Source organism: Bacillus sp. RE35 (assembly GCF_052146655.1).
GTDB lineage: Bacteria > Bacillota > Bacilli > Bacillales > Bacillaceae_G > Bacillus_A > Bacillus_A cereus.
In genome coordinates this window covers 1034677-1150019 of record NZ_CP197377.1, presented here as the reverse complement: position 1 = coordinate 1150019, position 115343 = coordinate 1034677, and the positions used below count along the sequence as shown (strand labels likewise).

Here is a 115343-nt window from a genome sequence, read left to right as displayed (position 1 = left end):
AGACTCTATTCGCAAAAACTTAGAGGAAGAACGTACTGCTGATCCTGTATTCAGCAAAAAATTGTTACAAGAGGAATTAAAAAAGGCAAATATTAAAATAAATGATAGTGATTTGAAAGATACGTTTACTCTTACGCGTGAGCAGGAGAATTAAAAGGAAGCACGACCTTATTTAAAAATAAGATCGTGCTTTTTAATCTTCCATCACTATTTCTAATTTTTTCTTTATTTTATAATGCTAATGAAAAAATGAATTATTTAAAATAAAAAATGCATCCCGAAACATTAACGATTTATTTCCAAACTTGACAAACTGGATTCCTTTGTTAAATATATGTCCTTTACAAATAGTACATATTTATTTACATTCCCTTATTTTTCATTTCATCCTTTTAATCTAGTAAAATTATAACGCTTATTTAATATATCATTAATTATTTCTTGATCTTTTGTTACTAAAATTGTACAAAATTCATTACAAGTTATTAAGACAGTTTCCTCATCATTTTTTAATAATATACCTGTTCCACATTCGGAAGTATAGAGTACTTTCTTTAAAGATAAATCTGTATATTTTTCTTCTTCCACTAATAGTTCACACTGAACATTTCCCCTTATCCTCAAAAACTTTTCGAAAACTAGTATATTTTTAGGATTTCCATCGGTTATATTGGGAACATTTCTTTCCACTATTACCTGAAGGTGCTCTACTTCATCTTCAAATTTCATCTCTGACCTAGCAACAGAAACATTTAAATATAAATTATCTTTTAGTTGAATGGCTATTTCTGAACTGATTATAGTATTATCATCTTTTTGCATTATAGGTGTTAAACTTAATATCTTGATCTCCGCTTCTTTCATTAAAGCATCTATAGCTTTTGGATGAACTTGCACCGGAACTATATAATGTGGCATTCCTATCAATCTTCTTCACTCCTAATTAAAATTTCAGTATTATATACTTAAAAATGAATATCTTCGTATATTCTTTTTCTTTTAATATCTAAATTAACTTTCCACGTGCCATCTTTACGTTTTACCATTCTAATTTGAATTCGATTGTCTTTAGTATGTCTTCTAACTGAATTTCCTTTTCTATGATTTATCACCTTTTGCCCTTTTGTATAATGTCTAAAAATACTTTTTGCAACAGCTTTTCCACCTGGCAAATCCTTATTAATTCTTGATTTATGCGCTCTTGCATTTTTTCCTAATAACTTTGTAAAATAAACCGGTTTTGTAATTGTTTTTGTTAGTTTTAATTTTCCTCCGCCAATTGCGCCTATAGCTGCAGCTTTTGCTACCCCTTTCCAACCCTTTCCTGATTTATAAGCTTTATAGCCATCATAAGCTGCAAAACCAGCATTTACTGCAAACCACACCCAATGCCCATCTGGATCCACCATCATCACTGGATTATTATCACCATACGTATACCCATTCTGCGTCACTGGATCATCTTCATCACCCGGATCAGGATCCACCGATAAAAACACATCATGTTCTGGATTATAGTATCTCGCAATCAGGTAATACATGCCAATCTCTTTATCATACATGTATCCCGCATATCCAAATGGATTGTCCGCTGCGATTCCTTTTGCTTCACTCTTTAATACGTTACCCCATGCATCATATTCATAGCTTGCGACTATTTGTCCATCTTTGTCGGTCATTGCTAGGCGGACACCGTCTTTGTTGTAAACGTACTGACGAAGGACTTTTCCGTTTCCTTCTGTTTCGTATAACGGGTTACTTGTCCGTTTACGTTCTTTTCACCTTTGCTCATTAAGGCAACAAGTTGATTTATCTCGTCCTATATAAGTAAGTAAGGACATAAAGTTATGTCCCTACTTACTATCATCGTACTTCCAATCAACTACACAATTTCTATTAATAAAAGAAATCACCTAGTTTTATAAAACACAAATGAGCAACAAACAGCCAGCGCAAAAAAGAATAAAATCAAAATTTTAATACCCCAACTTAAAAAGTTAAAATATGGAGTGAAGATTATAACTATTATATATACGAGCCATATTACTGTAATAGTAAACGGAATGTATTCTCTTGATTTTAAGAACATTATTGACAAATATAAAATCCAACCTATCCCTATAATCCATGTAATAATTGCTCCACCTTCAATAAAAATCATCTCCTATCTTCTGAGGGTTATAATTTTTATAGGCTTTTATACACCTTGATTCATAAAGAAGCTTCCTACATCTCCATCATCTTACCTCAATGAAATAGAACATAATGGACACTATTATAAAAGATAATCCAAATATCAATAAACGGATCTATATAGAAATTGATGATAGAGGCGTAAAATACAATACTTAGAGAACAACAAATGGGATGAAAAACATAGCTAATGAATACACCTTACTCCGAATAATAAACTCAATAAACTTTACTCCGAAAAAGGCCATTACCATGATTCCATACACCCATATTAATCGCTCATCGAATTCATTCATCCTGTCACTCCTCTTTAAATCCCTTTCCGAAACCTATAAACATCTAGCATCCAGCTAATTCGCCTTACATAAACTTTCTTACTGTCGCCATAGTAGAAGGAAGGTGTTATTTTAAATAAAAAAGTGTATCCCAAAATTAAACTAACTGTTTAAATCTTGAGATACACTGAATCAACTTTACTTTATTTTTCTTTTTCAAATATACTAGCTAAGAAGAAAATAATACCCAGAAAAATTACAATTAACGTGTTAATTGTGTAACCAAAGAACGACATATATGAAGTAAAACTTACTAGAATTGTATATATGAGACATACTACTAACACTATTACAGCTCGATAGTTTTTCCTTTTTAACATAAACACCGATGCAGCTATAATAAAAACAACATTATATATACCAATTATTATATGTGTCGTCTCCATTTTACTAATCTATCTCCTTCTTTTCTTAGAATTAGTTTTTTTCGGTCTATACTCCGTATACCCTTTTTTATATCCTTTATAATATCCATCTACATAAACTACCAAGTCCGGGATCAGCCCTATTCCCCCAACAGCTTTACTGCCAACAAAAAATGCTCCTTTAACCGCTGATTTCACTGTATTTTTTATGATTTGCTGTTTTGCAACACGCTGTCCAGGAGATAAGTTTGCAATTTTCTTTTTCGAGTTATTTTTAGATGTTTTCCATCCATAATTTGCCCCCACACCAAAAGTTAGCAACTTATTCATTACATTTCCAAACCCAACAAATCCTGCATAACTATCTCTTACCGCAATCAACCCAGACTTAACTCCCTTAACATGTGCATATGCTGTCCGATTATTATGATACGGCATCGGCGTCGTACCCCAAAAGCGATATGCCCAATGCCCATCCGGATCCACCATCATCACCGGATTATTATCACCATACGTATACCCATTCTGCGTCACTGGATCATCACTATCACCCGGATCTGGATCCACCGATAAGAACACACCATGCTCCGGATTATAGTATCTCGCAATCAAGTAATACATGCCAATTTCTTTATCATACATGTATCCTGCATATCCAAACGGATTGTCTGCTGCGATTCCTTTTGCTTCGCTCTTTAAGACGTTACCCCATGCGTCATATTCATAGCTTGCGACTATTTGTCCATCTTTGTCGGTCATTGCTAGGCGGACACCGTCTTTGTTGTAAACGTATATGCCCCATCCTAACTTTCTATCTGTAAAAAACTTTGCAACAGAGCCATCTGCTTCATTCCATGTGTATAGAAAAGGAAGAAGACATTTTCTCGCCTCTTCCCTTAATTTTATAATCTATTAATGTTTCAATTTACTCTGTTTCCATTCGTGTTAATCCATAGGCCAATAATAAATTCAAGAGAAAACTATTTACTTACGCAAAAGCACATCAATATCTTCCTTGAATTTCAAAATACAAATTATTAATAAAACAAGTAAAGTAGCTATATTAAGAACATTAAAGATATACCAAAAAAACAACACTCCTATCAGTACATCAGATATAAATCCTTCCCTGACATTTTTTAAATATTGATTGAATTTTTTTGAAGACAGCATAACTTTCTCTAGTATAAATATGGTAATGCCAGCAAGAAAGAAGACTATCTTTTTCAAATCCGAAGGCTGATCTACTAAAACATAAGCTACTATATATATAAATAGCAAATCAATAATTCTGAACCTTTTAAGCATATTATTCACTTTTACCATTTGGCTTTCTTCCATTTCCCTTTTGATTTACCTTCGTCATATTTTAAATACCACTGTTTAGAATTCAATTTTTTTCTATAAGTTAAAGTAATTTTAGTACCCGGTTCTGGGACTGGCTTTATAAATTTTTCCCCAACATAATAGCCCCCTACTATCTCTAAACTCTTCTGTCGACTTGGAGCTTTTATATATTTTAAACCAATGTTCTTAACTACATTACCAGCATTAAAACTGACAACTGCTCTCGCAATTTGTCCTGAATAATAATTAAATTTAGTTTGCTTATAACTTCTTTGGTAATATTCATGCTTACCTTTTTTCCAATATTTATATCCACTTACAACTTTTTTTGCCTTATACCCATCCGGATCCACCATCATCACCGGATTATTATCACCATACGTATACCCATTCTGCGTCACTGGATCATCACTATCACCCGGATCTGGATCCACCGATAAGAACACACCATGGTCTGGGTTATAGTATCTCGCGATCAAGTAATACATACCAATCTCTTTATCATACATGTATCCCGCATATCCGAATGGGTTGTCTGCTGCGATTCCTTTTGCTTCGCTCTTTAAGACGTTACCCCATGCATCATATTCATAGCTTGCGACTATTTGTCCATCTTTGTCGGTCATTGCTATTACGTCACCGCGCGGGTTGTAATGGTAGTATACCGATTGATCTTGTATTTTCATTGCTAGGCGGACGCCGTCTTTGTTGTAAACGTATTGTCGGAGGACTTTTCCGTTCCCGTCTGTTTCATATAGCGGGTTGATGCTGTCACCATCGTAGAAGTAACGGGTTACTTGTCCGTTTACGTTCTTTTCAATACGACGGTTTTCGTTGTCGTATTTATATGTTGCGAACGGTTTGCCTTCCCCTTTTTTCGTTACAGCAACAAGTTGGTCTGCTTCGTTCCATGTGTATGTGTATTTCCCATCAGATGTACGGTTACCATTTGCGTCATACGTTAACGATTCGTTTCCGAATTTTAGAAGTTGATTTCCTTCGTTAAATGTTGCGATTACTGATTTCGTTTCTTTTCCATTCTCTGTTACTTTCACACTCGTACGATTGCCAAATCCATCATACATGTAGTCTCTAACTGTTCCATTTGGTGTAGATTCTTTTAATAATTGATTAATTGGATCATAAACATAATTTGTTTCCGTTATTTTCCCATCAAGACTTTCATGTTTAATCTTCGTACGGTTTCCTGTTTTGTCATACTCATATTTCTCTAATAGTAGCATTTGCTTTGGTGTTGCAATAGCTAAATCCGATAGTTTCCCTGTTTGGTCATAATTATACGTTGCACTAGCATCATTCGGTGCGATATACGTACGTACGTGGCCGTTCTCATCATAATGGAAATTATAATGTGCCCACATTTCATCCCAAACAGATGTGTTTTGATCTAAAGCATTATATTCATATTTTATTTTACTGTTATACCCACCGTGTGTAATTGACTGTTCTTTTAACTTTTCGGTTTTGCTATTTGCTTTATCATGATATGCCCAATCAATTTTCCCACCTCGGCTATCCGTTATACTCGTGATCCGATCTGCTGTATCATATGTTTTGCTTTTTTCAACCCCATTTACATGATCTTTCACTTTCGTTTCTTGTCCATTAGCATCGCGTTCGAATGTAAAGGCATCTTTTCCATTTCGCTTTTCACCCATAATGCGATCCGCTGTATCATAACTCCATTCAATCAGTGAGCCATTTGGCATTTTCGTTTTTGTCTTATTTGCATTTGCATCATATTCATATTCAATGCGACGATTTAACGCATCGATATACGTTGTAATTTTATTATCTACATCATACTCATATTTGTGTGTTTGTGTTTTCCCACCAAACATTATAGATTTTTCAGTTGTATTGCCATTATGATCATAATTATAACCAACAGAAGTTCCATTTTTTAATGTCACTTTTTTAAGTTGATTATCTTTATTGTAATCGAAAGATTTTGTATTCCCTCTCTCATCGGTTTCTGACTTTTTATTTCCGACTCCATCATAAGAAAAGGCTATTTTATTTCCTTCTTCATCATACGAAGCTGTTACATTTCCATCGTTGTCATATTCATTTTTGACAAGCACATTCCCTTCTAATAACCGAATATCATCAAACCATACTTTTCCTTTGTTTTCATTTCTAAATAACAAATAAGTATCGATATGTTTAATCGGCTTTGTCGCTGGAATGAATACCGCACTACGATTCCAATCATTCGTTCCATTCGGAAACATAGCTGTAAAATTGGCAGTACTACCATCTTGATACGTTACATCTGCTCGTACTGCATAATCTTTCGATAATTTCTCTCCTGCACTATTCTCTACTTTCTCGGATTTTGACATAGCAGTTAAAGTTAAGTTTTGTGCTTGTTTTTGATTTAGTACAATACGACTTTGGTAACTAATGTCCTTCTGATTATATTGTAAGTTTTCTAATACAATAGAAGAACCACCATGAAATCCTTCTGTTGCTATATCTTTTCGATTACAATTTTCTGGACAATTTCTAGTCCAATTCGGAACAGATCCAGTTTCCGAATACTCTTCAAAACTACTATTTACAATTGGATTAAAACTAGATGATACATCTCCTTTTTCAAGCTGCAACTTATCAAACCAAGCTGCTCCACTTACAGATTCTCTTTCATGTTCAATGACTAAATGTATTTTTGCTTTACTTGCCTTATCTGTCGTTTTAAACGTCAATTGACGATTCGACCATCCATTTTCTGATTTTAAATTATTTGAGCGATTGTCGGACCAATCCGTTCCACCAGTCGGATTTCCATTTTCATCTAAGAACATGACATTAAAATAGGCATCTGCATTTTTCAGTGTAGTTTTCACCATACCCGTTAATGTATAGTTCGTACTAGGTTCTACTTCTACTTCCTGTGCTATTGCTGTATATCCCCAAGAACTAGCACCAGTTATTTGCGCAGTTAACTTCAATGAACCTGAGCCACCAAGCCCTCCCGGTGCTCCTTCCGCATCCTTTGTCATAGAGCCCTTACTATCTTTATTCACCATTGTCCAATTTTGTAATGTGTCCATTTCAAAGCTTGGATTTTTTAGAAGGTTTCCTCCTACACCAATATTTTTACTCGTTTGAATGACATTCCCAAATTTATCATACTGTTTTACTTCAGCTGTTTCGGAGGCATGATTTGTTTCTGAAACAGCTGCATTTGCTTGTTGATACGCTATAGTAGTTTTCCGATCTTCTACATCTGTCGCTTTAATAACATCATTATTTTTATTATATTCAAACTTTTCAGTCCCTGTTGGATCTGTTACAGAAGTCACATTACCATTGTTATCATATGTGACTGTTTCCACTTGATTTTTAGGCGTTGTCGTTTTCTCCAAGTGATTCGCTTTATATTCATATGTTGTCGTTAACTTTAAATGCTCTGCATCTACAACTATTTTTGCTGGATTACCAGCTTGATTATAGCTATGCACCGTTTTACGAGCTTTAGCATCCGTCAACGTTACCTCTTTAGCTGCATCGTTATAAGATAATACAGATTCCTTTCCTAGCGGGTCTGTTACCTTTACTAATTTATTATTTTCATACGTATATGTCGTTTTATATGGTTTTGTTTCCGTATGTTTCGGATCAAACGTATAACGTAGTTTTCCATTCTCATAGCCATAACGATACTTCTTTCCTTCTGGTGTCGTAGATCCTACTAACTGATCATTTTCGTATTCGAACGTTACAGTGCTATTTTCTGGCCCTATAAATTGAGAAACAAATTTCCCTGTATACGTAATAGTAATAGTAATAGTACGTCCTGATGCATCTGTAATCTTAATCGGCCTTTGATTTGTATCATATTCATACTTCACAACATTTCCAAAGCTATCTTTCTCTTGTTGTACTTTTCCTTGCTTTGAAAATGTTATAACGGATTGATCTTTATCTTTTAATTCAAATCCATCAGCTATTTTCTTTACTTCTAAATGAACACCATTAGGTGCTTGATATTGATTATCACCTGTTTTAGTAAATAGTAATGTGGATTTGTCTCTCGTTGTATATAAAATATTTCCAGAAGATTCTTCTTTCATCACTTCTTCTAATGAACTATGCCAGCCTTTCCCGAATAAACCAGTTCCGGTATCTTGACTATTATACGTTCGATCAATAGATACATTCGGGCCTTTTCCAGACAGATTAAAATCCGTCTCATCCATAACAAAATTCCCATTAATAGCAGTAACCTTTCCACCAATTACATTCACTGCTGCCCAATAATCTTTCGTGCCAAGCCAAGAAACGTCATTCGAAAAAGTTGGTGTAAACTCTTGTGAAATTTCACTTTCTGCATGACCCGCTTTACTATACGCTGTTACTCGGAACCAATAGTTTTTGGAACCACCATATATACCACCAGAATTGCGGTAGACTGGAGATGGATCTAACGAAAGCTCATTTCCTTTTTGGTCATGATGAAGTTGATATTTTCCACTAGAAATTTCCGCTTCTGTCGGCCAAATATTTTGTCCTTGCGTTGTCCATGTTGTTGTATTACCAACATCAAATGCTTCATAGTCTTTCCCGTTATAAATCCATACTTTATAACCACTTGCCTCTGGAACAGGATCCCACTTTACTGATACATATCCTGTATTACTACCTGGCCCATTTGTATAAGCTGATCCAGCTGGCCTCTTTACTTGTTCTAGCGGAACATAGGAAACTGTTTCATCAGACAACGGACTATCACCGTATGGATATTCCGCTACGATTCGAATCCAGTACCCACGAGCTGAACTATAATCCCCATATGGGCTACCTGCCAAATAAGCATTTTTGTACATTGGGCCAGGGCTTACGGAAAAATCCGTCCCCTTTCCATCTTTATGAAACTCAAATTTCCCTGCATTTATTTCATCTTGTGTAGGGAAGATTTTCTTATCTTTCGTACTCCAACTTGTTACATTTCCGACAGGAATATATTCATAGTCATATCCATTAAAAATGGCAACTTTATATCCTTTTGCACCTTGAACTGCGTCCCATTGTATATTGAAATGCCCTGCTTCACTTCCAGTTCCATTCGAATACGCTTGTACCCTCGGTTTATTCAATTTTTCATATGAATAATTAACCGCTAAATATGGCGCATTCGAACCATTTTGAGCTGCGACAAACTTCTTCCAATGCGTCTGTCCATTTCCGTTAGCATGTAATTTGAAGCCGTAATTCGGTCTCGTTCCATCTACCCACGCTTTTACTGTATTTGTTACATTAAATTGCGCCCACTTCCCGCGACCTACATTTGCTTGAGCAATATTATTTGATCCTGGCTTATTACTCCAATTAATATTAGAAACATTCCAATTTCCCGTTACTTCATCAAGCCATACACCATTTGGGCTATCTCCGTAATAATGCCATATAGCATACGTATGAAATGTTGCACTTTGAATTGTTGCACCTTTTAAATTAGAAATATCAGATTTAATAAAAGCATCATTTGTGCCTGTTCCTGCATTAAAATAACCGACTTTTAACGTATATGCCTTTTGTCCTTCATCCCATAAACTACCGCCTGAATAATTAATATTAGGATCTGCGCTTGATGCATACGCATTTTCAAATCCCCTTACCGTAACCGAAGGATCTATAAAAACAGGATACTTACGTTCGGCTGATTCTAACCATTTTGGATCTGCAGTAACTGTTAAATTGTATTTCTTCCCCCCAGCAGGAGTTATCTCATATTTCACATCTTGAGATGTAACAGCTTCTCCGGATTCTTGATTAATATTTGAGTCAGCCATATAAGGCTTTGGTAGTACAAATACATTCTCCTTTTTTTCATTTTGAAAAATAATAGAACCATCTTCTTTTAAACTCGGCTGTAAATCTGTCTGTAATTCGAATGAAAAAATGTGATGCCCTGTATATTGATGGAGTACAAAGTCTTCCTTTACATTTTCATTAAATGTTGTACTTTTTAAATCAATACTTGGAAAAATCCCTTTATACCATACTGTATTCTCTTCATGCGACGCTGTAACAGCTGTCGGTTTTAATTCACCCTTTTCACCACGTGCGCCTGTCAATTCATACTGAATCGTATGTCCATCCACTTCGAATTGAACATACTTTCCATCCTTTACTACTTTCTCAAACTTCGGCTTTAATGCTGTATTTTCTGTTACGATTTTTTATCTGGTGATTCTACTAAATTAGTAGAAACCTCTTCTAATTTCCCATTCTTTTCTGCATGAATTGGTTCAGTATATATTTTTTTAGTAAACGTACCATCTTGATTATCAAAAACCTTTTCTGTCTCCGTCCGTTCTTCTACAACTTCAGTCGGCTTAGCTTTTGCATTGGCATTTTTTTGTTTTATCTGATCTGGATGTGGAGCTGGTAATTCCTTCTCGTCTTTCTGTTCTACTTGTGGACTTGGTTCTGAATTTGGCGACGGTGTAAACGGCGGTGCCGTTTCCGCCAGTCCATTCATCGGTATAGAAGTAACAATTAATGCAACTACCATAAGCTGTATGAAGTACCTATACCAATTTTTCTTAACTTGCTTCTTTTCCATACATTCACCCCTAATTCGTATCGGTTTTATTCTTACAATTAACAATTTAAAGAATTTTCCGAGGGGGTTCAACATAAAAATGACAATATTGTGACATTTTTTCTAAAAATGTATATTTTCCGACAATTTACCATTTTATATTCCTTTTTCCTTATAAATACAGTAAAATATTTGTAGATTAAACGTTTTATTACACTTTATTTACTTTTTATCTACTTTATAATAAAAAAGAACTATCTCTTCTCTTAAAAATTCAGAGAAAGAATAGTTCTTTTTTCATTTACTTTATTTCTTAAAGTAAGTCCAGCCTTCTTCTTGGTAAACCTTTTCTTCTTTCATCAACTTACCAAGTGCGCGCTTAAATGCAGCTTTACTCATGTTAAAGCGTTCTTTAATATCTTCCGGATGGCTCTTATCCCAAAACGGCATTGCTCCGCCTCGTTCTTCCATATATGCATAAATTACTGCAGCATCGTCTTCCATTCCTTCTTCTTTACGAGGAAGAAGTGAAATGTTAATTGTACCGTCATCTTTTACGTCAATAATACGTCCTGTTACACGCTGACCGATGCGGACTTGTTCTTTTCTTTCTGTATGGTGTAAGAAAGCACGGAAATGCTCATCAGTTAGTACGAATGAACCGACTTGAAGCGAACGATATACACGTCCATTTACGTTTTTATTACGCATAGATGGCGTTGCATCTACGATAATTTCTTGCATATCACTGTCTCTTGCCGGAAGAGCAATTAAACGATCACGATTCGTTAATTTTAACGTACAATATAATTCGTCGCCTACTTCTGGCCATACTGGCATATAAATCGGGAACTCATCAGCTGGAATTAGTATATCTTTTGACACACCAATATCAACAAACACACCTAAACTAGGAATAACTTCTACAACCTTTACCCAGTTCCAATCATAAGTTGTAATAATCGGTTCCTTCATTGTTGCTGAAATACGATTTTGGTGATCAAGGTATAAGAATACATCAATCGTATCGCCTTCTTCAATTTCTCCAGCTACTTCGTTTTTATGTAGGAAAATTTCCTCTTCTTCATTCCCAACCATATATCCGATTTCCGTTTCGCGTAAAACAGTTACCTGTTCAATCGATCCTATTTGCAAATACATATTTTTTAATTCCCTTCTATATATATAAAATTATCTTTTTTATCATTCCAAACAAAAGTTAATTATAACATGATTTTTCCTGTATTTGTCCAACTGCCCAAAATTCACTATAATAAAATGAGGTTACATGAATATAAGTACGAAAACACTTAAGTCTAGACTCGTTTTCAGCTATACTTTAGTATGTACAGTACATAACAAGATTAGAAATTTATTTGGAGGTGCTAACTATGGCAAAAGATAGTTCTTTTGACATCGTTTCGAAAGTAGAATTACCTGAAGTAACAAACGCAATTAATATCGCATTAAAAGAAATACAAAACCGATATGACTTTAAAGGAAGTAAAAGTGATATTAAATTAGAAAAAGAAGTACTTGTTTTAACTTCTGATGACGAGTTTAAATTAGAGCAAGTAAAAGACGTTCTTATCTCTAAACTTGTAAAACGTAACGTTCCAATTAAGAACTTAGATTACGGAAAAGTTGAAGCTGCAACTGGCAACACTGTTCGCCAACGCGCAACACTTCAACAAGGTATCGATAAAGATAACGCTAAAAAAATTAACAACATCATTAAAGAAATGAAATTAAAAGTAAAAACACAAGTACAAGATGATCAAGTACGTGTTACAGCGAAAAGCCGTGATGACTTACAAGCAGTAATCGCAGCTGTTCGTAGCGCTGATTTACCAATCGACGTACAGTTCATTAACTACCGCTAAAAAGAAAACTCCTCTTAATTAGAGGAGTTTTTTGTTTTGTAGAGACAATATTCCGAGAACAAACCATAGAAAAATGGTGTATGCGGTGAAAATCACTAAGTGAACAGAGTCTAACCATACGAATACTTTACAAGTGAGCGCATGATTAAACTAGGCCTTATTGTAGAATTTGTTTTATACATGTATTTAGCAGACCTTATTGAAAATAAGAAAAATATACCTTAAGACGTTTCCCCTTCAATTTGAATTACTTTTCTTAATAACCACATCCTGGGCCAAAGTCATCTTAAAAATCGCTGTAACTCATAATTCCTCTCCCCGCCAAAACGTAACAATTTATGAGTATAAGAATATTTCCCAACCTTTAATGTAATGTAAAATTAGTAAGGATCTAAAAAATGTTAATTAAAAAAGAGTTAGAAGTGGTTTTTTGAAGAAATTAATATTATGGTTTTTATTAGCCACATTCTCCCTAAATACTGTAGGATGTTCTAATAATACGAATACACTAACGGATAAATCTAACTGTATCAACAAAGCTTGGTACAAAAAAAATATGTCATGTAATCATTTAAAAAACATTAAATAGTTAATGATAAAGATCTAAAGAAAAGACACCCCAAAGTACCTTCCTCCGACTTGAACCAATAATATTCGGATGGATTTAAAAAGAAGCCTACATCTTTAATAAAGATGCAGGCTTCAAAATAAAAAAGTACGCTAAAGCGCTAAGTAAACTCTTATTCAAAAATTTATATTAAGCACTAATATTTTAGAAGCAAGTTTATAAGTATAAAACCTACAGAGATTTCCCCTGTAGGTTTTATTATATTTCAAGTGATTTCCAAATGAATTATGAGTGACTTTTTTCAGTTTGGTTTTCAAAATATTTTTCTTTAACCATTTTTATCAGATTTTCTTTTTCTGTTAGTTCAAATATAAATAATGCTTTTTTCATGTTATTTGCAACATCTTCTTCATTAGGTTGTTTAAGTTTCAATAAATTCCAAGCTTTTCCATAGTATAATTCACCTAGTAAATATAAAGTATTTAGATTAATAGCTAGTTTGATACCCATATCATTGTATTTTACTGCCTCTTCATGTTGATTTGCATGACCTAAAATTTTTGCTAAATTAAAAATAATTTTCAATTTAATTTCTTTATCTCTAGGAAAATCTAACTTATTAAAATTAGTTAAACACCTTCTTAATATATTAATACTTTTTTCATATTCTTTATTTTCCCCATGGAATATAGCAATTGTCTGCATAATATCTATTTCTCTTTCTGATAAAAAATCAGAATTAGTTACAGTTAATTTTAATGCATTATTTAAAAAATCTAAAGCAGTTTTTATTGATTTATCCACCATAAATATAGCAATCGCTTCATGCCATATTAAAAATTGTTTATCTTCTGTTGATTGGAAGTTATTTTCGTTTTTCTCTTTTTTCACTATTTCATAAAGTTCTTTGTATTGTTTTTGCTTTAAGCAATCTTTTATTACGCATTTTACATTTTCTACATATTTTAATTTTTTGTTTTGAGTTAATGCAAATATATTATTTGGGTCAATACCAAGTCTTTCTGATAATTGATATAACAATATACTAGATGGATAAATCACACCTTTTTCTATTTTGCTAATTTGACTTTGCGAACATATTCCATGACATAATTCGGATTGTGATATATTTTTTTTAATTCTAAGCTCTTTAATGGTAATACCCAAATCGTAAAACTCCATTTTCCCACCTACTATTTAGCACTGTATTAGTATAAGAGTATTCTCTAACTTTTAATGTAATATAAAATTAATATAGTTGCAATTATTGATTGCTTCAAAGATTCTTCCCTATCGGTGCTAACACAAAAAACAAGTTAGGAAGAAAATCCTCTTCCTAACCTAGCCCTCCTCTCACTAGGGACGTTTTCATTCTCACGTCGTTTCTCTTAAGAAATTTCATATCAACAGAATAACACTATTGCCCCACCGAACAAACTTACAAATACAATAAGAAGACATGAACATAGAGCGAGTAATTTCTCATCTCATCTACGCTTCCTTTTAACTGCAATTAGAAACGCAATAAATAATACATTCACACCGATTATTAAGGAGATAAATAACCAATTCACACCTGTTTCTCCGTTAACTTTATACACATTTGATTCTTCACGTTTTAAAACGAGATAAAACTTTCCGTTTTCCTCTCTTATAATTTCATCCTGTAACAATCCTCTTAACTCTTGTTTTTCACCAATTGCACTTGCAGGTAAGGAGACTTTTTGTGTTTCTTTCGTATTATTAATTGCTACTAAAGTTACTTCATCTTTATATTTTCGTTTTAGTATGCTCATCCCGCTCTTATCATACAGAAGCTCAAACGTACCGCGTCGTAAAGACGGTCTCGCCTGCCTAATTTCACCTAGTTTTGTTATGTGCTGCATAAATTTTTCGTCTGACTTAAAATCCATTAATCGTCTATTATCGGGTACACTTCCTCCATCTAATGCAATTTCCGTTCCGTAATAAAAATTCGGAATCCCAGGTGATGTTAACAAATAAGTAAGCGCCAGTTTTAAACGTGATGGCGGATAATACATATTTTCTTTTGCAATACGCGCATATCTTTTTGTTTCTTGATCATCTAAAAACGTAACAAATTCCCCTTCTTTTTTACTCACATCGTATAACGATTTCACCGATACATCCGCTTCGGAAAACGATTCTACGATTTTTTCGTTGTATTCGCTATCCTCCTTTGTCATAATACGAAAATCTTTCTTTATCACTTGCATATCTTTTTGCGCGTTATCCCAAAAGGAACGCGGATTTTTTTCACTATGTATAACATAACTTCCGTCTAAATCAACTTCTTTTATCCACCATTTCATTGCGTCAATTACCTGTCGTTCGTTTTCTCCAAGCGGAAATTGAAATACAACTTTCATTCCTTTTGCATGAGCTTCTTTTACAAGTTCTTTCACATCATTGTCTGTCCCGAAATGTTCATTTACCTTTTTAAAATTTCGCACGTCTAATCCATCGTACTTTCCACTTTCAAAAAGCGGCGAAAGCATAACGGTAGTAAAACCCATTTCTTTTATGTAATCCAACCTTTTTATAATTCCTCTTATATCCCCGCCTTGATACCCTTCTAAATTACCAACTTCTAATTGTTTGTCATTTTTCGGTTCTCCATTATTGAAGCGATCAATCATAATGGAGTATATAACTTCATCTTTCCACTCTCTTTTTTCGTCTGCAAAAGTATGTATTGGTACAAACAAAACAAAAGCTAAGCAAAAACAAATGAATAGTTTCCTAGTCCGTATTTTTCCCACACGCATCCCCCAAGTTTTTAATTGTAAGAATATTATACCAATTATCCGAGAGAAACGCATATGTCGATTTCAATCCTCACAAAATAATCTATGTTATATTTTCTAACATCATGTATATATTTTTCTGAATTTTTAGTTGATTTTTAGTTCTTTTTCGAATATGATATGAAACATAACAAAACGATGTTATTTTTTCTAACATTATAGGAGGAGAGCTCATGAATATGGGAGATACAGTTTTTATGTTTGTGACGACAGTAATGGTCATGTTGATGACACCAGGATTGGCACTTTTTTATGGAGGTATGGTTCGCAGCAAAAATGTACTCAGTACAACGATGCATAGTTATAGTGCAATGGCTATCGTTTCGATTCAATGGATTGTTATCGGCTATTCTTTATCATTCGGACCAGATTGGCACGGGCTTATCGGTACACTTGATTGGTTCGGTCTAAACGGAGTTACCTACGCACCAAATCCAGACTACTCATCTACTATTCCTCACAATTTATTCATGATGTTTCAACTCATGTTCGCCATTTTAACTCCAGCTTTAATTTCAGGTGCATTTGCTGAAAGAATGCGCTTTTCTGCCTTTCTTATTTTTATCCTTTTATGGACAACGATTGTTTACAATCCTGTCGCTCATTGGGTATGGGGCGTCGGCGGGTGGCTAAGGGAACTTGGTGCACTAGACTTCGCTGGCGGAAACGTCGTTCACATCACTTCCGGAGTTGCTGGTCTTGTATTAGCTATTTTCCTCGGAAAACGAAAAAACATAAATGGTTCTTCTCCTCACCATTTGCCATTTACAATGTTAGGCGCAGGCTTATTATGGTTTGGCTGGTTCGGTTTTAACGTCGGCAGCGCATTATCCTTAAACGACGTAGCTTTAACTGCATTTATTAATACAAATATAGCCGCTGCTGCCTCAGCATTAACTTGGATGCTTTCAGAGTGGTTCTTCCAATCAAAACCGACTGCGATGGGAGCTGCTTGTGGCGCCGTTTCCGGTCTAGTCGCTATTACACCAGCTTGCGGGTTCGTTACACCTTTCTCAGCTCTTCTTATCGGAGCAATTGGCGGCGTATTATGCTTCGGAGCGGTCTTTTTCTTAAAAACAAAATTCGGATACGACGATACACTCGATGCATTCGGATGTCACGGCATCGGTGGAACTTGGGGCGGTATTGCGACAGGATTATTTGCAACTACTGCCGTAAACGGCGATGGCGCTAACGGATTATTTTACGGAAACGCCTCGCTGCTGTTGAAACAACTTGTAGCGATCGGCGCAACATATGCATTCACAATTATAATGACGTATGCCATTATTAAAGCAATCAACTTCTTCCTCCCTGTCCGGGTAGATGAGCACGAGGAACATATGGGACTTGATATTTCGATGCATGGGGAGAAAGCTTATGAGTATACTGAGCGAGTGAACTAAAAAAAGAGATGCAATCTATTAGTAATAGATTGCATCTCTTTTTTGCGCACCGGGCAACATACCCCACCTAGTATAAATGGAAATATATTAACGGTTTTTTGGATATATCAACGATTTTTCAAATATATCGATTGTTCCTTTCAATATATCAACGTTTCGACACAAGATATCGATTTACCAACAAATTCCGACATAACGAAACTGAAGAATACCCGCGTGTAACTTTACACAAAAAAAGACGACCGTTTCATAACAGTCGTCTTTTCCGATTTATTTCGGAGCATTTCCTACATATTGCGTAATATCAACATTTAATGCCTGCGCTAAACGCATACCGTATTCTTGATCTGCACGGAAGAAGTTACAAACAGCTAGTAATTTCGTGCGTTCATTTACGTCTTTTAAGTCATTTGTTAAGTTTGCAATTAAGTTATCTTGCTCTTCTTTAGAGAATGAACGGTAACGCTCACCTGCTTGTTTGAAGTCATTTGGTTTGTCAATTTTTTCACGAGATACATAGCCTTCTACTTTCATAGTGGAATCGCGGTAAGCTGGGTCTTCAACTGGATTTTCAGCATGACGGCTCGGTTCGTAGTTGATTGTAGATGGGTTTTGATTTACTTGCATCGCACCATCACGTTGTTGATTATGAACAGCTGCGTATGGGCAGTTTACAGGAATTTGTAAGTAATTTGCACCAAGACGATAACGTTGTGTATCTGGGTAAGAGAATAAACGACCTTGTAATAATTTATCTTCCGATGGCTCAATACCATTTACAGTTGCACTTGGAGAGAACGCTACTTGTTCTACTTCTGCAAAGAAGTTTTTCGGATTACGATTTAACGTCATTGTCCCTACTTCCATTAATGGGAAGCGATCTTCTGGCCATACTTTCGTTGGATCTAGTGGATCAAAGTCTAAAGAGTCCATTTCATCTAATTGCATAACTTGTACGTGTAAATCCCATTTTGGGTGATTTCCTTTTTCGATTGCATCGAACAAGTCACGAGTTGCATGATTGAAGTCTTTCCCTTGTACTTCTTGCACTTCTTTCGCATTTAGGTTACGTACACCTTGCTGTGGTTTCCAGTGGTATTTTATATAAACAATTTTACCTTCTTCATTAATCCATTTAAATGAATGGACGCCGAAACCCTCCATTTCACGATAGCTTGCTGGTGTACCGTAATCAGAAAATACCCATGTCATCATATGTGTAGATTCTGGACTTAACGTCATGAAATCCCAATAACGATCTGGCGTTTGAATATTCGTATCAGGTGCTGGTTTTAAGGAATGTACCATATCTGGGAATTTAATTGCATCACGAATGAAGAAAACTGGTAAATGGTTACCTACGATATCGTAGTTTCCTTCTTCTGTATAAAATTTAACAGCGAACCCACGTGGGTCACGTGCTGTTTCAGGAGAACCTTGACCATGAATAACCGTTGAAAAACGAACAAATACAGGCGTTTCAGTTCCTTCATTTTGTAAAAATGCAGCTTTCGTATATTGCTTCATACTATTTTTCGTTACGAATACACCGTGAGCACCTGCACCACGTGCATGCACAACACGCTCCGGAATACGTTCACGATCAAAGTGCGCAAGTTTTTCTACTAAATGATAGTCTTCTAATAATACTGGTCCACGACGACCGGCTGTACGAGAATTTTGGTTGTCTCCAACTGGAGCACCTTGGTTTGTTGTTAAGCGATTATTTGGATTCATCTAGGGGGATCCTCCTCTTTATTTCGTAGTAATTATTATTTATTTAAAATTATTATAAATTAATTATTATTCAAAACTAAATCTTTGTCAACTATTTCCTTCACTTTTTTGGAAACAATTTCAGCCAAACAGTCGATAAATGCTGATTGTGCATTCGGCATATTTGGTCTAAAATATTTGGCATTTAATTCATCAGTTACAACTTTACATTCATAATCGTTGTCATATAAAACTTCTAAATGCTCCGCTACAAAACCAACTGGGCAATATATGAAAGATTCGTACCCATGCTCTTCATATAAATCTTTCGTTAAATCTTGCACATCTGGACCAATCCACGGATCTGGAGTATTCCCAGCACTTTGCCAACCGATTGTATAGTTTTGAATATTTGCAGCTTCTGCAATTAAATCTGCCGTATGCTTTAGTTGTTCTACATAAGGGTCTCCTGCTGCAATAATTTTTTCTGGCAAACTATGCGCTGAAAAAATTACGACTGCTTTCTCTTTATTTATAATATTAGTAAACGTCTCTTTTATTTGGTCTGCCCAATACGAAATAAACTTCGGTTCATCGTACCATTGTTCAATTGGTTCAATAACAGGACCACCGATTTCTTTTGAAAGACGAATAGCACGGTCATTATACGCTTTAATGCTAAATGTAGAGTAATGTGGCGCTAATACGATACTAATCGCTTGCTCGATCCCATCACGCTTCATTTCTTCTACCGCATCTTCTATAAATGGTGCAATATGTTTTAAACCTAAGTAACAAGTAAATTGATACTCTGTAAATATGTTATTCATTGAATCTGTTAATTTATGCGCCTGTTCTTTCGTAATTTTTGCAAGCGGCGAAATTCCACCAATCGCTTTATAGCGACCAATTAAATCTTCAAGCGCTTCTTCTGATGGCGTACGCCCGTGACGGATATGTGTATAATATGCCTCTACATCGTCTAATGATTCTGGTGTTCCATACGCCATTACGAGTAAACCTATTTTTTTCTTTGTCATCTATATAACACCTCAATTTTATAAATGAGAATACTTTTCAGAACATTTGTTTCCAATTATAACAAACAATAATAAGTACGTCAAAATAATAATTCTAATTAAATATTGTTTATAAGGTGATTTTAAATTTTATATGAAAACTTCTTTAATAAAAAGCGACTTACATAATTGTAAGCCGCTTTTCCCTTATTCCTTAATATTTACCCCATATTCTTTAAACCAAACGTGAATTTGTGCTAAATGAGCTAAAAGCTGTGGCCCAGTCATTAATTGACCAAACCATGGTGTTTGAAATGCACTGCCGCCAGACTGAATCAATCCGCTCAACTGCTCTTTATCAAACAGTTCGTGTAAAATTGAACCTTTATCCGTTAATAGATTTTGAAGCCATACTGTTACTGCTTTTGTATAGTGCGGATTGTGCGTTTTCGGATAAGGACTCTTCTTTCTATATAAGATGTCATGTGGAAGTACACCTTCTAACGCTTTACGTAATAGACCTTTTTCGCGGTTTTTATACATTTTCATTTCCCAAGGAATATTCCACGCATATTCGACAAGACGATGATCTGCAAATGGAACACGTACTTCTAAGCTCGCTCCCATACTCATGCGGTCTTTTCTGTCTAATAATGTTGTCATAAACCATACCATATTTAAATAAAATAATTGGCGTCTTTTTGCTTCTAGCGGACTTTCCCCCTCTAAAATAGGAACTTCTTGAATCGACTCTTCATAGCGCCTTTGTACATATTGTTGTAAATTTAATTTATTTCTCCATTCTTTTTTTAGAAGTTGTTCACGTGCCTCTGTAGAACGCATCCACGGAAATGCACTCGATTGTAAATCATCTTCTCTATAAAACCACGGATATCCACCAAATATTTCATCTGCACATTCTCCAGATAAGCCAACGACAAAATCTTGTTTAATTTCTCGGCAAAACCATAATAATGACGAATCGATATCTGCCATACCAGGCAAATCACGAACGAGTACTGCTTCAGTTAAATACTCTGCTAATTTTTCATTCGAAATGACGCAGCGATGATGGGTTGTTTGAAATGTCTCAGTCATTAAATTAATAAACGGAGCATCTGAATTTGGCTGGAATGCATTCGCTTTAAAGTATTTGTCATTATCTTCGTAATCAATAGAATACGTGTGTAATTGCCCTTTTCCTGATCTCTCATATTCTTTCGCTGCAATAGCTGTAATAGCGCTCGAATCTACACCACCCGATAAAAAAGTACATAGTGGTACATCAGAAACAAGCTGTCTTGTAATAGCATCTTGTAATAAAAAGCGCGTTTTCTCTACTGTTTCTTCAAAAGAGTCTTCATGTTTTTTACTTTCTACATTCCAATATCTCCATATACATAAACCGTTCTTTGAAAATGTCATTGCATGACCTGGACGCAATTCTTTTATACCAGCATAAATACCGTGGCCAGGCGTTCTTGACGGTCCGAGCCCGAATATTTCTGATAATCCTTCTAACGTTACTTCCGCCTTCACATCTGGATGCGACAATATCGCTTTTAACTCCGAACCAAATAGTAAGCGTCCGCTATCATATTTATAAAAAAGTGGCTTTACACCTAATCGATCTCTCGCAATAAATACTTGTTCTTTCTGTTCGTCCCATACTGCAAACGCATATATACCGTTTAAATGATCGACACATTCTTCTTTCCATTCAATATAAGAAGCTAATAATACTTCTGTATCAGAATGACCTTTGAACGTATATCCTCTTCTTAATAATTCCTTTCGAATGTCTTCTGTGTTATAAAGTTCACCGTTATAGCAAATGGCGTAATTCGTTTCACCTTTTAAACAAGTCATCGGCTGTTTACCGCCCTCAGGATCCACAACGATTAACCGCTTATGCCCAAATGCGACATTTCCTTTAATCCAAACTTTATTATCATCCGGCCCCCGTTTCGCTAACGTCTCAGCCATCTTCGTAACGACATCTCTTTCTCCTTCTAATGAGCGTTTATAATCCACCCATCCTGTAATCCCGCACATATAAATCATCCTTCCATCTTATTTCTTTTCTTGAACGTGCAGTAATCCCCACCCTAAGAGTGCGGATCAAAAAAATGAAAAACTTGACGATAACCTACTATCCACATATGGAATAGCATTTTCACTCAGTAAAACGTGTTTTATTGTATGCCCACCTATGTCTATATGTGTCTAGTTATAAAGAATGCACGAACTGTCTATAACAGGAATAACTACTTTTCATAAAGGAGAAATCGTGTATGATACAACGTAAACATATTTTATATAATCAGCCCCGTGCTCATACAGTCGGTAATGTAGAATATATAAACAATGAGTGGGTATTCTTTGATGATGAAAATGATGAAGCGTTTTTATTAGAAGATATTGCCGAAGATGGGTTTGAAATTTTGTATAATAACAATTGGCTACCAGCCCGTTTCTATGAACAAGATGTATTACAAATCGCCAACGAGCAACACCATTTGCAAAATGGTGAAATGATACGTATTCGAAAAAAGTTACTTCTTAGCTATAATGAATGGCTGGAGGAATTACCTGACTCTGTCTTCACATTATTAACCGAATCATTGCAATCACTTCACTACTCTTTATATGATTGCATGTATTGTCATAATTATTTATCTTTCTTACCGCAAGAAGAGTCACGCGAAGGAGTAAATATTCTTTTGTTTGATAACGAAGAAATGATCTGTACACTGCAGCACCATTTCGTCCGTCACACTACGTCAAATAAAAATATGTTCCGTTTTACGAAAGTAAATGGAGAAGAGTTGCATATCGATGCGACATAAAGTGAAACTTTAATCAGTGGGGTAGCCCACTGATTATTAGCCTTCACCAATCTGATGTTTACGGGATAAAGTAAAAAACCACCTTATAATCTCCCAAGTCTTTGAGATCATAAGGTGGCTTTATTTTTTATTAGAATACTTTCCAGCCAATCGGTAATTTCAGCCCAAGGTAAAATACTGCTACTAGCGCAACAATAAATAAGCCCCAAACCGCCCCTGTTGGTTTGTTTTTGCTCATTTTCACAAGAACCATTTCCATTCCACCGATAACTAAAATACCAGCTAACATTTTTAAGCCATACCACATGTGCATGCTACCTGTTGCTGTCTTCACAATACTCATGTACAACATGAAGCCTGTCACAATAATAATGATATACATTAGGCGAAGCCCCATATGTACACCTTTCCCTTTTCTTCCTGCTGAATAAAGTGAATACGCAACGAAGAATAAAATTAAACCTAACGCCCATGCTGTAATATGCATATGTACCATCGTATCCCTTACCTCCTCTTTTCACACTTTTTCACTCTATATGATAACATGTTCATTTATTTTCAGGAAATGTTTCGCTTTTTTACATTTAAATGCTATAATATTTAGAGTATTTACAAACTTCTTGTAATAACAAAAGGGGGAACAATCATGATTCAAACTAAGGATATTATCGAACTTACAGACACATACGGAGCAAATAACTATCACCCACTTCCAATCGTTATTTCTAAAGCAGAAGGTGTTTGGGTAGAAGATCCTGAAGGAAACCGCTATATGGACTTATTAAGTGCATATTCTGCAGTAAACCAAGGTCATCGTCACCCGAAAATTATTAACGCTTTAATTGACCAAGCTAATCGTGTTACGTTAACTTCTCGTGCTTTCCATAGCGATCAATTAGGTCCTTGGTACGAAAAAGTTGCGAAACTAACTAATAAAGAAATGGTACTTCCAATGAATACAGGTGCTGAAGCTGTTGAAACTGCAATTAAAACAGTTCGTCGCTGGGCTTATGATGTGAAGAAAGTGGAAGCAAACCGTGCTGAAATCATCGTTTGTGAAGATAACTTCCACGGACGTACAATGGGTTCTGTTTCTATGTCTTCAAATGAAGAGTACAAGCGTGGATTCGGTCCAATGCTTCCTGGCATCGTTGTAATTCCTTACGGTGATTTAGAAGCATTAAAAGCCGCAATTACACCAAACACAGCAGCATTCATTTTAGAGCCAATTCAAGGTGAAGCAGGAATTAATATCCCACCAGCTGGTTACTTAAAAGAAGCTTTTGAAGTATGTAAAAAAGAAAACGTTTTATTTGTAGCAGATGAAATCCAAACTGGCTTAGGCCGTACTGGTAAAGTATTTGCTTGTGACTGGGACAATGTAACTCCTGACATGTACATACTTGGTAAAGCACTTGGCGGCGGTGTGTTCCCAATCTCTTGCGTAGCAGCAAACCGCGACATTTTAGGTGTATTTGAGCCAGGTTCTCACGGTTCTACATTCGGTGGTAATCCACTTGCATGTGCTGTTTCTATCGCGGCTCTTGAAGTGTTAGAAGAAGAAAAATTAACAGAGCGTTCTCTTCAATTAGGTGAAAAATTAGTTGGGCAATTAAAAGAGATTGATAACCCAATGATCACTGAAGTTCGTGGTAAAGGTTTATTCATCGGTATCGAATTAAACGAGCCAGCTCGTCCTTACTGTGAACAACTAAAAGCAGCTGGTCTATTATGTAAAGAAACACACGAAAATGTAATTCGTATCGCACCACCTCTAGTAATCTCTGAAGAAGATTTAGAGTGGGCATTCCAAAAAATTAAAGCTGTATTATCGTAATGATAGAGAGGTTGTCCGACATGTTGGGACAACCTCTTTCTTTTTATATTCATTTATATTAAGATAAAATTGTAATTTTCTGTATTTTAAAATCATAAAGGAGGTGCGACATGCTATTAAGATATGGTAAACATATTAACTATTTAGCTACAGCTTTTATTTTAGTTACATTCTTTGGTTTCCTACTTTCCACAACATGGCTTCATTACTCAACTCCTACTACACTCACACTACTGAAAGCATCATTTTGGACTGCTGTTATTCTTACTATCATTGGTTTTGGACGAGAAAAAAGCGCACTTACGGTTATACTATTTGGCATTTGTACACTTGCATTCATTGGTCTTTACACTTTTGCCGTTATCGATTACCTCTATAACCCAAGGCCATAAAAAAAGAGCTATCTTTTAACAAGATAGCTCTTTTCTTTATTTCACTACATTTCGTAAAGTACCAATTCCTTCTACTGTAATGACCACTTCATCACCAGCATGTAAAAACTTCGGTGGTGTAAAACCTTTTCCGACACCAGCCGGCGTTCCTGTTGCGATAATATCGCCTGGTTCTAAAGTCATTCCTTTACTTATCGTTGAAATAATTTCTTCTATTGAAAAAATCATTTTATTTGTGTTAGAAGTTTGCCTTACTTCTCCATTTACTACCGTTTCAATGTGTAATGCATTCGGCGCATTAACCACCGATTTATGAATTAAATACGGTCCCATCGGACAAAATGTATCGAAGCTTTTCCCAAGGAAAAACTGTTTATGTTTTCTTTGAATGTCTCGAGCTGTTACATCATTTATAATCGTATAACCAAAAACATGCTCAAGCGCTTTTTCTTTTTTTATTTGCTTCCCTCGCTTACCAATAATGATAGCTAATTCTCCTTCGTAATCTAGTTCGTCCGTTGCATGAGGGTGACCATTAATTTGCTCATTTATGCCAATAACTGTTGTTGGTGCTTTCGTAAAGATCATTATATTTTCTGGAATAGACTCTACTCCGCCCATTTCTACCGCATGCTCACGATAGTTTTTTCCAACGCACAAAATATTCTTTCTTGGCCTTGGAATCGGCGCTAATATTTTCACCTCTGTTAACGGATAATACGCCGCTTCCCCGTTCTCTTTTGCCCAATTTACAATTTCACATACTTTCTCAAAGCATTCAGTCCCTCTTTCAATACACTCTAACATTGTAATAGGGATTGTAACCTTTTCCCCTTTTTGTCTTTGCGCTTCTCTTAAGTGTAATACCTTTTCTTCTTCTTCATCTACAATACCTACAAATACCTTTTCTTCTTTCTTCGCCGTTACAAAACGCAATATTTCCACTCTCCATCCTAAAACTCATACCCTTTAATTGTATTCGCATCCGCAAGAAAAAAACCTTCTCATGCACGCTAATTTTTACAATATTCTTCTCATCCCCTATTCGTTACCCCTTTATCATTTGGCATAAAATGTAGAAATTTTACTTTTTTTAGCGAATGCATTTCTTTTTTATGAAGTTTTTGTATAATATGTACTACATATATACTAAAAATTTCATTTAGAGATGGAGCCGATTTCAATGTTTGAGCAAGCGATTGAAAAAAAACGTGAAAAAATGATTTATTTTGCTGAACGCTATGGAATGACTTCTCAAAAAACAGTGGATTGTAGCCAAGAACTGGACAGGCTCTTAAATGTAATTTGTCATGTACATACGGATTTACACCCTAATCAAACATTCAAAACACACACGCAATAATGCGTGTGTTTCTTTTATTTCAAAAAAATACACATTTTATTGGAAACGCCCATACAATAGTAGAAAAGAAAATTTTAAAAACGAAGGGTGTTTTGTATGCCAGCTATGGTCGGACATATTCGTATCGTCAATATTGGATCAAGTGGTATTTTTCATATTGGAGATGTATTTGCGATTAGGCCTATTAGTTACTCACGTGCTTTCGCCGGGGCCGGCTCTTTCAACGTTGGAGATAATGTTTCTGTCTACAATTATCAAAGTGCAACGACTGTCAACGATTCAGATGTAATCGATCAAGCGATAATTGGCTCAACTTAAAGGAGGCAATTGCATTGAATTTTTATGTAAACCAAAGTATCATCATCAACAGTATTAAAATTGATAGCATTACAACCTCTTCTGTGTTCCAAATTGGTACTGCCGGAAGTATTAAAGCCCTATCTAAATTTTCAAATACGGGCGGATTTACGGAGCCGCTTCGCCCATTACAGGCGAAAGGACAAATTATTTCTATCAAACCATCAACTAGTTCTTCTTAAGACATCCTTGTCATAAATATATAGCAGGAATATTTTTACCCTCCCTATTGAAAAGGAGGTTTCACAAATGAATCAAGATATATATACTTACTTACACCAACTTCAACAAGCTCTTCAAACACAACAAGCAGCCATCTTGAATTTAGAAGATCAAGTGCGTCAACTCCAAGAAGAGCTTAACGAATTAAAAAATCGCCCCTCCTCTTCTGTAGGAAAAGTGGAATACAAATTCGATCAATTAAAAGTCGAAAATTTAAATGGTACTTTAAATATTGGTTTAAACCCATTTTCAGCAAAAGGACAACAAATTGAAGATTTTCAAGTGGATACAGAAACATTGAAGGTAAACCCTGAAACCGAAACAAACCCAGACTTTTATCAAGGTATCCTCCAAGAAATGCATCGATACTTAGATGAAGAAGCATATAATCGTATTCTCCATTTTGAACAAGAAGAGAGAACACCGCTTGATGAAATGTATCGACAAATGATGGTGGATGACATAAAAAAACAGATGGAGCATCGACTCCCTTATTATTTATCACAAGCGCAATCATATGAAGGTATTTCAACAGATCCAGATTATTTACGAGATATCATTATTCAGGCAATGAAACAAGATATTGACAAAGCCTTTCTCTCCTTTATTCAGCACATACCGGGAAATTTTCGAAAGGAGTAAGTATGTATGAACCTTAACGTTGTAAACCGTGAGTTAAAAGTCGGACAGATTAAAATGAACGGTGTATCGTCGTCCGCACTCTTTTTAATTGGAGATGCAAATCTCCTCATTCTATCTTCTATTCTCGATACACCATTTGAAACAGTTACAGAGGGTCCATTTGTACCATTAGTAACAGATGTCCCTCCTACTCCAGGTTAAGGAGACTGAAAAATTATGTTGCATCATGTGTCCATTGTCCAAAATGTTTCTATTATTTCTTTAGGGATTACTGCCGTATTTCAAGTTGGAGATGCAAACCAAATGGAATTAAAAAGTAGAGCTATTGCCGTCCACCGTGAAATTCCTTGTTATATACGGGGAGAAGGTCGCTTTGATGCTTTTGAAATCTTTACAGATGAACACATTACAATTCCAAAACGAACGACAGATGTAAAATTAAATATTGTAAATGAATGCCCTTTTATTGAAGTGAATAACGTTGAATTGCGGACACTTTTAAATTCTGGTTGCTTTCAAATTGGAAATGTTGATTATGGTTTTAATAACTCTCGTATTATACAAATCCGCCAATATATTACGGATGAACCTTCCGCACAATAATTCATATAGTAATTAAAAAGCTTAGTAAAGTAGGTGGATGGTATGCCTTCAGTTGTAGGAAATCTCGTCGTGCAAAACAGTAACGGCTCTTTCAACTTAGGAGATTTTTATAACGTATCTCCGAAAGAAAACACGAAAGCCTATAACGGATCTGGAGCTTCCAATGTTGGGTTTGTCGTGAATACGTTTAACGGTGTTAGTGCAACGAATACATTTGATTCTGATGTGGCAGATCAAGATCAGATTGGAACAGCGTAAAAAAAGTAGGAGATATTCTCCTACTTTTTTCTTTTATGTAATTCAAAATTATTAAAATGAAATTTTAATAAGCAAGAGCTTCACTGTCCACAAATAGTGGTATAAACACGTAAGTAGTGAAGAGGCACTATTTCATTTTATTTAAATGATAACCCACTCTCCTCCAAAGCCTTCCTAAGCTTCGGCAAAGACGCAGGTCCCATACCATGCAGTTTTAAAATTTCTTTTTCACTATATTTTGAGAGTTCTTCTACAGTTTGAATTCCACGGTGCTCTAATGCCCTTCTTGCTGGCGCTGAAAGAAGAGAGAGAAAACCTTCTTTTGGTTTTCTCTCTTTCTCACAGACTGGGCAAGTTGGACAATCGCTACTTTTATAGTACTCGTGTCCCTGTTCACAAGTTCTTAACGTTTTTTCCGTTACCATTTTCAAGCCCCTCTATTCTTCAATATTTACAACGTGATTCCCATCAAAGAAGTATAAACATTTCTCTTTTACAGGATGTTGTAAGCTTTTCTCCAGCGCTTTTGCATATAACGAAAGCTGCACTTTATATCGATCCTCTAAAATTGGTTTCGCTTGATCGAATCCGCCTGGGAATTTCCCTTCAATCGTATCTGTTTTGAAGTCGATTAACGTAATGCCATCTTCCTCTTCAATCATGCAGTCGATAACCCCTTGGACAAGAATCGTTTCTTCACTCTTCCCTTGCCAATCTTGATATGCTTCTTCTGCTGCAAGCATCATCGTAAATGGTACTTCACGCTCAACACTTTTCGCCGCTAATACCCTTTTACCTAAGTCACTGTCAAAGAATGAAATTACTTTTTCAATCGCTATTTCTTCCGCCTGCTCGAATGTTAATAATTCCTTATTTACCATTCCAGCAATTTGCTCTTGAAGAACTTCAACCGTAATCGGCTTCTTCAAATCAACATGCTGCATAACGGCATGGACTGCTGTTCCGCGCTCTGCGTACGTTAACCCTTTTTTCTCCATAAAGCGCGGGCGTGTTTTAATTGGTGCACGTAGTTTTTTAATAAAGGCGTTATCGCTACCTTCTTCAGATTGATAATTTCTCTTTATTTCTGTAACAGATTGCTTCGCACGATGAGATGTCGCATCCTCATATCCGTACTTCCACATTAATCTGTCGTACACTTCTTCTTTCCGTTCACTTTGCAGGGGAACAGCCTTTTTCTCACGAAGCGCTTCTAACAATTCTTGTTTCTCTTCTTGAACTGGCTCTGGTGCAAGTAGTGTGTTACCGTCCACAACTTCTACTTTCCAGCTAGTGTCATATCCGTAAATTTCATCTGGAATACTTCCTTGTCCTAATTCAAGAAGCATTTCACTATCACGGTGTCTATATAATGAAGGTGCAATCCAGTCTAAATAACAAGACGCCCCGGCACGTATGTGATCTGGTAATAACCATTCACTATGTTCCCTCGCATCAAGCCATTTTTCCATTTCCTTATTTGCATCCTTAACTGTTCCGATTAAAATTAACTTCTCTTTCGCACGCGTCAATGCTACGTATAGTACGCGCATTTCTTCCGCAATTAATTCCATTTTCATTTTACGCTTAATCGCAAGCTGTGATAATGTTGTATATTTAATTCGTTTACGCGGATCGATAAATTGCGAACCGAAACCGAAATCTTTATGCAGTAAGAAACGCTTCATTAAGTCTTGTGTATTAAAACGACGACCGAGTCCAGCTACAAATACGACCGGGAACTCTAGCCCTTTACTTTTATGAATCGTCATAATGCGAACAACGTCTTCTTGTTCACCTAGGGCTCTCGCCGTACCCATATCATCACCGCGTTCTAAAATACGTTCAATAAAACGTAAGAAGCGGAATAATCCTCTAAATGATGTTGCTTCATATTGTCTTGCGCGGTCATATAGTACGCGTAAGTTTGCCTGCCTTTGCTTTCCAGCTGGTAAACCGCCAACGAAGTCGTAATAACCTGTCTCACCGTACACTTTCCAAATTAAATCAGAAAGTGATTGTTGACGGGCGAATTCACGCCATCCTTGCAATAAGTTATAAAACCACTCTAATTTATCATGAAGTTCTTGCTCCTCTTCAAGCGGTGCCCCTTTTAAGAATGAGCTCATTACTTCATAAAACGAGCCTTTCTTTCCATGAGCACGAAGCGTTGCAAGTTCTTCATCGCTCAATCCAACGATTGGGGAACGAAGTACAGCGGCAAGCGGAATATCTTGCATCGGATTATCAATAACGCGGAATACGTTCATCATAATATTTACTTCCGTCGCTTCAAAATAACCAGTCGCGAGGTCAGCGTATACTGGAATTCCTTGTAATTTTAACTCTTCCATAATTTGCGGGGCCCACGGCATGGAGCGAAGTAAAATAACGAAATCGCGATATTGCACCGGACGCATACTATCATTTTTACGGTCATACACTTCATAACCGGAATCAACCATCGCTTTAATGCGCTGCGCCATAAGGCGAGCTTCAAGCTGTGCTTTTTCGACTTCTGCACCTTCTTCACCGTCTATTACTTCTTCTTCCGTTTGCTGAATACATAATAATTCTGCTGCTACATCTTCACCTTCTGGATAGGTAGCACCTAGCTTTAGTTCAGCGTCAGCATCGTAGTCAATTTCCCCAACTTCTTCGCCCATAATTTGTTTAAAAATAAAGTTCGTACCTGCTAGTACTTCATGACGACTACGGAAGTTTTTCGCTAAGTCAATCTTCATTCCGCCGCCCAATCCTTCTTGTGTGAAACGTTTATACTTTCCTAGGAATAAGCCTGGCTCGGCTAGTCGGAAACGATAAATCGACTGCTTTACGTCACCAACCATGAACAAGTTTCCTTCACTCTCAGAATCTTTCGTTACGAATTTAATAATGGATTCCTGTACAAAGTTCGTGTCTTGATATTCATCGACTAATACTTCAGCAAATTTATTACGATATTGGAGCGCCACTGCTGACGGATTCATTTCACCATTTTCACTTTGTTCACTTAAAATTTGTAAACAGAAATGCTCTAAATCCGTGAAATCGACCATTCCTTTATCTCGCTTCATCGCTTGGAAACGCTCTGTAAATACTTTTACAAGTTGAACAAGCTTTTCTAATACTGGGTGCATATCTTGAAAATCTCGTAAGAAACTTTCAGGTTTGCGGCTAAATAACTCTTCTTGTAATTTCTTCACTTCATCTTTCGCTTTATTACGAAGAGAGTCTACTTGTTTTACAACATCTTCATTGTAATCACTTTTCTTAATACGCTTTAACGTTTGCCACGATACGTTTTGCATCGCTTCATACACACTTGTCCACGACTCACGAGCAGCTGATGATAGCGTTCCAAGTAATGCTACATCTGCTTGCAGGGTTTCAATGCGAGGCGCTGGACCGTCAGGAAGCATTGCGAGTTCAGTTGCCTTACGAATATGCTGTTCCGCTGTTTCAAGCTGGAATTTCACATCTTCTAATAAATAAGAAGCATATACTAAATCTTCAATTGTCTTTCCTTCTACGTCATATGCTTCTACTAATTTATCAAGCCATTTTTCCGGATTTGGATGCGCTCTTGACTCTGTATGAAGCGCTAAAATCATACGTTGCAAGTCATCATCACTACGGTCACTCGTATAACGATCAACAAGTTCAAAGAAGATTGTATTATCTTCGATTCCGTACTCTTCTTCTAATATGTCATCTAGCACTTCTTCTTTTAACAATTCATTTTCTGTTTGATTCGCAATACGGAAACGAGGATCAACATCAAGCATGTAGTAATATCCTCTAATTACTTGTAAACAGAATGAGTGAATTGTTGAAATGGAAGCTTTATTTAATAGGCTCAGCTGCTTTCTTACGTGTTGAGAGCCTGGTTCATCAATTAATACCTTTTCTAACGCTTCCCCGATTCGGTTTTTCATCTCTTGCGCTGCTGCATTCGTAAATGTTACAACGAGCAGGCGGTCGACATCGACTGGATTCTCTTCATTAATAATCTTTTTAATAATACGTTCAACTAATACTGCTGTTTTACCTGATCCAGCTGCAGCAGCAACTAAAATATCACGTCCGTTCGCTACAACAGCTTTCCACTGGTCATCTGTCCATTGACTACCTTCTGGTTTTTTAGGCCAATTTTCTATCATTCTCCGCCAACCTCCTCTCTTATTTTCTCCATCGCTTCGCTATCTTTCATATCTTTTAACGATCGGAACTGATTATCTTCCAGTGACTCATCAAACTGACAAACAGATTTGAAGTTACAGAACGTACATGCTGCTTTATTCCCCATTTTATAAGGAGCAATATTGATAACACCTTCTGTAATATCTTTTCCGATATTTTCAAACGTATGGTGTACATATTTTTGCAGTACGTTAAACTCTTGCTCACTTGCAATACTTGAACGCGCACTAAAGCTACCGTCTTTTTTCAGGCCAGCAGAAATAATATCTGAGCTTCCTGTTGAAAGTTTGTTATCCATTAAACGAACAACGTCAGCATCTCCTAATACGAGTCCTTTCATTTTAAATTTCTTTAAAATTTCTTTTTCAATTTCAGCTTCCGTTGCGTCACCTTTCATCTCAACGATTGGGTTATGAATATGGAAATACAATACACCAGCTGGTGATGCTGCGTGGCCTTTTTTCATCCACGTCTGTGCATTCGAAGTAACAACATCTAAATACGTTAACATTTGAAGTGCTAATCCGTAATACACTTCCGTTAAATCTAACGCTTTTGAACTTGATTTATAATCAATAATACGTAAGAACGTCCCATTTTCATCTTCTGCCTTATCAACACGGTCAATACGGCCGACTACTTCCATCTTTACACCATTTGGTAATGAGAATTCCATCGGCGGAAGTGACCCTGTACCTCCCATACCGAACGGCACCTCTAAATCAACTGGTACGAATCCGCTTGACTTCGCATGTTCACGAAGAATGATTGACGTACGGAAAATGATTTGTTGTAGTTTTTGTTTTAAATAGAAATGACGGTTTGAACTTAATAAAATTTGTCGTTGTAATAACGGCGCAATTTCTTCTATTACTAAAACAGAAAGATGCTCACACTCTTTTATGGATAAATCCGCCCAAGTGCGGTTTTCACGCAATAACTTGTCCGCAATTTTCTTTAATGCCGCATGGAATAATTCGCCGATGTCTGGCGCATCAAGCTTGAAAATATCACGCTCTCTAAGCGATAAACCGTGCTGCGCAAAATGAGCGTATGCACAACGATTAAATAGTTCCATACGAGAGACGCTTCCTTTAATTATATCTCCGTATAAATCTCTACTTACTGCTGTACTTAGTTTCTTCGCACGATTTCGATAGAATAAACTTGATAAGACGCGGCTACTTTTTTGTTTCCATTCATCTGAAGTTACGTAGAAATTATATACGTCCCACCAAAAGTCTAAATTCCCTTCAAATCCGTATCGCTTCCACGTTTGTAGTTGCTGCATAACGTAAGATAACGTTACTTCTGGCGTTGCTACATATGAAATTTGTTCTGAACGTGATAAATCATTTACGTCATTCGTAATAAATGAATCTTTCACATTAGGGAACATTCTTTTTATTTTCTTAATAAAGCTAGACGCAAGTAACGTCTTTCCTTCTTCATCTGCAAGCGGGCATGAAATGTATAACTTCTCAGATGCTCTCGTTACCATTTGATACATAACGAACTGTTCTTCTAACAAAGTTTGTCTCGTCGTTGGCGCTAATTCAATCCCTGCCGCACCAAGAACTTCTCTTTCCTCATCAGAAAGCATACCTTCATCCATAGGTGCTGCTGGAATGACACCCTCATTTACACCTATAATAAACGTTGCTCTCACATCAGATAATCTGGAGTGATCAATATTAGCAATTAACACTTGGTCTAATGACGGCGGAATGTTAGCAAATTGAAGTGCCTCAAGACCAGTCGACATAACGTCAGTAAACATAGAAAGAGACATTTTCTCTTCCCCAAGCATCTCTACAAATGTATCAAGAAGGCTCATTACTTCTTCCCATACTTGTTCATGATCTGTCGCAAATAAGAAATCTCCACTTTCTTCTGCACGTATACGTAATTCTTCTAGTTTTTTCGGAACATCCAGTTCTTCTAAAAACAAGTAAACTGCTTCACACATTTGCATAACTGTTCCTGCACGCTTTAACCTTTTTTGCATGCGAATAACAGGTGTTCTTACAACGTCACGTAGCCTATTTATTTTCTCTTCCATTTCACGTTCACTGTCTGTAATCATCCCGTTCGTATCATCAAGAGAACGATAACGGCGATACATCCATGGATCTTCAGCAGTCCATCTCTTTCCTTGTACACCGTACGCTAAACAGTAATTTTCAAATTCATCCATTTCTTCACGCATCGCTTCTTTTCTTACGTCTAATGGATATAAAAGCTCTGTTTTCACGCAGCGGAACACCGCATCATAACGCCAATTCCCACTAATAATCTCGAGTACAGAACGAATACATTCTACTAATGGGTGATGTGACATCGGGCGCTTTTCATCGATGAAGTGCGGGATATTATAATCTGTAAATAACGTTCGCATCACATCGTAATAACTTTCCCCATTACGAAGAAGCACTGCAATATCCCGGTAACGATATTTTTCGTCCGCAACAAGTTTACGAATTTCACGAGCAACCCCTTCTACCTCCGCTCGTAAATTCGCAGCTGTACTAATCGTTACACTCGCTTCACCGTTAAATTTTTCATTCGGACGCGCTTCATAATGAGCTTCTAAATGCGCTAATGCCGGAGAATGAAAACGCGGCTGTTCCATAAGTGGAATTGTTTTTTCAATTTCTATTTTCTCTTCACGCGCTACTTGTTTTATTTTTTCATACGTTAACGTCGTTTCATAAAATAAATCGAGTTCATTTACTGGCTGCGCTAACGTTTTTTCATCTATCGTTAACGTGATCGTAACTCTCGCTCCGCAAATCATAAGCTGTCTTACAATCTCTAACTCTTGCGGGGAGAATGAATGAAATCCGTCTATATAAATTTCCGCACCATTTACATATTCAGACTGCGGAAGCTTTTCCACTAGCAATTGCAGGTAGTCTTCTGAATCTAAATATTTTCCAATTAAAGCACGTTCAAAATCATCGTATAACAGCTGTAAATCATACACTTTATTCGCTAGTAACTTTTGTTCGGCACTGCTACTATGCGCATCTAATTGTTGCCACATTTCATATACGTTAGATGGCGTTACATTGTAACGTTTAAACTCTGCAATCATACTACCAAGATGTTCAAAGAAACCGTTTTGCTCCGCTGCTTTTTGGAACACCGATAATCCATCTTTACGAGACTCTACAATTTTACGGAGTAACATATGTACACCAGCTTCATCAATATGAAGACGACTCGCTCCGCCAACTTCTTGCAGTACCTTCCACGCTAATCGTGAAAAACTAAAAACTTGTGCCCGAATAGAACCTCTTACATCCTCACTTCCAATTAACGCCTGCTGCGTCTGGAATGTCATCTGTTCTGGCACAAGATATAATATTGTTTTCCCTCTCGGGCGTTGTTTTAACTCTTCTTGCACTTCGCGTAAACAAAGTGTACTTTTTCCACTTCCCGCTCTACCAATCACAAATCGAAGTGACATGTAACCCCACCTTTCACTTACATAACGAACGTTAGTTTGCTACTATAATTGTATTATAGGACACGAAAAAAGACAAACTGAGTTGTTTGCCTTTTTCTATACTTCTATCTATTATATCAACCTTTTGAAAAATTCGTTTGCACCTCTTGAATTGGCCAATATCGCAAATCAACTTTACCGACGACTGTATCAGCTTTTACAAAGCCAAAGTGTCTACTATCCCAACTCCCGAGCCGGTTATCACCTACTACAAAAATAAACCCAGGTGGCACCAGTTTTTCTTTCGTTAACTCTTCTAATGTAAAGTCGCCTGTTAGTTGCCTTCCGTTTATCTCTTTCTTATACTTCTCTAAATACGGCTCATCAATAAATTGACCGTTTATATATAACTTATCCTGCTTATATTCAATATGATCTCCAGGTAAACCGATAATCCGCTTTACATAGTCCTCTTTTTTATTCGCATGAAATACCACAACGTCAAATCTGTTCAAGTCCCCAACTTGATAACTCACCTTATTTACAACTAGCATATTGCCATCTTGCAATGTCGGCATCATTGACTTCCCCTCTACAACATACGTTGAAAAGAAAAACGTTCGAAAAAATACAGCTAATAATACACCAATTAAAATTGTTCGTATCCACTCCATGCCTTCTTTTTTCAAAGTTTTCTTCATCTGCTTCTCCCCTTATCCTTTAATACTGAAGCTTTCCTTTACAAAGAAGACTATTCTTAATGTAGTTCTAACTTTACTTCGATTTTCTTACCGACATACCATAAAATAAAAATACCAATCGCTACAATAACTGATTTCACCGGATTATGAATAAATGACATTAAATCATGACCGATATACGTTAAAATAAAAATCATCACAAGTTTTCCGAATGCTAACGCTAGACCAAACTGTTTTACACTAATTCGGGATAAACCAGCGACAACATTTATGAGCGCTGACGGTGTAAACGGAAAACAAAATATAACAAAAATCGGTGCGAATCCTTTCCTTTCAATCCACCCCATTGCTTTTCGTACTCTCTCATGCTTATTTACAAACGAAAAGAAACGACTGCGACCAAAATGGCGGATGATGAAAAAGACAAGTAATGCACCCATTACTGATCCAAGCCATGAATAAAGAAAACCGAGCCAAAAGCCAAATGCAACAGCATTCGCCAGTACAAATACGATAAGCGGTAATGCTGGAATCAACGCCTCTATCATCGGTAAACCAATACCAAGAAGTGGTCCGAACGCTTTATAACTCTCAACAATATGATCCATATTTTCTGGTGAAAAATACTCTTTGATTGTCTGAAAATCCATTCTACACTTTACCCCTTTACTCTAAATACTATCCCTACTGTATCATTGCTTATATGAAAGAGGAAATGGTAGATACGACATATGGAGATGTATTTATTAAAGTTTCCATATCTTTCATAAGAATTCCTTCATTATTTAGCTATGATAATCTATCAATATTCGACAGGACGTGTCATTCGTTTTGTTATTTAGATTGTTTTTTTGATTTTTTCGGTAAATGAAATTACAATGGTGATTTTCTAAATATAACAATTACAACTCGGTTTTTCTAATATATCGCCTTACCTACAAAGACTGATAAAGTGAAACTTTAATCAGTGGGGATTTTGTTGATCCCCCGCTTAACTTCTTTGCTTTCGCTGAATTTTGAGGCGGGGGTCTTACTGCCCACAAATAACAGGATAAACAAAAAAGAATGGGGATTCCCCCATCCTTTCACACTTCGCCTTCCTTCACAAAATACACACTCTCATAAGCGGGTCTTAATGTTGATTCCTCTTTTTTATCAACCTCTTTAAAACAAGGATTCCCTTGTTTTTTCCTACGATCTTCATATTCAGTACGTAATTTCGCTGTACGATTTTGTTGATTTTCAAAACTAGTTTTTGATATCTCTAATTTCACAGCAAAGCCATTTATAAATCTAATAATAAGATTTCCATCTTTTAATTCTTTATTACTTTCAATATAAAAATGAGACAACCAAGCACACTCTTTTCTAGAGTAAGAATAGGTAGGGAAAAAATAAAGTTGATCTGCTGGACTAATCGCAATCGGTGCTTTATGTGTAATATGAGTTAACTCTTTCGTTCCTTCTTTTCTGCCTAAGAAACTAGAGCCATGCTTGCGGCAACTTCTTTCTATAATATCTAGAGGTTTTTGAAATACGAAAAAAGAATCATTCATTTCAACGACTCGCGTAACAATTTTCTTTTCACTTAGAATAACAGGAAGTAAGGCCATCGTATTTTTCGTTACAACATAATTTTCGACATAGCGTTCCACTTTACTTTCCATACTCCATTATCTCCTTTTTTCCATTTATATTAGCAGCTGCATATATAATTTTAGCATCTATGAAAAGGAAATAGCTTACAAGTTCCGCTTTTTTACAATTTTTTATCATTTATCAAACATTTGTTAAATAAAAAAATCACAATATAGTAATGTTTTAATTTTAAAGTTATAAAAACAGCATTTATACTACCTATAAATATTTATTATCCCTTCCTATTTTCACATCATGAAAACAATTAACTTTGCTATAATTAAAATGTAAATCCAATATATGGAGGGCCACTATGGAGGAAAAAGAGATCCAACCATCGATTCAAATGAAAAATAGTAGCGTCATTATCGTGAAAAACTCAGCTAGTATTATATTTGGTTTATTTTTCATTCTGCTATTCTTTGCTAAACCGTTTCGTAAATCAAGATGTCCAGAATGTAAAAAACGTGAGAAGAAAAAATTAGAGCAAGAACAATAAAAGGCCTTCCTTTATGGATTGCCTTTTTACATTTGTAGCATCATTTTATTTATTCTTCTCCCTAAAAAAACAACTATATTTTCTCCCAAGGTTCTCTACATCTTTTTTGATTTGTAATATGATCCTTATATAAAACATGAGAAAGAGTATTACTTGTTACCCGCTTTTAATTTTTATTAAACACTTCAAATTTGTACATCTTTATCCATCACTAACAATTCGTTAATTAGTTAACTTTGTAATATAAGTTTTGTATATAATGTCATTCAAAAACACAATATATACAAGTAGCTATTTATAATTACATTGCTTTTTATCGAATTCCAAAAAGGAGCTGTATACTATGGACAAAGAAAATCTATTAAGCCAGCAGGTTAATAGCATCCCCTCAGATGCTCTGAATACCCCTAGTAAGGAACAAGAACAACTGTTAGAAACATCATCTCAAAACGTACAAAATTCCAACAACAATGCTAACAAAAAAGATGTTACTCAAGGTCTATCTGGAAAAGATTCCCCTATTTCAATAGAGAATACCAATTTATAGTTATTTACTATCATACGCAGCAAATGCTCTTGCTGAACTAATTCTTCTACAGAAACTAATACGCATTCCAGATAATTTTTCACCAGTTGTAACATAGAAAAAGAGATTTAGATATAAAAACAAGCTCTGGGAAAACTTTCTCCACAACCTAAAAAAAGGATGGCATTAGCCATCCTTTTTTCCATCATCAACTATAAAATTATAGTTTGATTACGTTTTTAGCTTGAGGTCCACGGTTACCTTCTTCGATTTCGAAGCTAACTTTTTGGCCTTCTTCTAGAGATTTGAAACCTTCAGTTTCGATTGCAGAGAAGTGTACGAATACGTCGTTTTCGCCTGGAACTTCGATGAAACCGAAGCCTTTTTCGTTGTTAAACCATTTTACTTGTCCTGTTACTGCCATGATTATTTCCTCCTAAGAAAATACAAATTTAATTTTTTTAGTCTTCCTGTCTAAAAAAAGAATCCACACATTATCAAATACGAAACATAAACTAGTTCTCACATACTTTTTCTCGTTCGTTTTCAGCACTTGATAACATATGGATTGCTTAATTTAACTATTCAACTGACATCATCATAGCACATTAAAATAAAATGTACAATCTTTTTCGAAAATAGAATTTCTAATTTTTAGTATTTCTTATAAAATATAATTATCTCTATTCTAAATAAGGAGGAGTTTATGACCAATAAAATTCCTAGAAAAACATTAAAAAGAATTGAGGAGGATATTGAAAATAATAATCTTGGAAAAGCAAGAGATAGATTGCATGGCCTCATCTTTACATACCCAAATGAATTACATCTTCGAAAAAAACTCGGAGATATTTATTATACATTACAATATCCAGAAATGGCTGGACGTTACTGGTATCTAGAGGAGCATAAAGTGAAACTTTAATCAGTGGGGGTTTTGTTTATTCCCCACTGATTATTAGTTGAACCAATCGGGCTTTTACGGGCAGTTGATCCCTCACCTAACTTCTTCGCTTTCGCTAAATTTTGAGGTGGGGGTCTTACTGCCCGTTAATGCGGGATAAAACAGACATTATGCATGAATCATGTTTATTATTTGAAAAATCAATGGGAAATAGTCCTCATCATATTGCACGTGCTTTAAAGTTTAAAGGCGATTCTAACCATATAAAAGGTTTGTATAAAGATCAACCTTTATCTTCAGTGCAGAAGAAAGTAGCAGAGGAGTTAATTTATGAGTATAAAGAAACATGGCAAGATAAGCTAGTTCCTTTTTGCTGTCTAGCATTGCTTGCTTCCCTTCTCTTTTCTGCCGTTGTTGGTCTATTTACTATTTGGAATTGGATTTTTTAATCACAGGGGGAATTTTCACATGTCAAACTACGCTAAAGAAGAAAGGCTAACAGGGGGAAACGTCTCAAGCGTATATCGTTCTGAAAATACTGTTCGGCGAGAGTTAAAGTCAAATAGTGAAAAGATTCATAAGTTATTGCAACATTTAGAAAATAAATAATTTCATTATGCTCCAAAGTTTTTAGGTGTAGATGAAAAGGATAGAGAGATTTTATCCTTTATTGAAGGAGAAGCTGGCAATTATCCTTTAAAAGAATATATGCGATCTAATAATGTATTAAAAGAAATAGCAAAGATGCTCCGCCTTTACCATGATGCTGTAAGTGATTTTCTGTTATTAGATGATTGGAAACCGATGGATCACACTCCAAATAACATTGAGGTTTTATGTCACAATGATTTTGCCATATATAACATTATTTTTAATAATGAGAAGCCAGTAGGGATTATTGATTTCGATGTTGCTGCTCCTGGTCCAAGACTATGGGATATCGCTTATACACTTTATACTTGTGTGCCTTTAAGTAGAGTGTATTATACAGAATCCGGTGAAGCTGTTCATTATGACTCATCGCAACATGCAGATCGCATTAAAGAGAGAATGAATTTGTTCGTTCAGTCCTATGATAAAAATATGGATGAAGATTACTTAGGAATGGTGTTGCTTCGATTAGAAGGATTATGTACATATATGAAACGAAAAGCGCAAGAAGGCGACTTGAATTTCCAAAGAATGATTGATGAAGGACATCTAGAGCATTATGAGAAAGATATGAAGTTTATTCGTGATCATAGGGCTGAGTGGAGTTGATTTAGTAATAAAGAAAAGGAAGTATCGTTTTTTGCCGACAACTCAATCTCTCTTTTCGAATCGTTTAGAAAATAACAAGGGGCACCTTTCAAAAAAGGTGCCCCTTCCTTTTATTTCGTAAACTGTGCTTCTTCTGTAGATCCTTTTAACGCTGTCGTTGATGAAGTTCCGCCTGTAATCACTTGTGCCACTTCATCAAAGTAACCTGTTCCTACTTCGCGTTGATGACGTGTTGCAGAGTAGCCGTGTTTTTCAGCTGCGAATTCTGCTTGTTGTAGTTCAGAGTATGCTGCCATGCCGCGCTCTTTATAGCCACGTGCTAGTTCAAACATACCGTAATTTAATGAATGGAATCCAGCAAGTGTTACGAATTGGAACTTGTAACCGTAAGATGCGATTTCCTTTTGGAAGCTTGCAATTGTTTTTTCATCTAGTTTTTGTTTCCAGTTGAATGAAGGTGAGCAGTTATATGCAAGTAGCTTCCCTGGATGCTCCTTATGAATTGCGTCCGCAAATCGTTTTGCATCTTCTAAATTTGGTTCTGACGTTTCACACCAAACGAGGTCTGCGTACGGTGCATACGCTAAACCGCGCGCAATTGCTTGATCAAGACCTGCATTCGTACGGTAAAATCCTTCTGGTGTTCTTTCTCCTGTAATAAATGCTTTATCAACAGGATCGATATCGCTCGTAATTAAATCAGCTGCATCCGCATCTGTTCTTGCAACGATAATTGTCGGCACTCCCATTACATCTGCTGCAAGGCGTGCAGAAATTAAATTGCGTACTGCTGTTTGCGTTGGTAGTAGTACTTTTCCACCTAAATGGCCACATTTTTTCTCTGAAGATAATTGATCTTCAAAATGCACACCTGATGCACCTGCTTCAATCATACCTTTCATCAGTTCGAATACATTTAATTGCCCACCAAATCCAGCTTCTGCATCTGCTACAATCGGTACGAAATAGTCTGTATCATCGCTTCCTTCCATATGCTGAATTTGATCCGCACGTTGAAGCGTTTGATTAATTCGTTTTACTACAGCAGGTACGCTGTTCGCTGGATATAAACTTTGGTCTGGATACATATGTCCAGAAAGGTTTGCATCAGCTGCTACTTGCCAACCACTTAAGTAAATCGCTTTTAACCCAGCTTTTACTTGTTGCATCGCTTGGTTTCCTGTTAATGCGCCAAGTGCGTTAATATAGTCTTCTGTATGAAGCGATGTCCAAAGCTTCTCAGCACCGCGACGCGCTAACGTATGTTCAATATCAATTGACCCGCGCAGGCGAATTACATCTTCTGCCGAATATGGACGTGTGATCCCTTTCCAACGCTCATCTAATTCCCAGCTTTCTTGCAACTTCTCGATTCTTTCGTTTTTCATTTGTTCCATCCCCTTTTCATTTTTTATAAAATTTCATAACCCGGTAATGTTAAAAATGGTACGAATTCATCATTTCGAACGAGATTTGTAAACAACGTTGTCGCCTCTTGGAATCTCCCTTTCTTAAAGGCTTCCTTACCAATCTCTCTTTCTATTTTTGCTAATTCTTCTTCTTTTAGCCCTTCCATTAATTCAAGCGTAATATTACGACCATCATTTAGTTTTCCACCTTCATGACGAATCCATTGCCATACTTGTGCTCTTGAAATTTCAGCTGTTGCCGCATCTTCCATTAAATTATAAATGGGTGCTGCTCCCCGTCCGCTTAACCAAGATGCAATATATTGAATACCTACGCTAATATTCATGCGAAGGCCCTCTTCTGTAATCGTTCCCACCGGTACCTCTAGTAAATCGTTTTCTGTTACACATATTTCTTCACGTTTTCTAAAAATTTGATTTGGTGTTTTCATAATGTGATTAAACACTTCCATTGCAACCGGTACAAGTCCAGGGTGGGCGACCCAAGTCCCGTCATGACCGTCTAAAGCTTCGCGTTCCTTATCAGCACGCACTTTTTCAAAAGCTGCTTCATTTGCTTCTGGATTATTTTTAATCGGAATTTGTGCCGCCATTCCTCCAATTGCTGGTGCATTACGGCGGTGGCATGTTTGAATTACTTTCAAAGAATACGAACGCATAAATGGCGCCGTCATCGTGACTTGTGCTCTATCTGGTAATAAGAATTTATTATGATTACGGAAACTCTTTAAAAAGCTAAAAATATAATCCCATCTTCCGCAATTTAAGCCAGCAGAATGATCTTTTAGCTCATATAAAATTTCATCCATTTCAAACGAAGCGTGAATCGTTTCTAGTAACACAGTTGCTTTAATCGTTCCGTTTGGAATGCCGATATATTTTTGAGCAAATACGAATACATCATTCCATAATCTCGCTTCTAAATAACTTTCCATTTTCGGTAAGTAAAAGTATGGGCCGCTCCCTTTTGCTAAAAGAGCTTTCGCATTATGGAAAAAATACAAGCCGAAATCTACTAAACTACCCGACATATTTTTCCCATCAACTTGCATATGCTTTTCCTCTAAATGCCATCCTCTTGGACGTACAATGAGTACAGCTGTTTTCTCATTTAATCTATATTCTTTCCCTTTATCATTTTTATGTGAAATCGTTCCCTTTACTGCATCTCGTAAATTGATTTGCCCTTCAACTGCGTTTTCCCAAGTTGGTGCATTCGAATCTTCAAAATCCGCCATAAAAAGATGCGCTCCTGAATTTAAAGCGTTAATGACCATCTTTCTATCTACCGGTCCAGTAATCTCTACGCGGCGATCCTCTAAGTCTTTTGGCAGCTTGGCAATTGTCCAATCCGCTTCACGTATGTGTTTTGTTTCTTCTAGAAACTTCGGAAACTCCCCTGCATCAATTCTCTTTTGTTTTTCTACACGTTTTTGTAAAAGTTCTATGCGGCGCTCATTAAAATTCTCATGTAGTTCCTTCAAAAAACTAAGCACCTCAGGTGTCAATATTTCGTTGTACGCTGGTAACATTTCTCCAACGAGTGTAACCCGTGAAGTTTGCGTCGACATATTAGCATCCCCTTCTTAAACTGTTTTATAACAGATTTGATTTCATGTTTTATATTATATAACAAATCTTCAGAAAAGGAAGTTTTTTTTGAAAATTCATTTCATTTTTTTTCAAAACGCCATTCTTTCGCGCTTTATTTCATACAAAAAAGGCCGCTGTTATACAACAACGACCTTTTTGTATTATTTTTAAATTTCACTTTGACTAGTTAAACTTTATTACTGCCCTTGTTCCATATCATGCAATATTGCTCTATATAAAAACTGTGCGTATTGTTCTCTCGTTACCTTCATAGACGGACCGAATTTACCTTCTCCGATTCCCATTGTAATACCATTTGTTTGTACTGCACTAATTGCATTCGTTGCCCATGAATTTGTTGAAACATCATTAAAGTTATGAGATCCCTTTGCCTGTAAGTCAAAAGCATTCGTAAGAACTTGTGCCATTTCCGCACGCGTTAACGTTGCCTTCGGTCTAAAGTTTCCATTCTCGTCTCCCTGGAAAATTCCCATTTCCGTTAAAGCCAATATCTCCTCGATAAAGCTTGTTGAATTTTCATCAATATCTCCATATGGGTTTTCATATTCATCTTGTTCTTCCATATCAAACACACGGTAAATTAAAGCTGCAACTTGCTCACGTGTTACATTATCCCCAAAACCGAATATTCCATCGCCATATCCCAAAATAATTTCTTGTTCCGCTAATTCATGAATTGCCTCATATGCCCAATGCCCTTTTGGTACATCTTTAAATACAATTGTATTTGTTTTTTGCAACGGTGCACTTTCCGCTTTTACACTGTTACTCTCTGCTGAGAATAACACCCCACCCATAATTGTTAATGCTGTAGCTGTTTTTAATAATTTTTTGCTCATCAAATTATCTCCCCAATATGTATATGTTTTTTTAAAAATATACAGAATAAATGGTATAGTGACAATATATTTTTCGACACATTTCGTGACGGTTTTGTGAATCATATTAAACATCATGTCTTTTTCATCGGGTTGATTATAAAGCTTGTGTATAACCATAAAAATACATAAATACGAATAATAATTCTTTTTTAAACAAACAAAAAAGCACAAATATTTCTATTTGTGCTTTCATATTTCACTCTACTTCCAATCCTCTTTCAAATGATAATTAATAATCGCATTATTAATAAACTGAGCATATTGTTCTCTAGGTACAGGGCGATTTAATTCATACATGTCATTCCCAGTTCCTCTCACAACATTATTAGATTGTAACGCACTAATTGCATCTTCTGCCCAGTGGCCTTTTGGAATATCTTTAAATGTATGTTTTTGTTTCGTTTCAAAATGAAATGCTCGTTTTAAAATGACAGCCATTTCCGCTCTAGAGATTGGTGCTTTCGGCCTAAAATTCCCTTGGCCATCCCCTGAAAAAACACCACGTTTTGTTAACGCCAAAATTTCCTTTTTAAAAGTTGTTGTACTATCAGAAACATCTTTATATGGATTCGCTACTGGCCCTTCTTCTTTTATCTCAAGTGTTCTGTAAATAGTCCCAGCTACTTGTTCACGTGTTATAAGATCGCCAACACCATACTTCCCGTTTCCATACCCTAATATAATTTTATGATATGCTAAGTCCATAATAGCATCATATGCCCAAAATCCGTATGGAACATCTTCAAACACAATCATTTGTGGATACTCTTCCGCTTTTACAGGCGTCACATTCGTCCCTGCAAATATACCTCCTGCCATTGTCGCAATCATCATTACACCCAATATTTTTTTCTTCATTGTCCTCTCTCCCTATTTCATTCAAATAAAATGAACTTCATTGTTTCAGGAGTATTATTTTTTGGTGAATGTAAGATAAAATGTAAATCTTCTAGAAGAAATATTTCCACTACCTTTCTGCTTTATACTCCCTTCTTTCTTTTTCAAAAAGGAAGTTGTCACATCTAAGGTGTTATATACTAAAACATTCTACAATCTCTTTATAAACTCCTTTTCACTTTACAACTTCCCTTTATTGGCACCTAAAGGAGATACCTAGTGGAGGCTACTATATTCATGGTTTATATTTCAGAGGTAGCATTCCCCTTCACTGATAACTCGTTTTCGCTGAATTTTGAGGTGGGGGGTCTTACTGTCCAGCAAATAGCGGGATAAAAAAATCATCCTTTTTTCTTAAAAGAGGATGATTTTTTATCTTTATTAACACTCAAATATGCTACTACTTTTGAAGAGTAAATTGGGCAACTATTTGTTTTAGTTTTCCTGCTGCGTTATGCATATGTTCAATTGAAATCGAAATCTCTTGAACAGATTTTTCTTGCTGTTGAATAGACTCTTTTACCCTATCAGTTCGGTCAGATGATCTTTGAGAAATTTGAGCCATGTCTTCTGCAGAAGCCGAGATTTCCTCACTACTCGCTGCAATTTCATCTGTAGACATAGATACCGTTTGAATTTGCTCAGATACTTGCTGTACTTTTTCTGTAATTGTTCCAAATACTTTTTCTGTATGCATTACTACTTGTGTACCTGCCTGTACCTCATTATCTACTTTCCCCATCATATGTACTGTATGGTTCGTTGTTCCCATAACTTGAGTAATAAGATTCTCAATTTGTTTTGCAGAATCACTAGATTGTTCTGCTAATTTCCGCACTTCATCTGCCACAATTGCAAATCCTCTACCACTTTCACCAGCACGTGCAGCCTCAATTGCGGCGTTTAATGCTAATAAGTTAATCTGGGAGGTAATACCTTGCATAACATCAATGATTTTAACAATTTCTTCTGATTGTTCTTTCATAGTCTCTACTTGTTTCACACCGCTATGTACCGAATTTTGGATTGTATCCATCTGTTGAATCATTTGTTTCATTAATTTGTTACCACTCTCTGCATCTAATGCTGATTGAGCAGATAATTCATTTACAGAGGATGATGTATTGACTATACTCTGCATTCCTTGTGTCAACTCTTCCATCGCACCCGCAGTTTGTTCCATTGCTTGCATTTGACTCTCTGCACCATTTGCGACTTCTTCAATATCCATAGTGATTTTTTTGGCTGCACTACTAGATACTTCTGACGCAGATGCTACTCCGTCTGCATATTGGAATAGAAGCTGAATATTATTCTCTACTTCTTGCATATTTGTTCTTAGCCCTGCAATCATCTCATTAAAATTACTTACTAATACACCTAATTCATCCTTAGCAGTATAATCACCATGTACAGTTAAATCTCCTTCTTTCGCTCTTTCCATCATACGACTAACCGTTTGTAAAGGAGCAACTATAAGCTTGCTAATAATATAACTTACTATACATATAACGATTGTAGTAACTACTACAAGAATGATAAAGGTAATAACGGAACGATCAATCATTTTTTGCGAATCTTTAAATACTTGGTCAGCTAAATTTGAAACATACGATTCTAAATCCACTGCATAACCAGCTAACTCTATTCCCTTCGGTTTTAATTCCTTCTGAAATTCATTTACCATTTGCGGCTCGTTTGTTGCCTTCGCCTTTTCAAATAATTTCTTATATGTATCTTTATAACTTGGCAAAGATTTCTTCATCTTCTGAAACAGTTCATCCTCTTGCTTACTTAAATTAAAACCATCATCATATTCTTTTAATAAAGAATCATATTTTTTAAGATCCTTTTCAATATTATTAATTATTCCCTCTTTATTTGCCACTTCATTTTGTGATGCCGTAATTAACTCTAATAAGTTATATTCTAGTGAATTTTGTGTGCGAAGCATTCCTTCTAATAAAATTGCAGAATATTGATAATCATCTACTACAACCTCTGTATCGTGCTTAATCTTATTAATAGAATGAATTGCTACACTGCTTATAATTACCATACCTAAAACTGCTAATGAAATAAGCGCTAATAATTTATATTTCACTTTTAAATTTTGTAAAAAATACATTTTTTCACCTTTATTCCTTTATATATAGATTTTTAGAATTTTATAGCTTATTATTTACAAAATCGCAATAAAAAGCAATGATAAATATTCCCAATATGAAACTTATATCTCTATAAAAAAAAGTAGCATAATAGCTACTCCTTTTTTCTTTGTTTCTCATATTGTTCAAACGTATGAATTCTTTCAAAAATTGGTGGGTGCGTGTATAAGAAAAATTTCACTAACGCAGGCGGATTCACTTGGCTTAAACTTGTTTTTGATAAATATTGAAAAGTTTTCACACCAGATTTTCCGTCCTTCGTCATATTTAAAGCATATTGATCTGCCGCTCTTTCTTCTATACGTGAAACATAGTTTGTTGCTGGTTGTACTGCAAATGAGAGTATAGAAGAAATTAAGAAAAATAAAGGTAAAATGGAGAAACATGCCACTTTTGAAATTTGCAATGTATCTCCCCATTTGCGAATACACATATTTATAATACGACTAATTAAAAACATACCTATAAACGATAGCAATACATAACTTGCAACGCCAAAATATATATGTTTCATAACATAATGCCCCATTTCATGGGCCATTATAAATAAAATCTCTTTATCTTTTAACTGCTTAAGCGTTGTATCCCACATTACAATACGGGCGTTAGGGCCAATTCCTGTTACGTAAGCATTTAATGCATTCGTTTTTTCTGACATATTTACTTCATATACGTGTTTAGCAGGAATGTCCGCTTTGTCTGCTATCGCTAAAATTTTCGTTTCTAATTCTTTATTTTTCAGCGTCGAGAAGTCGTTATAAAGCGGATCAATAACGACAGGCTGTATGAATGTTAAAAAGATTGTAAATGGAACAGAGAGCGCCCATCCTGCTAGCCACCATCTCTTCGGAAATTTACGGATAAGCCATAATAGAACGGTAACTACGATTAACATAGTCGCATAACTTTCCCAAAAACCGATAACATGATCTTTTATCCAGCTTTGTGTACTTTGCGTTGAAATGCCGTAATCAACGGACACTTTCCGGCCAATCCATTGCATCGGTAAGGCAAGCACTGTTGTCAATAATGATAAATAAAAGAAATAAATCGCAACTTGCAAAACACTTATTTTAGTCGTTTCCTTCGACCATTTCTCAAACTTTCTTGAAATACCTAGCACAAGTACAAATAATAAAATAATCCATTCAAGAGGCGTCGCTAAAAAGTATAGTAAATTTTTCACGCGCGAATAATCTTGGCTTAGCGTAAGCTCTCTAGCACTCATAAACGTTTCTGGATCTGCACTCGTTCCCTTATACATGTCCGGAATAAGTTCATGATTCCATCCAAATAAATACCAATATATAAGTAACGCAAATCCAACGTACAAAAAAAGCGACCAACCGATAACCTTCCTCACGCTATTCCCTCCTCTATGCTGCCTGTCTATTATTATTGTAAGTTCGTACACGCTAAATTAGAACAAGCTTATTATGTGAATTGCTCTGGATCTTTTTATTTACATAAAAAAACTCTTCTACATAAGAAGAGTTTTACCTATCTTTAAACACTTTCTTCGGTTCATAATCCGGAATAAGAATCGCACTTACAAACCAGCACGTACCCTACTTGCTTTTTAGATAACATAAAAAGCCTCTTTAAGGAAGTACATCTATTAATAAACTAAAATCTTGTAAAGAGAAAGAACTATATTTCATAATACCCTGTACAGCTAAAAGTAAAACAAGACCGATCACACACATATAGTTAACGCTTTCTTCATTCTTTTTTTCAGTAACGACTCCACCACTTATACATAAAATCCCCAACAAATGGAGCGCTAAATACATGAAAAAGTAAGCTTCCTCCCAGCGCAAAATAACATTCACTGTCGTTATTAACACTAGACTAAGTAAAATCAAATAAAAAAACTTATTTGATGATATCGTTTCATTCATATAATTTTATACATCCCTTTCAAATTTCGAATTAATGATGTTTCAAAGCTATAAAGTAAATGATTGTTTTCATACCATAAAACAAAAGGAAAGCCACCATTACTTTCTCGAATACTTTATGAATCCACATATACTTCTCTTCATTCTTTTTGAAGATGCGCTTCATCATTTCTTCTACAATTAGACCAAATATTAGTAAAACCCCGAACACAATAAGAAGAGAAATAATATTTTCTTTTAAATGAGTACTAGAAAATACGTAATACTCTGGAAACACAATCGTATCTACTACAGGTTGAAGCCAATGACAAACGCTTTTATCACACATATCTGTAATAGACGTAGAATCTATAATGTCTTTTAATATTTTTTCAACCGTCTTCTTCATCTTATTTACTCCCGACTACATCTGAAAAGCTCTTTTTCTGCTCTGCATATATAACTGGCACTTCTTTACTCCAATATTTGCGATTAACAAATAAAAAGATAAGTACTAAGTTTAATCCTGTTATAAAAATAATAAGTCCAGGAAAGAATGTCGTATAACTTGAGAAATCGGCAAAACTCATAATTTTTTCTCTACTTATTAGAAAAGACGCACCTATTACAAATGCATTGTTTAACATATGTATTGCAATTGGCATGAGTAAACTTTTCGTACGAATATATACGATTGACAATACGATGCTGAATATGGCTGCACCGAGGAAATCAACATGTAACAACGCAAACAATATTGCTACAACGATGGTCGCTATGCTCGTTCCCCATTTTGTTGCAAAACGTTGAAGTAAAAATCCGCGAAAAACAAATTCCCCGATAATTGGTGCGATGAATACGACCCTAATGACTTGAGATACATATCCCCCAGTACTATCTACAATTGGTTCATGCAGGGCGTTCATAATAAAGTCCGGTGTAATCCATGCAAAACTATACATATACAAAATAAGATACCCGTAACTAAACATGCATAACATAACCGTAATGTATAAAACTTGTACCAAGTTAAATGTTTCATTTTTATTAACAAATAATGAAAATGAAATGTGGTGCTTTCTATACTCATAAGAAATCCATACCATCGGAAGGATATAGAATATAAGGATATTTATAAAAGAAGAATTTTGTATATGAAATATACTTGTTAGCAAATCGCCACTACTTCTCGCTATTAAAATTAATAGTGCAAATACAATTAAAAAATATCTAGCTCGCATCACTTGAAACGGGTTCACACTCATCTCCTCCCCTATGTTACTTTTATCATATCATTTGATTCTTAATTTTTTGCGAAAGAAAACCTTAAAATTTCCTTAAAAATTCCATAAGTTACAAAATGATGATATGATATTCGAGAAAATTAGGAGGGATGTTTATGTACCAAGCAAATATTTTACTCGTTGATGATGAAACAGCAATTTTACAATTACTAACTACCATTCTTGAAAAAGAAGGCTTTTCTCATATTACAACTGCAACATCAGCTGAAATGGCTTTATCTCTAACTAAGCAAAACAATTACGATTTAATTATTTTAGATGTAATGCTTCCTGGACAATCTGGTTTTGATATTTGTCCAATCATTCGCCAACAAACAGATTGTCCAATTTTCTTCCTATCAGCAAAAGCATCTGATTTAGATAAAATATCCGGATTTTCATACGGTGCAGATGATTATATTACGAAACCATTTAATCCATTAGAAGTAGTAGCACGCATGAAAGCACAGCTTCGGAGACATATGAAACAAACCGTACCACACGAACAAAAATCACACTCGATTTCATTTGGAAGATTTGAAATTGATCAGCACTCTGCAGAACTAACAGTAGATGGGCACATTGTCGAATGCTCCGCTCAACTCTTTCAACTACTACTCTTCTTTTGCGAGAATCCGAACTACGTATTTTCGAAAGAGGAAATATACGAAAAAGTTTGGGGAGCACCTGCCTATAATGGCGATGACAACACTGTTATGGTCCACATTCGAAAACTACGTGAAAAAATTGAACATGATCCAAGTAAACCAGAATATATAAAAACCGTTCGCGGGCTTGGTTATAAGTTCGTTACAAAGTAGGGTGACGATATGAATTTTAATAAACGACTTATTATTCAATTTATCATGCAACACGTTTTTGTTTTAGTTACATTACTTATCGCTGTAGTTGCTGCTTTTACTTATTTAATTTTTCTTCTTACTAGTACTTTATACGAACCTAATATTCCAGATTCTGATAGTTTTACAATTTCAAGATACATCTCTTCAGAAGATGGGCATATTTCGTTACAATCTGAAGTGCAAGATTTAATAAAGGAGAAAAATGATTGGCTCCAAGTTGTAGATGAAAACGGAAAAATCCTCTACAACTTTAATACACCAAATGATGTTCCGAATGCTTATACGAAGACATCTTTAGTCGCATATATACAACATCATATCGAAAGTAATTATAAATTTACATATTGGGAAATTGAATTAGAAGAAAAGAAAGTACTTGTTATTTATGGTGGTATGTTAAAAAGCAATGCGTTACTGACAGCAATTCAAAAGGATCACTCCTCTTTAACGATGGATTCGTTCACATTAACAGATCAAGAAAAACAGTTACTGTCTAAAGAAAAAGCAGCACTTCAAATATTTAATCAAAATGGCGAAGAGGTTTTTGCCTATCCAGCTGGAAAGAAAAAAACATTTTCAGCAATACAAATCGCCCTTAATGAAAAAGAACCGTGGAATCATAAAGAAAATACGTCTAGCTTTTACGATGCAAATAGTGGCAACCTTCTCGTTGTAACTGCAAAAAATGAGCACTACTATCCAGGTGACGAAATTGAAGATGTATTTACTAAGAAGTTTCTCATCGGATGCGGATTAATCCTTCTTATCGTATTTGTTTATTTAGTCATTCTTTCTATTTGGTACGGTAATAAATTCGGGAAACCGTTATTACATGCGATGCGCTGGCTTAAAAATATCGCTGGTGGAAAGTATGAAGAACCTATTAGTAAAAAAGGAAAACCCGTCAGGTTCCGGCGATCTGGTAAAGAAAAATGGTCATTCCGTTTGTTTAGAGATGTAACAAGTTCACTAGAACACCTTTCTATTACACTCAAAAAAAATGATGCGATGAGGCAAGTCCTCCAGCAAACACGAGAAGAATGGATTACCGGTCTAACACACGACTTAAAAACACCACTTAGCTCTATATATGGCTACGCATTATTACTCGAATCGAATCAATATAACTGGACTGATCGTGATATTCAGCAATTTGGTAGTGTTATGAAAGAGAAATCTCAATATATGACAACATTAATTGATGATTTAAGCTTAACGTATCAATTAAAAAATAACAGCCTTCCTGCCCAACACGTAAACGTTGAAATCAATCAGTTCGTTCAAAAAGTGTTATTGCAATTTATTAACAATCCAACACTCCAAAATCAAAATATTGAATTCGTACCGAGCTCAAATAAAATTCAATATTTCATTGAAGAAAAATGGTTCCAGCGTATTATCGAAAACTTACTCGTAAATGCTGTAAAACATAATAATGAAACAACTACTGTCATCGTAAAACTATCACAAAACGCTAATTCCTTTACACTCTCCATTTCAGATGATGGAAAAGGAATGGATGAAAAAACGAAAGAACTTCTATTTGAACGATATTACCGCGGAACAAACACAGAAGAAAGCAACATCGGAACTGGACTTGGCCTAGCCATTACAAAACAGCTCGTTCATGCTCATAACGGAACAATTTCCGTTGATAGTGCACTCGGAAAAGGAACGACGATTATTCTTGTATTTCCGTTTCGTTCGTAGGAAAGACGCTATGTGGCGTCTTTTTTCTTTTCTGGGATGATTTTACAGTAATTGAAATTATGTGGATCGTTTTTTTGAGGTGTTTTATCGGTATATGAAATTATATCGGCGCAACTCGAATTATATCAGCGATTTTCTAGATATATCGACTTACCGACAAAAACCGACAATACTAACCTACTTCCTCTACTACTATACAAATTAAAAATAACCCTTCATAACTCACTATGAAAGGTCACTCCATATTTCAGCTATTTCCCTACTAACACAAACACATTCTCATCAGGTGCTTCCATTACTGCAACATGTCCTGATTCTGTTGGAAATGGTTCGCGAATCCATTTTACATCTTTATTATCTTTTAAACTTTCATACGTTTGTTGTACATCTTCTACTAATACTTCGACTTCCGTAAAATTAATATCCGGATGATTGCTTATTACTAACTCCGAACTTTTCTCATCTGGAAACTTCAATCCTATTAACGTCCAAATGACCCCTTCTTCTAATTCTCTTTCTATCATCCAGTTTTGCTTCATTCCCATTTCTTTATAGAAAGAAACTGATCTTTCTATATCTTTCGTATGTATAGATACACATTCTAGTTTTTTGAACATTTTCCCATTTCCCCCTTTATGAAAAAGCGAACCATCTCCCAACGATTCGCTCTTACCCTATTATTTTTTCTTCACCGGTATCCAAAGCTCTACTTGTGCAAACTCACTCTTATCTTCGTGGCAACGCTCATCGTACAGTTCAAACTCCGTAACACCGCAATGTTCATATCCTGAATGTGGGAACCATTCTGAGAATACTGCATTCCAAGTTTGGTGAATAGACGATACCATTTCTTCATGAGGAACTTTCGACGTTGTAAATACTGCATATGTTGCTGCCGGGAAAGTACGCTTCGCAATTTCATTTGGTACATTTTCAAAGTCTGTAACTTCCATTCCGATAATGTAAGTGAAGTCCCCTGTTTCTAAATTAAAATCAGTACATAATCCAAGCTCTACCCATTGGCTCGTATCTTTACGATTCGGAATTGTTGTCCCAAGATCTTTTTGTAAATATTCTTGCCAAAATGCTGGAATGTCTTGATGGTTTTTCCCTTCTTTACTTGTCGTCTTCAATTCATAACCCGCCACTAAAAATTCTGGTTTATTTACAATACGATATTCCATTTGTATGCCCCCTAAATACGGATTTAATTTTCTTTGCTTTACATTCACTCTGTAATACATCGGTGTTTCGATTTCTTGTTTTCGATATTCACTCGGTGTCATTTGAAATAATTTTTTAAAGGCTCTCGTGAACGTTTCGTGAGATTGAAAGCCATGTTCAAACGCGATATCAATAACTTTTTCATCCGTATGAGAAAGTTGATAAGCTGCCCGGGCTAACCTCCTCTTTCGAACATACTCCATTACTGTATCACCTACTAATGCCTGAAATACACGATGAAAATGCGACTCAGAAAAACCTGCAATGCGAGCTAAATTACGCAGCGTTTGTTTTTCCATTACATCTTCCTCAATATAATCAATTGACCTTTGAATTTGTGTTTCATAGCTTTCCATCTCTGTTCACCCGCCTTATATGTATTATGATAAAAAAGAACGCAATCCAATTCTTGACGTTTTTTACTATAATTCCATAAAAAATTGTAACTTTTTTATATGTATTTCGTTGTTATATATGAAGGGAGGGAAATGTAGTGAAACGCAAACAATCATTAGAAGAAATTTACTCAGAGCATATGCAAGATTTATTTCGCTATCTTCTCTCCCTAACCGGAGATTCCCACTATGCGGAAGATCTCATGCAAGAAACATTTTACCGAATGCTCGTCCATATTGACTATTATAAAGGAGAAGAAATTAGGCCGTGGTTATTTACAATTGCCTACAATGCCTTTATCGATTGGTATCGAAAAGAAAAAAAGTATAAAACAACTACAGTGGAAGAATTCCATTTACCAAACGTGCCAAGTACAGAACATGAATATTTCGTAAAACATGAGATTGCTAGTTGGTTAGACAGTTTATACGCTCTTCCGCTCGAAAGACGAAATGTCCTACTACTACGAGATTACTATGGATTCTCCTATAAGGAAATAGCAGAAATGACTGGTCTCTCATTAGCGAAAGTGAAAATTGAATTACACAGGGGACGGAAAGACACGAAAAGCATAAAGGAGTGATACGGATGGGTTGTACAGAATTTAAAAAACTATGGAAGAAGTATGAAAATGGAACGCTCACGCATGATGAACAAGAACTGTTAGAAAATCATATTGAGTCATGTGAAGAGTGTGAAGCTTACTTAGATGAGCTGTTAACAAAAACAGAACCAATTAAGAAAAAGTTACCTCCAAAAAATCTTAAAATTCCTTTTTGGAGAATTAAGTGGAAACATCGTTTACAAACGTTTGGTTTTATATTATCAATTTGCATCGTTATCTATATAATCGGCGGGGTATTATCAGCCTTTTATTTTCAAGCTAATAATGATAAAAGGCTAGAAGAAATTAGAGAGGTTCCTTCGCTTGCACTTGAAGCAACGATCCCAAATAGCCGTGTTATAGGAGGCGGAACAAGTGTAGAAGCTTTTTTCCGTACGAATAGCCAATTTGATTTAGTACGAACCGTCGGTAAAAAAGAAATGCCCCTCGGTACAATAGAAACAAAAAGCTTCTTATCATCTGTAGATGTTACGAAGCGAACTTGGATGAATCCGTTCTATCAACCAAAACTCTTCTTTGTTCATCCAAAAACAGAGCAGGGGGATTATTTAAAGGATTCATCAAAAAAAGTATGGGATACACTTGCAAAAGTACATGATGGAACCGTTGCAGAAGTAGCAATTTCTTTTGATAAAGCTTACACTTTAAAAGAATTAGAACCGCTTTTATATAGCACATTCGAGGCACAAGAACTCCCTCCAACTCCTTTATGGTACGCTTTAGATACAGGACAAGAAAGAAAAAATGTAGATGACTATATCCTACATGGCGGAGAAGCTATAGGGTTTCCAGAACATGTAAGATTCCTCGATAATGAAACCGACGGGCAGAAAACGCAAGAAGACAAAGTAACCGAAATGATGCGCGTCCTTTCTATCCATAAAAAAACGGTAAGCAAAATAGCAGCGCTTTCTGAGAAAGAACTAAACTTAGATAAACGTTATGAATATGTAAAAGAGAATGGCGTAAAAGTATACGGCATTGTCATTACTGGCCCGTCGAAAGAGTTATTAAAATTACAAAACTCCCCGCACGTACGTTATGCGACTCTTGGAGATATTGAGATTTGGAATTGGTTTGATCATTAATAAAAAAGAAGTAGCGCTCTAAAAACGATGCGCTACTTCTTTTTTAATTCGAAATCACTTTCACATACATCCCTCTCACCGCTTTTTCATAAGCAATATCACTCATCTGTCTTATGTTTTCTGACATAACAGATGCTGGAATAACTTCACCTTCACGAAGTAACGGAGGATCAATAAGACGGACTTTATTTTTCTGATACAAATCGTAATCGTCTCTATCTTCTTTTACTTTTACATTGGGATGAACTTTTCTTAATAAAGCATGGACTTCTGAATCATTACATTGCTGCAATTTCGAAATAAGCTCAGCATCTTCAAGAAGGAAATCATCTGCATGAATAACCTTTTTATGAAGAGCTAACTTTAACGTTTTCACTAACATATCATTTCCGTAAATATTCATTGGTTTCATAAAGAAATCGATTACTTCTTTGTAATACGTTTCTGTAAACCACTCTGCCATTTCGATACTTTGAAGGACCATTTTCCCCTCTACTGCGATAATATCCTCTAAAAATCTATGAACCTCTTCTAAAGAAATATATCCGTATGTATACATATCTCGTAACGTATAATCCACTCGATCTGCACATAATTCGGGCGCTGACCTTTCCAGTAATGTCCACTTCGAATCATCTAATAAAATATCTTCATAGTTATAACCATGCTTCGCAAGGATCGCTGGAATTTCTGAGTTTTTCACAACAGAACTAAATATCTCTTCATGATAACTTTCATCTTCATTATCAAAAACGTAATCAATCACGTGGGAAAAAGCAGTATGCGATACGTCATGCAGTAAACTAGCGATCTGTTGTTCTACTGAACCACCTAGTTTTTTAACTAATAACATAACACCAACTGAATGATCAAAGCGCGTTACATTCCATTTCTCGTTCACTAAGTAACTTGCGCCATTTTGATGAATTCCCTTTAGTCTTTGCATAGACTTACTTGAAATTAATTCTTCTACTACTTGATCCACTTCAAATTCTCCGTATAGTACATCTGATATGATCACTTACAATCCCCCTTTATTTTAATCGAGTCTTATAATCGTATCTCTTTTATGAAATTAGCACCAACATAAATATTTATTTTTATTTGTTTTTATTAAAAAAAATAGAGAGCCATCAACTCTCTATTTCATAACCCCTATTCAAACGTAACTTCTACCTGCACAATCTCCGACCTACTACCAAGTCTAAGCGGGGGTCCCCAAAATCCAAATCCAGAAGAAACAATTGCGTGGAACGCACCTTTTTGTGCGTATCCCCAGTCTAGCTCGTACATTCTTCTCGTTACAATATGATTGGGCGCCATTTGTCCGCGGTGCGTATGACCGGATAATAATAAATCTACACCTGCCGCTGCTGCTTGTTTCAACTCAAATGGCTGGTGATCCATTGCGATAACAGGCATCGATTTATCTACCGTACTCATTAATTGTTCAAAGCTTTGACGATCTCGCTCTGTTTTATCTCTTCTTCCAACGAGATAAAAGTCATCTTCAATTGTAATTACTTCATCTAAAAGAATACGAATATCAATCTTATCCATCTCTTGTAAAAACTCTGGAACTGCTCTGCCGTAATATTCATGGTTTCCTAATACGCCATATACGCCTAATGGTGCTTTCATTTGTTTCATGATTGGTCCCATATTCTTTTGAATGAACACACCTGGATGATCATCGATAATATCACCTGGTAGCAAAATAATATCGGGCTCCATCTCATTTACATGACGAACAAGTCTTTTTAAATGCGAAACGCCAGACAGTTTACCGAAATGCATATCAGAAGCCATCGCAATGCGTAAACTTTTACGCCCCTCTACCTTTTTCGGTATGTGCACCTCGTACTTTCTTACTACCGGGCTATACGCATTAAATACTCCATACGCAAAGATAAAGATAAATGCAGCTATCACAGCCGCCCCTGTCCAAATAATTGCCGCTTCTTTCTCTACTGAAAACTGTAAAAGAAAGACCATAATATTAGCTAATGGCAACAACATAAGCGCGTATTGTATGACCGCGAACCAAATTGAACCGATCGTTCGTAGAAATGGCAAAAACTTAAACACTTGCACGAGAATGTACGCATATGAAATAAATGCGACTATGAAAGCATAATATCCCCAAGATTCCCAGCCAAATACCGCATGAAGCCAAACCCATCCGTTCCAGCCGATGTAAAACATAAGTAGTGTGTATATAATTAATATGGTAAATATATTGAGATAACGAAGATTCTTCACAGCCAGCCTCCTTATTGATTTCTTTTATTATAACTTGTTATGCACTTATAACGTAAATATTAAGCGCTTCAATCTTCAGAATAAGAACATTGATAAACATATTGTCTTAAAATTTTTAAGAACGGCTGTAATGGACATTTTCGAGTCTTAAGTGTTGGATGAAATTCTATTATCTTTATCCTTCAAAACTCATCTATGCAATTATGCATAACCATCCATTACGTTTTATTTTCATGTTACGATATAAATGTAATACGACATATATCGACAAAGATAAAAGGAAGTGATTGTATGAAACGTTCTAAAACCTACTTAAAATGTTTAGCATTATCCGCTGTTTTTGCTAGTAGTGCTGTAACTCTTTCAACACCTGCTACTTACGCTCAAACGACGTCACAAGTTGTAACAGATATCGGGCAAAATGCAAAAACACATACGAGCTATAATACATTTAATAATGATCAAGCTGATAATATGACAATGTCTTTAAAGGTAACTTTTATCGATGACCCAAGCGCTGATAAACAGATTGCCGTTATTAATACAACTGGTAGTTTTCTAAAAGCAAATCCTACTATAAGTGATGCACCTATTGATAACTACCCAATCCCTGGCGCTAGTGCAACATTACGTTATCCTTCACAATATGATGTTGCATTTAACCTTCAAGATAACAGCGCTCGTTTCTTTAACGTAGCACCTACAAATGCTGTAGAAGAAACGACTGTAACATCTAGCGTATCTTATCAACTTGGTGGCTCTGTTAAAGCTTCTGTAACGCCTAATGGACCTAGCGGTGAAGCTGGTGCAACTGGTCAAGTCACTTGGTCTGACTCTGTAAGCTATAAACAAACTAGTTATAAAACAAATTTAATTGACCAAACAAACAAAAACGTAAAATGGAACGTATTCTTTAACGGATATAACAATCAAAACTGGGGTATTTACACACGTGACTCCTATCATTCTTTATATGGAAACCAACTTTTCATGTACTCTCGCACATACCTATATGAATCTGATGCAAAAGGTAATTTAATACCGATGGATCAACTTCCAGCATTAACAAATAGCGGTTTCTCTCCTGGTATGATTGCTGTTGTTATCTCTGAAAAAAATACAGATCAATCTAACTTACAAGTCGCTTATACAAAACACGCCGATGACTACCAACTTCGTCCAGGCTTCACATTCGGAACTGCAAACTGGGTTGGAAACAACGTAAAAGACGTTGATCAAAAAACATTTAATAAATTGTTCACACTAGATTGGAAGAATAAGAAATTGGTAGAGAAAAAATAAGTAAAAAAACGAAGGGACTATTTAGACTCTTCGTTTTTTTACTTATTCATAATAAGATCCCGCGAGTAATACCGTCGCTATGAAATTCCATGATATATTTTTAGGCATCTCTTTACCTTTATTTTGAAAAGCATCCATTAAAATATCAATGCTTTCATCACTTATAATCAATTTATCCCCTTTTATTTCCTCTTTATAAAAAGACATATTTTCTCTCCTTTACTCTCTTATACATATCCCTTGAAGACTCTCTTTTTCTTTCTATCACACTAAACCACGCACCACTTCTTCTAATAATAAATTCAACCATTCATCCAATTTGTTTTAAAACACTCTAATACACTCAGCTTTCTTTCCATAGTACTATCTCGACATTATACTCATTCTTTAGAAAAGAAAAAGCACTTCTCATTGCTTCATCTACTACAATAAGGCTAGAATAAATTAATCCTCTTTGAGCATCGTCATATCCAATGAAATGTAATACTTCTTTTGTATATAACATGAAATCTTCTAATTCTAATTGCACACCAAAGTCCCAATTTTCATGTGCATACCATACAATAATCTTCTTAGACAATACACTAGTTAATTCACGTTCAAATTCTTTTATTTCATTGATAACTTGTTCAGCATTTAATTCACTCATAACTTTGATAGGATTCGGTGTTTCATCAATTAAAAAGTTTACTAATGAAGCAATTTTCTTCCCGCTAATAATCTCAAATTCTTTTATAGACGGACATAACATTAAAAACTTTTCTCTAGTAGCCTTTTCCTCTACCTTTTCTCTTAACATTGCAATTTTCTTTAAACGTTCATTCACATTTATCACCTCATACATTCAGTAAATTAACATAATAAAGCGTATCATCCGTTTGAAAATACATAACCGATCCGCGGCTATAATAATTAACAAATTGAATCGGCTCTCCAAAATGTTCATAGTATTTTTTCTGAATGTCACTTAATTTATTTTTTCGAAAAAAATTCATTTATGCTCTACACCCCTCTTTCTACTATACAACCTTGTTATTAAAGATAGATTTCTTCTTTCCAACTACTGGATTTAGATTGAACTACTATTAGATTTTCACTTTCCCATTTTAATGTACCCAAAAATCTTGCATACACCATTTCATTCCCTACCTCTTCTACCAATAGTTGATTTCGAATCTTTAATCCCTTTTCATCATACACTTCACATCGTAGCTGGAAACCTTTAACACGATGAATTCCTTTTAATATCGCTATCTTCTTACGGCTTGGGCTTTTCTTAGGTGTCTTCCCAACTAAAAATATTCCTTCATAGTTTTGCTTCACAATTTCATCTAAAGATTCCTCTATATACCCTTTAACAACAGATGATGAAAGAGTAGAGTTTTCTTCAAGTCCAAGGACAACATATTGGCGTACTAATTTGCAAAACTCTTTATATTTCTCTTCAACTGAATTTAATGCTAAAAAGTCCATAAAATCATATGGAACATATATACGAATTTCACCCAAAGCTCTATTCACTTCATATGAAATATCAGTGTTTTCGTTAGCTAAACAAAAGACAGTTACTTTTTCAATCTCTCTTAATCCCATCTCAAACTCGCTAACTTTCTTTGAGAAAATTAGCTCAAAAATTCTAATTTCATGTACAAGCAAATAATGTTTTTTAGGACGTTTCTTTTTCCAATCGTAAAACTTTACTTCAAGCAATATAATTCACTCCTTTAAATTTATCACCATGCATCGGGGACCTATGATACCTTTTATTAATTTATTAAACTGTACTCCTTTTTCATTCTACCTTATCTATATTTTTAATATCCTCTACTCACAATGCACGCGGTGACATAACAGCCATAAATATATCACTTCTCTCACCTGGTGCCATATACATTCCTTCTGCATCTAAATATTCAATGGAAAAGGCTGCTAGCTCATACGCCATTTCTTGATCGCATTCAAAAAGTGGATTTATAAAAACCTCACTTCCTGTAATCTTTTGTAAACCTTTCAAACAGTTAGACTTACTTCTTGCATAATCAGCCGCATTCTCATTAGACCAGGACCACATCCAACTGTTACTCTTTTCAGACCAAGAACCTATAAAAACAACACTAAATTCAAGTAATACTTGATCATTTTTTTTAAACTGTAATATACATCGATCTTGATCATACCAATACTCATCAAAGTTATAGATATTATAAACCGAAATGAATTTTTGCTGTTTACTTTCTAATTTGTCATAACACATAACAAGATAATTCTCGAATTGTTCATCCGTCATTGCCAATTATCACACGCTCCCTTCATTCAAGATTTCCGCTACAAACAATATATCTTACTCTCTCAAAACCTATATAAAGTAAAACTTTAATTAGTCCTTACCAATCGGGCTTTTACCGGTAGCCCCCCGCCCACATATCATATACCTTTCTACCACTAAGATATCTTAATATATACAAAGAAAGAAGAACTTATATAAGCCCTTCTTTCCATAAATAGTTTCTTTACTACATCTAATTTATTTTATCACGATAATTAAATTCACTATTACACAAATACACCCCAACCATCTGTATATCCACTAAACTCTTCACCGAGTTTATTCAATTCCTTTTGCATCTCTACGATATCCTCATAAATTAAGAACATTTCTTTAGAACAAGTACATGTCCAATCTTCAAATTCTTCATTAAAGCTACCAAATTCTATCCCTTTACAGACACTAAAATCATCATCTACAACATTACTTTCTGCAAAAGAGAACTACTTTAATCTACACAATGTTTCTATAAAACTTATTGTAATTACATCCCCACAACTAAAAATATTTAGGACCTCTAAATATTAAATAGCAGAAAAATCTTCAATTAGACCTTGCAGTAGCTTTAATTTTAATTCTTTTTTGTTCATATAATTCCTTCCCGTTCTCTATTTTGATTTATCCCACGAGGATTAGATACATGTCCTATCCTATATATAAAGAAAAAAGAGCCTATATTCGCTCTTCCTTCATACAAACATTTAACAAATGCATCTTTCTAACCACTAACTTTTCTGGTGATATATTAATAGCCTCTAAAAGCAAACTGAATATACATGTATGTACCAACACCATAAACAACAAAAGCAACTATAGTAATTAGCCAATTTTCACGAGTTTTTTGTACATACTTCGAGCATGCCCAAAAAAGAAGTAAAATAATTAATTGAATTGCAGTCACTTTTGAGACAGCAATTATAGTAGTTTCTGTAACATATAATATCCACACTCCTAGAGACATACGTATGATTGGAATAATAAACAAAAACCTATTCTTACTAATACTTTCTTTAATATCAAACAGATAATTTTCTTGAAAAAAAACGACCAATGTTAATATAAGACTTAAACTCAAAACTATAATAAACTCTAAAAATTCTAGAAACGCTATCCACATCAACAATTCCCTCTTTCTTTTCCTATAGCATAAGGTTCATTGTAAATTTTTAATGCAGCTATTCTATTTTTACTAGAAAGATTCAACAATCGTTTTGCATTCACATCATACTAATATGTAACATTACCATGCATCTTAAACTACCATTAATTTGTTATCAAGATTATATCGAATTGTTTATAAAATACATATAGAAAAAAGTAGAGCCAACACTAGCTCTTCTGCATCAATACGAAGTATCCCCGCTCATGGAGATACTAATTACTTATATACGTCTCTCCAAAACTCGATGGATTTCCTTTCAAATTTCACTAACGCTTTTATAATTCATCTTCTACATAAAATACTACATTTTGAAAACTGCTTTTAAATTTCTCTATGCTATAGTCATCATCACTGGCAAACATTAAAATTGATGTATCAAAAAAACCAAACTCCATTAATGATCCTGGCAACGTTAAATTGTACTCATCTTTCCAATACTCTCTATTTTCTGTAATAATTGGAGTGTCTGGAATACTTTCAAGGAGTTTTTCATTTCCTTTCTCCACAGCAATCACCACTCCAAATATAAGTAAAACTTTATACTCTTTCAAAAAGCTATAAAGATTTTCACCTGAAATATAAAATTTTTCTTGCTCAAATATGGTATCCATCACTTCCGCTCCGCCTTTAAATACGTGCGGCACCATATCTGCAAATATCCAATCATACTTGCTCATATCCTCAAACATAAATGAGAGCATTTCGTTTATATATTCTGAATTATCTGCTACATGCAATCTCATAGTATCACCATTTCTTTCCTAGAGAGTACCATACAGTATGTTCTGCTTTTCCTTTTTCCAGTTAAAATAATGTTTTATGAGGAACTACAGGGTGTTCCTTAGTATTTTCGTACTACATAATATTCACCTGTAAAATGTCCCACTATATCAATTCTTTGATATTAAAAACTTGTAAAATATCTTGCTCTAACTTTATTGCATTAAAGTCCGACGTAGCCTTTTCCCCTAACAGTCTAATAGATTGAACAATATTTCCAATTATCAATATTTTCCTCGTAGCATAATCTGCAGATAAAAATGCTTCATAGTCAATCCTTAATCTAAAATCTGCTTCTTTACTCTTCCTTTTAAAGAGCTTTCTTTCTTTATGAAAACCCGCATCTTCATATTCCGGAGTTATGTTAACTACTATAGGGATTATAGCTATTTCTTCTACTTCGCTACCATAATTATTACTATTTAATTTTTCAAAGTCACTACCGATTTCTGAAATTATATTTATAAATTCCTCAGCAATGTCACCTTCTAATTCACCACTCAAAAAAAACCTCATAATCACTCATCCTTTTCAATTATTACTTTTATTTAGCGGGGGACGCTTTCTATCTGTTTCATATAATGGATTGATAGTGCCACTCTTTCTCCTACCTTATATATCTTTTTATAGGGATATACTTTTAAATTTTACGTAGAATATATCTTTCAGGCGGGCCGCTCCCCTGCTCAGCTTGAAAATATAATAATTTACTCGGTATGCATGAAATTAAACAAGGTAAACCACACCAAATAACTTTTTCTATTGCACATTCTAATCCCATAAAACTCCCATCAATTTCACTAATAAGGGACATTACGTAACAAGAATCCTTTGCTCCATATTTTTTTAATTGCGTTGATATTCCTTCAGCATACACCATATTTTTTGGGATAGATTCAAAATACATAGAATTTAAGATAGTGTCATGGTTATGCGCCAAACGCCCTAATGCCTTCACTCTTTTTTTAGGTGAAGTTAGTTCAAAAATAATTCTATCCTGGATTTTTTTTTGAAAAAAACTCCTAACTATGAGTTCTTCATATTCTTTATCCATGTATCTTTTATCCTCCTATATTCTTAAAGTTACCTTTTCTGAAAAATATAAGTGGTGCGACATATATATATTAATTAACTTTGGATATCTCCAGTATCTCCTTGCGCTAAAAAAATCATTTAATTACCTCTTATTATTTTCATGTTGCATAAATATCGAAATTATTACTAGCAATTGTTAAAAGCGCACCATCATATTGAATAAATGCACACGCCGATGATGGAACTAATTCGATTTGTGGTACAACACATTCTCCCATTAAACACTTCATCAATTTACTTTGATTTATTTCCTCTAGTTTAATACCAACGCTATTTCCTAAACTGATAATAGCAAAAGTATTTTCTATACTTACACCATAAAAATACTTGATTATATATGATACTTCTGTCCTTGGTATAGAATCAAAAACAAAGAAAATGTTCCTTCTTCCCGAATCAAAAACTGTGTAGGAAATGTTTTTAGACTCTATTTCTTCTTTCACATTTTTTTCCTCAGATTTATCTACATGTACAATAAACTGATTAATCCTCTCTTGAACAAGTAAACTTAAATTATCAACATTACGATTATAATCATCAAATAAATCTGTTTCATAAATATCAGTTATATTACTAACACGGTATATATTTGCATCTTCAATACGTTGAACCTTTTCGAATGTAAACTCCATAGTACACCTTCTTTTCTCTCAAAGTTATATTTATCCCTATTCCATCCTACTATTCTCATTTAATAATATTAAGTTTATCTATTCCTATTTGTTTTTATAAATCAATAATAATCTAATTCTCCTCACAGAGAATCCGCTTTTCACCTTATAATACGCTACTTGTAGAGTATGCATACCATTCCCTTTTCCATATCTGTTTCGTATAACGGATTAATGTTGTCTCCATTTAAATCAAAATTCCGAATTATAGGCATTTAAATCCCTAGCTTCTTTAAAGTAATTTCTAAATTTATCATCAATATTTATATCGTTACTTAATAACAACATCAAACTGGAATCCCAACAAACAATTTCAAGTTTTGCTTGAGGGTGCTGAATATTTGGACTTGGTACCCAGAGCCCTTCGTTTCCATTTGCATAGGGCTCTACAAGCAAATTATTAATATCAATGTTTATAGACTTATCAAACGCAGATAGTACGCCCCAAATAAATTGAGGATTATATTTCTTTACGAGATTTGAAAGATCTTCACCTGCTATCCAAACTATTGGATACGACATTTTAGGATAATCTCGGATAAGTTTCTCTTCCTGATGTGCGACAATCTCCATGTCTGTTATAAGCCAATTAAACTCTTTTTCCCTACCTTCAAATGAGTCAAAAACGGAAGCCAAAACTGTATGTTTAGATCCATGTAAAATGAAGTTCATCCAATCCCTCCAATTAGTAACAATCGATAAGTTAGCCTTCTTGAACTTATTATGTGTAGATAATTAAACAAATACCAATGAATACTGTTACTATACACAATATAATAGTTGTTGCAGTATCTAGCAAAATGCTTACGGCTAGGAAAATTATTGATTTAAGAGCAAAAGAAGGCCCTTTTTCTTTCCATTGCCGATAGATTTGTATCATTGCATAAATTAATGGAATCATACCACCTATAATCAGAATAATCCCTATTATTTTCCCCATGTTTCCCCTCCTTTTAAAGATTCGAATCAATAAATATACTATATAATCATAGGCCCTCAGAATATATCCTTATATTTTTGGAGTTATTCTACACATGCAAAACTCTGTAATCATAGCTACGCTCGTATTAAGTGCATTGTTAGGAGTTATATAATCTTTCATTCTGTAATTAACGGAACTTTCCATCAGCTAAAAACTTTACAATACAGCTTAACATTTTCTAGGGTATTAAATTTCCTAAGATATCAATTAGCTCTTCTAATGCTCTTCCCAAATCGTTTATATTGTCTCATTCATCAAAACCTTTTTCCATTAATTCATCTACTATAATATCTCTCAATTTATTTATTTTTTCAGTTTCTATCATACTTAAGTCTTCATAAACATTTAACCATAGTAAATGTTTATTTTGTGATTCTAATGTCTGTTTCAATAAAATCTGCATCTCTTTATTTAATTTAAACAACCTTATCTTCTCCTTTCCCAGTTTATTTTGAACCCTTAGCAAAAGTTGTAATTACTTTACCTTTTTTATTTAAAACTACTACAGCCTGTTTACTAGTAGATTTAGCTCTACCACCACTTTGTATAACTTTTTCGCCAGTTTTAACGGCATTTAAAATGGCCTTAGATGATACTCCTACACCATTACGACTAATTGCCTATACCATTTCTTTTCTTTCATAAACTCACCTCGCTGAAATATTTTTTAACACAATAATGTTACATATCCAAATCTAAATAAAATAAAGAGTAAAGTAAATACAGTTTAAAAATAAATACATCTATCATAAAAAAGAAAAGACGATTTCTTTTCTCATTAATGCTTGTAGTATCCCAATCCATTTAACGATTGATAAAATAAGACAAGGGCTTTTTTGGAATCATCGGTTAAACTTGTAATTTAGTTGAAGAAGGAACAAACTGATGATGCGGAAAAACGTAGTATATAGAAGACTATGTAAGGAGTTTGTCATATGATTGATAACAGAATTTCGAAAGATTATGATCATGAAATAGATGATTCTTTAAAAGAAATTACAGATACAACCATCTTACTTAATTTTCAAAAAGCGATTGTAAGTTTATATCCTCATCTAATACCAATTCATGCTTTTGCCTATGACGCATGGGATGATATTGTAATGCCATTGTTTTATGAGATGGTATATAAAACTTTTGCTTTTAAATACGGGATAGATATTAACTTTAAAGAAACTCATACCTATATGTTTTCACTTAATAGTTATAAAGGGATACATCACATCGAGTGTGTTCCAAAGTGCACAACATTTAAGATTTATATTAACGAAGAATGGATTGAAATGGATAATAAAAGTTTGAAAGAAAATGTATTTGTATTTAAGTCATTTGGGGATGGATTGCATTTTCTAACTGGTGGAATTGAAATTGAAGATGCTTATCGTGTAGGATTTGACCTTGTTGAGGTTGATATTGTTTCTACCATAACAGGTCTTCCATCTAAAACAAGTATTTTTATTGATAAAGAGCATGTAGACTTTGTGTTTGTCGCAGAAACATATGATACAAATATCCAAAATTAAAAATTTTATGTAAGAACGTAGGAAGAATATCTTCATTACTACTCGTACCAAATAGTTGTGTGAACACGCTCCGCTATTATATATGCAAACTTCCGACTACATTTCATATGAGAAAAAGTTATTACGATAAACAAAGAAAAGGTCTCCTAAAATATCTTTTAGGAGACCTTTTCTTATTAATAGATTTTGTAATTTAAGAGTGAACACTCTTAAATTACAAAATCCTCCGGAATAAACACTTTCACTTCTTTCGGCTGTACGTATACGAAATCACCCGCTTGAATGTTCAGCTGCTTGAACTGTTCTTTCGTAATTTCTGCTTCTAAATATTCATCTGTTCCGTCTCGTTTTAATTCTACATATACGATATTTCCGACTGCGTGAGAATAAGATACTTTTGCCGGGATTGCATCTATGCTCTGTTTCGTACGAGAGATTGATAAGTCATGCGGCCTTACGTAGGCTATTCCGTCTACGTTGGAAACGTGCTTATGCTCTGGTGCTTCTAGTTCGACCGATCCTACATTTAGCTTTCCTTTATGAACGCGGCCGTGAAATAAATTTACATTTCCTAAAAAATCGTAAACGAACGGGCTTGCTGGGTTTTCATATACTTCTTCCGGTGTTCCCATTTGTTCAATGCGACCTTCATTCATTACAACGATACGGTCTGCAACGTCTAACGCTTCTTCTTGATCATGCGTTACGAATACGCTCGTAATTTGAAATTCGTCATGTAATTTTCGGAGCCATCTTCGTAATTCTTTTCTCACCTTTGCATCGAGTGCACCGAACGGTTCATCAAGTAATAAAATTTTCGGTTCGACTGCAAGTGCCCGGGCTAGTGCAATACGTTGACGTTGTCCACCAGATAATTGCGCTGGATAACGTTTAGCAAAGCCATCCATTTTTACGAGCTTTAATAATTCTGTTACCTTTTCTTCTATCGCTTCTGCTGACGGTCTTAAGCTTTTCTTTCTTACTTTTAAACCGAAAGCGACATTCTCAAATACATTCATATGTTTAAAGAGCGCATAGTGCTGAAAGACGAAACCGACTTGCCTGTTTTTCACGTGAATGTCTGTTAGATCTTCCCCATCAAATGAAACAGAGCCTCCATCCGCTTCTTCTAATCCTGCAATAATGCGTAATAACGTCGTTTTCCCAGAACCTGACGGGCCTAATAAGGCAACAAGTTCACCTTTTGGAATATCCAAATGAATGTCTGTTAGTGCTTGAAATGTACCATATTGTTTTGATACACCTTGAATTTGAATACTCACCGTAATCCCCCTCTTATTGTCGTTTTTCCATTCGCCATTCAATCCAGTTTTTTATAACGAGTGTAAACACTGCAATTAATGACATTAACGTCGCTACTGCAAATGCTGCTGAAAATTGATATTCATTGTACAAAATTTCAATATGGAGCGGCATCGTATTCGTAATACCGCGCACGTGACCTGATACGACAGAAACGGCTCCAAACTCACCGATAGCACGGGCATTACATAGAATCATGCCGTACAAAAGACCCCATTTTATATTTGGAAGCGTAACACGCCAAAACATTTTCCAGCCACTTGCGCCAAGTGATAAAGCTGCCTCTTCTTCACTTTTCCCTTGCGCCTGCATAATGGGAATTAATTCACGTGCAACGAACGGGAAGGTTACAAAGATTGTTGCGATAATAATGCCTGGTACAGAGAAAATGAGTTTCACTCCATGTTCAAGTAACCATTCGCCAAGAGCACCCCTCGGTGTGAAAAGTAAAACGAATACTAATCCTGCGATAACTGGTGACACAGCAAACGGCAGTTCAATAAGAGAGAGTAATACTTGTTTTCCTTTAAACTGAAACTTTGTAATAAGCCATGCGGCCGCTACCCCAAATATCGTATTAAGCGGCACAACGATTAACGCAACGAGAAGCGTTAATCTAATTGCTGAAAATGCTTCTTGATCTGTAATAGCGGCAATGTATACATCCATCCCTCTTTCAAAGGCTTTTAGAAAAATAGTTATGAGTGGCAGTAATAGAAAGAGAGATAAAAATAAAACTGTAATCGTAATTAATATGCCTGGTACAAGCTTAGATTCTTTTTTAGCTGATACGCTTTTTACTATTTTCTTTTCTAATAATGTTGGTTCCATTTTCTCTCCTCCTATTCACTTTTTAGTTCATGCCTTCTACTCCAGCTTTGAATCATATTAATAAGAAGAAGGAAAAGGAGAGAAATAATAAGCATCACGGTCGCTACAGCTGTTGCCCCCGCATAATCATATTGTTCTAGTTTCGTCATAATCATCAGTGGCGCAATTTCTGTTTTCATCGGCATATTACCTGCGATGAAAACGACAGATCCGTATTCTCCTAATGCTCTTGCAAATGCGAGTGAAAAACCTGCAAGAAGAGCGGGAAAGATCTCTGGTAAAATGATTTTCACAAATATTTGCAAGCGGGATGCACCTAAACTCGAAGCCGCCTCTTCTACTTCTTTATCAATATTTTGCAGCACTGGTTGCACCATTCGAACGACAAATGGTAAACCGATAAAAGTAAGCGCAACGATAATTCCGAGTGGTGTAAAAGCTACTTTTATATGCAACAGGCCAAATATTTTCCCAATCCATCCATTTTCCGCATAAAGCGTTGTAAGTGTAATACCAGCTACAGCTGTCGGAAGTGCAAACGGTAAATCAATGAGTCCATCTAATAGTCGTTTCCCTGGAAATTTGTAGCGTACGAGCACCCAAGCTATTAATAAACCGAAAATGGCATTTACAATAGCCGCTACCAATGAAGTTGTAAAACTAACTTGATAGGAATGCAACACACGCTCGTTCGTTATAACCCCAGCGAACTTCTTCCAACCTAACTGTGAAGTTTGAATAAATACGATAGAAAGTGGTATAAGTACGAATAAGCTCATGTACAACATTGTAAATCCAAGCGATAATCCAAACCCTGGTAAAACACGCTTCTTCCTCATCCTCTTTCACCTCATCCCCCTTTAGCAGTACGCATTATTTTTGATAAATTTTATCGAATACGCCGCCGTCATTAAAGTGTTTTTCTTGTGCTTTTTTCCAGCCACCAAATAGTTCATCTACTGTAAATAATTGAACTTTCGGAAATTGAGATGCATATTTTTCTGCTACTTTTTCATTACGCGGACGATAAAAGTTTTTCGCCGCAATTTCCTGTCCTTTTTCTGAGTACAAATATTCAAGATACCCTTCTGCTACTTTTTTCGTTCCTTTTTTATCAACGACTTTATCTACAACCGCTACTGGTGGTTCTGCAAGTACACTAATAGAAGGGGTTACAATTTCAAATTTATCTTTTCCAAGCTCTTTTTGGGATAATAACGCTTCATTTTCCCATGCGATTAATACGTCACCAATTCCTTTTTCAACAAATGTTGTCGTTGCTCCGCGCGCTCCTGAATCTAATACTTCTACGTTTTTATAAATTTGGCTAACAAACTCTTTCGCCTTATCTTCACTATGATTATATTTTTTCAATGCGTATCCCCACGCCGCTAAATAGTTCCAACGTGCTCCGCCTGATGTTTTTGGGTTTGGTGTAATGACAGACACACCTTTTTTCGTTAAGTCATCCCAGTCTTTAATGCCTTTCGGGTTTCCTTTTCGAACAAGAAATACAATTGTTGACGTGTATGGAGTGGAATTATTCGCAAGTCGCTTCTGCCAATCTTCTGCTAATTGTTTTTTCTTGCTAATGGCATCAATATCATAAGCAAGTGCTAGTGTAACAACGTCTGCTTCTAAGCCATCAATAACAGAACGCGCCTGACTTCCAGATCCCCCGTGTGATTGTTTTACATTTACTGTTTGCCCGTGCTTCTCTTTCCAATACTTCGCAAAATCTTTATTAAAATCTTGATATAACTCCCTAGTTGGATCATAAGAAACATTTAAAAGCTCAACTGTTTTTTTATCCCCACTTCCTTCAGAATTACTAGTGGATGTTGCCGAACCACACCCTGATAAAAGTACAACTGCTGATAATAAAACACCTGTACTTTTCATAAACGCTGCCTTACCCCACTTTTTCATCGTTAAGCCCCCTTAGTTTATACAATAGAAAAAGGCACACAATATATTCACAAATGTGAACATTGTGCGCCTTCAGTTTATCTGATTAGCTTCTAATGTATTGTATTCGATTTCTTTTCATTTTAATTCTGTAATTCATATGTGTCAACTTGGATTTTAAATTTTCTTGCTAAACTAAAATATTGGCATACTTCGAGCCCAATGATTTTTCAAATCAGCAAATTCTTTTGGTAACTTACTATTTTCATTCCATTCTAATTTATATGCATTTACTAACACCGTAGCCATTGATTCACGGTTCATTACTCCATTTTGATTAAAATTACCGTTCTTATCATTTTCAGAGTTCATCCATAATTTCACAAATAAGATATTGCACTCGCCGTAAGCGTTAATCCCTTCTGTTCTATGTATATCTCCTCCTTGTTGGTCATATGAAGCTTTAAATATATGGCACCACAGCTTAATCAATGCACAAAAAAATGAGGCAACCACCTTCAAAGATGGTTGCCTCATTTTTACACTTGCATCGCTTTCTCTCTCAATGCTCTTCTTAACAACTTACCAGTCGTATTCTTCGGTAATTCTATTAAAAACTCAATGCTTTTCGGCACTTTATATTTCGCTAAATGTAACGTGCAGTAATGCATTAGTTCTTCTTCTGTTACGTTTGCTTGCTTCAAAACGACGTACGCCCGCACAGCTTCTCCTAAGTTTTCATCAGGAACACCGATTACAACAACTTCCGCTACTGATTCGTGCGTATATAATACTTCTTCTACTTCACGAGGATATACGTTATAACCGCCAACTAAGACGATATCTTTTTTACGATCAACGATATAGAAGTAACCTTCTTCATCCATTTTCGCCAAGTCACCTGTATATAGCCAGCCGTCTTTCAATGTCGCAGCTGTATCTTCTGGTGCATTATAGTATCCTTTCATAACGTTAGGTCCGCGAACGATTAATTCGCCGACTGCGCCGACAGGTACTTCTTCCCCAAGTTCATTTACAATTTTATTTTCTACATGCCAAATATTTGTGCCAATCGACCCTGGTTTACGAGGACGATCTAGCGGATTGAAACAAGTAACTGGTGATGCTTCTGATAAACCGTATCCTTCTGAAACAATAACGTTAAAACGTTTTTCAAAGTTTTGTAGAAGAGCAACAGGCATCGATGCGCCACCGGAAATACAAAGACGAAGCGTCTTCACATCTTCTGCGCTTGCTTCTTCAAATAAATATAAATAATTGTACATCGTCGGTACGCCAGCAAAGATCGTTGGTTCGTACGTACGACAAATACGGAATACTTCTTTCGGACTAAATTTCGGTAACATTAAAATCGTTGCCCCGTTCACAATCGGTGCATTTACCGCAACTGTTAAACAGAATACATGGAACATAGGCAGTGCCGCAACAACACGGTCATCAGCCGTATATTGTAAATACGAAGCCACATCGCTCGCATTACTATATAAATTTTTATGTGTTAACATAGCGCCTTTCGGTTTTCCAGTTGTGCCCGAAGTGTATAGAATAACCGCTACATCTTCTTCATCTAGTTCAGGACCTTCGTAAGTTGTATCTCCAGTCCCCACAAAACTAGTAAACGTTTTCATTTTTTCGGTTTCTGTATGGTTAAAATCTGATGAGGTTTCGCATATGATGATGTTTTCTAATGAAGGAAGTCTTGTTGTAAGAGATTGTATAACAGGTAGAAGGACGTCGAGTACGATGATTGTTTTTACATCTCCATTTTGTAAAATATAATGCATTTCGTCTGCTGTATAAATTGGATTAACTGGAATAACAGTTGCTCCGGCTTTCATTGTTCCGTATAAACCGACCAAAAAATGTGGTGAGTTCCCAACAACTAATGCGACATTGTCCCCTTTTCCAATGCCCATTTCTGCTAAATTGCCAGAAAACCTTGTGACCATTTTGTTTAATTGGTCATATGAGACCGACTGATCCATAAATATATAAGCCGGTTTATCCCCCTTCTTTTTTGCCGTTTCAGCCAAAGATTGAACGAGATTCACAAAAACCCCACCTTTATAAAATTTAGAATATTTAAAAATTCTAAATTAATTATATTAAAAGAAAATTAAAGTAGCAAGTGATATTCTATTAACTGCATATAGACAGACCACCTACTCTTAGTTTACTTTGGAAGAATAAGGGGATTTTATTTGTAAGTAATTTATGAAACTAGACCAGAAATCATTTTAGGATAATATGCATTCATCTTTTCTCTAAGTTTATTAAGTTCCTCTTTATTTAACGTCGTATGCTCGCCGTGCAAGTTAAGAGCGTCCGCTCCATCTTCATGAAAATACACCGTAACATATAACGTCGGTAACCCTTTGTTGTTTTCATCTATTGATAAGACGACATCTGGCGTTTTATTAACAGTGCTGAATGTTTCATTTCTTTTCCACTTCTTATTTTGAAACATGTCTTGTATATCATGTATCTTTCGTTTGTTATCTGTATGCGTAAAATATATAACATTATCCTCAGCCGGTTTTCCGATAGACAAAATTGTACGACTTGAGGGCAATCCACTGTTACACGCTGTCATTCCGATGACGAAGCTGAGCAATAATATAACGTACATTACTCTTTTCATTTCGATTCGCCTCCTTTTCATATATATATTCCTTTATAAGAGGCAGATGTCCTGTAAGTATACATTTTGTGGTAAATGGAATTATATCGACAAAACTACAAAAAGAAAGAGGCTGCCTTTATGGCAGCCTCCCTCATTTTTAGAAGAATAAATGTAAGAAATCTTCTGTTGTAATGTTACCGAAGTAGCGTGCGATATCTACGCCTTCTAAAGCTGCAGTGAATGCATCTTTATCGAACTGAACGCCTGTTAGACGCTCTTCGATATCATGAACATCTAGTGAACCGAAGAAGTCGCCGTAAATTTTACATTCTGTTACTGTTCCTTTTTTCACTTCAAGACGAACATCAACTTGTCCAACTGGGAAGCGGTGTGAATGTTGTAAGTTGAACTTCGGTGATTTTCCGTAGTTCCAATCCCAATTTTGGTAACGTTCTTCAGAAAGTTTGTGGATCTCTTTCCAATCATTTTCTGTTAATTCATACGTTGGGATTTCTGTTTCTCCTTCGAAAATTGTTTCTAGAAGAAGTTGTCTAAACTCCTCTGTCGTCATTTCTTCGTTTAGGAACTCTGTAATGTTCGCAACGCGGCTACGGATTGATTTAATACCTTTTGATTGGATTTTATCCATTTTTACTTTTAACGCTGATACGACGTGATCGATTTCAGAGTCAAATAGTAACGTACCGTGACTGAACATACGACCTTTCGTTGAGAACTGCGCATTACCTGAAATTTTTCTACCTTCAGCTAAAATGTCGTTACGACCACTTAGTTCTGCATTTACGCCTAATTTACTAAGCGCTTTCGTTACAGGCTCTGTGAATTTTTTGAAGTTGCTGAAACTGTCTCCATCATCTTTCGTAATAAAGCTGAAGTTTAAGTTTCCTAAATCATGATATACTGCGCCTCCGCCTGATAGACGACGAACGACATGAATACCTTTTTCTTTTACGTAATCTGCATTAATTTCTTCTACTGTGTTTTGGTTTTTACCAATGATAATCGAAGGCTCATTAATGTAAAACAGTAAATATGTTTCGTTAATATCTAAATTCTTCACACAATATTCTTCAATCGCTAAGTTTATTCTAGGGTCTGTAATTCCTTTATTATCAATAAATAACATCGTATCACCTCATGAGTTCCATACGTAGCCACTATGCGCTAGCGTAATATGGCCACTGAAAATTTGTTTTGCTTCTGTTACTAAATCAGATGGGTTGCCTGTATGCGGTAAGTGCGTTAATAAAAGTTCTTTTACATTCGCATCTTTTGCAATACTTGCTACTTCTGTACTATTCATATGCCCTGCTTTTGCAGCCTCTTGATGTGCATACATATTACACTCACAAATGAAAAGATCAGCATCTTTCGTGAATGGAATAAACTCAGGAATATAACTGGAATCAGCGCTGTATACTACGATATCACTACCTGCTGTAATGCGCATCGCAAAGCATGTAACAGGATGAACAGTTTTTAAGAATGAAATCGAGAACGGTCCAATTTGAAGTGTTTCTTCTGGATTGTACGCGATTCCTTTCGTATGCGGTTCATGTGTTAAAGAATGGAAACCATTCTCATCAAACGTATGACCGTATATTGGTAGTTCTGGTAGTTGCCTTGTTGTCGCGCTCGTAATTAATCTCGCATATTGCAATACCCCAATATCTGCAACATGATCGTGATGATAGTGCGATAGTACAACTGCATCTATATCAGATGGTGTTATATATTTTTGAAGCTGTGCTAGTACACCACTACCACAGTCTACAAGTAAACGAAAACCATCGTGTTCAAACAAATACCCCGACGTTGCTTCTCCCGCTTCTGGAAAGCCGCCCCAAAAGCCGACAACAGTCATTTTCATATGTATCCATCCTTTCTAAAACCGAGTAGGAATGCAGTTTTTCTCCGTACTTGAGAAAGTTTTTTACTTACATCCTACATTGTTAACTATAATCCATTTCCTAAACTTTTTCATTAATTTTCAATTTTGTTATAAAACAGTTGTTGACTTTTATTTTTTGTACTAATACAATGATAGTAAGAAATGGAAATGGAGGGATTGACATGATCGATCAACCAATGGAGTTTTTCAGAAATTTACCGACGAAAACTTGTGCGCACTGTGGGAAAGAAATTGATGAGCAACACGAAGCATACCATAACAAATGTGACGATTGCGTTCACGAAGAATAGTAGTTTGTGAACAGAAAAAAACCTAGCAGACATAGTCTACTAGGCTAATAACATCTTATCCTTCATCGTTGAACCTTTCACCAAGAGCTCCAGTTCAAACTCATACAATTCTTTTTTTCGATAATTTTTCGTATGGATTTTATCCATCATTAGGTCGACAACTTTTCGGGCCATTTCATCAATTGGCTGTTCAATTGTCGTAATACCTGGTTCTGTAATCTGCGATAATATTTGATTATCAAAACCGATAACAGCGAGATCATCTGGAATGCTCCAGTTATGGCGTTTCGCCTCTGAGATAATTCCAGCTGCTACCTCATCGCCTCCTGCCAAAATCGCGGTAGGATTTTTTTTGTCCTTTAATACTTCATGGAATATTCGTTTTCCATCTTCCCAAGAGAAAGCGTTTTCAAGAAAGTCAATCGCTTCTACTTGGCGGCTCTTCTCAGTTATTGCACGTAAAAAGCCCATTTTTCGCTGCTGGCTAACAACTTTGGTTTCGTTACCACGGCAAAAAATAAGATTACGATATCCTTGATCTAACACATGCTTCGCAGCTATGTATGCTCCTTGCGCATGATCAAACTTCACTGTTGGAATATTTGCTTCCTCAATATATTCATTACACAACACGATTGGACCGTGCTGTAAGTATGGCTCTACATCTTCCCACGGATTTTCTAGTGAACATAGAATAATCCCATCTACTTGCTTCGTAGATAATAATTGTAAATACTCCATCTCTTTTTCCGGTAAATATCTTGTTTGACAAATAATCAGTTTATATTTATGTTCAGAAGCAGCAATCTCGATTGCTTCGATAAATCTACTGAAGAAAGGATTTGTAATCCTTGGAACTAGCACCGCAATTGTTTCCGTTTTTTGTTTACGAAGCCTTCTCGCCGCAGAATTAGGAACGAAGCCTAAATGCTTCATTGCTAATTGAACCCTTTTTTTCTTCTCATCTGAAACATATGGATGATTATTAATCACCCTAGAAACCGTTGTCCTTGATAACCCCGCTAATTTCGCCACGTCCTCTATAGTCGACACGAAATTCTCCCCCTTTGCATGAAAACGTTTTCTTAAATTGATTATATAGTATATTATTGGAAACTGCAATATCGGTTGTTATGATTTTACTATATTAATATTATACATAGGAAAAAGTCTGTTAATGCAGGGGCAATATACTACTTTTAGAAATTTACGTTATGTACATTCCTTTTCTTAATACCATATATCCTTTATTCAATATAAAACCCCATCAATACGTCATCTCCATATGATCCATCTTCATACTTTATTTGCTTTCTTTGTCTTCCTTCTTCTACAAAACCCATACGTTTGTACACTTTAATTGCCCGATCATTAACAGAAACTACACCTAAGCAAATTTTCTCTAAACCTTTCTGCCCTTTCGCCCAACTAATAAGAAATTCAATTAATTTCGTGCCGATGCCTTGATTACAATACGCCTCTTTAATCCCCATTCCCATTGTGCCTGCGTGTTGTAACCGTTCTAGTTCATATCGGTTGAAAATTAAAAAGCCAACTACCTTCCCATCTACTTCATACACGATATAAAGATTACCTTTCTCATTACTTTTCCGTATCTTTTCTCTTTCTGCATTCATATCATTCGGTAACTTCTTTGGGGATACTATGAAAAATTTTGTAGTAGTTTCCGATAATATAATTTCTTTTCTAATATTCATAATTGCTTCTGCATCAGTCTCTTTTACTAACCGTATCATTGAATCACCTCGTACTTTTTCTTTTTAAAAATAATATTACAACTATAAAACGGCCAATATGCAATATTACATATTGAGAATCTTTTTACTCTTGATACAATATTCATATATCAAAATACAAGGAATGTATACAATGAATCCAATCTTAACAGCTGCAAAACAACTATTACATAAAGAAGAAAAAATTTTATCTACTTTAAAATGTTCACTTACTGGCTATATGATTACGCATAAAGTCCCGTATCCTGGCATGTTACTTGCTACTAATCAAAGACTTCTCTTTTTTAGCCAATATAAAAACACATTCATTGCCGAATTTGATTATGAAAAAATTCTATCCATAGAAACGAAGAGAAGAATCTTTGACAAAAAAATAATATTTTACTATGAAGATGAATATATAACGCTTGGATACATTACAAGTTCGAATGTTGAAGCGTTCATAGACTTACTACATAGAACGTAAGTATTCCAAATGCATCTTTCATACTTGTATATACTTCTTTATCAAACAATATAGGTGAAAGGGCATAAACAAGAAAGATTATTAGCGGATTTACGATAAAATAATAAGTAAGATTGCCTTTCATCATATCAACTCCTCTACCCTATGTTTCTCTGTAAATTGTTGTAATTCCTGTCCTTTTATTTAGCTATACATGAAATATGATGAAATTAAGGAGAAAAAGGGATACAAAACAACCATTACATTATGAAGAAAATATTTTATCCACTTTAAGTACAGTTGTACAACTTTCTTACAACTGTATTTCTTTTTCATTTTTACTCCTCTCATCTACACTTCTCTTAATGTATTTATTACTTTTACGTCTGTAACTTTTTATTCAAATTAATAAATTCATTATGGTAAATTATGTTATAATTTAATTATACATACTTTGGAGGGGAAATAGTGAAAAAAGCTATTATCGTATTCAGCATCCTATATCTTATTTTAACCGTACATACAGGAGCTGTTCTTTTAGGAAAAGAGGATTATAAAGGGACTATCAATACATTAAAGAAAACAAAGGAAACCACTTCCTTTCAATCTGCAAAAGACGGTGTGATTTTATTAAAAGGAACATTAACTACCGCGCAACCTATTACAGAGGAAAAACTTCAAAATAAAGAATTCGCACTCCTTGAAATTAATACATATAAACGACGAAAAGCAAATTGGATAAACATTAATACTGAGCAGCATATTGCAAAGCAACTCTTACTAAACAATGAGACTCTTCCTGCATTAAAAGAAATCCGCTTCTCAATGGAACCAATTACACTGTCAGGCAAAGATATTTCTGCCGAAGACTATTCACTAAAAAAGGATGATACCCAATTAACAATTAAAGGTAAAGGATACCGATACACCGGAATAGAAAACAAATCAGACGTTCTTATTTTTGGCATAAAAAAGGAGATACACTTGAAGGTTATAGTGGCTCTGAAATTCTAATAGGAAAAACAAAAGAGGACATTTCCAGTAACATGAAACTATATACTTTTGCTGAAAAATATGGTCCATTTGTTTGGATTGTAGCTACAATTATCCTTATAAGTATTGCTATATACTTCTTCCGTAAAAATAGAAAAACAAATGAAATTTCTCAGCCTATAAAGTGAAACTTTAATCAGTAGGTGTTTTGTTCAGCCTCACTGATTATTAGCCCACACTAATCAGGCGTTTATTGGCAGTCTATCTCCCACCTAACTTCTTTTCTCTAGCCAAATTTTGAGGTGGGAGCCTTACTGCCCACAAATAGCGTGATAAAAAAAGACCAATAAAAAAGGCACCATTTCGGTACCTTTTTTATGTTCCTTATTTACGCTTCAACCGATTGATTTTCAGCAATATTTCTAAATTGTCGTTTATGCATCCAAGTTAATGAAGCGATTGTTCCAAGTGATAATACAACAATGAAGATCATGAGCATTCCAATGTTTTGCCACATGAAGTTAAAGTCTCCGCTTGATACAACTGCCTTCAATCCAGATACAGAGTATGTCATCGGTAACCAAGCATTGAATGGTTGTAAAAACTTCGGAATCAATTCTAGTGGGAATGTTCCGGCACTCGTTGTAAGCTGAATAATTAATGTGATGATGGCGATGAAACGGCCTGCATCACCGAATGCTGTTACTAAACATTGAATTAATGCGATAAATGCTAAACTTGTAATGATACTAAAGAGTATGAAGTATGGAATGCTTTGTACTTCTACACCCAATCCGAACAGTAATATAACATCTGCTACTATCGCTTGAATAATACCAACTGATAGTAGTACGCCGAACTTACTAATAAACCAACTAAACCCTGATTTCGGAACGCCGACTGTATCACGTAATGGATATACGATTGATAATAGTAATGCCCCAACGAATAAACCGAGTGATAAGAAGTACGGCGTAAATCCAGTTCCGTAGTTTGGAACTTCCGCCATTTTCTCCGTCTTCACTTTTACAGGACTTGCAAACATATCATACGTTTTATCCGTCCCTTTTACTTCACCAGTTTTTTCTGCTCCTTCGCCAAGTTTCTCTGCAAGTTCACCTGAACCATCGTTTACTTTTACGAGACCATCCGTTACTTTTCCTGATCCGTCTGCTAGTTTATTTACTCCGTCGATTAGCTGGGTTGAGCCATTTGATAATGTGCCTAAGCCTGTTGTTACTTGACCGGAGCCATCTGCTAATTGATTTACTCCACCTGCCATTTGATTTGCTCCTACAGATAATGTTCCTAAACCGCCTGTTACTTGGCTTGAACCATCTGCTAATTTGGATACCCCTGCTGATAATGTTCCTAAACCGCCTGTTACTTGACCGGAGCCATCTGCTAATTGGGACACCCCTACAGATAATGTTCCTAAACCGCCTGTTACTTGGCTTGAACCATCTGCTAATTTGGATACCCCTGCTAATAATGTTCCTAAACCGCCTGTTACTTGGCTTGAGCCATCTGCTAATTGATTTACTCCACCTGCCATTTGGTTTGCTTCTGCAGACAATGTTCCTAAACCGCCTGTTACTTGACTTGAGCCATCTGCTAATTGATGTACACCACCTGCCATTTGATTTGCTCCTGCAGATAATGTTCCTAAACCGCCTGTTACTTGACCAGAGCCATCTGCTAATTGATTTATCGCATCAATTAATTGACCGGATTCATTTTTAAATTTATTTGCGCCTTCTTTTGCTACATTTAAATTTTTACCAAACCCTTGGAAATTTTCAACAAATCCTTTTTGTGCACTGGCTAATTTCTCAATACCCTCTGTTAAAGAGTCCAATTTCGCTGTATTCGGTAGTTTGTTTTGTGCATCACTTGTTTTTTGATTTATTTCGCCTTTTAATTGTTTTACTTCTTCATTTAATTTATTTGTTCCACCTGCTACTCCGGCAGCTTTTTGTTGAACTGTAGCTGTACTTTTTACAGCACTTGTTATAAATGGTTGTAACTGCTCTTGATATTCTTTCGGTAAACTCTCGATTTGCTTTTGTAAATTCGCTACATCTTGCGCTGCATTTTTTGCATCTCCTGCTGTTGATTGCGTAAGTTCATTTAACTGATTTACATTCGCCCCAGCTCCATCTATTTTCTCATTTACTGTATTCAATATAGAAGGGCCTTTCGACTGTATTTCCTCTAAACCTGCAGCAGAACTTTTCACTTTACTATTTAAATCTTGCAAACCCTTTTCAATTTTTTGAGAAGCTACCTCTAATTGTTTTTGTCCCCCAACCAGTTGTTCCATACCATTTGATAGATCAGTTGTTCCTGTTTTTAATTCACCGGATTTACTTACTAACTTGTTCAAACCACCGGTCACTTTCTCAGATCCATCACGCAATTCGCCAATACCTTTTTGCATTTCACCCGTTTTGTTATTTAACGTATTTAAACCGTCTGTTACTTTTCCTGACCCATCTACTAATTTTCCGATACCTGTTTGCATCTCACTTGTTTTACTATTTAACGTATTTAAACCGTTCGTTACTTTTCCTGATCCATCTACTAATTTCCCGATACCTGTATTGCTATTTAGTGCATGTAAACCATCTGTTACTTTTCCTGACCCATCTACTAATTTTCCGATACCTGCATTGCTATTTAGTGCATGTAAACCGTCTGTTACTTTTCCTGACCCATCTACTAATTTTCCGATACCTACATTGCTATTTAATACATGTAAACCATCTGTTACTTTTCCTGACCCATCTACTAATTTCCCGATACCTATTTGCATTTCACCGGTTTTGCTATTTAACGTATTTAAACCTGCTGTCACTTTCCCAGATCCATCAAATAGTTTCCCAACTCCATCCTTCATCTCCCCAGACTTCCCTTGAAGTGTATGAAGGCCATCCGTCACTTTACTTGAACCATCATGCAATTCACTTGATCCGTCGTGTAGTTTACTTGCCCCTTCTGATCCATCTGCTAATCCTTTTGAGACGTCTTTAATAGAATCGAACATTTTCTCTGCATATGTTTTCGTTAACGTGCTTGATACTTCAGTTTTAATCTTTTCAATGGCTGTTCCTCCAATTTGTGAAGATAAGAAGTTTAAACTTTCGTTTGGAATGTACTCTAAGTTTAATGGCTTTGGATTGTCTTTTAGTAACGTTGTAGCGTTACTGGAGAAGTCATCTGGAATGCGCACTAACATGTAATACTTTCTACCTTCCATTCCTTTCTTCGCTTCTTTTTCACTTACGAACTCCCATTTAAAACTTTTATTATCTTTTAAATTATCAACGAGCCCTTTTCCAACCTCAATTGGTTTCCCATCAAATACTGCGCCTTTATCTAAATTGACTACTGCAACTGGTAAGTCATCTAACTGTTTATACGGATCCCAAAAGGCCCACAAAAACATCCCTGCATATAAAATCGGTACGAATAAGACCGCAATAATTGGAATTAATATTTTTTTACTTTTTATAATTTCCGTGAACTCTTTCCGAAGTAACTGATTCCCTTTCATAATTCCTCCCCCTTTTATAAAATGACCAAAATGTTCATATAGTCATTTTTACCCAAACAAAAAGGCTATACTTGTTCATACATATGCCTTATTCCCGAATTTATTACTATGCAACTTTTTCTCATTATGATTATAATTTTTCTATATCCCCCCTTAACTTAAATATATGACCATATTGTTCATTTGGTCATTTTTTATAAAATTAAAAGGATTATCTTAGTTTGACAATCCTTTTAGTAAATAAAGTTCAAATAACTCTGCAATTTTTTCTTTTTCTAGCGGTTCATGATTTTTTTCCCAATCAAAAATAAGCGATACATATAGACGAAGCATAATAAATGCTGTAATTTCTGGATCACATTTGCTAATTTCACCTTTTTCAATCGCAATCTTTAAATACGATTGAATAACAGAAACGATTTCCACATCAACTTGTTGCATAACTTCTTGTACTTCTTTCGTTCCCATATCGCGCTCTTCTTGAATTAATTTAATCATAAGCTGATGTTCTTTTCTAAATTCCAAGATGCTATATAATGCTCTATGTACATTTTCAAAAAATGAAACATCTGAACGAATTGCACTTTCTGCAACTTGCTTCATTTCTGTAATTAAATTAGAAATAATTTCACCAAATAGCTCTTCTTTATTTTTGAAAAAAGTATAAATCGTTCCTTTTCCTACATTCGCTAACTTCGCTACTTGATCCATCGTTGTTGCTTTATAACCGAACGCTGAAAAAGACTTTGTTGCAGCTTCAATAATAGAACGTTTTCGATCTATCGCCACATTGTCACCTCCAAAAATGACCAATTGGATAATATAGTCAATCAGTACATCTTTGATATTACCACACGCTTACATTCTATACAAGTTCTCTTTTTATTATTTCCAGTATAAAAAAATTTCAGTCAAGTTATATCATACTGTCCATAGTTTATCAAAAAGTATACTTGTATGGAAAGCTAGAATATATTCGTAAATAATTGCTGACTAGATCCCACTAGAAACTTAATAAAATAGACAGTGTTCTTAAAACCAAAGTTTTAAGAACACTGTCTATTATTTTGACATAGAAAGTAATATTTTCTCCATCTCTTTCTTAGTTAGATCATCATCAATTATCTCTTCGTATATCTTTGTATCTCTTGTAAAAATATCATTTACTATGACAATTTGATAATCACTATTCTTACCTTGTGCTGGTACAAACATTTTGAGTCCTTTTAACTTACTCTCTCCTTGAGAATATTTATTATATACCATTTCTTTCCCGTCTAAACTATAACTTTCTAGATTCTCTTCTCCAGGCATCATGTAGTGTAGTGGATCCTTACCACCATTAACATTACCATCCATATACATCCTTGACTGGTAAATTGTAAAACCATATTTCCCTTTTGTATATTCTGATTTAATAACTAATTCTACATCTCTTCCAAAATATGAATCAGCCCATTCTCTCTTTAATTCATAACCTTCAGGTATATAAGTTGGCTCCTTAATTTGATACGGTACATGTTCTTTTGCTTCTTCTATAGTATATGTTAAAGACTTCTGCAATTTATCATTAAAAGGGTTTAATTTCTTCTGAATACTAGCTAATTTTTCTTGATTAGTTTTATTCAAACGTTCAAGATTAATTTCCTTTGTATCTCCATCATAATTCTCAGGCACATTTTTCTTAACCATTGCTTGTTTCTGAATTTCGCTAGCCTCTTTAAATAATTGGACATATTGTTCAAATTCTTTTTTTGTAAAATTCTTTTCTGCCAAATACAAAAGATCTGTATCTCTTTTATATGACTTTATCGACATACCCCATTCTCTACTTGCATTCTCTGGTGTACCATATACTGTTTCTATCGCTTTTTCAAATGCCGCTTTAGATTGCTTATTTTCTACAACCTTTTCCTTCTGTCTTTCATCTCCCTCGGTTATCCTTGCATTTAATAAAAATCCGCCTGCTATAGCTGCTATCGCAATCACTCCAAGTAAAGAAAGACGATACGATTTCTTTTGGAATTTTTTAATCATAATGATTCTCCTTTTTAGTGTTCGTTTATTTCTACTTAAATTTGCTAGGCTTGGTACTTGATAGGAATAGTGTTGTAGAAGGGTAATAATTGTATGACCGTATGCAATTTGTTCCTCTTTATCTATAAAAGTAAGTGCATATGCATCACAGGCTAATTCTTGATCTTCTCGCATACAAAAATAGGCGTACCAAAGAATCGGATTGAACCAATTTAATAGGATTAAACTGTACATAATCCAATTTACAGCTACATCGTTTCTCTTAATATGAGCTAACTCATGGTAAAAGACATATTGTAATTGTTGTTCATTTAATACTTTCATATGTTTTTTTGATAGTAATACTTTCGGGCGAAAGAAACTAAAAACCGTTGGACTTGCAATCTTTCCTGCAAGACGTAATGAAACTGCCTTCTTCATTTTCATAGATTGCTTACAGCGATTAAACACTGTAGCGACCTGTTCATCCGTAATATCCGGTTGTTTCTTTATGTACGAATATAAACGTCTATTTGTAAGAAACGTTATGACTGCTAATACGATTACCCCAGCTAGCCAAACATACAAAGCAAGTTGGTATAAAGAAAATGTAGTCTGTTTTTCCGAACTGACTTTTACTTCCGGTTCGCTAGTTTTTGTCACCATTTTAGAATTTGATTCCAATTCCACTTTACGGTCGCTTTCTATGTTTACTATATTCTCAGTAGCCGGCATATTTTTTGGAATAACTTCCGATACGCTAGAACTATAAGAAAGTAATGAGTAAATGCTATAAGAGCTATCTGGCGACCACGGTAAAAGGAGTCTTATCATTAATACGATCCACAGCATATATTGCCACCGGGGGGGTAATTTATTTCTAAATAGAACTTTTATACATAAAATAAATCCGACTAATATGCTAGCCATAAGTGACGTTTCTATAAGCCAATCAAAAAAATGAGGAAGGTATACATTTATAAGCGTGTTTATCATTTTTATCGATCCTTCCTCTTATTCTCCTCTGTCTTCTCATCTAAAATGCGTTTTAATTCATTAATATCTTCTGAAGATAATTTCTCCTCTTTTAAGAAATTAACAAGTAATGGCTTAAACGCTGCACCGCAAAAACGTTTTAGTAAAGATTTCGTTTCCACTTGCAAATAATTATGTTGTGATACTAACGGATAATAAGCGTACATACGCCCTTTATCTTGATGGTAAGAAACGGCTTCCTTTTGTACTAATCGATTAATTAATGTGCGGATTGTTTTCGGTTTCCAGTCCATTGCATCTTCCAGTTCTTCTATAATTTCATTCGCTGTTTGCGGAGAACTCGACCAAAGTACTTTCATAATTTCTAATTCCGCTTCAGATATTTTAGGTAATTGATTTGTCATCGTATGTTTCACTCCTAAGTATTACATTTGTAATCTACAATTAAGATTACAAATGTAATACTTAATTGTCAACCATATTTTAGAAAAATTAATTTCAGCTAAACCTTACTTCACAACAACAAAATTCCTCTTTTTCAAATAATCAAATAAAAAAACAAGAAAATCTTTACAATTAATAGTAATATAGAAAATAGACAAGTTTATCAAAATAGTGGAGGCTTTTTCAGTCATGATGCGTGCGCTTCGTTTAAATATAAAGCAAGCTTTTTGTAATCGTGTTTCTTTAATTATTATGTTTAGTGGATTTGTTCTTATTTGTATTTATCATTATTATTATGTAATTCGTTATTTAGGAGACGCTGCGAATGGACCTATATCGACGGATATTAAATGGATTGGATTTCGTGGAAATGAAATGGATGTTTATTTATTATTAATGCCAGTTATTGCAAGTCTTCCCTTTAGTACAAGTTATAACTCGGATAAGTCCGATGGTTTTAAACCGTTTGTCAGTAAAGAAATTTCTTTATTTTCTTATTCAGTAACGAAATATATCGTTACATTTTTTTGCGGCGGACTTCTTTATACATTTCCATTCATCTTATCGTTATTATTTTGCAAATTAACCATTCCAGACGGAGTACCAACGGCTGGTTCAGGCATTATAAATGATAACGGGATGTTCGCAAACTTATATGAAACTTCTCCCATCACTTACATTGCTGTATATATCGGAATTAATTTTTTATTTGCAGGTTTGATGGCTCTTTTAGGACTTGCTGCATCTGCATGGTCCCAAAAGGACTATATGGCGCTTCTATTTCCATTTGCAACTACCTCTATTCCTTACGTCCTGCTAAATACGGTACTCCCTACAATAGGCGGAGCACCTATTCATTTATATGATCCAAGGCAGCCGCTGCATGGCATGTCACCATATATTTTGACAATACAATGTGCCTTCTTCCTCCTCGTTAGCTTAATCATGTATATACAAGGAGTAAAACGTGATAGAAAAAAATATAGAAGAAGGTTGCAAAAAAGAGAGCGGTGTAGAAAGGCGTTTCAAGTATAATAAAACCCTAATTTCCTTACTATATTGGAAATTAGGGTTTTATTTACTATTCACTTACGGTGTACCAGCCAATCCCCATAAAATAACAACCGCTACAAAATAAATCGCTTTAATCACTACTACTAAACATAATGAAACAATTGCATATTTACTTAATTCTCTTCTTGCACCTATTAAAGTGAAAATAACCGCCAAACTAAATGTTATATAAGAAGTTGCTGTATGTATTAAGTTATACGTAATATCTAGATTGCTTGTAAGTCCTGTTATATCAGCTACAAACTGAAGCATGACGATCGTACTAAAAAAAATTGCAAACTGATTCATTACCTTTCCATTTATTTGTAACTGCATTGTTGTCCTCCTTATTAAAAAACTAAATATTCAATCAATTTTATCATTAGATTACAAAAAAAGGAATCATCTCTTTATACTATTCTATAACGATGCAAAAAAAGAACGCTTAGTCACCTAAGCGTTCCTTTCTTTAAGAAGCTTTCTTCAAATCAATTTGAGCAAGTACTGGGTCATGGTCGCTTACACGTCCATGCTCTTTCATTATATTTGAGTTTAAGTGCACTGGATCTACAATTGTGTGTGGTGCGATATTATTTGTTACTAAAATATGATCTAACACTTGTGCATTTCCTTCGTGAATGTACGTGTAACGATTCTCTTTTGGCACTGTGTTTAACATATCTTTTAAGATTGTTCCCTCTAGTGTTTTTAGTGGTTTAGAGAATTCGAAATCGTTCATATCACCTAACACGACAACTGGTGCATTCGTATTCTTTTTCTGAATTCCTTGCACGAAATGATTTACCTCTTGTGCTAACTGAATTCGTTTGTCTTCACTTCTTAATACGAGCGGCTGCACTTTTCCAAATGGCGTTGCATCTCCTAGTTTTGAGTTTAAGTGATTTGCAACGACAACAATGTTTTGTCCTTGGAACGTAAATTCTGCCGCTAACGGTTTACGTGTACTTTCAAATAATGGATTTTCGTCTCCAATACGAACAACATTTTTATCAAGTAACTTTGGTACCGTCGCTAATTTCACGCGTGATGGATTATAGAAGAAGCCGACGCGAATATTCGCTCCTGGTGCTCCTCCGTCTTGATTATTGTTTGGAGCGATTTCTACATACTCATACTTCGGTCCACGAATTTCTAGAACTGCATCAATGATACGTTTTGCGCTTAATGACGCATCTGTTGTACCGTCATTAATTGATCCGTTATTATCTTGCATTTCCTCTACACCGATAATATCTGGCATTTTTAAGTTGTATTTAATAGAATACGCTAACGCTTTTACCTTTTCATCTGTTGTTTCTTTTTTATTCGCTGAGAAGTTTTCAATGTTATATGTAGCAACCGTTAACTTATCAAGACGAGGCTGAATATTTGCGCCTACTTGCTTAAATCCGCCATCCACTACAGCTGGCAGTTCTGTTATTGGCGAAATACGGAAAGAACCGTAATCATATCCTACTACCCCTGTTATATCTCCAGTGAAAGTATCTCCTACTTTTGCTACATAATCGCGAGGTACTTTTACAGAAAGGCGCTCTGGGTTTAATTGATTTTCATCTAATAGAGGTGTGCCATATTGTGTTACTATTTTATCTCCACCATTTTTTACTGTTACATATAAATTTCCGTTTTTCTGAGGTGTAATAATTTTTGGTGTTGGCATCGTAACACGCATACCTTCTATACTTTCATAGAGGTCGATTGCATCTTCATTTGGATCAAATAAACTAAATGCATCATTATCAATAATCTGGTCTGGGATTTTCACACCGTTTTCCCCAAGTACAATCGGTGCCGGCAAAGATTGATCTTTTGCGATTACAGCAACGCGACTCGCCTTAATTTCTGTCGTCGTTAAGTCTGTTTCAAATCGCTCTGCATAGCCTGGTCCAACATATTCTTCTACTACTCCATCAACTTGAATAAGATCTCCTACTGCTACATTCGCATCTTTTTTATATACGTACATACCTTCTGAAGTAGCTGGATCATTATCTGGCTGATTATCTTCTATATAAAAACCATTTTTATCAAGCGCTGTGACAACGCCTTCCACATTGTTTACTTTCTTCCCGTTGTAAGGAGACATATGTGATTTTCCTTGAATGTCATGAATACGAACCTGTTCATTATTTACGATAATAAATGAAAATGTCGAAATTGCTGAAGAAGTAAGTCCTTCTTTTTCTGCGATTGCTTTCACTACACTATTTTCATTCACTATAATCTGTCCATTATAACGAACACTTTTATTAGTAGGATTAGAGCCATCTAACGTATAGTAAATTGTTGCACCTTCTGTATTCGTCGTTAATGTTACCGCTGTTCCTTTAGCAACTTCTCCGCCGTTCGGTGAAGCTACTACATCGCTAACACGGTTTTGTCCTTCACCTTGAAACTTATAAGCTGTTACTGATTTTAGACCTGGGTTACTAAAATATAATTCAAGAGTCCCAGTCAAACTAACTTTCTTCCCGATATTTTCAGGGTGATCTTTTACATTCACTGCCGTTCTCACATCACCTTTTGGCAACTGAACGGGCATGATTTTGTCTGGATTCGTTTCGTTTGGCGAATCTGCAATTGCTACGTTTGTATCATCAAACTTAGCTGGATCCTTCGTATATTTAGAAGAACTTTGCGTATATCCGACAATATAGCCTTCCACAATCCCCTTCGTTTTCCCTTGCTGCTTAAATACTTGAATTGCTTTTTCTACTGACATAGAAGCAGTTTCTTCTGCTTGCGCTAAAGTTCCAGTAAATGAAAGCAATAGCAAGAATGATAAAAAGACGCTTAACAATTTCTTCACAGCCATTTTCCTCTCCCTATTTCATATTTTCTCAGCATTTCTATCATAACAAATGATTCGTTATATAGAACTATTTTTCGACAAATTTTACAAAAGATTTATTTAATTTACAAGCTTTCAAACTATAATACAAAATAATAATTTTACACCTTCTACAAATGCACTCTATAATGTTAGGGAGAGAAAACAGAAAATATCGACATTTGATTGGCATGTAAAATGGATTCATTTGAATAGGAGTGATTGGATGGAAGTGCAAACAGAAACATACCGCGCAGCTATGAATGGAACATTAGAACGTCATTTTTCAGATATGATTGCTGTTATACCAACTAGAATTACAATTGAGCAGTTAAAACACCGACTAGAAATTATCGCTACTAAAGTTGATGAGTTAAAAATTGTTTATAGTGATGAGACAAGCCTTATTGTTGAATTACATATGGGTGAAACAGTCATACCGTATGAACTGCATATTGATGAGGCGAACGACCCAGAAGAATATAAAATGTACAATAGACAAGATTCTACAATTGTAGATCGTAATTTTGAAGATGTGGCTTTCGGCACTGAAATTTTCACTCGTACGCTATTTGTAGGCGATGTACTGGACTGCTTTTTCCAGCAGTTACAGTTTTTATGGAATCTCGCCCCAGATTTGTTATTTGTAATCGATTCAAGTGCAGCAATGAAAGTGATATCTAGAAGCTATATTGAATATCACGTTGAAAATGAATTATTACCTGACATTCCTGACTTGTACGTTATTCATTCTGTTTATGAAGACGATAAAGATGATGAGCCTACGCAATATTGGTTTCATACACATGGTCTTTTAAGAGCAGGCGTAACTGAAATAGAGTTAATTATTCCAAATCGCATTTCTTCCTACTACGGCATTGGCGATCTCTTTCAAACATTTGCTAATAATGCCGTTGAGAATGGACAAGTCCCTATGAATGAGCCTATCGTTATCGCGCATAGTCAGCAAGGTTCTATACATACAGTCGCTGTTCCGTGGGAAAAAGGATTATCTTATATAGGGCATAAAACGAGTATGGACCAATTATCTTCAATCGAGGATGAAGAAGTGAAACTACAACCAATAGATGCACAAAATACATTCTTAGGCGGAATGGATGCCCGAGATGAATACCATCAATCTCCATCCGTTCTCTTATTCAAATTTAATACTTCAGAAGAATATATTGAAAGTTTTTTCAAAGAACACGAGGAAGCTACAGGGCTCATGTTCTATAAAACAAATAGTGAAACGGCTCGTATGGCTTACAATGCGAAAAATACTTTCGGGTATTTCAGCAACATTTTTCATATTGAACAATCAAATGAAGATTTTCGTTTCCTTGCTAAGTTTGGTGTCTCCTACGAAGAAGGAAAAAGTGAACATATGTGGTTTGAAATGCAAAACATTACGGAAGATTTCATTCAAGGAATACTCATTAATGAACCATATTTTATAGAAGATATGAGTGAAGGAAATAGTTATCATTTAGATTTTGATAACTTAACAGAGTGGGTTATTTATGCAGGAGATGCTGTTATAAAGCCAAATAACTTATATATGTTTATTGGCGAATAAGTATTTTATATAATAAACGAAACGCCTTCAATATGATTGAAGGCGTTTCTTATAATTTATTGTGCGATTAATTCAGCATCTATTACTTTCTCCAAATGAGATAATACACGCTTTGCAGCTTCCTCACCTTGATTCATACAGTCTGGAAGTCCAGCACCAGCATAGGAGCTACCTGCCAAGTATATACCTGGCAACTCTTTCTCCATAAATGTTGTGAGCTTTTTCATTCGCTCGTTATGGCCCACTGTATATTGAGGCATCGCTTCTTTCCAGCGACTTACGATTGTAAACTCTGGATCCTCTGTAATATCCATCGTCTTCCTTAAATCTTCTAGTACGAGCTGAACGAGTTCTTCTTCAGTTTGTTCTACAACCGCTTCATCACCAGCACGTCCAACGTAACAGCGAAGGAGTGTTTTTCCTTCTGGCGTTGTATGTGGCCATTTTTTATGCGTCCACGTACATGCTGTAATGGTGTAATCGCTATTTCGTGATACGACAAATCCTGTACCATTAATATCGCGCTGGATTGCAGACTTTTGGAAAGCAAGTGCCACATTCGCAACGGATGTGGCTGGAATATTACGGAAGAAACGAAACTGCTTGTACTGAGCAAACATGGATGGCAATACTTTATGCGAAGTTGCCACTACGATGGCGTCCGCTTCTATTTCTTTTCCGTTACTAAGAGTAATCGTATAACCATCACCCTGTTTCGCAACTTTTTCAATGCGAGTTCCCTTTATTATCGTACCTTCATGCATCTTTGCTTCGAGAGATTTTACGATAGATTCTAAACCTGTTTTCACTGTTTGGAACATTCCCTTTTTCGGTTCAGCTTTCTCTTCTTTCGGAGCGAGCGTACGCATACCGAGTGAAATACTGCGATGTTTCTGCTCAATTTGATACATTTGCGGGAATGTTGACATTAAGCTCATTTCATCAATATCCCCTGCATAAATACCCGATAGTAACGGCTCTATTAAGTTTTCAACCACTTCGTTTCCAAGACGATGTCTGAAAAATTGTCCGAGTGATTGGTCAGATACTGGCTTTGACCTCGGCATTAATAGATCAAAGCCAGCTCTTAGTTTACCAATTGGGGAGAACAGCCCGGAAAATAGAAACGGCGTAATTTGCGTTGGAATTCCCATCATTGATCCATTCGGCATTTTATGTAACCGATTGTTTACAAGGATAAATGATTGACCGGGTTGATTATTTACAAGTTCATCGCCAAGACCTAATTCTTTCACTAATCTAGCTGCACTTTCTTTTCGTGCTAAGAAAGAATCTGGTCCGCGCTCAATTGTAAATCCATCTTTTCGAACGGTTTGAATTTTTCCGCCAAGTTTACCCGATGCTTCTATAAGTAATGTATCAATCGGCAAGTTTTTTTCATGCATATTTTTTTGTAAGTTATACATTGCTGTTAATCCAGTGATGCCTCCGCCGACGATCACAACTTTTTTCCTCAAGCAGGCTCCTCCTTTCTTCTTACAGTACAGATTCTTTTTTCTTTAATACAACATCTGTTAAACAATCAATAAATGCGTCCGATGCATTTGGCATTTCTGGACGATAATATTTTGCACCAATTTCATCCGTTACAACTTTACACTCAAAGTCGTTGTCATATAAAACTTCTAAATGTTCCGCAACAAATCCAACTGGTGCATATACGAATGAAGTATAACCGTGCTTTTCATTTAGTTCTCTCGTTAAATCTTGTACATCTGGACCAATCCAAGGATCTGGTGTGTTTCCTGCACTTTGCCAGCCTACTGCATAGTTTGCTACTTCAGCTCCGCGCGCGATATAGTCCGCTGTTTCATTTAATTGATCTGGATATGGATCGCCCATTGCAATAATTTTCTCTGGTAAGCTATGCGCAGATACGATTAATACTGCTTTTTCACGCTCTGCATCTGACATACCGTTATATATACCTTTCACTGCATCGACCCAGTACTGGATGAATTTCGGCTCTTTATACCAGCTATCAATGCCATGAATTGTTAAGTTTCCAAGTTTCTCAGCTTCTTCTTGTGCTCGTCCAATGTATGATTTCACGCTAAACGTAGAATAGTGAGGTGCAAGAACAAGTGCGATTGCATCTTGTATTCCGTCGTTATGCATATCTTTCACTGCATCTTCAATAAACGGTTCAATATGTTTTAAGCCAAGATACATATGATACTCTACTTCATCTTGTACTTCATTTAAACGCTGTTCTAACTTCTTAGCTTGCTCTAATGTAATAGTAGCTAAAGGAGAAATACCACCAATTGCACGGTAACGCTCTGTTAAATCTTCCAGCATTTCAGGACTTGGCTTTCTTCCTCTGCGAATATGTGTATAGTAACGTTCAATATCTTCTTCTTTATATGGCGTTCCGTATGCCATTACAAGCAAACCAATTTTCTTTTTCATACAGCAATTCTCCTTTACTTCGCTAACTGCCCTTTAGAGTATTCATGAATAAATGTAGTTAAACGTTTTAATGTATCTGGATTTACTTCTGGGAATACACCGTGACCTAAGTTAAAGATATAACCCGGCTGTTTCATCCCTTGATCTAAAATACCTTTTACATGTTCTTCAATAACAGACCATGGTGCAAGTAAGAATGAAGGGTCCATATTACCTTGTACCGCCTTATGAATACCGCGTGCACGTGCTTCTTCAATCGGTAAGCGCCAGTCTAAGCCGACTACATCAAGCGGTAAGTCGTGCCACTCATTCACTAAGTGTGCAGCTCCTACGCCGTGCATAATCATCGGTACACCCATCTTACGAACTTCTGCAAAAATACGCTCCATTGCTGGTTTAATAAATACGCGATAATCTGCTACATTTACTGTTCCAACCCAAGAATCGAAAATTTGAACTGCTTTTGCTCCTGCGTTAATTTGCGCTTTTAAATATGTAATAACCATATCTGCTAGTTTATCCATTAAAGCGAACCAAGCTTTTGGCTCTGCATACATGAACGCTTTCGTATTATGGTAGTTACGAGATGGACCGCCTTCAATCATATAGCTCGCTAATGTAAATGGAGCTCCTGAAAAACCGATTAACGGTACGTCTAACATTTCTGTCGTTAATAAACGAATTGTATCTAGTATGTACGGTACGTCATCTTCTGGATTGATTTCCCCTAGTTTTTCTACATCTTGTAAAGAACGGATTGGGTTATCGATAACTGGGCCAATACCTGATTTAATTTCTACATCCACACCAATTGCAGGTAGTGGTGACATAATATCTTTATAAAGAATTGCTGCGTCTACGTTATACTGATCAACCGGCAATTTTGTAACGTAAGCACATAACTCTGGATTGTGTGTAATTTCAAATAAAGAATACTTTTCTTTAATCTTTCTATATTCCGGCTGTGAACGACCTGCCTGACGCATATACCATGCTGGTACATAATCGGTACGTTCCCCCCTACATGCTTTTAAAAATGTCTCATTTATAGTTCTTACCAAGACCCTTGCTCCCTTCCTTACCAATGCTTCGAATACGTTCGATATTTATCTTTTTTTACTATACAGCTTGTAAAAACAAAATGCATAATATTATGTACGTTGTTCATTAAATTGACACAAACATTCTTAAAAACGCTTACCATTTTCACAACATTCTTATTATAACACAGAGAAAAACTATGGTTTAGCTACTTTTGACTTTTCTCCTTCACGATTCGTTTGTGTATTATATGGTACAACGTAAAAGCTCGGTTTTGAAAATATGTTAACGAACTTTTCCTCATATTCCCCAGCACCATTTACAGTGCTAACATGCGTATGAATTCCATTCTCCACTCTATAGATTCGGTACATAATTCTGTTATCTGGAAGTGGTGTCCAGCTTAATTTTGCTTTAAATAAACCGAAAGGGCTAAATGATAATTTCATTTTTACATCTTCAATTTTGCGCAGCCGAATCGGAGCGCCGATTGTTTCCACACCTTCAGGCTTCATAAACTTCTCTTTATGTTCTACATTAGCCTTCGTTAAAATTTTCTTAAACAATTTTGTCGCAGATGCACTTTCTCCTTGCAACTGATGCTCCTTATCCGTGCGGTCATAACCAATCCAAACAGCGCCTACTAAGTTTGGTGTATAGCCGACGAACCACATATCTCTTGCTCCCTTATCGTCATTTGGCAATGAAGTTGTACCTGTTTTCCCAGCTAACGCACCGTTATATACACCAACTCTCGCTGTTCCTTCCTTCACAACTCCTTCTAACATTTTCGTCATATACCATGCTGTCTGCTTCGAGAAGATTTTTGTCTCTACTTTTGGAGATTCCCCAATGACTGCACCGTGTCTATTTAATACTTTATCAATAACGTGCGGCTCGATAATATTTCCATTTGCTAAAAATGAACGATACATTTTTACAAGATCAAATGTTGAAACGCCATTTTTCAATCCGCCAAGCGCTGTACTTAAACCAGCATCTGCAATATGAACATTTCCTTTTTCTAAATATTGCTTTCCTTCTTCTACCCCTAACTCATTTAATAAAGAAACTGCCGGTACATTTGCCGACTCTAAAATCGCATCATACATCGTCATTTCTTTTGAATACTCATGATTATAATTTCGAGGTTCATACCCTTCAAAAGAATTTCTTTCATTCGTTAATAAAGAATACGGATTATACTTTTTCGTTTCTAGTGCTGGTGCATAAACGATAAGTGGTTTTAAAACAGATCCAGGCTGCCTTTTGGCAAAAACACGATTAAATCCTCTCGGGACGTACTTTCTTCCCCCAATCGCCGCTTTAATCCCTCCCGTACGATTATCCATTAATAAGAAAGCACCTTGCGCCCCCTCTTCTTTCCCAGGGAAATTCCTTGCATCTTGAAACTGGTTATATGCTACCTTTTGAATCTTTTCATCCATAGGTACGACAAACGTATATCCTCCGCGAAGTACTTCTTGATGAGACAATCCGTATAAACGAGCGGCTTCATCTATGACCATATCAATATACGGCATATATGCAAGCTCATTCTCATCTAAATTTTTATATAGAGCAATTGTCTTCCCTTGATAACGAACGCTTTCTTCTGCAGTCAAATAGCCTTGTTTATGCATAAGTGACAACACTAGATCACGGCGTTCCTTACTCTTCTCTGCAGAATAGTACGGTGAATATCCGTTTGGTGACTTCGGAAGGCCTGCAAGCATTGCCCCTTCCTCTACTGTTAAATCCTCAACATTTTTATTAAAATACAACTTTGCTGCCGCTTGAATGCCGTAAGCCCCATGACCAAAATAAATATGATTCATATACATTTCAAGAATTTGTTGCTTCGTATATTTTTGCTCTAATTGAAGAGAAATTGCGACTTCCTTCAATTTGCGCGTAAATGTTTTTTCACGAGTTAAAAAGACGTTTTTAGCGAGTTGCTGCGTAATGGTACTACCGCCCTCTACCTTCTCTCTAGCTAACGTATCTTTATAAAGAGCACGGAATATAGACGGATAATCAATCCCTTGATGCTCATAAAAACGAGAATCTTCCACCGCAACAAACGCCTGCTGCACATACTTCGGAATTTGCTCGATTGGTACGAGCTCTCTATTTTCTACGTATAATTTCGTAATTTCTTTCCCTTTCTGGTCAACGATACGTGATGAAGAGTGGAAAACGAGCTGCTTTTCATCCATCATATAGCCACCAGCTAACACGATAAGTTTATAGATTACAATCGCTACTACGAACGTTGCGACGCCGCCTAATAAAGTCCACTTTACTTTCTTCATACATCGTCCTTCTTTCCAAATGATGGTACATTTATTATTTGAAAAAGAAGTATCTTTATGTATATAATCTTCGAAGTTTTTTAAGAGAGTTGATATAATAGAAACAAACTATTAAGGGGGCATTAAAATGAAGGCTATTATTTCATACGAAACACCTCTAGAACAAGCACATTTCACTGCAAAAAATGATGAAAAAAATATGTTTTATAAAGAAAATACAGAAGAATCTATAGAAGGCTCACTTCAGTATGACGTACTAGATGCTGTCGGTGAATTTAAAGGACAACCTGGCTATATCGTTTGTAACAACATTTCTGTCACAGACGAAGGTCGCCCAGTATTTGAAAACCGCTTTAAAAACCGCGCAGGCCTTATTGAAAACGAACCAGGATTCCAAGCGATCCGTGTTCTACGTCCATTAAGTAACGATACATACGTCATCTTAACGATGTGGGAAACAGAGCAAAACTTTAAAGACTGGACAGAATCACGTTCATTCGAAAACGCTCATAAGAAACGCCCTGTACAAGCAGAAGGACAAGCTCCAGCTCATCCACATGCGGAACAGCAAAAGAGTATTTTCTCTCGTCCGTCGTTCGTGACTACTTTTGATGTGTTAGTTTAATTAAAACATAATACAACACTAACAGTACGTGAAATTATATTAACGATTTTCCGAATATATCTATCATATCTTTGAATATATCAACGATTTTCCGAATATATCTATCACATCTTGAAATATATCAACGATTTTCCGAATATATCTATCATATCTTGAAATATATCAACGATTCGACTAAAGATATCCATTTAATAACAAAAAGGAAACACCATTACACACCGGTGTTTCCTTTTTCTTTGTACCAATTATATATACGAAGTGAATCTTTTTTTCTCATATGCTTTACTTCATAACCGCGCCCAGCTACCGCTACAAGAGTTGTACATAATTCATCTTTTCTTTGAAAATACGATTGATTATAACCTACTGCTTGAACATGTCTTCTTCGCATTATTCCTGTATATTTCGAAAAATTACGATATACAACCGTTAGTTGATTTTCTCTTAATTCATAACCGCCACTTTTATATCTAGCATACGCAAGTAACGAAAACACGATAAATAACGGTAAAATAACAAACAACGCAATATATTGTTTAAAATATATACTCACGCTGGCAATTAGAACTGTGAGTATGATACTTATTAACCAGCCCATAATGAAATAACGACGCAACGCTGTTTTTGGTAAGTGAACGATCTCCGCTTCGATTTCATATGGTAACTCTAAATATGTGATCAGGTGCTGTACATCTTTTTTCTTCATAAATGGATGCAACATTACTTCGTTACTTGCTGCTCCAATACTTTGAATTGCTTCCACTTCAACAGCACAATAGCCAAACGGCTGGCGAAGCATACCTTCTTTTACAGTAATCGCTTGAATGCGGTGCAATTTTAAGACAAACTCTTTCTTTTCAAATAATCCTTGAACGATACGAATCTCTTCCCCTTTTCGCTCAATTTTAAAGTTTGCATATTTCAACACATATCCAGCCGTGGAAATAATCCACGAAATTGCCATTAAAATTAATGCAATTACAATTAGTTTATAAACACCGTTTCCCATCACATACGCTTCTACTTTACTTGTGAATCCTTCAGGAAGAACAAAATCAAACTTTGTGTAAAGAAGTACCAGTCCAGAGAACACTAGTCCGAACCGACCAGATGTAATCGCTGCGGCTAAAACCTCTTTCGCTGTTAACTGATAAACCGTCTTGCTTTCTTCCTCTTCTATTTCTTCTTTTACAGTAGTTTCTTTCTTATGTAATAAAGAAATTAAATGTTTTGCCTCGTCTTCTTTAATACCAGCCAACATCACTTCTGGTTCATTACCACCACCGGCTACTTCTATATTTAACTTCATAAGTCCGAGCATTTGATAAATGATGTTAGAAGACGTACTAATATTTTGTACACGCTCTTTATTTAAATAGCTTTCCTTCTTTACAAAAACACCGTGCTTTATATGTAAAATATTATTCTCAATCCAGTACACTTTAAAATACCATTTAATTGCTGAAAAAATAGCCATGATGAATAAAACAACCAGAAGAAAAAGATAAAATAAATACCAAGGTTCCACTTGTTCATCAGGTTTAAATAAAACAAGAATAATAAGTGGCAACAAACTCGCAATCCTAATACCTAACAATATCGTAATCGGATGTTGCCTCTTATACATCCTTATCACTCACTTTCGCAAGTTCTCCAATTTGTCTTTTCAGCTGTTCTGCTTCTTCTTTCGTTAAACCTGGAATACTATGAGAAGTTGCGGCTGTTGAAATATGTAATTCTGCTAAATTATACTTTCTCATGATCGGCCCTTGCTCAATCGTTACGTGCTGCACACGGATCATCGGAATAAGTACGCGTTTTACAACAAACATTCCCTTTTGAATCTCAATCTCTTCTTCATTTAATCTGTAACTATAATAGCGTTGACGTAAATTTGGAAACACAAAATAATCAAGGGGAATAAATGTAATAGCTCCTGTTACTAATAGTCCGAACAACCAGCCCCACCAGTTAAAGTTAATCATAAAAAAGAAATACGCAATTACGACTGTTAGTATAACTACCGCCCCAATTAAAGCGTGCATCCTCCACACTTTCAGCATATTAGAATGAATCTCCCTTTCTAACGGCTGCATCTCATCACTCCAATTCTATGAATTTATTACTTATATATTATCAAAAAATAAGATTTTATATACATTTTTGTAAATTTATAGTCAAATGAAAATAGTTGAATCAAAAGCATATTAAAGAAACACATACCTCAGTTTTGAAAATTATGTATTATAAATATGAATTATATTGAACTAAAATAAACCTTACATGATTCATGCAAGGTTTATCGTTTTATACACAATATATTTCATTATTGTTGAGATATACTAGCATCGCTTTCAATTCGCTTTTCTTTTTGGCTTAGTTTTTTATCTTTAGATTTTTTTAATGTTAAAGTCATGCCAATAAAAATAAAAAGAATTCCTGTTATTTGCATTAAAGTTGGACGGAATCCAGTAAGTACAGTATCTAATAATATTGCCACTGCCGGATCTAAAAAAACTAATATTGAGATGGTTTTTGTAGATAAATAGCGTAAACTATCAAAAAACAGATAATATACTATCCCTGTGTGAATAAAACCAGTAGCTATAATATATGTCCAATTACTTTGAGTGAGGCCACTAAAAGCATCTAAATCTATAAATGGTATTAAAAGAAATATCCCCAAGAATGTTTGTAAAAATGTCATTGCATACGCACTCATTTTGTTAATCCCTTTACCAAATAAAGTTGTAAATGCATAAAAGAGAGCCGCAAGAAATCCCCATATCATACCTGAAGACATTAATGAGCCGACAGAGAAGCTTCCATCAATACCAGCAATTAATAAAGCTCCTGCAAAACACACAATTATTGAAATGATAGATATGAATGTTAATTTTTCTTTAAAGACGATACTTCCAATTAACAGTACAATTACTGGTGCAAGATGATAAACTGAGATAGCAATGGTAACTGACATATTTTCAAAGGCTTTAAATAAGAAAACCCAATTAAATACTAAGAAAAAACCACATATTAAAACTTGAATAACTTCTTTTCGTTCCCATTTATCTTGTTTATATTGCCCTGTAAGCAACCAGCATACACTTAAAAATATTGTCGCAAAAATACACCTTACAAACACTAATTCAAACGAAGGTAAGTTTGTTTGAACAGAAAAAAATCCAACTGATCCAAAGATAACCATTGATGCTATCATCTTTAAGGCCGGTACCGTTTTCTCTTGCTTAAAACTCTTTTGAAGCAAATTAATCCCCCTCCAATAAAAACTCGGTTTATAGTGAGAAAAACACCAGCCTAAAAAAAGGACAGGTGCTTTTCCTCAAAAACACTCAATTATAAATTTTTCCCAGCAGTCCAACCACCATCAATTACAAAATTAGAACCAGTAATAAAGCGGGCCTGATCAGAAATCAAGTACTCAATACATGAAACAATATCCTGCGGCAACCCCCAAGTATCTAAAGATTGATTACTTTTTATCATAGACATCAAGGCTTTATTACTAAAGTATTCTTCTGTAAGTTCGGTTCTAATAACACCGGGAGAAATGCTATTTACCCTTATATTTTGCTTCCCAAATTCCATAGCCATCTGTTTAGTCAATCCGATTAAAGCATGCTTTGATGCAACATAAGCAGCTCGCTCTGGTTCAGCCATTAATCCAGAAACCGATGCTATATTCACAATACAACCTTTTATTTTCGATTCACACCATCGCTTAGCTACTTCCCTAGAAAGGATAAATGGGGCTACTAAATTTACATCAATTACTTTTTTAAACATATCATCGGATAAATGTAAAACAGGTGTTATCTCTCGAATACCAGCTGCATTTATTAATATATCAGGAGAAAGCTTTTCTAAATCTAATTGAGTAAAAAGATTATGAATCGCTTCGCTATTACTTAAATCAATTTGCACTACTTTCAAAGGCATATCTGTTTTCATATAATCTATTAAATTATTATTATGAATATCAAGCGCTATTACATAAAATGATTTTTCTAAAAAGTATTTTATACAAGCATGACCTATACCGCTATTGGCTCCAGAAATCATAATTATTTTATTCTCTCTCATTTTGTCTCCTTATAAGAAAATGTTACTAATAAAATATCACGAAAAGCCTCCGTACTACATTCTGTTCCAAGTGGCGTTACGGCATGGAAGACCTTTTGTCCAAATACTAAAGTTTCTAAAGGCTCCTTCAAACTTATAAACTGATTAATTTCTCGAGGAGAATTAGCTATTAAATTATCTCCACCAATAGCTGTATTACTTAAATTCATAAGGTGTAAAAATACTACTGGTTCATCATCTTTATGTAACCAAATAGGTGAACTAAAAGATGGTCTTTCTTTAGTAGCTTTATATCTTACTTGATGTAAACCTATAATTAAGTCTTTACTTGTATCTATTATATTTGTTTTAAATGCAAATTCAGTATCGAAACGCACGATATTCTGAATTAAAGGATTGCATAAAAAGCTATCATTTATGCTATTGAACTGTCTAACTTTCCCGCCATCGTCATAGTTATATTCTTTAGATTGGAAGTAATCATTACTATTATCTAAAATATAATCTGGTGAATCAACATACTTTATATACCTTGAATAAGATCTAGCACGGCATTCACCGTACGCATCATCTTCCAAATTATAATAATCTAACTGTGCTTGTGTTAATAAACGATGATTCTCTTCCTCTTGTAAAAAGATTTCATTTGAGATTTCAAGGAATCCTTTAGATTCAAATTCATGTACCTTTTCTTCTATGCTAAACCCATTCATTTTACTAAGAACAAACGTCATTATAAAAACCTCCACACTATTGTATTTTTCTATCTCACCCTATGTTAGAAATGCAATAAGTAACCGAGATTCTTGCTTAATAAAATTTAAAATTATGATATTCAATTAATACACCAAATGAAATATATGTAATTCATTAAAATTATTTATTAAGCAATATTATATATCCTTTTGGGTATTTTTTCTAATTATCTGAAGATTTATCAACATTAGTCTTAATATTCGAAATTAAAGAAATGGATTTTTCAGAAAGATAAAACTGCGCGTATTGCAATTATTTATGTATATAACTTTTTTAAAAATTATATTTTAAATATAGCTAGTTTTTTATAAATTTTTTGATATAATTACATACGGGAAAAGGGAAGAATTTTGTCTTCCCTTGTGTTTTTATTTGCATCTAGTACTTTTGCTAGATGCTTTTTTTTATGCTAAAAAAGGTATCCTCAAATACTTTGAGGATACCTTTTCACCTTTATTATCTCTGCTGTTTTCTACCTAATACGAGTAACCCAAAACTCATCATTACAAGAAGTGCTCCCATATATGGTTCCACAGGCATTTTCTGCCCTGTCTTCGGTAATTCTTTTTCAGGTTTCTCTGGATTCGGTGTCCCTGGCTTTTCTGGATCTGGTGTTCCAGGTTTTTCTGGATCTGGTGTTCCAGGTTTTTCTGGATTCGGTGTTCCAGGTTTCTCCGGATCCGGTGTTCCAGGCTTTTCTGGATCTGGTGTTCCAGGTTTTTCTGGATCTGGTGTTCCAGGCTTTTCTGGATCTGGTGTTTCTGGACCTGGTGGTGCTAAATGATTCAATTTGTTTAATACTTCTAATTGAACTGCATTTATCATTCCATTTGTAATTTCAAATGGAATTGGATTAGTTAATTTTTCATATCCCTTTGGTGCTTCTACTTCTACTAGTGTGTAGTTACCTACAGATAGATCTGTGATTTTTGCCTTGCCATCTTTATCTGTTGTTACTTTCACTACTACTTTTCCCTTTTCATCATGAACTTCAAACACAGCTCCTGATAAGACTTCCTTGCTTTCAGCGGCCATTTTTGTAATCTCCACTGAACCTTTGTCTAACTGTTCGTTCTCTACTTTCAATGATAAGACTTTTGTCATACCTTTTGTAATTTCGAATGATACTGGTTCCGTTAACTTTTTGTAACCTGGTAAGCTCTTCGTCTCTACTAATTTGTATTTTCCTACTGATAGATCTGAAACGTTTGCTTTTCCTTCTTTATCCGTCGTTACTTTCACAACTACTTTGCCTTTTGAGTCACGTACTTCAAATACAACATTTTCTAATGGTGCTTTACTGTCTTTATCTATTTTTGTGATTTCTACATTCCCCGTATCTACCATTTCATTTTCTACAGTGAACGCTAAAGATTTTGTCATACCTTTTGTAATTTCAAATGGTACAGGCTTTTCTAATTTTTTGTAGCCTGGTAAACTCTCTACTTCTACTAGCTTGTACTTTCCTACTGATAAATCTGAAACTGTTGCTTTTCCAGCTTTATCTGTCGTTAATTTCGTTACTACCTTGCCTTTGTCGTCTTGTACTTCAAAGACTACACCTGCTAACGGTGCCTTATTATCTTTATCTATTTTTGTAATTTCTACATTTCCCGTATCTACCATTTCATTTTCTATTTTTAATGATAGAACTTCTGTCATACCTTTTGTAATTTCAAACGATACTGGTTCTGTTAATTGTTTGTAACCTGGTAAGCTTTCTTTCTCTACTAATTTGTACTTTCCTACAGATAAGTCTGAGATTTTTACTTTACCATTTTTATCTGTTTGTACTTCTGTTACTACTTTTCCTTTGTCGTCTTGTACTTCGAAGACTACGCCTTCTAATACTTTTTGACTATCTTTATCTACTTTTGTGATTTCTACTGAACCTTTGTCTAACTGTTCATTCTCTACTTTTAATGATAAGACTTCTGTCATACCCTTTTTAATTTCGAATGATACTGGCTCTGTTAGCTTTTTGTAGCCTGGTAAGCTTTCTTTCTCTACTAATTTGTACTTTCCTACAGATAAGTCTGAGATTTTTGCTTTACCATTTTTATCTGTTTTTACTTCTGTTACTACTTTTCCTTTGTCGTCTTGTACTTCGAAGACTACGCCTTCTAATACTTTTTGACTATCTTTATCTACTTTTGTAATTTCTACTGAGCCTTTATCTACTAATTCATTCTCTACTTTTAGTGATAAAACTTCTGTCATACCTTTTTTGATTTCGAATGATACTGGTTTCACTAGTTTTTTATATCCTGGTAAGCTTTCTACCTCTACTAGCTTATATTTTCCTACTGGTAAATCTGAAATTGTTGCTTGTCCTTCTTTATCTGTCGTTACTTTTGTTACTACTTTGCCTTTTTCATCTTGCACTTCGAATGTTACGCCCGCTAATACTGCGCCACTTTCTTTGTCCACTTTTGTAATCTCTACTGAACCTTTATCTAACTGTTCGTTCTCTACTTTCAATGATAAAACTTTCGTCATACCTTTTTTGATCTCGAATGATACTGGTTCTGTTAATTGTTTGTAGCCTGGTAAGCTTTCTTTCTCTACTAATTTGTACTTTCCTACAGATAAGTCTGAGATTTTTGCTTTACCATTTTTATCTGTTTGTACTTCTGTTACTACTTTTCCTTGCTCATCTTGTACTTCGAAGACTACGCCTTCTAATACTTTTTGACTATCTTTATCTACTTTTGTAATTTCTACTGAACCTTTGTCTAACTGTTCATTCTCTACTTTTAATGATAAGACTTCTATCATACCCTTTTTAATTTCGAATGATACTGGCTCTGTTAGCTTTTTGTAGCCTGGTAAGCTTTCTACTTCTACTAGTTTGTAATTCCCTACAGATAGATCTGAAATTTTCGCTTTTCCTTCTTTATCTGTTGTTACTTTTGTTACTACTTTGCCTTGCTCATCTTGCACTTCGAATGTTACACCTTTTAATAACGCGCCACTTTCTTTGTCCACTTTTGTAATTTCTACTGAACCTTTATCTACTAGCTCATTCTCTACTTTTAGTGATAAAACTTCTGTCATACCTTTTTTGATTTCGAATGATACTGGTTTCACTAGTTTTTTATATCCTGGTAAGCTTTCTACCTCTACTAGCTTATATTTTCCTACTGGTAAATCTGAAATTGTTGCTTGTCCTTCTTTATCTGTCGTTACTTTTGTTACTACTTTGCCTTTTTCATCTTGCACTTCGAATGTTACGCCCGCTAATACTGCGCCACTTTCTTTGTCCACTTTTGTAATCTCTACTGAACCTTTATCTAACTGTTCGTTCTCTACTTTCAATGATAAAACTTTCGTCATACCTTTTTTGATCTCGAATGATACTGGTTCTGTTAATTGTTTGTAGCCTGGTAAGCTTTCTTTCTCTACTAATTTGTACTTTCCTACAGATAAGTCTGAGATTTTTGCTTTACCATTTTTATCTGTTTGTACTTCTGTTACTACTTTGCCTTTGTCGTCTTGTACTTCGAAGACTACGCCTTCTAATACTTTTTGACTATCTTTATCTACTTTTGTGATTTCTACTGAACCTTTGTCTAACTGTTCATTCTCTACTTTTAATGATAAGACTTCTGTCATACCCTTTTTAATTTCGAATGATACTGGCTCTGTTAATTGTTTGTAACCTGGTAAGCTTTCTTTCTCTACTAATTTGTACTTTCCTACAGATAAGTCTGAGATTTTTGCTTTACCATTTTTATCTGTTTGTACTTCTGTTACTACTTTGCCTTGCTCATCTTGTACTTCGAAGACTACGCCTTCTAATACTTTTTGACTATCTTTATCTACTTTTGTTACTTCCACATTTCCCTTGTCTAACATTTCGTTTTCTACTGTTAAAGCAAGAGATTTTGTCATACCTTTTTCAATTTGGAAAGTAATCGGATCTACTAATTGTTTATATCCTTTTGGTGCTTTTACTTCTACTAACTTGTATGTGCCGACTGATAAATTAGTAACTTGTGCTTGTCCTTTTTTATCTGTCGTTATTTTAGCGACTACTTGTCCTGCTTCATCTTGAATTTCAAAGACTGCATCAGCTAAAGCATCTTTATTTTCTTTATCTACTTTTGTAATTTCTACATTTCCTGTATCCACTAATTCATTTTCTACAGTCAATTGTAATGCTGTTACTCTACCCTTTTCAATTTCGAATGAAATTGGCTTTTCTAGTGGTTTGTATCCTGCCGGTGTTTCTACTTCTACCAACTCATACTTTCCAATAGATAAATCTGAAACGTTTGCTTTTCCTTCTTTATCCGTTTTTACTTTCGCAACTACTTTTCCTTTTGAATCACGTACTTCAAATACAACATTTTCTAATGGAGCTTTACTATCTTTATCTATTTTTGTTATCTCTACATTCCCTGTATCCACCATTTCATTTTCTACTTTTAATGATAGAACCTCAGTCATGCCTTTTTTAATTTCAAATGATACTGGTTTTTCTAACTTTTTATAACCAGGTAAACTTTCTACCTCTACTAATTCATACTTTCCTACAGGTAAATCTGAAACATTTGCTTTTCCTTCTTTATCTGTCGTTACTTTCGTAACTTCCTTACCCTTTTCATCTTGTACGATGAATGTTACTCCCGCTAACGGTGCTTTATTATCTTTATCTATCTTTGTTATCTCTATATTTCCCGTATCTACCATTTCATTTTCTATTTTTAATGATAAGATCTCGGTCATACCTTTTGTAATTTCAAACGATACTGGCTCTGTTAATTTCTTATAGCCTGGTAAACTTTCTTTCTCTACTAATTTGTACTTTCCTACTGATAGATCTGAGATTTTTGCTTTACCATCTTTATCTGTTTTTACTTCCTTTACTACTGTTCCAGCTTCATCTTGCACTTCAAAGACTACGCCTTTTAATGCTTTTTTGCTGTCTTTATCTATTTTTGTAATTTCTACTGAACCTTTATCTAACTGTTCATTTTCTACTTTCAACGATAGGACTGTTGTCATACCTTTTGTAATTTCGAATGATACTGAATCTGTTAGCTTTTTGTAGCCTGGTAAACTTTTCGTCTCTACTAATTTGTACTTCCCTACTGATAAATCAGAGATTTTTGCTTTACCATCTTTATCTGTTTTTACTTCTGTTACTACTTTGCCTTGCTCATCTTGCACTTCGAAGACTACGCCTTCTAATACTTTTTGACTATCTTTATCTATTTTTGTAATTTCTACTGAGCCTTTGTCTAACTGCTCATTTTCTACTTTTATTGCTAAAGCTTTTGTCATACCTTTTTTTATTTCAAATGGTACTGGTTCTGTTAGCTTTTTATAACCTGGTAAGCTTTTTGTCTCTACTAATTTGTACTTTCCTACTGATAGATCTGAAACGTTTGCTTTTCCATCTTTATCTGTTACTACTTTTCTTACTACTTCATCTTTCTCATCTTGGACTTCAAATTCGACACCCGCTAATACTGCTCCGTTTTCTTTGTCCACTTTTGTAATTTCTATATTACCTTTGTCTACCATTGCATTTTCCACTTGTATTGGGAATATGCCGTCCCCTGTTACATTTACTTCGAACTCTGCTTCTTTTAATTGGTAGCCTTCAGGCGCTTTCGTTTCTTTTAAAATATATTTCCCTGGTGCTAACGGTTTAGAGATTGCCTTACCATCTTTATCTGTAACAATATGTTCGACTACTACACCGTCTTTTACTATATCAAACTCTGCATTTGCTAATGGTTTCTCACCATTTTCCGAATCAATTTTCTTTACTTCAATTTGACCCTTTTGCATAGTATTTTTAATTTCAATTGTTTTTGTTTCTCCAGCTTGAAGTGTAACCTCTACTGGACTTGTTAATTTTTGATATCCTTCTGGTGCTACTGTTTCATATACTTTATACGTCCCAGGAGCTAAAGGTTGAGGTACTGAAAAACCTTTTTCGTCCGTTTTCAGTTTTGCAACAACTTCATTTGCACTATTTCGGACTTCAAATTCGGCACCTTTTAACCCTTTGTTCGGATTCTCAGAATCTATTTTATGAAGCGATACTGTACCATCTTTTGGAGCTTCAGGCGGCGTAATAGTTACTTCTTTTGATGTTAATGTTTTATCATCAAAATGTAATTCCGCTTTATTAGGAATCTTCTTATCTACGTAAGAAGATAAGTCTGCATCATTTTTAATTTTCGCCTTGATACTAAGATTAATTATCTGGTCTTCATACGACTTATAGTCAAAACTCTCACCAAACGTAAATGTTACTTCACTTCTTTGTTTATCTATATTTAACGTTCCTTTAGAAGTAATATCTTGGCCATTTTGATCATACACTTTTGCCTCTAATACTTCTAAAACATCTTCTAAATCATCACGAATTACCATAGATGTGTATTTAGGAGGATCGTTCGGTATATGTGTACCAACTTGGTATTGAATCACTTGATCCATTTTTGTTAACTGCTCATTCTCTACAAGCTTGCCATTCTCATCAACTATATTTTTTTCAATGCTAGGTGGATTATTGTCACCTGAACCGGATCCTCCCCCACCACTTACAAATACTTGTCCTACTTTTTCTTCAGTTTTAATATTTTTACCTTCTAATTTCACAGTATTTTTATGAGGCTTCGCAGCAGGATTTGTAACCTTTGTTTTATATCTTAAAATATAGCCTTTTGAACTGTCTGGAAACTCAATTGTAAATCCAGCCTTTGTTGCATTAATTTTAATGTTAGATAAATCTGCTGGCTTAATATTTGTTGGTGCATAACCATCTTCAAATACAGCCTCTTCTAATACTACGCTGTCTGTAATTAACTCATGCCCAGGTCCTAATGTATCTGTTAATTTAAGATCTTGCATTTCTGTTCCAGTTGCATTTACATATACAAGCCAATCAGCAATCGAAGGATCTTCTTGATTATAAGAACCCCATTTCAATAGATTATCTGTATTGGGCTGTGGCTTCGGTCTCTCTGTCGTATTACTTACATTTACTTCTTTATTGACGATTTGACCATCAACGTTAAATTCTAATGGAATTTCTTTAACACCATCATATGCTTCTAGACCAAAGTAGAATTCTACGAATAAAGAACCTTTAATGTTATTCTTTCCTTCTACGTAATCACCCATAGTACACGTTAATAGACCCTTTTTCATCTCACATGTACCAACTGTTTTTCCTTCAGCATCTTTTAAAGGAAAACTCATATTCATAAGGTCTTTTCGAAACTCTTTTGGCATATCAATTGTGAATTGATCTCCACTTTTTATTTTTTCTTTAGCTGACCACTTCACTTCTACTTTCATACCATCTGAGGCTTGATACGGTTCAGATGTCGTGCCATCAGTACGGGAAATATTAATTTCGTCCACTGGACTTTTCATCACAGCAGCTTGAATAACTGGAGCCCACACATTCAGCACTGAAAATAATACTAGAAAAACTAATGAAACCATTGAAATATGTCTTTTAGTACTTTTCATTTGCATAGTTCCCTCCTATTTTTTATATTTATATAACAAAAAAAGACCGTCCGGTTGCATCAAAAATGTGCAACCAGACGATCTTAGTAACCAATATGTATTACCGTAGACTCTAAGCTTTGCGGCCTATCCTTTCGAATAGTGTGCTAAAAATATCTTTTATTCTTTTTTTGTTTCATTTTCCTCTTAAACCAAATATTACTATACCGTCTGGACGGTTATAATTCAATACTCTATAAAATTGTTCTATTTTTCTAATAAAAAAAACAATTCACCACTACATTAAAGAAGCAATGGTGAATTGTTTTCGCATTATATAGTTCGTATATTCTATTTATATGAATTACTAATAAGAGCTTGAATCACTTTTTCTCTTAACTCGGGGCTTAGTCTGCCAACCCCTAAATATTCCGAATACCATAATCCATCTGCTGCTAATCTAATAATTGTTGCACAAACTGAATCTATCTCATCGTTTTCTATATTCTTTTGCAGTTGCTGAAATGATTGTTGTAATGGCTCAAGTAATTCAGGTTTTAACATGAATGCTGCCATCATACTACTAGACAACTCTTCTGTTCTTCTCTCATTATTTAATCTTTCCTCTACAAAAGAGCGAACCCATCTCCCTTTCCTCTCTGAGTCTTCCGCTACTTTATTGTAAATGGCTCCCTCATAATCCTCTACCCCTCTGACTATCATACCTTCTATTAAAGCTTCTTTATTTGAAAAGTGATACAATAATCCACCTTTACTTACACCCGCCTCTTTTGCCACTGCTTCTAAGGTTAATTTAGCAACCCCTTTACATTGCACAATTTGAGAAGCGGCCGCCAAAATCTTTTGCCGCGTTATGCTTATACTCATTCCTTTTTAAAACCCCATTTCTACTAAATTTATATAAATACGAATCTTATTTTTAATATTGTTGATTACTACTAAGTATTTTCTTTATACAACAAAAGCTTCATTACCTTTGAATTTTTAGTTACTTATTCTATTAAAAATTTCCATATCATTCAATATGATAACATTAAACACACAAAGCTGACTATACATCTATACTTTTGTATTTATTGAAAATATATCCATTAATAAAATTTACCAATTTAGTCCTTCTTATTACTTTATAAGACGGCAGTAATTCTTTCAGCACTAAATAAAAAATGTTATTACTCCCATTGAATTGAGTAATAACATTTTACTTAACAAATTCGCTGCCAACTAGCATCCTTCACATCTTCACTAGTCGGTTTTCTAACTAATCCAACAAAACATTCCTCGCAAGCACCAAATGCAATAAAATTTTTCTGTGCTTGTCTTAACGAGACTTCATTTGCACCGCCTTCAAAGTCAGGATCGTTAAACTGTACCTCATCATCTTCCCAGTAACATATATTACAAATTTCATATGTACCTGGTGGTTCTTCTTCTATTGTTCTATACCCGCAGCACGGACATGTATATTTCATTCTGTTACTCCATTATTCATTTCTTTTTTCTCCCATATATTCCGGCCCATAAAGAATGTAACAGCGCAAATCATAGTTATTACCATGAAGGTAGTATTAGAATCCTCATATGTAGTTGGAATTCCAACCGTTACAGAAACAATACTAAAAGCTAAAAGTAAATATAATAATAAAGATAGAATATAGCTTAGTCTAAATCGTAAAATGATACCTCTAAACAATAGCTCACCAAGTAGACAGCCACCTAAAATAATAGGTACTCCGAAATACAATGTAAGGACTCCCATTTGCGCAGTAGATTGAATTATCTTTCCAATTATGTTCGGCGAAACCAGCTCACTATTGTTTCCCATCCTATCATATAAATCAAGTGCTGT

The 115343-nt window shown here is 35.2% G+C and carries 101 protein-coding genes, 9 pseudogenes and 1 riboswitch (2 of these 111 only partly in view); of the genes and pseudogenes, 31 read left to right on the top strand and 79 right to left on the bottom strand.

Translation table 11 applies throughout. From position 1 onward, the window contains the following. Nucleotides 1-154 carry the 3' portion of a peptidylprolyl isomerase PrsA gene (prsA, locus tag ACTL4X_RS06010; RefSeq protein WP_086404543.1) on the top strand. 704 nt of this gene lie to the left of the window's left edge, so 154 of the gene's 858 nt are visible here — the last part of the coding sequence; its start codon lies off the left edge, out of view; the stop codon is at nt 152-154. 230 nt (nt 155-384) lie between these two features. Here the strand turns inward: prsA and ACTL4X_RS06005 are convergent, their stop codons facing one another. From ACTL4X_RS06005 to ACTL4X_RS05975, 7 genes and pseudogenes are all read right to left on the bottom strand, one after another. Continuing rightward, nucleotides 385-918 carry a hypothetical protein gene (locus ACTL4X_RS06005; protein WP_086401920.1) on the bottom strand — a complete coding sequence of 178 codons (534 nt, stop codon included), beginning with the start codon at nt 916-918 and terminating at the stop codon, nt 385-387. Nucleotides 919-965: 47 nt separating this feature from the next. Beyond that, nucleotides 966-1679 (bottom strand): RHS repeat domain-containing protein, encoded by a 714-nt coding sequence (locus ACTL4X_RS06000; RefSeq protein WP_075677586.1) that lies wholly within the window; start codon nt 1677-1679, stop codon nt 966-968. Between the two features lie 669 nt (nt 1680-2348). Next, nucleotides 2349-2489 (bottom strand): hypothetical protein, encoded by a 141-nt coding sequence (locus tag ACTL4X_RS05995; RefSeq protein ID WP_229699485.1) that lies wholly within the window; start codon nt 2487-2489, stop codon nt 2349-2351. Between the two features lie 434 nt (nt 2490-2923). Then, nucleotides 2924-3685, bottom strand: a pseudogene (locus ACTL4X_RS05990) (RHS repeat-associated core domain-containing protein); the annotation flags it as partial. 192 nt (nt 3686-3877) lie between these two features. After that, nucleotides 3878-4234, bottom strand: a complete 357-nt coding sequence (locus tag ACTL4X_RS05985; RefSeq protein ID WP_136999878.1) for a hypothetical protein — start codon at nt 4232-4234, stop codon at nt 3878-3880. Beyond that, a pseudogene (locus tag ACTL4X_RS05980) lies at nt 4213-10835 on the bottom strand (DNRLRE domain-containing protein). Before ACTL4X_RS05980 ends, ACTL4X_RS05985 begins: the two are co-directional and overlap by 22 nt. 285 nt (nt 10836-11120) lie before the next feature. Next, nucleotides 11121-11975, bottom strand: a complete 855-nt coding sequence (locus tag ACTL4X_RS05975; protein WP_000281262.1) for a CvfB family protein — start codon at nt 11973-11975, stop codon at nt 11121-11123. Between the two features lie 230 nt (nt 11976-12205). On the opposite strand from ACTL4X_RS05975, the gene ACTL4X_RS05970 reads away from it, so the two are divergent. Next, entirely contained in the window at nt 12206-12697 is a 492-nt protein-coding gene (locus ACTL4X_RS05970; RefSeq protein WP_001040149.1) for a YajQ family cyclic di-GMP-binding protein, read from the top strand. 853 nt (nt 12698-13550) lie between these two features. Here the strand turns inward: ACTL4X_RS05970 and ACTL4X_RS05965 are convergent. Next, the gene (locus tag ACTL4X_RS05965) at nt 13551-14447 is read right to left on the bottom strand and encodes a helix-turn-helix domain-containing protein (RefSeq protein WP_000397889.1); all 897 of its coding nucleotides are present in this window, start codon (nt 14445-14447) and stop codon (nt 13551-13553) included. A gap of 305 nt (nt 14448-14752) precedes the next feature. Beyond that, entirely contained in the window at nt 14753-16108 is a 1356-nt protein-coding gene (locus ACTL4X_RS05960; RefSeq protein ID WP_140161665.1) for an alpha-amylase family glycosyl hydrolase, read from the bottom strand. Nucleotides 16109-16266: 158 nt separating this feature from the next. Here ACTL4X_RS05960 and ACTL4X_RS05955 point away from each other — a divergent pair, with 158 nt between their 5' ends. Next, nucleotides 16267-17499, top strand: coding sequence for an ammonium transporter (locus tag ACTL4X_RS05955; RefSeq protein WP_001055855.1), 1233 nt, complete (start codon nt 16267-16269; stop codon nt 17497-17499). Nucleotides 17500-17769: 270 nt separating this feature from the next. Here the strand turns inward: ACTL4X_RS05955 and katB are convergent, their stop codons facing one another. From katB to asnB, 3 genes are all read right to left on the bottom strand, one after another. Next, nucleotides 17770-19236: a catalase KatB gene (gene katB, locus ACTL4X_RS05950; RefSeq protein WP_025687695.1), complete on the bottom strand. Its 1467-nt coding sequence runs from the start codon at nt 19234-19236 to the stop codon at nt 17770-17772. A 59-nt stretch (nt 19237-19295) separates the two neighbouring features. Beyond that, nucleotides 19296-20255, bottom strand: a complete 960-nt coding sequence (gene hemH / locus ACTL4X_RS05945) for a ferrochelatase (protein ID WP_000162629.1) — start codon at nt 20253-20255, stop codon at nt 19296-19298. Between the two features lie 186 nt (nt 20256-20441). Next, nucleotides 20442-22289: an asparagine synthase (glutamine-hydrolyzing) gene (gene asnB / locus ACTL4X_RS05940; protein ID WP_025687429.1), complete on the bottom strand. Its 1848-nt coding sequence runs from the start codon at nt 22287-22289 to the stop codon at nt 20442-20444. A gap of 239 nt (nt 22290-22528) precedes the next feature. On the opposite strand from asnB, the gene ACTL4X_RS05935 reads away from it, so the two are divergent. Continuing rightward, a complete protein-coding gene (locus ACTL4X_RS05935; protein WP_000616046.1) occupies nt 22529-23083 on the top strand; it encodes a DUF2777 domain-containing protein in 555 nt (184 codons plus the stop codon). A gap of 130 nt (nt 23084-23213) precedes the next feature. On the opposite strand, the gene ACTL4X_RS05930 is transcribed toward ACTL4X_RS05935, so the two are convergent. After that, entirely contained in the window at nt 23214-23579 is a 366-nt protein-coding gene (locus ACTL4X_RS05930; protein WP_000233494.1) for a YisL family protein, read from the bottom strand. Nucleotides 23580-23729: 150 nt separating this feature from the next. On the opposite strand from ACTL4X_RS05930, the gene rocD reads away from it, so the two are divergent. Both rocD and ACTL4X_RS05920 read left to right on the top strand, forming a co-directional pair. Beyond that, nucleotides 23730-24920 carry an ornithine aminotransferase gene (rocD, locus tag ACTL4X_RS05925; protein ID WP_000616658.1) on the top strand — a complete coding sequence of 397 codons (1191 nt, stop codon included), beginning with the start codon at nt 23730-23732 and terminating at the stop codon, nt 24918-24920. 110 nt (nt 24921-25030) lie between these two features. After that, nucleotides 25031-25312 carry a hypothetical protein gene (locus ACTL4X_RS05920; protein WP_000926857.1) on the top strand — a complete coding sequence of 94 codons (282 nt, stop codon included), beginning with the start codon at nt 25031-25033 and terminating at the stop codon, nt 25310-25312. Nucleotides 25313-25348: 36 nt separating this feature from the next. Here ACTL4X_RS05920 and ACTL4X_RS05915 read toward each other — a convergent pair whose 3' ends face one another. Continuing rightward, the gene (locus tag ACTL4X_RS05915) at nt 25349-26248 is read right to left on the bottom strand and encodes a fumarylacetoacetate hydrolase family protein (RefSeq protein ID WP_001213071.1); all 900 of its coding nucleotides are present in this window, start codon (nt 26246-26248) and stop codon (nt 25349-25351) included. Between the two features lie 247 nt (nt 26249-26495). On the opposite strand from ACTL4X_RS05915, the gene ACTL4X_RS05910 reads away from it, so the two are divergent. From ACTL4X_RS05910 to gerPF, 7 genes are all read left to right on the top strand, one after another. Continuing rightward, the gene (locus tag ACTL4X_RS05910) at nt 26496-26675 is read left to right on the top strand and encodes an aspartyl-phosphate phosphatase Spo0E family protein (RefSeq protein ID WP_000462841.1); all 180 of its coding nucleotides are present in this window, start codon (nt 26496-26498) and stop codon (nt 26673-26675) included. A gap of 96 nt (nt 26676-26771) precedes the next feature. Continuing rightward, nucleotides 26772-26993, top strand: coding sequence for a spore germination protein GerPA (gene gerPA, locus ACTL4X_RS05905; RefSeq protein WP_001111187.1), 222 nt, complete (start codon nt 26772-26774; stop codon nt 26991-26993). Nucleotides 26994-27007: 14 nt separating this feature from the next. Then, nucleotides 27008-27214 (top strand): spore germination protein GerPB, encoded by a 207-nt coding sequence (gene gerPB / locus ACTL4X_RS05900; protein WP_001012508.1) that lies wholly within the window; start codon nt 27008-27010, stop codon nt 27212-27214. 67 nt (nt 27215-27281) lie between these two features. After that, nucleotides 27282-27896 (top strand): spore germination protein GerPC, encoded by a 615-nt coding sequence (gene gerPC, locus ACTL4X_RS05895; RefSeq protein WP_001070760.1) that lies wholly within the window; start codon nt 27282-27284, stop codon nt 27894-27896. Between the two features lie 6 nt (nt 27897-27902). After that, entirely contained in the window at nt 27903-28097 is a 195-nt protein-coding gene (gene gerPD / locus ACTL4X_RS05890) for a spore germination protein GerPD (protein ID WP_001052807.1), read from the top strand. A 15-nt stretch (nt 28098-28112) separates the two neighbouring features. Next, entirely contained in the window at nt 28113-28499 is a 387-nt protein-coding gene (locus ACTL4X_RS05885) for a spore germination protein GerPE (RefSeq protein ID WP_086401885.1), read from the top strand. 42 nt (nt 28500-28541) lie between these two features. After that, nucleotides 28542-28757: a spore germination protein GerPF gene (gene gerPF, locus ACTL4X_RS05880; RefSeq protein ID WP_001141566.1), complete on the top strand. Its 216-nt coding sequence runs from the start codon at nt 28542-28544 to the stop codon at nt 28755-28757. 137 nt (nt 28758-28894) lie between these two features. Here gerPF and ACTL4X_RS05875 read toward each other — a convergent pair whose 3' ends face one another. The 6 genes from ACTL4X_RS05875 to ACTL4X_RS05850 form a co-directional block, all read right to left on the bottom strand. Beyond that, nucleotides 28895-29182: an RNA polymerase alpha subunit C-terminal domain-containing protein gene (locus tag ACTL4X_RS05875; RefSeq protein ID WP_000255728.1), complete on the bottom strand. Its 288-nt coding sequence runs from the start codon at nt 29180-29182 to the stop codon at nt 28895-28897. 12 nt (nt 29183-29194) lie between these two features. Beyond that, nucleotides 29195-32920, bottom strand: coding sequence for a helicase-exonuclease AddAB subunit AddA (gene addA, locus ACTL4X_RS05870; protein WP_086401886.1), 3726 nt, complete (start codon nt 32918-32920; stop codon nt 29195-29197). Further along, a complete protein-coding gene (gene addB / locus ACTL4X_RS05865; RefSeq protein ID WP_086401887.1) occupies nt 32917-36432 on the bottom strand; it encodes a helicase-exonuclease AddAB subunit AddB in 3516 nt (1171 codons plus the stop codon). Before addB ends, addA begins: the two co-directional genes overlap by 4 nt. 116 nt (nt 36433-36548) lie before the next feature. After that, on the bottom strand, nt 36549-37112 hold the full coding sequence (gene lepB / locus ACTL4X_RS05860; protein ID WP_000751919.1) for a signal peptidase I: 564 nt from the start codon (nt 37110-37112) through the stop codon (nt 36549-36551). A gap of 56 nt (nt 37113-37168) precedes the next feature. Then, nucleotides 37169-37762 (bottom strand): TVP38/TMEM64 family protein, encoded by a 594-nt coding sequence (locus ACTL4X_RS05855; protein ID WP_000347517.1) that lies wholly within the window; start codon nt 37760-37762, stop codon nt 37169-37171. Between the two features lie 435 nt (nt 37763-38197). Next, nucleotides 38198-38779 (bottom strand): competence protein ComK, encoded by a 582-nt coding sequence (locus ACTL4X_RS05850; protein WP_000444443.1) that lies wholly within the window; start codon nt 38777-38779, stop codon nt 38198-38200. A 284-nt stretch (nt 38780-39063) separates the two neighbouring features. Between ACTL4X_RS05850 and ACTL4X_RS05845 the strand changes: the two genes are divergently transcribed. Both ACTL4X_RS05845 and ACTL4X_RS05840 read left to right on the top strand, forming a co-directional pair. Next, nucleotides 39064-39249: a hypothetical protein gene (locus ACTL4X_RS05845; protein WP_075677594.1), complete on the top strand. Its 186-nt coding sequence runs from the start codon at nt 39064-39066 to the stop codon at nt 39247-39249. Nucleotides 39250-39592: 343 nt separating this feature from the next. After that, the gene (locus ACTL4X_RS05840; protein WP_000356912.1) at nt 39593-39796 is read left to right on the top strand and encodes a hypothetical protein; all 204 of its coding nucleotides are present in this window, start codon (nt 39593-39595) and stop codon (nt 39794-39796) included. Between the two features lie 199 nt (nt 39797-39995). On the opposite strand, the gene cspA is transcribed toward ACTL4X_RS05840, so the two are convergent. Next, nucleotides 39996-40199 carry an RNA chaperone/antiterminator CspA gene (gene cspA, locus ACTL4X_RS05835; RefSeq protein WP_000301522.1) on the bottom strand — a complete coding sequence of 68 codons (204 nt, stop codon included), beginning with the start codon at nt 40197-40199 and terminating at the stop codon, nt 39996-39998. Between the two features lie 282 nt (nt 40200-40481). Here cspA and ACTL4X_RS05830 point away from each other — a divergent pair. From ACTL4X_RS05830 to ACTL4X_RS05820, 3 pseudogenes are all read left to right on the top strand, one after another. Next, nucleotides 40482-40685: pseudogene (locus ACTL4X_RS05830) on the top strand (DUF6584 family protein); the annotation flags it as partial. Between the two features lie 152 nt (nt 40686-40837). Then, nucleotides 40838-41128 (top strand): annotated as a pseudogene (locus ACTL4X_RS05825) (DUF6584 family protein); the annotation flags it as partial. Nucleotides 41129-41147: 19 nt separating this feature from the next. After that, nucleotides 41148-41939: pseudogene (locus ACTL4X_RS05820) on the top strand (phosphotransferase). A gap of 110 nt (nt 41940-42049) precedes the next feature. On the opposite strand, the gene aceA reads toward ACTL4X_RS05820, so the two are convergent. The 10 genes and pseudogenes from aceA to ACTL4X_RS05770 form a co-directional block, all read right to left on the bottom strand. After that, nucleotides 42050-43327, bottom strand: coding sequence for an isocitrate lyase (gene aceA, locus ACTL4X_RS05815; protein WP_000787346.1), 1278 nt, complete (start codon nt 43325-43327; stop codon nt 42050-42052). A 23-nt stretch (nt 43328-43350) separates the two neighbouring features. Next, a complete protein-coding gene (aceB, locus tag ACTL4X_RS05810; protein WP_086401888.1) occupies nt 43351-44940 on the bottom strand; it encodes a malate synthase A in 1590 nt (529 codons plus the stop codon). Nucleotides 44941-45159: 219 nt separating this feature from the next. Then, nucleotides 45160-45927, bottom strand: coding sequence for an S-layer homology domain-containing protein (locus tag ACTL4X_RS05805; protein ID WP_441395069.1), 768 nt, complete (start codon nt 45925-45927; stop codon nt 45160-45162). A gap of 138 nt (nt 45928-46065) precedes the next feature. After that, complete coding sequence (locus ACTL4X_RS05800) at nt 46066-46722, bottom strand: S-layer homology domain-containing protein (RefSeq protein ID WP_000727102.1); 657 nt, start codon at nt 46720-46722, stop codon at nt 46066-46068. A 439-nt stretch (nt 46723-47161) separates the two neighbouring features. Then, nucleotides 47162-47953 carry a methyl-accepting chemotaxis protein gene (locus ACTL4X_RS05795; protein WP_407543961.1) on the bottom strand — a complete coding sequence of 264 codons (792 nt, stop codon included), beginning with the start codon at nt 47951-47953 and terminating at the stop codon, nt 47162-47164. A 156-nt stretch (nt 47954-48109) separates the two neighbouring features. Beyond that, nucleotides 48110-48889, bottom strand: a pseudogene (locus tag ACTL4X_RS05790) (MCP four helix bundle domain-containing protein); the annotation flags it as partial. 134 nt (nt 48890-49023) lie between these two features. Next, nucleotides 49024-50292 carry a M48 family metallopeptidase gene (locus ACTL4X_RS05785; RefSeq protein ID WP_001233316.1) on the bottom strand — a complete coding sequence of 423 codons (1269 nt, stop codon included), beginning with the start codon at nt 50290-50292 and terminating at the stop codon, nt 49024-49026. A 238-nt stretch (nt 50293-50530) separates the two neighbouring features. Then, nucleotides 50531-50830 (bottom strand): DUF2101 family protein, encoded by a 300-nt coding sequence (locus tag ACTL4X_RS05780; protein WP_001006050.1) that lies wholly within the window; start codon nt 50828-50830, stop codon nt 50531-50533. 31 nt (nt 50831-50861) lie between these two features. Then, complete coding sequence (locus ACTL4X_RS05775; protein ID WP_000754338.1) at nt 50862-51218, bottom strand: hypothetical protein; 357 nt, start codon at nt 51216-51218, stop codon at nt 50862-50864. A 1-nt stretch (nt 51219) separates the two neighbouring features. Continuing rightward, the gene (locus tag ACTL4X_RS05770; protein ID WP_001067988.1) at nt 51220-52068 is read right to left on the bottom strand and encodes a CPBP family intramembrane glutamic endopeptidase; all 849 of its coding nucleotides are present in this window, start codon (nt 52066-52068) and stop codon (nt 51220-51222) included. 140 nt (nt 52069-52208) lie between these two features. Between ACTL4X_RS05770 and ACTL4X_RS05765 the strand changes: the two genes are divergently transcribed. After that, nucleotides 52209-52913 (top strand): response regulator transcription factor, encoded by a 705-nt coding sequence (locus ACTL4X_RS05765; protein ID WP_000283871.1) that lies wholly within the window; start codon nt 52209-52211, stop codon nt 52911-52913. Nucleotides 52914-52922: 9 nt separating this feature from the next. After that, entirely contained in the window at nt 52923-54665 is a 1743-nt protein-coding gene (locus ACTL4X_RS05760; protein WP_086401889.1) for a sensor histidine kinase, read from the top strand. 251 nt (nt 54666-54916) lie between these two features. On the opposite strand, the gene ACTL4X_RS05755 is transcribed toward ACTL4X_RS05760, so the two are convergent. Both ACTL4X_RS05755 and ACTL4X_RS05750 read right to left on the bottom strand, forming a co-directional pair. Further along, the gene (locus ACTL4X_RS05755; RefSeq protein WP_000473644.1) at nt 54917-55282 is read right to left on the bottom strand and encodes a VOC family protein; all 366 of its coding nucleotides are present in this window, start codon (nt 55280-55282) and stop codon (nt 54917-54919) included. 60 nt (nt 55283-55342) lie between these two features. Next, nucleotides 55343-56245, bottom strand: coding sequence for an AraC family transcriptional regulator (locus ACTL4X_RS05750; RefSeq protein ID WP_048537990.1), 903 nt, complete (start codon nt 56243-56245; stop codon nt 55343-55345). Nucleotides 56246-56382: 137 nt separating this feature from the next. Between ACTL4X_RS05750 and ACTL4X_RS05745 the strand changes: the two genes are divergently transcribed. After that, nucleotides 56383-56868: an RNA polymerase sigma factor gene (locus ACTL4X_RS05745; RefSeq protein WP_000824008.1), complete on the top strand. Its 486-nt coding sequence runs from the start codon at nt 56383-56385 to the stop codon at nt 56866-56868. Between the two features lie 5 nt (nt 56869-56873). After that, nucleotides 56874-57998 carry an anti-sigma factor gene (locus tag ACTL4X_RS05740; protein WP_086401890.1) on the top strand — a complete coding sequence of 375 codons (1125 nt, stop codon included), beginning with the start codon at nt 56874-56876 and terminating at the stop codon, nt 57996-57998. A gap of 43 nt (nt 57999-58041) precedes the next feature. On the opposite strand, the gene ACTL4X_RS05735 is transcribed toward ACTL4X_RS05740, so the two are convergent. Further along, nucleotides 58042-59019 carry an HD domain-containing protein gene (locus ACTL4X_RS05735; protein WP_086401891.1) on the bottom strand — a complete coding sequence of 326 codons (978 nt, stop codon included), beginning with the start codon at nt 59017-59019 and terminating at the stop codon, nt 58042-58044. A 134-nt stretch (nt 59020-59153) separates the two neighbouring features. After that, nucleotides 59154-60260, bottom strand: coding sequence for a metallophosphoesterase (locus tag ACTL4X_RS05730; protein ID WP_000793735.1), 1107 nt, complete (start codon nt 60258-60260; stop codon nt 59154-59156). A gap of 34 nt (nt 60261-60294) precedes the next feature. On the opposite strand from ACTL4X_RS05730, the pseudogene ACTL4X_RS05725 reads away from it, so the two are divergent. Both ACTL4X_RS05725 and cytK2 read left to right on the top strand, forming a co-directional pair. After that, nucleotides 60295-60408 (top strand): annotated as a pseudogene (locus ACTL4X_RS05725) (TetR family transcriptional regulator); the annotation flags it as partial. Nucleotides 60409-60551: 143 nt separating this feature from the next. Beyond that, entirely contained in the window at nt 60552-61562 is a 1011-nt protein-coding gene (gene cytK2, locus ACTL4X_RS05720; RefSeq protein ID WP_000830632.1) for a beta-channel forming cytolysin CytK2, read from the top strand. 42 nt (nt 61563-61604) lie between these two features. On the opposite strand, the gene ACTL4X_RS05715 is transcribed toward cytK2, so the two are convergent. The 14 genes and pseudogenes from ACTL4X_RS05715 to ACTL4X_RS05650 all read right to left on the bottom strand — a co-directional run bounded on the left by ACTL4X_RS05715 (nt 61605) and on the right by ACTL4X_RS05650 (nt 69002). Beyond that, nucleotides 61605-61769: a hypothetical protein gene (locus tag ACTL4X_RS05715; protein ID WP_176342306.1), complete on the bottom strand. Its 165-nt coding sequence runs from the start codon at nt 61767-61769 to the stop codon at nt 61605-61607. Nucleotides 61770-61905: 136 nt separating this feature from the next. Beyond that, entirely contained in the window at nt 61906-62388 is a 483-nt protein-coding gene (locus ACTL4X_RS05710; protein ID WP_086401893.1) for a hypothetical protein, read from the bottom strand. Between the two features lie 10 nt (nt 62389-62398). Then, nucleotides 62399-62557, bottom strand: coding sequence for a hypothetical protein (locus tag ACTL4X_RS05705; RefSeq protein ID WP_162871155.1), 159 nt, complete (start codon nt 62555-62557; stop codon nt 62399-62401). Nucleotides 62558-62597: 40 nt separating this feature from the next. Beyond that, nucleotides 62598-63272 (bottom strand): hypothetical protein, encoded by a 675-nt coding sequence (locus ACTL4X_RS05700; protein ID WP_140161666.1) that lies wholly within the window; start codon nt 63270-63272, stop codon nt 62598-62600. Nucleotides 63273-63390: 118 nt separating this feature from the next. Beyond that, entirely contained in the window at nt 63391-63855 is a 465-nt protein-coding gene (locus tag ACTL4X_RS05695; RefSeq protein WP_086401894.1) for a DUF6882 domain-containing protein, read from the bottom strand. A gap of 260 nt (nt 63856-64115) precedes the next feature. Continuing rightward, a pseudogene (locus tag ACTL4X_RS05690) lies at nt 64116-64262 on the bottom strand (ribonuclease E inhibitor RraB); the annotation flags it as partial. A 371-nt stretch (nt 64263-64633) separates the two neighbouring features. After that, a complete protein-coding gene (locus ACTL4X_RS05685; RefSeq protein ID WP_074553938.1) occupies nt 64634-65005 on the bottom strand; it encodes a hypothetical protein in 372 nt (123 codons plus the stop codon). 320 nt (nt 65006-65325) lie between these two features. Further along, the gene (locus ACTL4X_RS05680) at nt 65326-65793 is read right to left on the bottom strand and encodes a hypothetical protein (protein WP_086401895.1); all 468 of its coding nucleotides are present in this window, start codon (nt 65791-65793) and stop codon (nt 65326-65328) included. 142 nt (nt 65794-65935) lie between these two features. Next, the gene (locus tag ACTL4X_RS05675) at nt 65936-66346 is read right to left on the bottom strand and encodes an Imm44 family immunity protein (protein WP_086401896.1); all 411 of its coding nucleotides are present in this window, start codon (nt 66344-66346) and stop codon (nt 65936-65938) included. Nucleotides 66347-66470: 124 nt separating this feature from the next. After that, entirely contained in the window at nt 66471-66884 is a 414-nt protein-coding gene (locus ACTL4X_RS05670) for a hypothetical protein (RefSeq protein ID WP_043936596.1), read from the bottom strand. A 139-nt stretch (nt 66885-67023) separates the two neighbouring features. Further along, a complete protein-coding gene (locus ACTL4X_RS05665; RefSeq protein WP_000397230.1) occupies nt 67024-67557 on the bottom strand; it encodes a hypothetical protein in 534 nt (177 codons plus the stop codon). Nucleotides 67558-67788: 231 nt separating this feature from the next. Continuing rightward, on the bottom strand, nt 67789-68268 hold the full coding sequence (locus ACTL4X_RS05660) for a hypothetical protein (protein WP_071739486.1): 480 nt from the start codon (nt 68266-68268) through the stop codon (nt 67789-67791). 49 nt (nt 68269-68317) lie between these two features. Further along, on the bottom strand, nt 68318-68536 hold the full coding sequence (locus tag ACTL4X_RS05655; RefSeq protein ID WP_016117399.1) for a hypothetical protein: 219 nt from the start codon (nt 68534-68536) through the stop codon (nt 68318-68320). Nucleotides 68537-68825: 289 nt separating this feature from the next. Then, nucleotides 68826-69002, bottom strand: coding sequence for a hypothetical protein (locus tag ACTL4X_RS05650; RefSeq protein WP_225989763.1), 177 nt, complete (start codon nt 69000-69002; stop codon nt 68826-68828). Between the two features lie 511 nt (nt 69003-69513). Here ACTL4X_RS05650 and ACTL4X_RS05645 point away from each other — a divergent pair. Then, nucleotides 69514-70101 (top strand): hypothetical protein, encoded by a 588-nt coding sequence (locus ACTL4X_RS05645; RefSeq protein ID WP_000566764.1) that lies wholly within the window; start codon nt 69514-69516, stop codon nt 70099-70101. A 209-nt stretch (nt 70102-70310) separates the two neighbouring features. Here ACTL4X_RS05645 and ACTL4X_RS05640 read toward each other — a convergent pair whose 3' ends face one another. The 9 genes from ACTL4X_RS05640 to ACTL4X_RS05600 all read right to left on the bottom strand — a co-directional run bounded on the left by ACTL4X_RS05640 (nt 70311) and on the right by ACTL4X_RS05600 (nt 78698). Continuing rightward, nucleotides 70311-71384, bottom strand: coding sequence for a sulfate/molybdate ABC transporter ATP-binding protein (locus ACTL4X_RS05640; protein ID WP_000027105.1), 1074 nt, complete (start codon nt 71382-71384; stop codon nt 70311-70313). A gap of 13 nt (nt 71385-71397) precedes the next feature. After that, nucleotides 71398-72255: a sulfate ABC transporter permease subunit CysW gene (gene cysW, locus ACTL4X_RS05635; RefSeq protein WP_000433826.1), complete on the bottom strand. Its 858-nt coding sequence runs from the start codon at nt 72253-72255 to the stop codon at nt 71398-71400. Between the two features lie 11 nt (nt 72256-72266). Continuing rightward, nucleotides 72267-73094 (bottom strand): sulfate ABC transporter permease subunit CysT, encoded by an 828-nt coding sequence (gene cysT / locus ACTL4X_RS05630; RefSeq protein ID WP_048534210.1) that lies wholly within the window; start codon nt 73092-73094, stop codon nt 72267-72269. A 34-nt stretch (nt 73095-73128) separates the two neighbouring features. After that, nucleotides 73129-74184: a sulfate ABC transporter substrate-binding protein gene (locus ACTL4X_RS05625; protein ID WP_086401897.1), complete on the bottom strand. Its 1056-nt coding sequence runs from the start codon at nt 74182-74184 to the stop codon at nt 73129-73131. A 174-nt stretch (nt 74185-74358) separates the two neighbouring features. Continuing rightward, complete coding sequence (locus tag ACTL4X_RS05620; protein ID WP_001986183.1) at nt 74359-74535, bottom strand: hypothetical protein; 177 nt, start codon at nt 74533-74535, stop codon at nt 74359-74361. Between the two features lie 167 nt (nt 74536-74702). Continuing rightward, nucleotides 74703-76235: a fatty acid--CoA ligase family protein gene (locus ACTL4X_RS05615; protein WP_001055150.1), complete on the bottom strand. Its 1533-nt coding sequence runs from the start codon at nt 76233-76235 to the stop codon at nt 74703-74705. Between the two features lie 161 nt (nt 76236-76396). Further along, nucleotides 76397-76825 (bottom strand): hypothetical protein, encoded by a 429-nt coding sequence (locus ACTL4X_RS05610; protein ID WP_000832612.1) that lies wholly within the window; start codon nt 76823-76825, stop codon nt 76397-76399. Between the two features lie 139 nt (nt 76826-76964). Continuing rightward, nucleotides 76965-77954: a lipoate--protein ligase gene (locus ACTL4X_RS05605; RefSeq protein WP_000897285.1), complete on the bottom strand. Its 990-nt coding sequence runs from the start codon at nt 77952-77954 to the stop codon at nt 76965-76967. A gap of 9 nt (nt 77955-77963) precedes the next feature. Beyond that, nucleotides 77964-78698 carry an MBL fold metallo-hydrolase gene (locus ACTL4X_RS05600; protein ID WP_000784668.1) on the bottom strand — a complete coding sequence of 245 codons (735 nt, stop codon included), beginning with the start codon at nt 78696-78698 and terminating at the stop codon, nt 77964-77966. A gap of 203 nt (nt 78699-78901) precedes the next feature. Here ACTL4X_RS05600 and yhfH point away from each other — a divergent pair, with 203 nt between their 5' ends. Then, a complete protein-coding gene (gene yhfH, locus ACTL4X_RS05595) occupies nt 78902-79030 on the top strand; it encodes a protein YhfH (protein WP_000567010.1) in 129 nt (42 codons plus the stop codon). Between the two features lie 39 nt (nt 79031-79069). Here yhfH and ACTL4X_RS05590 read toward each other — a convergent pair whose 3' ends face one another. Further along, nucleotides 79070-80083, bottom strand: coding sequence for a LacI family DNA-binding transcriptional regulator (locus tag ACTL4X_RS05590; RefSeq protein WP_000103715.1), 1014 nt, complete (start codon nt 80081-80083; stop codon nt 79070-79072). Between the two features lie 194 nt (nt 80084-80277). Next, complete coding sequence (locus ACTL4X_RS05585; RefSeq protein WP_000620467.1) at nt 80278-80787, bottom strand: GNAT family N-acetyltransferase; 510 nt, start codon at nt 80785-80787, stop codon at nt 80278-80280. 133 nt (nt 80788-80920) lie between these two features. On the opposite strand from ACTL4X_RS05585, the gene ACTL4X_RS05580 reads away from it, so the two are divergent. Next, nucleotides 80921-81253, top strand: coding sequence for a PH domain-containing protein (locus tag ACTL4X_RS05580; protein WP_001068219.1), 333 nt, complete (start codon nt 80921-80923; stop codon nt 81251-81253). Nucleotides 81254-81700: 447 nt separating this feature from the next. Then, a pseudogene (locus ACTL4X_RS05575) lies at nt 81701-82413 on the top strand (hypothetical protein). A gap of 200 nt (nt 82414-82613) precedes the next feature. Here ACTL4X_RS05575 and ACTL4X_RS05570 read toward each other — a convergent pair. The 4 genes from ACTL4X_RS05570 to ACTL4X_RS05555 all read right to left on the bottom strand — a co-directional run bounded on the left by ACTL4X_RS05570 (nt 82614) and on the right by ACTL4X_RS05555 (nt 89197). Next, nucleotides 82614-85781: a YhgE/Pip domain-containing protein gene (locus ACTL4X_RS05570; protein WP_086401900.1), complete on the bottom strand. Its 3168-nt coding sequence runs from the start codon at nt 85779-85781 to the stop codon at nt 82614-82616. Between the two features lie 216 nt (nt 85782-85997). Further along, nucleotides 85998-86570 carry a TetR/AcrR family transcriptional regulator gene (locus tag ACTL4X_RS05565; RefSeq protein WP_000963381.1) on the bottom strand — a complete coding sequence of 191 codons (573 nt, stop codon included), beginning with the start codon at nt 86568-86570 and terminating at the stop codon, nt 85998-86000. A 273-nt stretch (nt 86571-86843) separates the two neighbouring features. After that, nucleotides 86844-88793, bottom strand: a complete 1950-nt coding sequence (locus tag ACTL4X_RS05560; RefSeq protein ID WP_086401901.1) for a M56 family metallopeptidase — start codon at nt 88791-88793, stop codon at nt 86844-86846. 2 nt (nt 88794-88795) lie between these two features. Then, the gene (locus ACTL4X_RS05555) at nt 88796-89197 is read right to left on the bottom strand and encodes a BlaI/MecI/CopY family transcriptional regulator (RefSeq protein ID WP_000184510.1); all 402 of its coding nucleotides are present in this window, start codon (nt 89195-89197) and stop codon (nt 88796-88798) included. Nucleotides 89198-89426: 229 nt separating this feature from the next. Between ACTL4X_RS05555 and ACTL4X_RS05550 the strand changes: the two genes are divergently transcribed. Further along, nucleotides 89427-90272 carry a membrane protein gene (locus ACTL4X_RS05550; RefSeq protein ID WP_000984146.1) on the top strand — a complete coding sequence of 282 codons (846 nt, stop codon included), beginning with the start codon at nt 89427-89429 and terminating at the stop codon, nt 90270-90272. 54 nt (nt 90273-90326) lie between these two features. On the opposite strand, the gene ACTL4X_RS05545 is transcribed toward ACTL4X_RS05550, so the two are convergent. Continuing rightward, nucleotides 90327-90626, bottom strand: coding sequence for a hypothetical protein (locus ACTL4X_RS05545; RefSeq protein WP_001176852.1), 300 nt, complete (start codon nt 90624-90626; stop codon nt 90327-90329). A 133-nt stretch (nt 90627-90759) separates the two neighbouring features. Next, a complete protein-coding gene (locus ACTL4X_RS05540) occupies nt 90760-93126 on the bottom strand; it encodes a DUF6359 domain-containing protein (protein ID WP_098214472.1) in 2367 nt (788 codons plus the stop codon). 241 nt (nt 93127-93367) lie between these two features. On the opposite strand from ACTL4X_RS05540, the gene ACTL4X_RS05535 reads away from it, so the two are divergent. Then, on the top strand, nt 93368-94720 hold the full coding sequence (locus ACTL4X_RS05535; protein WP_098214473.1) for a DUF4026 domain-containing protein: 1353 nt from the start codon (nt 93368-93370) through the stop codon (nt 94718-94720). 56 nt (nt 94721-94776) lie between these two features. Here the strand turns inward: ACTL4X_RS05535 and hemY are convergent, their stop codons facing one another. The 4 genes from hemY to ACTL4X_RS05515 form a co-directional block, all read right to left on the bottom strand. After that, the gene (gene hemY / locus ACTL4X_RS05530; RefSeq protein ID WP_086401904.1) at nt 94777-96198 is read right to left on the bottom strand and encodes a protoporphyrinogen oxidase; all 1422 of its coding nucleotides are present in this window, start codon (nt 96196-96198) and stop codon (nt 94777-94779) included. 19 nt (nt 96199-96217) lie between these two features. After that, the gene (hemH, locus tag ACTL4X_RS05525) at nt 96218-97153 is read right to left on the bottom strand and encodes a ferrochelatase (protein ID WP_086401905.1); all 936 of its coding nucleotides are present in this window, start codon (nt 97151-97153) and stop codon (nt 96218-96220) included. A gap of 14 nt (nt 97154-97167) precedes the next feature. Next, nucleotides 97168-98214 carry a uroporphyrinogen decarboxylase gene (gene hemE / locus ACTL4X_RS05520; RefSeq protein ID WP_017656766.1) on the bottom strand — a complete coding sequence of 349 codons (1047 nt, stop codon included), beginning with the start codon at nt 98212-98214 and terminating at the stop codon, nt 97168-97170. Nucleotides 98215-98391: 177 nt separating this feature from the next. After that, nucleotides 98392-100509 carry a transglycosylase domain-containing protein gene (locus tag ACTL4X_RS05515; protein WP_000756288.1) on the bottom strand — a complete coding sequence of 706 codons (2118 nt, stop codon included), beginning with the start codon at nt 100507-100509 and terminating at the stop codon, nt 98392-98394. Between the two features lie 127 nt (nt 100510-100636). On the opposite strand from ACTL4X_RS05515, the gene hmoB reads away from it, so the two are divergent. Beyond that, nucleotides 100637-101134 carry a heme-degrading monooxygenase HmoB gene (gene hmoB, locus ACTL4X_RS05510; protein ID WP_086401906.1) on the top strand — a complete coding sequence of 166 codons (498 nt, stop codon included), beginning with the start codon at nt 100637-100639 and terminating at the stop codon, nt 101132-101134. A 211-nt stretch (nt 101135-101345) separates the two neighbouring features. On the opposite strand, the gene ACTL4X_RS05505 is transcribed toward hmoB, so the two are convergent. From ACTL4X_RS05505 to ACTL4X_RS05465, 9 genes are all read right to left on the bottom strand, one after another. Continuing rightward, nucleotides 101346-102761, bottom strand: coding sequence for a PH domain-containing protein (locus tag ACTL4X_RS05505; RefSeq protein WP_000278131.1), 1416 nt, complete (start codon nt 102759-102761; stop codon nt 101346-101348). Beyond that, nucleotides 102754-103230 carry a PH domain-containing protein gene (locus tag ACTL4X_RS05500; RefSeq protein WP_001182728.1) on the bottom strand — a complete coding sequence of 159 codons (477 nt, stop codon included), beginning with the start codon at nt 103228-103230 and terminating at the stop codon, nt 102754-102756. Before ACTL4X_RS05500 ends, ACTL4X_RS05505 begins: the two co-directional genes overlap by 8 nt. A 230-nt stretch (nt 103231-103460) precedes the next feature. Continuing rightward, nucleotides 103461-104402: a DMT family transporter gene (locus tag ACTL4X_RS05495; RefSeq protein WP_000939625.1), complete on the bottom strand. Its 942-nt coding sequence runs from the start codon at nt 104400-104402 to the stop codon at nt 103461-103463. Between the two features lie 89 nt (nt 104403-104491). Beyond that, on the bottom strand, nt 104492-105238 hold the full coding sequence (locus ACTL4X_RS05490) for an SDR family NAD(P)-dependent oxidoreductase (protein ID WP_001208947.1): 747 nt from the start codon (nt 105236-105238) through the stop codon (nt 104492-104494). Then, the gene (locus ACTL4X_RS05485) at nt 105235-105972 is read right to left on the bottom strand and encodes a 2OG-Fe dioxygenase family protein (RefSeq protein ID WP_000144813.1); all 738 of its coding nucleotides are present in this window, start codon (nt 105970-105972) and stop codon (nt 105235-105237) included. The genes ACTL4X_RS05490 and ACTL4X_RS05485 overlap by 4 nt, the downstream gene beginning before the upstream one ends. A gap of 478 nt (nt 105973-106450) precedes the next feature. Next, the gene (locus ACTL4X_RS05480; RefSeq protein WP_441395009.1) at nt 106451-113500 is read right to left on the bottom strand and encodes a SpaA isopeptide-forming pilin-related protein; all 7050 of its coding nucleotides are present in this window, start codon (nt 113498-113500) and stop codon (nt 106451-106453) included. Between the two features lie 59 nt (nt 113501-113559). Beyond that, nucleotides 113560-113652: riboswitch (cyclic di-GMP riboswitch) on the bottom strand. 172 nt (nt 113653-113824) lie between these two features. Next, the gene (locus ACTL4X_RS05475) at nt 113825-114361 is read right to left on the bottom strand and encodes a TetR/AcrR family transcriptional regulator (RefSeq protein ID WP_000028022.1); all 537 of its coding nucleotides are present in this window, start codon (nt 114359-114361) and stop codon (nt 113825-113827) included. 338 nt (nt 114362-114699) lie between these two features. After that, a complete protein-coding gene (locus ACTL4X_RS05470; RefSeq protein WP_000877836.1) occupies nt 114700-114966 on the bottom strand; it encodes a CPCC family cysteine-rich protein in 267 nt (88 codons plus the stop codon). Beyond that, on the bottom strand, nt 114963-115343 hold the 3' portion of the coding sequence (locus tag ACTL4X_RS05465; protein ID WP_002025431.1) for a hypothetical protein. Its footprint extends 63 nt past the window's final position; 381 of the gene's 444 nt are visible here — the last part of the coding sequence; its start codon lies off the right edge, out of view; its stop codon occupies nt 114963-114965. Before ACTL4X_RS05465 ends, ACTL4X_RS05470 begins: the two co-directional genes overlap by 4 nt.

Excerpts from the sequence above, each read along its gene's own strand:
- ACTL4X_RS05620 (WP_001986183.1), bottom strand. The coding sequence starts at position 74,535 with ATGAACTCTGAAAATGATAAGAACGGTAATTTTAATCAAAATGGAGTA.
- ACTL4X_RS05715 (WP_176342306.1), bottom strand. The coding sequence starts at position 61,769 with ATGTCTTTTTATAAAGAGGAAATAAAAGGGGATAAATTGATTATAAGT.
- ACTL4X_RS05660 (WP_071739486.1), bottom strand. The coding sequence starts at position 68,268 with ATGAACTTCATTTTACATGGATCTAAACATACAGTTTTGGCTTCCGTT.
- ACTL4X_RS05560 (WP_086401901.1), bottom strand. The coding sequence starts at position 88,793 with ATGATAAACACGCTTATAAATGTATACCTTCCTCATTTTTTTGATTGG.
- ACTL4X_RS05670 (WP_043936596.1), bottom strand. The coding sequence starts at position 66,884 with ATGGATAAAGAATATGAAGAACTCATAGTTAGGAGTTTTTTTCAAAAA.
- ACTL4X_RS05800 (WP_000727102.1), bottom strand. The coding sequence starts at position 46,722 with ATGAAGAAAAAAATATTGGGTGTAATGATGATTGCGACAATGGCAGGA.
- ACTL4X_RS05675 (WP_086401896.1), bottom strand. The coding sequence starts at position 66,346 with ATGAGGTTTTTTTTGAGTGGTGAATTAGAAGGTGACATTGCTGAGGAA.
- ACTL4X_RS05765 (WP_000283871.1), top strand. The coding sequence starts at position 52,209 with ATGTACCAAGCAAATATTTTACTCGTTGATGATGAAACAGCAATTTTA.
- ACTL4X_RS05845 (WP_075677594.1), top strand. The coding sequence starts at position 39,064 with ATGGAGGAAAAAGAGATCCAACCATCGATTCAAATGAAAAATAGTAGC.
- ACTL4X_RS05955 (WP_001055855.1), top strand. The coding sequence starts at position 16,267 with ATGAATATGGGAGATACAGTTTTTATGTTTGTGACGACAGTAATGGTC.
- ACTL4X_RS05970 (WP_001040149.1), top strand. The coding sequence starts at position 12,206 with ATGGCAAAAGATAGTTCTTTTGACATCGTTTCGAAAGTAGAATTACCT.
- addA (WP_086401886.1), bottom strand. The coding sequence starts at position 32,920 with ATGATAGAAAATTGGCCTAAAAAACCAGAAGGTAGTCAATGGACAGAT.
- ACTL4X_RS05610 (WP_000832612.1), bottom strand. The coding sequence starts at position 76,825 with ATGAAAAGAGTAATGTACGTTATATTATTGCTCAGCTTCGTCATCGGA.
- yhfH (WP_000567010.1), top strand. The coding sequence starts at position 78,902 with ATGATCGATCAACCAATGGAGTTTTTCAGAAATTTACCGACGAAAACT.
- ACTL4X_RS05500 (WP_001182728.1), bottom strand. The coding sequence starts at position 103,230 with ATGCAGCCGTTAGAAAGGGAGATTCATTCTAATATGCTGAAAGTGTGG.
- ACTL4X_RS05665 (WP_000397230.1), bottom strand. The coding sequence starts at position 67,557 with ATGGAGTTTACATTCGAAAAGGTTCAACGTATTGAAGATGCAAATATA.
- ACTL4X_RS05910 (WP_000462841.1), top strand. The coding sequence starts at position 26,496 with ATGTTTGAGCAAGCGATTGAAAAAAAACGTGAAAAAATGATTTATTTT.
- ACTL4X_RS05625 (WP_086401897.1), bottom strand. The coding sequence starts at position 74,184 with ATGAAAAAGTGGGGTAAGGCAGCGTTTATGAAAAGTACAGGTGTTTTA.
- ACTL4X_RS05755 (WP_000473644.1), bottom strand. The coding sequence starts at position 55,282 with ATGTTCAAAAAACTAGAATGTGTATCTATACATACGAAAGATATAGAA.
- ACTL4X_RS05645 (WP_000566764.1), top strand. The coding sequence starts at position 69,514 with ATGATTGATAACAGAATTTCGAAAGATTATGATCATGAAATAGATGAT.
- ACTL4X_RS05855 (WP_000347517.1), bottom strand. The coding sequence starts at position 37,762 with ATGGATTTTCAGACAATCAAAGAGTATTTTTCACCAGAAAATATGGAT.
- gerPD (WP_001052807.1), top strand. The coding sequence starts at position 27,903 with ATGAACCTTAACGTTGTAAACCGTGAGTTAAAAGTCGGACAGATTAAA.
- ACTL4X_RS05605 (WP_000897285.1), bottom strand. The coding sequence starts at position 77,954 with ATGTTATTTATTGATAATAAAGGAATTACAGACCCTAGAATAAACTTA.
- ACTL4X_RS05780 (WP_001006050.1), bottom strand. The coding sequence starts at position 50,830 with ATGAATGAAACGATATCATCAAATAAGTTTTTTTATTTGATTTTACTT.
- ACTL4X_RS05480 (WP_441395009.1), bottom strand. The coding sequence starts at position 113,500 with ATGCAAATGAAAAGTACTAAAAGACATATTTCAATGGTTTCATTAGTT.
- ACTL4X_RS05935 (WP_000616046.1), top strand. The coding sequence starts at position 22,529 with ATGATACAACGTAAACATATTTTATATAATCAGCCCCGTGCTCATACA.
- ACTL4X_RS05545 (WP_001176852.1), bottom strand. The coding sequence starts at position 90,626 with ATGCAGTTACAAATAAATGGAAAGGTAATGAATCAGTTTGCAATTTTT.
- ACTL4X_RS05875 (WP_000255728.1), bottom strand. The coding sequence starts at position 29,182 with ATGGTAACGGAAAAAACGTTAAGAACTTGTGAACAGGGACACGAGTAC.
- ACTL4X_RS05850 (WP_000444443.1), bottom strand. The coding sequence starts at position 38,779 with ATGGAAAGTAAAGTGGAACGCTATGTCGAAAATTATGTTGTAACGAAA.
- ACTL4X_RS05995 (WP_229699485.1), bottom strand. The coding sequence starts at position 2,489 with ATGAATGAATTCGATGAGCGATTAATATGGGTGTATGGAATCATGGTA.
- ACTL4X_RS05975 (WP_000281262.1), bottom strand. The coding sequence starts at position 11,975 with ATGTATTTGCAAATAGGATCGATTGAACAGGTAACTGTTTTACGCGAA.
- ACTL4X_RS06000 (WP_075677586.1), bottom strand. The coding sequence starts at position 1,679 with ATGACCGACAAAGATGGACAAATAGTCGCAAGCTATGAATATGATGCA.
- ACTL4X_RS05775 (WP_000754338.1), bottom strand. The coding sequence starts at position 51,218 with ATGAAGAAGACGGTTGAAAAAATATTAAAAGACATTATAGATTCTACG.
- gerPC (WP_001070760.1), top strand. The coding sequence starts at position 27,282 with ATGAATCAAGATATATATACTTACTTACACCAACTTCAACAAGCTCTT.
- ACTL4X_RS05840 (WP_000356912.1), top strand. The coding sequence starts at position 39,593 with ATGGACAAAGAAAATCTATTAAGCCAGCAGGTTAATAGCATCCCCTCA.
- ACTL4X_RS05705 (WP_162871155.1), bottom strand. The coding sequence starts at position 62,557 with ATGAATTTTTTTCGAAAAAATAAATTAAGTGACATTCAGAAAAAATAC.
- ACTL4X_RS05685 (WP_074553938.1), bottom strand. The coding sequence starts at position 65,005 with ATGTGGATAGCGTTTCTAGAATTTTTAGAGTTTATTATAGTTTTGAGT.
- ACTL4X_RS05965 (WP_000397889.1), bottom strand. The coding sequence starts at position 14,447 with ATGGAGTTTTACGATTTGGGTATTACCATTAAAGAGCTTAGAATTAAA.
- ACTL4X_RS05655 (WP_016117399.1), bottom strand. The coding sequence starts at position 68,536 with ATGGGGAAAATAATAGGGATTATTCTGATTATAGGTGGTATGATTCCA.
- ACTL4X_RS05585 (WP_000620467.1), bottom strand. The coding sequence starts at position 80,787 with ATGATACGGTTAGTAAAAGAGACTGATGCAGAAGCAATTATGAATATT.
- hemH (WP_000162629.1), bottom strand. The coding sequence starts at position 20,255 with ATGACAAAGAAAAAAATAGGTTTACTCGTAATGGCGTATGGAACACCA.
- ACTL4X_RS05740 (WP_086401890.1), top strand. The coding sequence starts at position 56,874 with ATGGGTTGTACAGAATTTAAAAAACTATGGAAGAAGTATGAAAATGGA.
- cysW (WP_000433826.1), bottom strand. The coding sequence starts at position 72,255 with ATGGAACCAACATTATTAGAAAAGAAAATAGTAAAAAGCGTATCAGCT.
- ACTL4X_RS05680 (WP_086401895.1), bottom strand. The coding sequence starts at position 65,793 with ATGAGATTGCATGTAGCAGATAATTCAGAATATATAAACGAAATGCTC.
- katB (WP_025687695.1), bottom strand. The coding sequence starts at position 19,236 with ATGAATCCAAATAATCGCTTAACAACAAACCAAGGTGCTCCAGTTGGA.
- rocD (WP_000616658.1), top strand. The coding sequence starts at position 23,730 with ATGATTCAAACTAAGGATATTATCGAACTTACAGACACATACGGAGCA.
- ACTL4X_RS05490 (WP_001208947.1), bottom strand. The coding sequence starts at position 105,238 with ATGAGAGAGAATAAAATAATTATGATTTCTGGAGCCAATAGCGGTATA.
- ACTL4X_RS05475 (WP_000028022.1), bottom strand. The coding sequence starts at position 114,361 with ATGAGTATAAGCATAACGCGGCAAAAGATTTTGGCGGCCGCTTCTCAA.
- asnB (WP_025687429.1), bottom strand. The coding sequence starts at position 22,289 with ATGTGCGGGATTACAGGATGGGTGGATTATAAACGCTCATTAGAAGGA.
- ACTL4X_RS05795 (WP_407543961.1), bottom strand. The coding sequence starts at position 47,953 with ATGCAAGCAATGGAACAAACTGCGGGTGCGATGGAAGAGTTGACACAA.
- ACTL4X_RS05600 (WP_000784668.1), bottom strand. The coding sequence starts at position 78,698 with ATGAAAATGACTGTTGTCGGCTTTTGGGGCGGCTTTCCAGAAGCGGGA.
- hemH (WP_086401905.1), bottom strand. The coding sequence starts at position 97,153 with ATGAAAAAGAAAATTGGTTTGCTTGTAATGGCATACGGAACGCCATAT.
- ACTL4X_RS05760 (WP_086401889.1), top strand. The coding sequence starts at position 52,923 with ATGAATTTTAATAAACGACTTATTATTCAATTTATCATGCAACACGTT.
- addB (WP_086401887.1), bottom strand. The coding sequence starts at position 36,432 with ATGTCACTTCGATTTGTGATTGGTAGAGCGGGAAGTGGAAAAAGTACA.
- ACTL4X_RS05550 (WP_000984146.1), top strand. The coding sequence starts at position 89,427 with ATGATGCGTGCGCTTCGTTTAAATATAAAGCAAGCTTTTTGTAATCGT.
- aceA (WP_000787346.1), bottom strand. The coding sequence starts at position 43,327 with ATGAAAAACGAAAGAATCGAGAAGTTGCAAGAAAGCTGGGAATTAGAT.
- ACTL4X_RS05885 (WP_086401885.1), top strand. The coding sequence starts at position 28,113 with ATGTTGCATCATGTGTCCATTGTCCAAAATGTTTCTATTATTTCTTTA.
- hmoB (WP_086401906.1), top strand. The coding sequence starts at position 100,637 with ATGAAGGCTATTATTTCATACGAAACACCTCTAGAACAAGCACATTTC.
- ACTL4X_RS05570 (WP_086401900.1), bottom strand. The coding sequence starts at position 85,781 with ATGAAAGGGAATCAGTTACTTCGGAAAGAGTTCACGGAAATTATAAAA.
- ACTL4X_RS05555 (WP_000184510.1), bottom strand. The coding sequence starts at position 89,197 with ATGACAAATCAATTACCTAAAATATCTGAAGCGGAATTAGAAATTATG.
- gerPA (WP_001111187.1), top strand. The coding sequence starts at position 26,772 with ATGCCAGCTATGGTCGGACATATTCGTATCGTCAATATTGGATCAAGT.
- cspA (WP_000301522.1), bottom strand. The coding sequence starts at position 40,199 with ATGGCAGTAACAGGACAAGTAAAATGGTTTAACAACGAAAAAGGCTTC.
- gerPF (WP_001141566.1), top strand. The coding sequence starts at position 28,542 with ATGCCTTCAGTTGTAGGAAATCTCGTCGTGCAAAACAGTAACGGCTCT.
- ACTL4X_RS05535 (WP_098214473.1), top strand. The coding sequence starts at position 93,368 with ATGGAAGTGCAAACAGAAACATACCGCGCAGCTATGAATGGAACATTA.
- lepB (WP_000751919.1), bottom strand. The coding sequence starts at position 37,112 with ATGAAGAAAACTTTGAAAAAAGAAGGCATGGAGTGGATACGAACAATT.
- ACTL4X_RS05505 (WP_000278131.1), bottom strand. The coding sequence starts at position 102,761 with ATGTATAAGAGGCAACATCCGATTACGATATTGTTAGGTATTAGGATT.
- ACTL4X_RS05580 (WP_001068219.1), top strand. The coding sequence starts at position 80,921 with ATGAATCCAATCTTAACAGCTGCAAAACAACTATTACATAAAGAAGAA.
- ACTL4X_RS05930 (WP_000233494.1), bottom strand. The coding sequence starts at position 23,579 with ATGGTACATATGCATATTACAGCATGGGCGTTAGGTTTAATTTTATTC.
- ACTL4X_RS05960 (WP_140161665.1), bottom strand. The coding sequence starts at position 16,108 with ATGCGTTTCTCTCGGATAATTGGTATAATATTCTTACAATTAAAAACT.
- aceB (WP_086401888.1), bottom strand. The coding sequence starts at position 44,940 with ATGTCGACGCAAACTTCACGGGTTACACTCGTTGGAGAAATGTTACCA.
- ACTL4X_RS05470 (WP_000877836.1), bottom strand. The coding sequence starts at position 114,966 with ATGAAATATACATGTCCGTGCTGCGGGTATAGAACAATAGAAGAAGAA.
- ACTL4X_RS05750 (WP_048537990.1), bottom strand. The coding sequence starts at position 56,245 with ATGGAAAGCTATGAAACACAAATTCAAAGGTCAATTGATTATATTGAG.
- ACTL4X_RS05485 (WP_000144813.1), bottom strand. The coding sequence starts at position 105,972 with ATGACGTTTGTTCTTAGTAAAATGAATGGGTTTAGCATAGAAGAAAAG.
- ACTL4X_RS05805 (WP_441395069.1), bottom strand. The coding sequence starts at position 45,927 with ATGATTCACAAAACCGTCACGAAATGTGTCGAAAAATATATTGTCACT.
- ACTL4X_RS05985 (WP_136999878.1), bottom strand. The coding sequence starts at position 4,234 with ATGGAAGAAAGCCAAATGGTAAAAGTGAATAATATGCTTAAAAGGTTC.
- ACTL4X_RS05540 (WP_098214472.1), bottom strand. The coding sequence starts at position 93,126 with ATGGCTGTGAAGAAATTGTTAAGCGTCTTTTTATCATTCTTGCTATTG.
- ACTL4X_RS06005 (WP_086401920.1), bottom strand. The coding sequence starts at position 918 with ATGCCACATTATATAGTTCCGGTGCAAGTTCATCCAAAAGCTATAGAT.
- cysT (WP_048534210.1), bottom strand. The coding sequence starts at position 73,094 with ATGAGGAAGAAGCGTGTTTTACCAGGGTTTGGATTATCGCTTGGATTT.
- ACTL4X_RS05920 (WP_000926857.1), top strand. The coding sequence starts at position 25,031 with ATGCTATTAAGATATGGTAAACATATTAACTATTTAGCTACAGCTTTT.
- ACTL4X_RS05515 (WP_000756288.1), bottom strand. The coding sequence starts at position 100,509 with ATGAAGAAAGTAAAGTGGACTTTATTAGGCGGCGTCGCAACGTTCGTA.
- cytK2 (WP_000830632.1), top strand. The coding sequence starts at position 60,552 with ATGAAACGTTCTAAAACCTACTTAAAATGTTTAGCATTATCCGCTGTT.